Genomic DNA, 115,343 nt, shown 5'->3' on the forward strand with positions numbered 1-115,343 from the left:
TTTAGCTCTAAAACATCGATAAGCTATTTTATTTAAAAAGCCGAGTCAAACCTATTTTTCAGTTATAGAAACTCAGTATTTTCTTGTCGTTTGGGTATATAATTTGGCCACAAATTTTTACGCTAAGACAGATAATGAAAAATACTTTAATTTTATTTTTTACCTTTTTGCGTTTGGGCTGTACCGCTTTTGGTGGACCTGTTGCTCATATTGCGTATTTTAGAGCCGAGTTCGTTGAAAGGCTCAAATGGTTTTCAGATTCCCAATACTCTCAGCTAGTCGCGATTTGCCAGTTTTTACCTGGCCCTGCAAGTAGCCAAGTAGGCATTGCTATTGGCATGAGCAGAGGCGGGCAGCTTGGCGCTTTTGCTGCTTGGCTCGGTTTTACTATGCCGTCTGCTATTATCTTAATTATCTTTGCTTCTAGTCTCAGCTTAATACCAAGTGTCGAACTCAATTCTATTATTCACGGTTTAAAGCTAATTACTGTCGCTGTGGTATTTCAAGCCGTTTACATGATGGCTAAACAATTTGATAAAGGCCTTATCACTCGAGTATTGGCGATAGTGTCTGCCATAATTATCGGCTTCAGCCAAATTCTTTGGCTTCAGTTCGCCATTATCATAGTTGCAGGTTTAGTCACCTGTTGGTTTATGAAATCTAATGCGCTGCCTCAAGATCCTCTCAATATCACAGTGAGCGATAAAGCCGCCTCAAACAGCTTTAATTTACTTGTATTAGGCTTAGTGGGTTTGCCTTTGTTGGTTTGGTTTTCGCCAGTTAATTGGCTTATGTTAGTTGATAGCTTTTTCCGTGTCGGCGCGATCGTTTTTGGTGGCGGGCATGTTGTGTTACCTATGCTACAGCAAGAGTTAGTGACTCCTGGTTGGGTAAACGCCAACAACTTTGTTGCAGGTTATGGTGCGACTCAATCTGTACCAGGGCCAATTTTTACTTTTGCTGCTTTTTTGGGGGCGGTTAATCAACTTGGTGTACCGCCTATTGCCGGCGCTTTTATTTGTTTATTTGCAATTTTTATCCCGTCATTTTTAATGGTAAATACTAGCTTGTACTATTGGCAAAAGTGGCAGCATATGACATGGATGGCTAACGCTTTAATCGGCATTAATGCAGCTGTTGTTGGTTTGTTGGCCGCTTGCTTAATTAATCCGGTGGTCACCCAGAGCATTTTTTCTTGGCTGGATGGGCTTGTTTGTTTAGCTCTAATTGCAATTTTATTTAGTAAAAAATGTCCAGTCTGGTTACTCGTCATTCTAGTGACTAGTAGCTATTGGTTGGTTGCTCTATTTGATATATCAGCCTTGATTTAGCGCTATAACAAGGCTGAAGCAGTTGTTTTATTTTTGACAGTTTTTGCAATATACGGTTGCGCGTTGGCCAATTACTATACCTTGTAATTCAGCTGAGCAGTTTTTACAAGCTTCACCTGCTCTACCATATACCTTTAGTTCTTGAACAAAATACCCAGGCTTACCATCTGCTTGGGTAAAATCTTTTAAGGTGGTACCGCCTTGTTTAATTGCTTGGGCTAAAACTATTTTTATGTTCTTTACTAATTCAAAGTAACGATTAAGACTAATTTTACCTGCTGCCCGTTTGGGATGGATGCCAGTCATAAATAGAGACTCATTAGCATATATGTTACCAACCCCGACTACATTTTTATTATCCATAATAAATTGCTTAATCGAACAGGTTTTATTACGAGACTTTTCAAATAGGTATTCACCTGTAAAGTCCTCAGTGAGGGGCTCTGGCCCTAAATGCGCTAAATGACCATCAGCATCCGCTAGATTCTCAAACCATAAAACCGCACCAAAACGTCTTGGATCATTTAACCTTAAACATAAGTCGTTTTTTAGCACGAGTTCAAAGTGATCGTGCTTTTGGACTTGAGTCGAGCTGGGCACGACGCAAAGCTTGCCCGACATGCCAAGGTGTAATAATGCAAAACCTTTTTCTGTTTCTAATAATAGATATTTAGCACGGCGAGTGATATTTAAGATTTTCAAGCCTTCAAGCGTCTTGATTGAATCCGGTATTGGCCAACGCATTTTCGGGTTACGTACAATAACCTGTTGGATTTCATGGTCAATTAAATGGGGCGAAATACCGAGTCGGGTAACTTCTACTTCTGGTAATTCAGGCATCAGGGGTCGCTCTTAAATAAAAAAGATTATACCTATTATCCGAGACGACTAAAAATCTAAAAATGCCTTATTAGCGGATGCACTAAATTATGACAGAGGTTAATTTGACGATTTAATTTCGCTAATAAGAGTACTTGAAGCTACCTATCAGACAGCTTAAATAATCTTTATAAGCAAGCTAAATAACAAGAAAAATGTATATATTTTATATTGTTAGTGAAACTCATTATAAGCGAGAACTATGTTCATAATAAACTCGATAAGTATGCTTTGCTCTGCACTAAAACAAACCAAATTTGCTAGATAACTAAAATCGCATCACAAAATGTTGCACATTTATGATGCGATTGTTGGATTTGTAAGCACCAAATTTGTACGTCAAATCCTGAAATAAAATAAAAGGTTATCTAAATTGTTGTTTTTTATTGCTTTTTTAACTTTGGCATAATGCTTGTAATATGACCTGTAGCCATTTCTTTAAACATTACTTAGGAGCATAGCTATGAAATTGGTTAGTGCGATCATCAAACCGTTCAAATTAGATGACGTTCGTGAAGCCATTTCTGAAATTGGCATCGAAGGTTTAACCGTAACAGAGGTTAAAGGCTTTGGTCGTCAGAAAGGTCATACCGAACTATACCGCGGTGCAGAATATCAAGTTGATTTCTTGCCAAAAGTTAAATTGGAAGTTGCCACTCAGGACGAAAACGTTGAGCGCTTAATTGAAGCGATTAGCAGTGCAGCGAAAACGGGTAAAATCGGAGACGGTAAAATTTTCGTCTACGAAGTAGAACAATGTATCCGTATTCGTACTGGCGAAACTGGCGACTCAGCCATTTAATTTTTTTGAAAATATTTTAGGAGACGACAATGGAAAATAATGTATTTCACTTGCAGTATGCAATGGATACTTTCTATTTCCTAGTTTGTGGCGCCCTTGTTATGTGGATGGCTGCAGGCTTTGCAATGTTAGAAGCGGGTCTAGTACGTGCTAAAAATACAACCGAAATTTTAACTAAAAACGTAGCTTTGTTTGCAATTTCTTGCATCATGTACTTAGTTTCTGGTTATGCAATCATGTACGGCGGCGAGTACTTCTTAGTTGGTATTCAAGACGTAGATGTAGACGCTACTTTAGCTAGCTTTAAAGAACAAGGTGATTTCACTGGTGGTTCAATTTACTCAGGTGCTTCAGACTTCTTCTTCCAAGTAGTTTTCGTTGCAACTGCAATGTCTATTGTTTCAGGTGCTGTTGCTGAGCGTATGAAATTATGGTCATTCTTAATCTTTACTGTTGTTATGACAGGTTTCATCTATCCAATGGAAGGTGCTTGGACTTGGGGTGGTAGTGCTGTATTCGGTATGTACACTTTAGGCGACTTAGGTTTCTCTGACTTCGCTGGTTCTGGTATCGTTCACATGGCTGGTGCAGCTGCAGCTTTAGCTGGTGTACTATTACTAGGTGCTCGTAAAGGTAAATACACAGCTGACGGTCGTGCAAACGCAATCCCAGGTTGTAACATGCCACTTGCTACTTTAGGTACATTCATCTTATGGATGGGTTGGTTCGGCTTCAACGGCGGTTCTGTACTTAAATTAGGTGATATCGCAAATGCAAACGCAGTTGCTATGGTATTCTTAAACACTAACGCAGCAGCAGCTGGTGGTGTTGTAGCTGCCTTAATCACAGCTCGTATCTTATTCAAGAAAGCTGATTTAACAATGGCATTAAACGGTGCATTAGCAGGTTTAGTTGCTATCACTGCTGAGCCTTCTACTCCTACTGCACTTCAAGCAACTATCTTTGGTGCTGTTGGTGGTATCTTAGTAGTATTCTCTATCTTAGCTTTAGATAAATTAAAAATTGATGATCCAGTGGGTGCTATCTCTGTTCACGGTGTTGTTGGTTTATTAGGTTTATTATTAGTACCATTAACAAATGACGGTTCTTCTTTCAGCGGTCAGTTAATCGGTGCATTAACTATCTTCGTATGGGTATTCGTAACTAGCTTCATCGTTTGGTTAATCATCAAAACGGTTGTTGGTATCAGAGTATCTGATGAAGAAGAATATGAAGGTGTTGACATCTCTGAGTGTGGTATCGAAGCTTACCCAGAGTTCACTAAATCTTCTAAATAATTAGTTTATAATTATTTGATTAAAAGCCGCGTTTATCGCGGCTTTTTTGTATCTGTATGTTCCGTCCTTAATTGAATACTTGCTTTGCTACCGAGGGATTACCGCTGGTTTTTAAAGTCGGGTTGATTTTTAAGCAGGGTGAGCTTTCAAACTTGGGTTGGTTTTTTAGCGAGCTTTCTTTGTAGTGTTCGTCTGTGCATGTTTAGCTGACGTGCTGTTTCAGATATATTCCCTTTGTTATCATCTAATACTTTTTGTATGTATTCCCATTCCAGCCTGTCTGGAGATAACCTTTGTGATTCATCTGTAACTTGATTACTTGTTCTATCTGTTCGGCTATCGTCGATTAAATTTAATAGACTAGATAAGTTAATTGGTTTGGGTAAATAGTCATCAGCACCTGACTTTATCGCGGTTACTGTTGTTGCTATGCTGGCATAGCCTGTCACTACGATTATTTTAGCCTTTGGTTGCTGTTGTCTTAGCTCCGCAATATAGGGCAGGCTATTGGTATCGCCCAAGTTCATATCTAGCAGGATAATTTCTGGCGCAAACTCAGCGCATCTTGTTAATAAATGCGCGACATCATCTAAATGTTCACAGTGAAAACCTTTGCTGTTTAATTGCCGGCATAGGGTTCGGGCAAATACTGGGTCATCTTCAAGTAAGAGTAATTTTCGATTGTAGTTTGAGCTGGAAAGCGACTGGCTTGAAGTATTCATGCTATTCAATATCCAAGATTCGGTATGGTAATTCAATTAAGCTATTCGTACCTAGTCCGGTATTAAAATCTCGATTGGTTAAAGTTAATCGGCCGCCTAAATTTTCAATACTGGTATTGGCTAATACCAAACCAATCCCCATACCTTGGTTACTCTTAGGTATCACTTTTTGTCCTAGCTGTTGTAATAAATCTGGCGCAACGCCTTTACCATTATCTAGGATCTGAATTTGGATGTATTGCTCGGTTAACTCTAACTTAATCTCAATTTGATCACTGTTATTTTGTAAGCTAGCACTCGCCGCATTTTGTAATATATTGCTTAGAGCCATTTGTAAATTAAAGTCTGTAAGGACTAACAAACTTTTGTCTTTAGGCAACTTACTAATATCCAACTGATACTGAACGTTATTAAAGCTGACCCACCAAAACTCTGTTGTTTGTTTAATAAAGTCGATGACAGACTGCCAAGTTTGATTTTCGGGCTGAGCATTTCTAGCAGTTGTCGTTATTTTATGAACCGCTTTACTACAAATTTCTATTTGCTCTGCTAACTCTCTGATTGCCTCTTGATTTGGACTTTGTTGAATCTCTTCAATCAATAAGTTTGCAGTTGATAAAGGAGTGCCTAATGAATGTGCGGCATTGGCTGCTGTGGTTGCGACCGCTAAGATTTGTTCATCTTTAAATTGTCGTTCTTTTAATTTAGTAATTGTCTTTGCTTGGTTTTTTATCGCAACTTTCTGCTGGGTGATAAACCAAGTCATTAATAGGCTACTCATGATAAAAGTTAGCCACATACCGACTAAGTGTTCGATAAAGCTATTGCCTAAGTGATGGAAGTGCTCAGCTACGCCTTGCCACATCAAAAAGCTGTAAATTGCGATTGAGCTTAGGGTAATAAACCAAGCCGTTCTTCTTGCTAGTTGCAGTGCCGCACTAATCACTGGAATAAATAAGACAAATGTTGCGCCACTACTGGCACCACCATGCAATGAAAGTAAATAAGCATAAAAGCCCAAGTCGATAAAAAATGGAATGGCATTTTTGAGTTGATTATAAATAGAATGCTTGTTAATTAATGGCGGCGCTTGCTTCGCTTTTTGTAGAGAAAATAAGATAAGGTGAATCGAATACGCACTAATAACCAACCATAAGTTAGTTTGAGCTATATCACCCCAAATACTAATGGCGATAACTGCTGCAATGAGCAAAAGCCAAGGTTGAGCTAAAGATAAGGTTTTAATCGTGTTTAAGCGATTGGATTGAATTAGTTTCACATATACAGTTTATGGTACTCAGATATTTAAAGAGGCTAAATTGCTTCAGCCTCTTTTGCAAGTTATTGCAAGCTTGTTTGCGCTAACAACTAAAATGCTTTTTGCCAGCCAAGCATTAAACTTGAATCTGTCTTCATTTGAATACCATCAAAGTCTTGGGATATAGGTTTAGATAATTCAAAGGCGACTCTATGGCCGTTCAGCAATTTACCATTGAATACATAATTTACCCCTATGGCGGCATCTAATTGCTTAACGCCGCGCATATTTGCATCTGCACTAGGCATCATCATAGGGTTTAACTTTTTATCTTGTCCTTTAAAGTTATCTTTATCTGTATAGCTTAAGCGAGCAGAAATACTGATATCCGAATTAATACCGATTGCCGCCCAATTGTGCCATACGATTTTATCGCCGGGTTGATATCCAGCATCATTTTTTTCTAATGCGGTTTCGTAATTAAACTGACTACCGAATTGAATTTGGTCTGCTTGATAAGTCAGGGTATAAGCTGCAAACGCATTATAGGTATCTGTGCCTAACTGCATCGGATAACCTAAGGTTATTTTATTACCCTCGTTATCGGTTCTTGTTTGCGCTACATCACCTGTCGGTAAATTTAAACCGATTGTAAAATGAGAGCGATATGCATCACCATTAAAGGCATTAATTAAAGCTGCAATACGGCTGTCGCCTAAACCTGAACTGCTGGTTTGCATCTGCATATGCTGCATCGCCATACTATTATCCATGCTCATGCCATTACCCATGTTTGACATGTCGTCGCTCATTGGAGCATCCATTGACATATCATTGTTCATAGCGCCATTCATGCTATTCATCATACGCATTGCCATTTGCATATCATTTGATAAGTAATTGGTCATAAACATTAGCGTGATATTGTCACTAGGCGCGTACATCATGCCTAGCATATGCATTTTCATTTGCATATCCTTAGGTGCCATCATGTAATTTTTTCCCTCAGCGCTCAGAGTATGATCTAGGCCGATATCCTCTTTACCCATTTGTAAGCCAGACATTTGCATATCCATATAGCGGTACGAAACCATCCATTCGCCTTGTTTATGTAAATGATCTGCCATAATAGAAATTGGTGCATGGCCTAGTGCATTATGTTTTTTATCTTGATGATGATTGCCAGCAGCTAACACAGAGCAACTTGCTGTTAGTAATGAAACGACTAAGAATGATTGTTTAAACATGGATTTAGATAATTATTTGAATATGATTTCATTATAAAAAATAAATTCCACTTTGGGGTGTGACAAATTGTCGCACTTGGGCCAATTTGTATTCCAATTTTTGCTAGATTTTTAGCTTAATTAACTTGTGAATTTATCCATATACTGTAAGCTCCGCGCCTTGATCTATCTTGTTTTGAGAATATTTAAATGTCAGAAATCACTCCAGAAAATATAGCCAATTTTGACCAACTTGGTTTAGCTAAAACCATAGTTGATGCCGTGAAATTAGCTGGTTATACCAAACCATCTCCAATTCAGGCAAAAGCAATTCCGGCTATTTTAACGGGTAGAGATTTAATGGCAGCAGCGCAAACTGGAACAGGTAAAACGGCTGGTTTTACCTTACCTATGTTAGAGCTACTTTCTAAAGGTAAACCGGCAAGAGCGAATCAGGTTCGCGCGCTTATTCTTACCCCAACCCGTGAACTTGCGGCTCAAGTGGGTGAAAGTGTTGAAAAGTACGGTAGTCAATTATCGTTAAAATCGGCAATTGTTTTTGGTGGCGTTAAAATTAACCCACAAATGCTAAAGCTAACCCGTGGTGTTGATATCCTAGTGGCAACGCCAGGACGCTTAATGGATTTACATCAGCAAAATGCCGTTAAGTTTGATGATTTAGAAATTTTCGTATTGGACGAAGCTGATCGCATGTTAGACATGGGCTTTATTCGAGATATTAGAAAAATTATTAACTTACTACCAAAGCAGCGTCAAAACTTACTGTTTTCTGCAACGTTCTCAAATGAAATTAGAGAACTTGCGAAGGGCTTAATCAATGACCCTATCGAAGTTTCAGTAAGCCCAGCCAACACGACAACTAAACTTATCGAGCAATGGTTGCACGAAGTCGATAAAAGCGCTAAATCTAAAATGCTAATTAAGCTGATACAGCAAAATGACTGGCAACAAGCTTTAGTTTTTACCCGAACTAAACATGGCGCAAATAGGTTAGCCCGTAAGTTAGATCAAGAATTTATCAGTGCGGCGGCCATTCATGGTGATAAAAGCCAAGGCGCACGAACAAAAGCGCTCGCTAATTTTAAATCTGGTGAAATTAAAATACTGGTCGCAACTGACATTGCCGCGCGTGGAATCGATATAAGCGAATTACCACAAGTTGTAAACTTTGACTTACCGCATGTCGCGGAAGACTATGTGCATAGAATTGGTCGAACGGGTCGAGCTGGCTCTACAGGTAAAGCAATCTCTTTAGTCAGTGAAGATGAATTCAAGCAGCTACAAGCGGTTGAATCATTTATTGGTCAAATTATTGAGCGTAGAGAAGTGTCGGGTTACAAAGCAAGTAACCCTGTACCTGAATCTAGATTAAAATCTTACAAAGCACCTAAACCTAAAAAGCCAAAGAAACCTAAGACGAATACAAGTGGCGAGCAAGCAGAAGCAAGCCAAGCCAACAATAAGCCAAAAGCTGACAGTCGAGGTCAGGCTAGACGAAAACCAAACTCTGGTTCAGCGAATAAAACAAGAAAGCCAAGAAATCCAGACGCCAGTGGCAATAAACCAAGTAATCAAAACTCGGATAGACCTCAAAAAAAACGAGAATCTAATAAGCCCAACAAGGGTAACAGCTTTAAATTTAAAGCAACTCGTTAATTTTATCCTCGCGATTAGCTGATTTAGCTCTATATGGCCATCAGCTTTCAAATTGATGATTTGAAAGCTGGCGGTAAAGCGATTTCTAATTTCTAGTACATTTGAACTTACCTTCTAACTCCTCCTGCTTTAGCTCAAATTTTAACTCTATTTTTAACTTCAACTCCAAGTTCATCTCGAATTCGCTCTGTTTGATGAAGTATAAAAAACACCAGAAATAACTTGAACCTGAAATGTAATAATGTAACATGTCGGAATTGTTACGTTATAACGTTTATTTTTTTGGTGTTTGTTACATGAAGTCTTCTAAAATTTTACCTTTAACGCTTGGCAGCGCTTTATCTTTTACCTGTTTAAATACAATGGCAGCTGAAATTCCATTAACAGGTGTGATTGTTGATTCTCAAAGTCGCCCAATTCATCAGGCTGTTATCCAAGTAAAAGGTAGCAAGCAGAAGGTTAAAACAGACAGTAATGGTCAATTTAAGATTAGCTTAGATACGTCTAAAGTGGATGAAATCCATATAACAGCTGACGGCTTCGCTCATGTTAATTTTCATTTAGATGAACAACCAGACTTAACCGCGCCACTTACCATTAAGCTTGCATCTTCAGTAATGGAAGTAATTGATGTTAAAGCCAGTATTTTCCACTTATCGCAAATTGAGTCAGCTGCACCAGTGAGCGTTTTATCAAATGAAAAATTACTTAATCGTCAAGCGGCAACATTAGGCGAAACTTTAAAAAATGAATTAGGTATTCATAGTAATTTTTATGGTGGCGTGACAGCTTCCCCTATTATTCGAGGTTTAGATGGACCAAGAGTAATGACAGCACAAAATGGTTTAGACACTGGCGACGTGTCTCGTGTTGGCCCAGATCATTCAATCACAGCCGAAGCGGGTACCGCTGAGCAAATTGAAATTTTACGCGGCCCAGCTTCTTTATTATTTGGTAGTGGCGCAATTGGTGGTGTGGTTAATGTAGTCGACAACCGAGTACCTAGTTTTAAAAACAACAAAACAGAATTATTTTATAGCCACTCAAGTGTTAATCAACAAGACAGTGCGAGCTTAACGCTAGAGCGAGATATCGCAGATTTTGCTTTCCATTTAGATGGTTTTTGGCGTCAGTCAGATGATTATAAAATTCCTGAAGGCGAACACCATGCCGAAGAAGAGCATGAAGAAGACGGACATGAAGAAGGCCATGAAGAGGAACACGAAGCGCATGCAGATAGAGTTGAAAACTCGTATTCTGAAGCATCAGGGATAACTTTAGGCGCAAGCTATATATTAGATAACGGCTATATTGGCTTATCTTACGGCAGGTTAGATCAAGAATATGGTATTCCTGGCCACGAGCATGCATCTCATGAGGAAGAAGAGCATGACGAAGCACACGAAGATGAGCATATGGAAGAAGCTCATGTATTCGCTAAAGTTAAACAAAACAGATATCAACTGATTTCAGAATTGAATCTAGCGGATAACTTCATCAATCAAATTAATACCCGAATCGGCTACACAGACTACCAGCACGATGAAATTGAAGGGGATGAAATCGGCACTCGTTTTAACTCTAGATCAACAGAAGCCAAAGTTGAAATGAGGCATAACACCCTTGCACAATGGCGTGGTGGTTTTACGTTACATTATAAAGATAAAGACTATAAAGCTGCTGGTGAAGAAGCATTTTCCCCCAATAGCAACGAACAAACACTCGCTTTAGCTTGGTTAGAAGAAAGGCATTTTGATGACTTACTAATCCAATTAGGCGCCCGAGTTGAGCAGGTAAAGATTAGCGCGGGTAACTTTAGTTATAATGAAATTCACTTCATTGAAGAAGGTGAAGAAGATGATCACCTAGATGCGCATGACGATGAACACCTAGATGAAGAAGCACACACAGAAGAGTTGTTTAGCAATTGGCAACAAAGCTTTAATTTAACTAACGTGTCACTTGGCTTTATTTGGGACTTTGCCCAAGGTTACAACCTAGGTGTAAATTTAACTCGTGCTCAAAGAGCACCTTCTGCTGCTGAACTACTGTCTTTTGGTCCGCATTTAGCGAGCAACAGCTATGATATCGGTGCAGCTTATCAAGTCGATTTTGAATCTGGTCATGTTGACGATGTTAAGCTTAAAGCCGACATAGAAACGTCAAATAACTTAGATTTCTCAATCCGCAAATTTGAGGGTGATACAGGCTTTATTTTCAACTTATTTTATAATCGAATTAATAACTTTTACTATCAAGCTAATGTGAACCATGAAGCTGAAATTAGCCATGAACCGCATGAGGAAGAAGGCCACGACGCAGCAGATGAGGCTGAAGAACATGAGTTTCTCCACTTACCTGTTTATCAATATCAAACCGATGATGCGACGCTGAAAGGTATAGAGTTACAATATATTTGGCAAATTAACTCGGAATTAAAATACACATTTTTAACTGATTATATCCAAGTTAAATTAGACAATAATGGCTACGCACCTAGAATTCCGCCACTAAGAATTGGCTCAAACCTAAATTATCAAACGGATAGTTATAGTGTAGAAGCTTCTTGGTCTTATTATGCTAAGCAAGACAAATTGGCAGAGTACGAAACGGCAACAGATGGCTACCATATGTTAGATTTAAGCTTTAATTATTACTTAAGCCAAAATACCACAGACTTAACTGTATTTGCTAAGGTGCAAAACTTAACTAATGAATATGCTCAAGTACATAGCTCATTAATAAAACAAGATTCACCTCTAGCAGCCCGTAATTTTACTCTAGGCATTCGAGCTGAGTTTTAATTATAGCTAGGTCAAACGAACACAGATCTGATTGATATAGCTCGATCAGATCTGAGTTCATACAGCTAAGCGCACCTGTCGTAAAACTAACGATTAAACTCACTAATAAAGCTATTGGTAGACTTTACCATTATGCTTTAACCATCCGCCAACATGACGGCCTTTTGGGTCATGATGAGTCCAGTGAACCACACCCCCTTTTTTATTCCATTCATATTCACCGTAAAATTGGACGAGATCACCTTTGGCTATGGAATTTATTCTAGGCGCAAGGTCAATATTGTGTGCAATTAGAATGGTTTGTCCTGTTGAGAGTTTTAAAATAAATTTTTGATGGCGAGAGCCTTTATTATCACCTTTAAGTATTCTAATGACAGTGCCGCTCCCTTTTACTTGTACATCGCTTTGATGGTTTTCATAGAGCTAAATCAATATAAATTGCGAGTATCAGAGTCATCACAGACAGTTCAATTCAAGGCGTGTCATTGCAGGAATGTAGGCACCTTTCAAAATGATACAACACAGAAGTGAGCTGTCTGTGAGGCTCCTGAAAGGCTGGGCTAAAAGCCATTTATTCTGCGTTAATTTGGCTTGGCATAGAACCACTATGCCTGCGCCAACTTGCCTTGCCTAAATGGCTTTTATCTCCAGCTGATTATCGCTATTTATATTGATTTAGCTCTAAGCTAATTTTACAGACTCTGCTTGAACTGGAACAATTGATTGCAATAAAACCAATACAACAAATATCGATTTTAATATCTGATTCAATATCAAATCACCTCACCTCTATTTTTATCATGATGGCTACACAGACGCTATTTGTTGGTTTTATTCTGATTTAAACCATTTAGTTAGCAAGCTTTCTAATTGAGAAATATCTATTGGTTTCATTAAGTAGTCATCAAAATCAAACTCATCAGAACTGGAAATTTCATCGCTAGAGCTAAATTTGATTAAAATAGGTGGCTGTTTGCCTTGCTCAACGTAGTGTTGGGTGATTTTGAATGCGGCTTCTATACCGCCCATTTCAGGCATATGAATATCTAAAAAAATCATGTGGTAATGCTTTTTATCAATTAACTCTAGTGCTACTTGCCCATTTTTAGCGGTATCCACAGTCAGCTGAAATCGGCCAAATACAGCTGTCGCGACCTCTCTATTGATATCTATATCATCACAAACCAAAATATTAGCATTAGATAAAAGCGTTTGTTGGATTCGAGTGTCTAGATCTGGGTTCGCCGCACTTTCTGCAGCTATCGTTTTGACTTGTAAGGTGTAGTTAAATTTAGTTCCAACATTTAGCTCGCTTTCTACCCAAACTTCTCCGGCCATTAACCCAATCAATTGTTTATTGATTGCTAGGCCTAAACCCGTACCCATTAGTTTCTTATTTTTATCTGTGTTTTCTTGGGCGTATGGCTGGAATAGCTTATCCATAAACTCTTGATTCATCCCTAGGCCTGTATCTTGTACGCAAATCGCTAATGTGGCTGTTTCGCTCGATACATAGAGCTGTTGTACCGTTATAAGCACTTGCCCTTGCTCAGTAAATTTGACTGAGTTTCCTACAAAGTTATATAAAATTTGGCTAAATCTTGTTCCGTCGATTAAGTATTCTTCATCCACATTCGAATCAATATTAACCGCTATTTTTACCTGTTTATCTCTGACTAATTCAGTAAAAACATTGGCAACACTATTAACTAACTGACGAATATTTGTTTTTGAAGGCCTTAATTCCATACAGCCTTGCTTACTTTTAGAGTAATCTAAAATGTCATTCACTATGGTTAATAAATTTTGGCTATTAAGTTGAATGCTCTGTATCCATTTTTGTTGTTCCGGATTCAACCCAGAAGAATAGAGCATGTTTGAAATGCCTATTATACCTGTCATAGGTGAGCGAATTTCATGACTCATATTGGCTAAAAATTCACTCTTTTTCTTGTTTTCTTCATCCGCTTTGTCGGTAAGTGCTTTGAGTGTTTTGGTTTTTTCAGCGACTTTTTGTTCTAAGGTTTGGTTATAGCTAATTAACGAGCTAGATAAAGCATTGACTGAATCGGCTAAATCATTCAACTCAGCATAACTGTCCGTGTTTAACTTTAAAGCGTAATCACCGTCAGAGATCATTTTTGTTTTTGCGGTAAATTGTTTGATTGGTTCACTTATGTGTTTAACCGCTAAATAAGCAAACACGAGTGCGAATAATAAAATAACAATAATGCACAGGATAAAATAAAATTTAATTGCTTTTAATTCGGCTAAGGCTTCTTCTTTGTGTTGGGAAATGAGTAAAAACCAAGGCGTTGATTCAATACTTTGAGTGACAAAAAACAGTGCCTGACGCTTATCATTTATGCTCATTTGTAGCTCAGAGTTCGACTGATTCGAGATATCTTCGGGTACAATAGGGATGTTATCTTTTTGCTTAAATGAGAAATCGTTTTGGTTTAAAGCATGAAATAAAGTTTTTTCAGAGTGCTTATGTTTTATTGACTCAACTAAGTAAATCTTACCCGTTTCTCCCAAAAAATCAGAGTGATTCAAGGTTTGATACAAGGCTGAAAATTGAGTGTGAACCGTTAAGTAGCCGAGTTTTTCTCCATTTAAAAACAAAGGCGCGGTAAATAAATGCATGAACTCATTGTCTGCTATTAGATAGTTATCGACAGCGACATCTTTCACCTTTGTTAGTAAGGCGTAACTTTGTTTAAATTGGCTTAAAGGCTTGGCATCTGCTTTGGTTGAAATAATGATATTGCCGTCGCTATCATGAATATCAATTTGGTTGAAATCGGGAATAGATGCTTTTGCATCTGATAGGATTCGCAGCATCCCTTGTTTTATTTCTTGTTGCTTCTCTTCTGCTTGCTCTGGATTGCTCACCTGCTGACGGAGAAGCTTCCTCAGTTGAGTTCGGCTCGATGTTAACAAGATGCGTTCTTTGTTTTGTTTTATCAACAATTCTACCTGCTGTTTCAAGCCAATGCTTAAGCTGATAAGCCTTTCTTCGGTATGTTTATTTATATTTTTATAAGTAAAATAATACACAGTGCTAGAGAAAGTAACTAAGCAGAAAGTGCAAAATATTGCTAACGATATAAATAAGGTCTTTGGAAGAGTCATTGCAAACCAAGGGTTAATCCATCAGCCTTAAGTATAGCGGATGACAACATATATGCTAGCTTGATTTTTGTTTTTAAGTATCTGTTTTTAAATGATTATTTAAAATTTAATTAGATAGGTAACTCGATTTATCAGCGTTGAAATAATCTAAAAATATATCTGAATGGTCACTTATTTTATTTTTAACTTTAGTGTTAATGGTTTCGGCAACTCAAAAGCTGCCGATAAAATTACTAGTCGCTATTGGCCTGTGTGTGGCTAGTAGCGCTAAGTTATTCTAATTCATAAACTACGAATATTTGCGCTGTAGCAACCATAGTCCCTGGTTCAAACGATGAGCCAGCACCTCTTACTGATATTCCAGAAACACGACTTAAAGCGTTAGCAATACTATAGTCACTTGTAGTACCTATATCCTCGGCCAGTATGCTTGCATGGCTACCGGAAATGCTTCTAGAAACATTTAGATATTGCTTTTCAAGGCGCCTTAAATTGAACTCTGAAATAGAATAGACATCACCTAATGTCTTACCTTGGCTTTTCGCCAGCATAGTCGCTCTTTTTCTGGCATCTTCCATGGCAGCATTAAGCGCTTTATCGGTCAGCGCATCTGAATCGCTCACATCTAAAGACGAGGATATATCTTCCGAGATTTTGAGCGCAATCAGTGATGATAAAACCTCACTGTATAGATCAATATTCGTCAATTTAATCTTAATATTTCTTGAAACAGACGTGCCAATATAAATGCTTTTACCTTGCTCCCATCTGGTTTTTCTCTGCACTCTCAAGCTATCAGATGTAATATTTTTCAAATCTATGCCGAGCTCAATGCTTTTTGATAACAGCGCTTTAGAGTTTTTGTCTATTGCTTCTTTTGCTAAATCCACATCTTTATCTATTTCTTCAAGGTGAATCGAAAACAAAACAATATCTGGTGAAACATCAATACTTGCACTTCCCTCAACATAAACATGGGGTTCGTCTGGTAATGAAGACGCCATTGTTGCCAAAGGTAAGAAAGAGAGGATTAAGATTAGAACGGATTTCATCAAATGTACTCCATGTAATAGCTAACGCCTCTATATAGAGGCAGATGTGTAAGTTAGTTAAAATAGGCGACTCAGGAGTAAAAGCCAACCGTTATTTGTCTGCGGTGTGATTTATTGTATTTAACAAACCAAAGTAGGCATTATTAAACACCGCCTTATGTTGCGCTATAACCTATGGCTGCGTTTAATAATGCCATATAGGATTTTGCTCTGTACCTACCGTGTAAACACATAAATCACAGGCTGAACGCAAGATAAACTCGGTGTAGTAGGGCAGCTTAGCTGCCAACTATAAATGCCCGACTTTAACCCAAATTAGGGTGTCTACTTCAACATACGGGTTGTGCTGACTTCCATGCGGGTTTCTAATCCAAGTGCCGGCTGGGTAGCGGCCAAATTCATCAATAAACTCGCCTGATATCACGTAAATTTCTTCACCGCCCCAATGTTGGTGTGGTTTAAATTTTGCGCCAGCAGGCCAAAACACTAAAGCGGTCGATTCTGTTTTATGGCTATGTAGTGGCATTACTTGAAGTAAATCATATCCCGCTTGCCAAGGTTCTTGTTGCGTATCTAGCAGTAAATGCTGGTTATCGTCGGCTTGAAACTGGTGTAATTTTACTAATATGGTACATCCATTTTTGCTAAAGGGAGCGTGTTTAAATCCTTCTGGATTTCGGAAATATTGGCCTTGGTGATAATCCCCAGTGTGATCAGAAAATGTACCTTCTAACACCAGTATTTCCTCACCTAGCGGGTGGTCGTGTTCGGAAAAGCTCGCACCTGCGTCGTATTTTACTATGCTGGTTGCATGTCCTCTTTCTTTGTCTTCTCTCGCTAGCGGTTTGCGCCATACGCCAGCCTTGGGACTCGGTTGCCAATTTTGTTGCTTGGTATCTATGACGACTCTTTCGTTAAAATTCATATTTAGCATTTTTGGGTCACTTTCATTTTTTTGTCGTTTTCACCTTTAAACTTGCAGCATAGTTAAATCCTGCAATAAAATTGGTATGCAACGAAGCTGGATTAATTTGTACGTTTGAGCTGTCGCTTAAGTTTACTGCGAGTTCTGCTTTTGATGCTGAATCTTCATTGTTACTTGAAATACCAGTTGTTTCCATTCTAAAAGGTAAAGCTTGTTTTAACCAATAAGCATTTGTCATTTTAAAACGCCACAGCCTGTGGGCGTCACTAAATTCGTCTAAATTTTTAGCTTGCCAATCAATGCGTGCTTCACCTGTCATGGTTAAAATGTCCCCAGTTGAAAAGTCAAAAAAGAGTAAACCTGCTTTGCCGGTTTCTTCTATATTACCTAGGGTATTAAAGAAATTGTTACCTGCGTAATCCGGTATGATTAACTCCTTGTTTTGATCAAGCTTAACAAAACCGGGTTTACCGCCTCTGTGCGAAACATCAGCACCATGAGATGCAGGTGTTAGTGATTGATTTGAGCTTGAATCGTTTTGTGCGCTTTGTTGATAATAACTTGCAACAAAGAAGGTATCTGATTTTTGAATCAAGCGAACTGCTTTTTCATCTAAGCGGGTTAGCTTTTTTTGATTCGTTTCCGCTTTAGCATCTAATGGACTAGGCTGAATAAGCTTGCGGGTATTTATATATTTGGGGCAATTTCCAAAGCTCTGTAATACTTTAAGTTCAACTTGGGTATTCGTTGTATTGTTAACTTGGACAGAGAGTCTATTACGGCGCTTATTCGATAAATCTAAGCCGAGTAAGCCTAGCTTATCATTGGCCGAAATTTTATGCTGAGTGGCATTAATCGAGCTAAAGTCTGGCTCATTTAGCCTTAATTTTTTGTCTGTGATGATTGAAATAAGTGGCTGTTTTTTATAAATAATACCCGCCCAAGGGTTTTGGTTATCATCAAGATAACCGACAAAAAGATAAGGTAAATTGCTAAAAAACTCACTATGCTGTTGGGGCATATAGTCACGTATATACTTTTGTCCTATTTCTGCCATTTGTGACTGTTTGCCAACAGACTGTTGCAGCTTTTGTTCTCCAATATGAAAAGTCGAGTGCATCGAATTTTGATTCTCTGCTTGCTGGGTTTTTAGAAGCGCCATTTGTAATACACTCGCTATTCTGGCTAATCTTTGAGGCTATTTATTGGATGAATCAACTTGGGTTTTCTGCATAGGTTTAAAACCTTTTAGGGCTTCTATTCTCGTTAACCAAGTCGTCACATTAGGATATTGCTCAAGCGAAACATCACCCTCAGGTGCGTGCGCTATATAGGTATAATGCGCTATGTCCGCTAGGCTAGGTTTGTCGCCAACTAGCCAGTTTTTATTGGCTAAATCTTGATTAAATAAAGTTAAAAACGAATGTGAAATAGTTAACGCAAATGATTTATCTAAAGCAGCGCCAAAAACATTAATCAGTCTTGCATTACAAGGACCAAAGGTTAATTTACCAGCAGCTAAAGAGAAGTATTTTTGTATCTCTACTTGTTGCAGCAGATCTTCAGGATACCAATTTCTTTTAGCATCATATTTATTGGCTAAATAAAGCAAAATTGCGTTTGAGTCGGCCAGTGTGATGTCGCCATCTTCTAAAACGGGTATTTGTCCCGCTGGGTTTTTAGCAAGAAACTCAGGCGTTTTGTGCTCTCCGTTTGCTAGGTCTAAGTTAATAAGCTCTGCTTCTAAGCCCAGTAGAGATAAAAATAGTTCCACTCTATGTGAATGGCCTGACAGAGGAAAAGTATATAGTTTGATTGCTGACATTATGATTACCTAAAGTGTTGATGTTTGATGAGGCTATTATGTTTGTTTATATTTTTTTGATAAACATTGCTATTATTGAATAATTGTCAACAAAACGTGTTTAATTGAATGGATACTATTGATGGATTAAAAACGGTTATCGCAGTCGTCGAAACCGGTTCTTTTACTGCTGCGAGTGAGCGTTTAGCTATCTCTAAAGCCTTAGTAAGTAAATATATAGGCGAAATAGAAGATAAGCTGGATATTCGATTGTTTAACCGTACAACACGGAAGATATCTTTAACTGAAGCTGGCTCAAACTATTATCAGCATGCTGTACAGCTAGTTGAAAAATATGATGCCATGGTTGATGACGTTGTCGGCGAACAAGCTAGTCCAAAAGGCTTGCTCAGAGTGAGTGCGCCAGTGACATTTGGTGAACGTTGGCTGGCTAGTCATATTCCTGAATTCAGCCAAATGTATCCTGATTTAAATCTTGAGTTAGTGTTGAATAATAGGCCTGTCGATATGCTGGAAGAAGGCATAGATGTCAGAATTAAAATTGGCACAGTAGAAGACTCTAACATGATAGCTAGGCACATAAATGATGTTGCTGTGCTAATGTGTGCTTCGCCCAAGTATTTAAAGCAACATGGTGTACCAGTTAAACCGGAAGACTTGCACCAACACCAATGCATTATAGATACTAACTTTCGAGTTGGACGGTTTTGGCCGCTAACGTCAGAGCAGGGTCATCAAGTCACAATTGAAGTTGTTTCTAAGCTCGCTTGTAATAGTCCGCAAGCCATTGCAAATATTGCCAAAGCGGGTGGTGGGATTGCATTTATTACTCATCACGCGATCGCAGATGAACTTAACTCGGGTGAATTGATTCAAGTTTTACCTGAGTATAAATCTCTCACTTTTGGCATTTATGCTATGTACCCGCATAGAAAGCATGTCTCTAGAAAAGTGAAATGTTTTGTAGAGTTTATGCAGCAAAAGTTTGGTTAAGCGTTTAAAGCCGCAGTATTAAAGTACGACAAAATCGCTTGGTGTTAACTGCTTTAGCGTAGTCGCTTATATCCGAAGGTTTAAGCTTCACCTGACAGGCAGCTTTGGGCGAAAAACGGATCTGAAATATGTTTCATCTAGGCGTCTGCTTACGAGTTTAAGCCGTCTAAACGTCTCTATTTTCAATGACTGTAGGTTGGGCCGAGCGAAGCGAATCCCAACAATTGAACTTAATATTGCACGAGCCAATATTTATTTTATAACGACTTTAGCTGATTAGTTAAAAGGGAGTTTGGAGGTGCATTATCGAAGGTATTTTGTCAAAGGCGGCTGTTACTTTGTCACTGTCAATTAGGCTGGATCAAAGAAGATTGGGGATGCAGATCAATTTTAATCTGGTTAGGCGGTTTTGTTGGGGTTCGCTTCGCTCGACCCAACCTACGCGGGCTGTAACACACAGGCTAACCACACGATAAAAATAGAAGTAGGATAAAGCATAACCCATTGATTTAATTGCTTTCTAAAAGTGCCTGTCCAGATAGTTTTTTTAAAAGTTTCAGCCCGTTAATGCTGGCTCTATTAACTTTCGCCTTGGCAATAAAATACTGTAACACACAGGCTAACCACACGATAAAAATAGAAGCAGGATAAAGCATAACCTATTGATTTTATTTCTTTCTAAAAGTGCCTGTCCAGATGGTTTTTAACTACTATTTGATGAAATTCTTAGTGAATTTGGCTGTAGAAAACTCAGGAAATTGAGTTTTAAAATCTTTAATCACCTTATCATAGTCATCAAAAACAAAAACTTGTGTAAAAGGAGCTTGCACTTCTCCGGGTTTCCTTGTTTCAGAGCCGCCTATAAAAATCGGTTCCCATACGCCATACGTTCTTTTTGAAATTGGCTTTCTTCCCAACACATCGAACCCTGCACCTATGTGAAAAGATTTAACTAAGGTGCCAATATATTGAAAGGGCTCATCGCTTACAGTAAATGCAAAAGAAGTGTCTTTGGAGCCAGTACCACCTTGTCGTGAACCTATGGAATGAACGGTGTAGTTACCTGGTGGTAAACGAAGGAAAAATGATTTTGCTCCCGTATATCCAATAAATTCGCCTGTATCCTCATTTTTTAAATCAAACCCAGTCCCTGAGCCCACCCCTCTTGACCAGACACTTATGCCTCCGACGACAACTGGAAGATTTGAATCGGCTTTTTTGACGTCATACTTTGGAGATGGTCCTGAGGCACATCCGACAAAAAGAAAAACTAAAATGAATAGAGAATATTTGATTTTCACAGGAATTCCTTGTGGTAGTTAACGGCCCATTCAGGGGCTTTTAATAAGTTGGCTAAAATAAGGAACGCAGTGAGGGAAGCCAACGGTTAAAAGTCCCTGCGGCAATGGCTTGTTATGTACCTTTTTTACGGAGCTTCGATTGGATGTATTTAAATACAACCAAAATACTAAAACACCAAAAGGCAAACTTAAAACTGCTAACGAATATAAACCAAAATGGTTCTTCTTCAAAAGAAATCATATTGGTTACTCGAATATTCAGAATCTCTAAATGTAAAAGTGCTCCTATTAATTGATCCCCTAGCCAAAAGACAAAGAAAGAACAAATAAAGAACCATAAGAAACTATCTGAAACGCCGAGTTCTTTAAATTTCACGAAACCTCTTTAGGTACATAACACCCCAGTAATAAGTGACGTTAGTTTGGCAATTTTGTTGCGTCGTTTGCAACTAAAAATGCAAAACTTAAGGAATCTTTTTAACTGGCTTGTTATGCGCTTAAGCCCGTAAACATAAGAGCAAATTTAATAGCAACGGTAGCGAAGACGAAAATCATAAGCCATTTACGAACAAGCCTTAGCTTAATTACAGTCTTATCATTTTGCTCAGATATAAAACCTGTTTTCATAGAGTCATTGAGATATACAGAACTAGTTGCCGCCGAATTAACTCCCATTTTACTCTCAATTGATTTTTCCCACTCTTCAGGATAATTGGCCTTGATGTGATCATTAAGCTCTTTATTTACGATGAGCAGTACAAGTAGGCTTACGATAATAATAAAAGTAACGATTTTTGCTACCCTCCCAAAGCGCATAACAGCTTAATCATTAGAAGTGCGTATAGAACTTTTCAATATTGAGTCTAACAACGCCATTCCAATAAATTTTAAATTAATAATTTCATAAACTTAAGCTTAAATTAACTAAAGTGCAACAACAATTTTAGGCTAGAAACCAAGCCAACCGTCAAATATAGGGTCGTTATGTAAACTTACTATTATAAAAAACAAATAAAATTATATTGTTAATTACTATTATCTTCAGGAAACCAATACTTTGTTAAAAACAAAGCGAGAAATAATTTGATTTTTGAGTTAGCCTCAATGTCTGCTTCTGGCACTTATGCGACTATCAGATTTGATTAAGCCTTAATAATCAAATCTGATAGATTCTTATTCATTTATATTATTGCGCTTTGGGCGCTTCTACTAGCTTTACTTCATCAATAACAAAGTGCTTACCTTGTGGTTTATTTGTAAAATAAACGGTGACTGATTTTGTTTCTGCTGTCGTTGTAAATTGAACGCTTTTTAAATGGTAGTAAGGAAAGAAATATCTATTATCTGTATATTTTTTGCCATCCATTACCACGCCCATGTAGCCAGTGAACCATTTATTTTTCATATTGGTTTCGGTTGATTTTGTCCAAGCGGATAACATATAAGTGGTGTTGGGTTTTACTTTAACTTCTTGCTCTATGCGGCCTGCCGAAGTTAACTGAGCGGCCAGTTTTCCTGCTTTAGCATCTTCACTTATTGTGCTGGCAGTTCCTTGCCAATGCTCTAAATTTGCTTCAAAACTTGGGTTGTTAATTAAATTTTCTCTGTCGATACAACCTGGTCCATTGCCTTCTCTTTGCCAAATTCTGCTGTAATCAACCACAAATTTTTGGCCATCACCAAAGTCTTCTTTTGTCATTTGATCTGGTTTCAGTTCCCAATCAAAGGTTTCTGAATCTATCCATACTTTTTGCTCGTTAACCGCCACCCAATTATCGCCAATTTCTTCACGTGTTTGGCAGCTAATTAAACGGCCATCAACGTAGATAGCTATGTAATTTTCATCCCATTCAAGCCCATAAACATGAAAATCATCCGCGACTCTAAAATCTAAAATATGATCATTGGTCCAAATACGCTTACCGAAGGTTTTAGAGCCTTTGCGCCAATCGTGAAACGAAGTGTGGTATTTTTTAGCAGAATGCGACTTTTTCTTATTTTCTCCATAATGTTCAAAAACGTCGATTTCGCCACCTTTACCTGTAGTCCAGTATGCACTAGAAACTGGGCCGTCAGCCGCTTTGGCTCTTGTTTCCATATAACCATATTTGAATTTTTTCTTGGTAATAATGGCAGCTGTGGTTATTGGTGCTGGTTTGCCATAGTAATAACCATTATTAAATTTCTCATCGGCGAATTTAAAGTCTGGATCCCATCTATTTGTAATGGTTAAAAAACCGTTGGCGATAGTTACATTGTCAGGGTTGAATTGCGATGGTGCTCTCCCTTTCCATTGGCCGTAATAGTTACTATCTTGGCCTAGGTTTAACCATTTGTCTAAATCGAGACTGTCGCCATTAAACTCGTCACTGATTTCTTTATTCAGTTTCCAACCAGCTTTATTTTCAGGATCCGATAGCGGTACAGGCGCTGCGTATAATGAACCTGAAAAACAGGTTAAAAGCATCAGTAAATTACAATATCTAGCTAGTTTCATGGATACACACCTTAATGATGAAATGACTTAGCTAACAAAGCATGCGTTCAGTAAGTCTAGTCGGTAAAAATTTTCATATGTCACCAAATGCTTTTTGGGAGAGATATGTGAACTTGTCAATTTTATCGGATCAACATTATAAAATCCAATTAACATAATATAAATCTAAACATATTATCTTTTTTGGTGAAACTATTTTCTCTAGCTGGATGAATCAATTTTCTTTGTTTGTCTCCTTCTACTGACACAAGGCTGTCAGTAGGCTTGATTTAAACTCTTTAATATCAATTTATAAAGAGACAAAAGAGAGTATAGATAAATGAATAATAACAGTGTAAATATTGCGGTTTGGTTTGAAATTCCGGCAATTAACTTTGAGCGTGCGGTTTGTTTTTATCAAGACATTCTTGATGTCGAGATAGTGTCAATTGAGCTTGCAGGGTTCAAGCAAGGCTTGTTTCCTCATGATGATACATCTTTAGTATCAGGCGCTATTGTTTGTGGTATGGGAGCTCAACCTTCTCGTAACGGCAGCGTGATTTACTTAAATGGTGGCGATGATCTTGAGCAAGTTTTATCAAAAGTAGAGGGAGCTGGAGGTGAAGTTATCACAGCTAAAACTCACTTAGGCGACGAAATTGGTTACATCGCCCATTTTATTGATATTGAAGGTAATCGCATTGGTCTTCATTCTATGAATTAATGCTAAAACTTAGTTGTAATAGCAGTTAGCTCTAGCTGCTATTAATCGGAAATTAAGCTTTTTTGACCACGCTAGATTTTAACAGCATATCTCCTGAACCATCTACTTTACAGTCAATGTCATGATCGCCTGGTAAAAAGCGTTTAATAGTGGCTTTTGTACCTACCTTAATCACAGTTGATGTACCTTTTACTTTTAAGTCTTTTACAACCGTTACTTTGTCGCCTTCCGCGAGTAAGTTACCTACCGCATCTTTTAACACAATTGCATCTTCATCGATATCGGCTTGGTTTGGATCCCACTCGTGTGCACATTCTGGACAAATTAATAAATTTTGATCTTGGTAAACATATTCTGAAGCGCATTTTGGACAAGCTGGAAGTTGATCGCTCATAACTTTCTCTTATTGTTGATGAAGGCATAAAATTTGTGGGGCTATTATAGCTAACCTTAACTCTGGATAACAACTTGCTTTGTTGAGAGTCTTTTTGCTGATACTAGACTCTAGTAATAGCTAGCCATTAGCCAGCTATTAGCCAGTGTGATCATTGAATATAACACCTCTAAATTTATCAGGTGCAATTTTGACTAATTTAAAAACATAAATAACTAATTGTTTTTAATATGATTGTTAGTTTCATTAGTTCATTTTGAATAAAAAGTGTGCAAAAAATACTTGCCGTAATTGATATGGTGTTATATTGTTGTATAACACCATATCAATATAGGATGTATTTACATGAATCGTCTAATTAAGGCCGTTTGTTCAGTTGCCTTGCTTGCCGCTTTTAACTTGCAAGCAACGGAAGCCATTTATCAAGTAATGCCGTTAAAAGATATTTCGTCATTGGTTGCCGAAGGGAATATTGTCGTTGAAGTAAAACAAGCAAATGATGAGAAAGCTGAAATATATTTGCGAAAGAATGGCAAAAACTCAGTTGTGATAACCCAAGAGGTGATGAGCAATAATGACAATCAAGAACAATTTCGTTTAAGGGTTAGGGAGCAACCAAATGAAGCAGGCAATCAGAATGAAGCAGCGGCTTTGGCTGTTGTTAAGCTTTATTTAAAACAAGTTGATTTAATTATTGCTGATGAGCTACATAAACTCACTATCTCAGGTCAGTTTGATTTAAAAGACGCTTTGGCTGTTCGCTTAGTTGGCGATAGCAAGGCTGAAATTGATTTAACCGCTGAAGCATTTCAACTAAATTTGAGTAATAGCTCAAGTGCAAATATTACTGCCCTCAATGCGAATCGATTTGATTTGTCTCTACGCAATCAATCCAGCGCTGTATTAGGTAACGGCCGTTTTCAACAGCAATACATAAAAATCGCCCATCAGGCTAATTTTACAATGCAGAATACGCAGTCCAACCAGATTAATATCGATGTGAGAAATCAAGCTAAAACTGTAATAGATAAAAGTAACAAGCACAGCCTAGCTGACATAAAGGTAAAGAACCAAGCCAATGTAAAGTTCGATGTGTTCGGCTTAGAGCAAGTAAATGCGACCACGCGTAATCATGCCCTACTTAGTTTAGGCGGGCAGGCTAAGTTAAATGCCAAAGCGCATAATTCATCTTTAATTACTTACGTTGAAGTTGATCGCACACCGCTAAAAGTTAAGTTGGCTAACGCCGGTAAAGTAGAAAAAGTGGAGATCGCCAATGAATAACCAATGGAGCGATGACATCCCCATATACAAGCAACTTGTAGAAAAACTAAAGAAAGCCATTTTGAATAATATGTATCCTGAAGAGACAGCTTTGCCCTCGGTTAGAGCGATTTCTGCAGAGTTAAATATCAATCATATTACGGTTTCAAAAGCTTACCATGAATTATTAGATGATGGACTCATCGAAAAGAGAAGAGGGTTAGGTATGTTTGTTAAATTAGGTGCAATAGAAGTGTTAAGTCATTCAGAAAAAACAAAATTTTTGACAGAAGATTTACCAAAATTGATTCAGAAAATGCACCAGCTCAACATAGACAGTGAACTCGTAATTAAGCAAATAAAGCAATTAGCTAAGGAGTCTGAACAATGAAACCCGTGATTCAGGCAACAAATTTAAATAAATTTTATGCCAAGCAGCAAGTATTATCTGGGGTTAACTTTACAGCCCAATCAGGTGAAATTATTGGTGTTGTGGGTACCAATGGCGCAGGAAAAAGTACTTTGCTTAAGAGTTTGCTTGGTTTAACTCGAGTTGAAGGCGACATTGAAGTTTGCGGTTTAAACCCACGAGAAGCTCATGATAAATTGATGGAAAAAGTCAGCTTTATTGCCGACACCGCGACTTTACCTAAGTGGATTACTGCGGCTCAGTTGTTCGAATATACAGCAGCAACTCATCCTAATTTTAATTTAGAATTAGCGGAAGCTTTTTTAGCTAAAACCAAAATTAAAGCCAATCAAAAAGTTAAAACTATGTCTAAAGGCATGGTTACCCAGTTACATTTAGCTTTAGTGATAGCGATTGATTCAGAGCTGTTAGTGTTAGATGAGCCAACAATTGGTTTGGATGTGATTCGCAGAAAGTCTTTTTATAATAGCCTGTTAGAAGATTATTTTGATGATAACAACACAATTATTATTACCACGCATCAAATTGAAGAAGTCGAAAATATACTGACCCGAGCGGTATTTATTGATGACGGCAAAATCGTATTAGATATGAATATAGAAGACATACCTCAGCGTTTTGCGCAGATTAAAGTTCAACCAGCCTGTCAGCCGCAACTAGAAGCGCTTAAGCCGATTTATCAAACTAAAGCTATTGATGGTTTAGTTTACTTTTTCGATGGTTTTAATCCTGAGCAATTGACAGAATTTGGTGAATATAAAACCCCAAGTTTATCGGATATTTTTGTTGCCTTATTAGAAAAACAAGCAGTGGAGGTGAACCATGTTTAATCTATATTTAGCTCAGTTTAAACGGGAGTTTTGGGAACATAAAACGGTTATGTTTAAGGTACCTTTAATTGCGGCGTCTGTTGCTATTATCTCTATGTTAATCATGCTGCTTTATTTTCCTAGTATAGATAGCAAAACAATATATGTGCAGGCTGATGGCGATTTACATATATCATTTGGCAATTCAAACAGTGGATATTCGACTCACTCTTCTGAGGTGTTATTAGATTCATCTCAGATAGATACGTTAGAAAATTGGCAAGCGGTTGAGCAAGATTTTCCTCAGCGGGAAATCCAGAAAAAACCAGAGATGCAGCACTTAAAAGCAGAAGACTTAGCAGCTTTTCAAACTTGGAGTTTAGGTTTTAGTGCTTTGGTTATTTCTGTCTTTTTGATTAGTCTACTGGTCTCTAGCTTTTCTGCTGATAGAAAAGATAGCAGTATTTTATTTTGGCGGTCATTACCTATACCCGAAAGCCGAAATGTTGTGGTGAAGTATTTAAATGCATATTTAGGCCTAACTTTTATTTATCTTGCGATTACCTTATTAGCGTCTTTGATCATATTGAGTATGTTTGCTGTATTTGAAAGCTATATCTCTCCGGCAACAGATTTCATTATCACGCCATTGTTATGGTCGTTATTTTGGGCTTTTGCGAGTGGCTGCCTTTATTTGTTCTTTATTGTTTTTTGGCTGTCACCTATTTTTGCTTGGATCGGATTAGCAGCTAGTTACCCTAATCGTAATTTTGCATTAGTCGCGATAGTACCTTTGTTATTAATCTCTTTGGTGGAATGGATTATCTTTAGTACAAAGACTTTTTCAACTAGCATCATAGATTACATAGATAAAGGAATGGACTCGGTTAGCTATTTAGCTAAAGGTGAATTTGGCCAAGTAGACTTTGGATTATTTGCGATAGGTCTGGTTGTTAGTGTGTTGTTTACTATCGCAACTATCTATATGCGTAAATGGCGCATCGATTAGCGGCTTCATTCGTTATAAGCCGGCATTATTTAATCGGCCGGCTTGATATCTTTGCTCAGACAATGAATTTAGTTTTATAAGGATTTATCTAGATGAAAACATCCGTTATTTTTCGACGGGCGATTTATTTCTTATTGCTCAATATTTTTAGCCTACAGTCTGCTTTAGCGAGTGTGAATATATTTGCCCAAGAGGATGATTGGCAGACGATAGAAACCGAACATTTCAATGTTCATTTTCCACCTGAGTTAAAAACTTGGGCCGTTTCTGCTGCGCATCAGGCTGAGATTGTAAGAGAGGTACTTAAAAAACAACAAAACAGAGTGTTAACAGAGAAAGTCGATACTTTTGTTGTTGATCCTTACAATCTTCCTAATGGCATGGCTATGGGGCTGAGTCATAAACCAATTATGATATTGTTCGCCACCCCAGTGCAGTCAAACATACTGCCTAATTTTTCTAGCTGGCAGCAAACGCTAATTTTACATGAATATGTTCATTTGCTGCATTTAGCACAGAAACCTAGACATAAGTGGCGCAACCGAGCAGCGCAATGGTTTGACTTATATGATGCTTTAAAGCTTGATTCAGAGCGCTGGGTAGCCGAAGGCTATGCCACTCTACTTGAATCTAAATTAACCGGTCGAGGTCGTTTGTACGATGAAAGTGCAGAAAGCTTTTTGCTGCAAATTGCTAAACAGGGCGCTTTACCTAGCTATGAAGAGTTAAATAGGACTAAGGGCAGCTTTTCCGCTGGGGCTATGGCTTATCTGGTTGGTGCCAGATATTTAAAGTGGTTAGAAGATAAATACTCAGTTGAAGATTTAGATTCAGTATGGACACGTTGGTTTGCGGTTGAAAAGCGTGATTTTAATCAGGCTTTTGTCGGGGTTTTTCAACAATCACCAAAACGTTTATATCAGGCATTTGTGGCTGAATATACAGAAAAAGCGATGCGTCACTTTCGCCAATTTGAATCCTCAAAAGCGACGCTCTGGATGGATTTTAAAGGTTGGGTTGTTTCTCCTAAAGTAAGCCCAAATGGTCAAAAAATTGCGTTTTTATCAAAAAATAAAAAACAGAAAAGCACTCGGTTAAATGTGCATTCAACCGCCGAAAATACTAAAGCATTAGAAAAGTTTAAGCAGAAAAACGCTAAAATTTTAAAGCGTGATCCTGTCGATATTCTAGATAAGATGCCAAAAGTTTTCGAGCGAAAGCATCAAGCGAGTCTTTCATTGTTGAGCTATCCCGGCATTAATAATCTGGTATGGTCAGATGACGAGACGATTCTATTTACCGCATTAACTTATAGCGAGCAGCACAAATCATTCCGTAATTTACACAGTTGGAATATTAAGACGAATCAAGTACGCCGCTTGACTGATGAAATCAATATACGACGTTTTGATCTGGCTAGGTTTTCCAATCAAACTGGTCACTTTATTATTGCGGAAAAGAGTGAGTTGGGACAATCTCAGCTAATAAAGCTGGATCTGAGCAGTGATAAACTTGTCAATTTGACTGAGGCGAGTTTAGAGCATATTTACGATTTCCCTAAAATAAGTCCGAATAAGCAAAAACTAGCTTATTTGCGCACAGGGCTAAATCAAAAGTGGCGATTAGCCGTCAGAGATTTAGAGAATAAGACCGATTTTTGGCTACCTTTACCTAAAGATTACCAGTATGTTTCTTTCCCGCTTTGGCACCCAAGCAACGGGAATTTACTTTTTGTCGCCAGCCAAGATAATGCTTTTCGCTTATACCAATATGATTTTGCGACCAAGACGCTTTCGGCTTTAACTTCGGGAGAACAAAGTGTTTATTGGCCGGAGTTTTTAACCGAAAACAAGCTAGTTTATTTGACCGCTAATGCGGATGGTATGGATCTGTATCAGATCAAACTAGACGAGTTAACTCCAAATAACTTAACTTTGAATTATTTAGCCCAAGACGATTTAGATGGCACAGTAAGTAAACCTGAAAAAAGGTATCTGAATCAAACCAGCAAGTGGATGTTACCACCAGCCGAAGTTAAAACTAGCCAAGATATAGGGCAACTAAAACCTTATGGTAGAGGCAAGCAATTTGGTACTTTGGTATTCGGCTTACATCAAAATACGGCGTCAACTGAATTGCTTGAGCTTGGTTTTAGAAGTTCGGATTGGCTACAAAAATTCAGCTGGCAAGTAAATTATAGTCAAGATACCCAAGCTGAGGTATTGGCTGGTGTTAATGCCAAAGCGAGTTATACGGCATTACCTGTCGATTTTATGGCTGAGCTTTATCAGTATGAAATGCGACCTGATCGCCAATCTAGTCAGGCTCAGCTCAGTCAAGCTTTTGATTTACCGCCGCAGCAATCCTTATCGGCTGAAATTAAACAAACGGGTGCTATGTTTAAAGCGAGTTTGCCTTATCAGCAAGCTTGGTTGAAGTTTGATACCTATGCTCAATACCAATGGATTGATTACCAATCTGAGTTAATGGCTGTTAACAAACAGCAAAATTTGATCCTAGGTTTTGAGCAATCTTGGCGTTATTTAATGCCTAATTATTACTTATATCAATCTAGCTCCGCTGATTTTATTCGAGGCAACACTGATAGTTTAAATTGGCAGGGCAATAACTTAGCTTTAGGGCTAGGTGTTCAATTTGAAAAATACGCCATTGAACTAGAAACCAAGCGGGTCAATCGAGCCAGTCAATCAGGAAATATTTTAAGCTTAGGTGGGTTTGAGTCTAACTTAGTTTCTAGCCAACAAAATATAAATCAGATTTTTAGTCCAGAATTGGCTTTTTATTCTCAGTTTGGTAATGACTATAGCAAACACCAAGCCAAGCTTAAGTATCATGGGTTTAATTTCTTTATGCGCCAGCAGCAGCTAGATGATAATGAGAAGATAAAATCTGTTGGCGTAGATGCCTCACTTTATATTCCTATGGGATTTACGGGTGTGAGCCAATTAAATGCCAAAATTGGCTACGCTAAGGTAAAATCTGAATTACGCAAAGATGATAATCAATTTTGGTTGAGTATTTTTCATAAGTGGTAAGTGCAAAGCTTAGTTTTAGTGTGATAGAAATTATAGTGGCTGAAGCTGCTATAAATTTGTTTGGAGAGATAAATGGCAGAACTTGAGATAACGGACCTAGTGGTAGGTGAAGGAAAAGAAGCGGTTAAAGGTGCGTTAATTACGACTAATTACCGCGGGTTTTTGAGCGATGGAACCCAGTTTGATTCATCTTATGATAAAGGCAGACCTTTTCAATGTGTGATTGGCACTGGACGCGTGATTAAAGGTTGGGATCAAGGCATTATGGGGATGAAAGTTGGCGGTAAGCGCAAATTATTTGTACCTTCTCATTTAGCTTATGGCGAACGTAGTATGGGCAGCGTGATACCTGCTCATTCAGATCTGAGTTTTGAGATTGAATTACTCGAAGTATTGACTCGTGATGATTAAGGGGTCCTGATCTTGGTTTGAGCTGGGCGTACGTTATTTTACAACGCAAATTTAAGGGGATTTATCCCGCTCAGCTTATTTTTTACTGGTACTGTTAATTGGCTAGCTTCTTTAAGTGAAACATAATTTGCTTATTTTTTGTTCGTGATATTATAATATTATTTCTGGTGTGAGGTCTTTAACCAGACATAACTATAATTCTAATGCAGGCTAAGGGTGATACTTGTTGTTAAATTTAAATCAGATGGGGTTGATTTAAATTTAAAGTGCCACCGGTGGCTAAGTTGGGTTTGTGGCTTTAAATTGGAAACTAACAAGATAAAAAAGGTAAAAAAATGAGAAAATTCTTATGCAGTTTGATTTTAATTCTGTTTAGTGCGAGCAGTATCGCAGCCTTATCTAGTGGGCGATATATTATTGTTTCAAAGTTAAATGGTAATGCTTTAGATGTTGCTAACTTTGATACCGCTAATGGCGCTAATGTGATGACATGGTATACCTTAGGTAATAATAACCAGCAATTTGATGTGCAAGATTTAGGGGATGGGTCGTACTCAATCCGAGCGGTCCATAGTGGTAAATCTTTGGATGTTTATGAATGGAATACTGGCGATGGTGCCGAAGTTAGGCAGTGGGACTATACAGGTGCAGATAATCAGCGTTGGTGGTTAGATTATTACGGCGCAGGAAATTATGCGATAACCTCTAAATTTAGTGGTAAGTCAATTGACGTATGGGGAATGAGTATGTTCCCAGGTGCAGACGCTAGGCTTTATTCTTACTGGGGCGGTGCGGGTCAATTATGGAGCTTTATTCGAGTTGGTAGCGCAAGCGAGTGCTATGCGGGCGCAACTTTAACCAATACTTTTGTTGATTGTGGGGGGAAAACAATCGGGCTAAGTTGTAGTGGCGATGATGAATCTCAAGGCGCTGTGTTATCGCTTGATAATTCAACGGTTAAAAATGTAAAACTCTCTTCAAGTGGCGGGGCTGATGGCATTCACTGTACTGCAGGTAACTGTACTATTGCTGATGTAACATGGAACGATATATGTGAAGACGCCGCGACAAATAAGTCTGAGGGAGGAACTATGACAATTGTTGGTGGTTCAGCATATAACTCAAATTCGGGTTATGGCGGAAAACCAGATAAAATTTTCCAACATAACTCTAAAAATAGCACCACAATTATTGGTGGAGGTTTCACCGCAACTGGGACTCATGGAAAGTTATGGCGGTCTTGTGGTAACTGTAGTAATAATGGCGGCCCAAGAAATGTGATCATTAACGATGTAAACATTAATGCGACTATAGGTTCGATTGCTGGTGTAAATAGTAATTATGGTGATATCGCGATTATTCGTAACTTAAGAATTAAAAATTATTCTTCTGGTAAGCCACCTGTATGTGAAGAGTATCAAGGTGTACAAAAGGGTAGCTCGTCGACTAAGTATGGGGAAGCGTGGAACTCTGCTAGTTGTAATGTATCGACTTCTGATGTGAGTTCTCTTTAGTTATTGGTTTAATTGCCAAATAGGCAGTATGCACTTAGTATTGTGCATGCGTTTTGGGAATTTAGACTTGCTTTAAAGTTGGAGGTTAAACCAACTTTAAAGCAATTTAAGTATTATTCGCTAAGTTTAATTTTTTGCTTAAATAATGGCAAATGTTCATCTTCTCTGTGGCTGACTAGGACGATTGTGCTGTGTCGCTGAGATTCAATGTGTTGCAAAAAGTTGAGTATTTTATGTCGGTTAACTTCATCAAGGCCTTGGGTTGGTTCATCTAGCATTAACAGCAAAGGGGCTTTGACTAAGGCTCTGGCAATTAATACTAACCTTTGCTCGCCGTAACTTAATTGAGAAAATAGTGAGTTAGCGGCTTTTCTCATACCTATTTTATCAAGCCAATGTTTGGCTATGTTTAACTGGGTGGCGTCTGGCTGTTTATATAAGCCGATTGAGTCATAAAACCCTGAAAGAACCACAGTTAGTACATTGCAATTGACTCTATAGCTTCTGTGTAATTCTGAACTGACCAAACCTATGTTTTTCTTTATATCCCAAATAGTTTCGCCCGAACCTCGGCGATAGCCAAATACAGTGACTGGATTGCTAAAGCATTGTGGGCAATCGCCAGTGATTAGGTGCATTAGGGTTGATTTACCCGAGCCATTTTTGCCGGTAATTAAGGTGTGCTCTAAGGGTTTTATATTTAAGCTAACCTCAGAAAAAATTTGACGCTGGTTGTAACTGACGCTGCAATTTTCCAGTTGGGCTAAATAAGTATGCTGGTAGTCGCTAATTTGGAAAGGGCGATCTGGCCAGTCATTATTATCGAGCGTCTCTATACTGAGGAGTTGGTCTAATGCTTGTCCTGTTTTACTTGAATTGAGCTGGCCTAAATTGAGTAATTCTCCCCGTTCAATAAAAGCCACTTGCTGACACCAAAGAGGAATGTCTTGGCGATTACTTAACAGTAATAATACACAAATGCCTTGCTGACTGGCTTGCTTTAGCGTTTCTGAAAGCGCTTGGCAAGACTCCGTATCTAAACTGTCGAATGGGTTGTCACAGATAAGTAAATCTATACCGGAAAAAATAGCTTTTAATATGAGTAATTTACGGCTTTCCCCTGTACTCAATTGGCGGTAGCCGGTTTCTAATTTTTCAGTTAAACCAAGCTGAGCGATTAAAGGGTGATTTAATTTATCTGCGGGTAAAAAGTCTTTGGCTTTAGTGCCGTAATCTACTTCATTGGTGATATCGGATTCATCAATTTTTAGCTCATGTTCGTAAACGGCTTGCTGCGCCTCAAAAGAAATTAAGCTTACTTTTTTCTGATTCGGTCTGAGTAACTCGTCGGCAGTATAATTAGCCAGTTTATCAGTAAGTAGCTGATCTAAATATTGTTTCCCTGAGCCATTTTTACCTACTACAACCCAACTTTCAGTTAAGAAAATTTGCCAATGCTTAATGATTAAATTTTTGTGTTTTAAATTATCAATACTCAGAATGGGCTGCATAAATTAACTCTAGTTTGCTGGTTGCTCTAGGTGCATAATAACAGTTCATCAGATTATTTGAGAGAAAGCTTGAGCATCCCCAAGACTAAAAAAAATCGTTTAAACCGAGCTTATTATCGTTCTGGCTTAGACCATAGATCTAGTTCTGATGTCTCTTTTGTTGATATCAGGCGAGCATTTGGTTTTAGAAGTATTCAAGTTGGTAAATGGGTAACACAAAAAGAGCAACAAATTGCGGCTAACTTAATTTTTGATGCCTTGTCCGATTTAGCCATGATTTTACAAATACCCAAAGAGGCAATTTCATTAAGGGGTAGTTTGTCGCTGGCTTTTGGCACTGGCGGACAAAAATTTGCTCAAGCTCATTATCATATTGGTAAAAAAGAATTAGCGTTGGCTAAAAATGCGGGTGGCGGTGCGTTAGCGCACGAATGGTTTCACGCCTTCGACCATTATATTTGTTCAAAAATGTTGAGCTTGCCTAAATCAAAATTCGCCTCTCATGCTTGGCTGTTATCTGAAGAGACTATGCAGCATGAATTAAATCAATTGTTATCCCAAGTTTATCAATGCATTTTTTTACAAAAAGATAACTCTCAGCTCCCAAGTGAGTACTTTAAAACAGCCGCTTTAATAGATAAAAAACTTGAGCAGGTGTATTACGCTTTACCTGAAGAGTTAGCCGCTAGAGCTTTTGAAGCTTATATTCAAGATTCAGTGAGTAATGAATTTCTTGTTAAAGGCACAAAGCAAAGCGATGAAGCAAAAGCCGGTTTGTATCCTTTAAACCAACACAGATTAGATATTGCGACTGCATTTGCTCAGTATTTTGAATTACTTGGTCGGTATTTATTTGCCGAAACTGCTAGATAGAAAACAAAACAGGCAGAAAGTATATTCTTTCTACCTGTTTACCGAGTTATGGTCAGGTGCTTATGGTAAAAGGTTCTCGCCTTTCCATAAATCTTCTAACTGTTCACGCTCTCTAACAAGGTGAACTGCGTCGCCATCAACCATTAACTCTGCCGCTCTTACTCGGCTGTTATAGTTTGAGCTCATAGTAAAGCCGTAAGCGCCAGATGAACGAATCGCTAATAAATCATCAGCAGCAATTGCTAAATCTCTATCTTTACCTAAGAAATCGCCCGTTTCACAGATAGGTCCAACAATGTCATATACCTTGCTTTCACGTTCTAGATTTGCATCTACAGGTATAATATTTTGCCAAGCGCTATATAAAGATGGGCGAATCAAATCATTCATTGCCGCATCAACAATCGCAAAGTTCTTTTCTTCGCCTTGTTTTAAAAACTCAACTTTAGTGACTAAGATACCCGCATTCGCCATAATTGCTCGGCCTGGTTCAAAGACTAGTTTTAAGTTAGGTCTATCAGCTACACGTTCTAACAAAGCAGATACATATTCGTCTGGTTGTGGTGGTGTTTCATCGCTATAAGTGACACCTAAGCCGCCACCTACGTCTAAATGAGATAATTGAATACCAGCTGCTGAAATTTCGTCAATTAAGTTTAATACTTTATCTAAAGCATCAATAAAAGGCTGAATTTCGGTTAACTGAGAACCTATATGGCAGTCGATACCTTTTACATTCAAGTTATCTAGTGAAGCCGCATATTTATACACTTCAACCGCTCGCTCTCTTTCGATACCGAATTTATTTGCTTTTAAGCCAGTTGAAATATATGGATGTGTTTTGGCATCTACATCTGGATTAACACGAATTGAAATCGGTGCAATTAATTCAAGCTCTTTAGCGACTTTATTGATTCTGTCTAATTCGGCTTCTGATTCAACATTGAAACAGTAAATGCCTGCTTCAAGTGCGTACTCAATTTCTGCTTCTGTTTTACCAACACCAGAGAACACGACTTTACTTGGATCGCCGCCAGCTTGGATTACTCTTGCAAGTTCGCCACCAGAGACAATATCAAAACCAGAACCCATTTTAGCCATTACATTGAGTACGCCTAAATTAGAGTTGGCTTTAACGGCATAACAAACTAAATGCGGGTGGCTTTTTGCTGCATTATCAAATGCCAACCAATGACGCTCTATGGTTGCGCGCGAATATATATAACAAGGTGTGTTATGAGTAGCGGCAATCTCAGCAACGCTTACGTCTTCAGCAAATAATTGCTGATCTTTATAGTTAAAAAAGTCCAAGCTTATCTCCGCTTATTTATCTGTTTGCTTACTTTCTGAATTTTGTTGTTGGCTATTCTGCTCTGTCTTTGCTGCTTTTTCTGGAATAAATAGCGGCCCTTTTTGTCCGCAGGCGCTTAGCAAGACTAATGCAATAATGGCTAACACTAATTTTGGTTGTTTCATATTTAACATGGTAACCGATTTAAATGATGAAGTTGGTTTATGCTCAAGAGTTTGGTGCATTTTACACAAAACTATGGGTATAATCTTGGGCATTATTCTATTGCAAAACCAAGAAAAAAACATGAGCCAAATAACAGAAACTCAATATCATCAACTTGTAGACGATATATTACTAGAAATTGAACAATTTTTAGAGAAAATTGAAGACGATTTTGACCTTGATTACGAAAACTTTGGCGGCAAATTAGATATTGAATTTGCTGATGGCAGCAAAATCATCATTAATAAGCAAGAGCCTTTGTTACAGTTGTGGGTAGCGACCAAGTTTAATGGTCATCATTTTAATTACCAAGACGGCGTTTGGATTGATGAAAGATTCGGCGACGAGTTTTGGCACTTTATGAATCAAGCGGCAAGTAAACAAGCAAACGCAACAATTAACTTCCGTAAATAGTGGAGATATAAATGGCTGAGTTAATACCTCACATTGATGTGAATCCGAAAGGTGATGTTAAAGCTTTAGTGGTATGGATGCATGGTTTAGGTGACTCTGGGCATGGTTTTGCGCCTATTGTTCCTGAGTTTAATTTACCGGACGAGCTTGGTATTAGATTTGTTTTTCCGCACGCGCCAGTTAGACCTATCACAGTGAATAATGGCGTGCCTATGCGTGGCTGGTACGATATCGTTTCATTCGATTTTGATAATCGTGCTGACGATTCGGGTGTTATAGAATCTGCAGTTGAGTTGCAAGCCCTGATTGATAATGAGCTGACAACTTATAATTTAACACCTGACAAGTTAGTGATTGCCGGTTTTTCTCAAGGCGGTGTCATGGCTTACCATTTAGGTTGTCGTCAAGCTCAGCCAATTGCAGGTATATTGTCTTTATCTGCTTATTTAGCTATGCCAAATCAACTTGCAGAGCAAGCATCAGATGCTGCTAAGCCAACACCTATTATGGCAATGCATGGTAATCATGATGAAATCGTACCAATTGAACTTGGCCGTTTATCTGCTGAAACCGTTAAGCAAGCTGGCTTCTCACTGGATTGGCTTGAGTATAATATGCAGCACAATATTTGCCCTGAGCAAGTTGAACAAATTGGCACTTGGTTAGCGCAAAAACTTGGTTAGGTTTAAGCTTACATTATGACCTTTGCCAGCTTAATTGGCAGCAAATATAAATTTGTTGCCTTAGTTTCCTTACTGATTTTTGCCGGTTTCACTGCAACTAGCTTAACTAGCTATTTTGTTGCACATAATAGCATTGCAAAACAAATTACAGAGTCCGCATTACCATTAACCAGTGACAATATCTACTCTGAAATTCAACGTGACTTGATGCAGCCTATCTTTATTTCTTCTTTGATGGCTCAAGACACTTTTTTACGTGAGTGGGTGATATCAGGTGAAATGGAAACAGATAAAATCACTCGATATCTTGCGGGCATACAAGAACAATATCAAACGGTCACCGCTTTTTTTGTCTCTAATGAGAGCGCGAATTATTATCACTCTTCTGGTCGATTAAAAGCCATTAACCCTGATGATAAACAAGATGCTTGGTATTTCAGAGTGGCTCAAATGTCATCTGAATACGAGATTAATTTAGATTATGACACTGCAAAGCCAGACAGATTAGTCGTTTTTATAAATTACAAAGTATTTGATTTTGATGAGAATTTTATCGGTGCAACCGGTGTCGGTTTAGCATTAACTAAAGTTAAAGCTTTAATTGAAAGTTATCAAAACCGCTTTCAACGCAAAGTTTATTTTATTGATCGTGCTGGAAAGGTGACATTGAGAGGCGAAGCTTACCAAGATTCAACCCGTTTATTTACAACTCCAGAATACCAAGCTCTGCTTTCCTCGGATTCCATTACAGAGCAAGCTGCATTCAGTTATAGTGATGATGGCAATCATGTACATGTGAATGCGAGATATATTCCTGAATTTGATTGGTACGTTGTTATAGAACAGCAAGATAATCAGCTCACTTCTTCATTAGTCACCTCATTAATTTTTAATTTGGCGGTTAGTTTAATTATTACCCTAGTTGTTTTAGTTGTAAGTTATTTTTTAATCACCACATTTCAAACTAAGTTAGAGTATATGGCGACGGTAGACAAATTGTCGGGCGCTTATAACCGACACGGCTCAGATATTCTTTTTAAGCAGTGCATCAATTTCGCCAAGCGTAAAAATACGGCTTTATCTGCGATCTTATTGGATATAGATTACTTCAAAAAAATTAACGATAAACACGGGCACTTGGTTGGTGATAAAGCGATTAAGCAGGTGGCTGATGTGGTTAAATCTCAACTTAGAAATTCAGATGCCTTGTGTCGCTGGGGCGGCGAAGAATTTTTAATTATCCTACCCGAGTGTGATTTAGATTCTGCTCGACAGCTTGCAGAAAAAATTAGAGCTGAGCTAACCAAAACTGCTTTTTTAAAGGATGATTTTTTATCTGCGAGTTTTGGCGTAGGTTCTCATATAGATGGTGAAACAGAAGCTGAGTGGGTTAATCGACTCGATTTAGCTTTGTATCAAGCTAAACACAAGGGTCGTAACCGAGTCGAGTTAGCAAATAGCTAGCTTGGCGTTTATGCTTACACTTCTAACCTTATTGTCATTGGTCCGTCGTTCATTAAGCTAACTTTCATATCGGCTTGAAATTGACCCGTTTGAACTGGAATGTTTTCGGCTTCAATTTGCGCGGCTAGATGTAAATATAGCTCGTTTGCGATTTCTGGCAGGGCTGCATTTGAAAAGCTCGGTCTCATGCCTTTTTTAGTGTCTGCAGCTAGCGTAAATTGTGATACAACTAATATCTCCCCGGCTACATCTTTAACACTTAAGTTAGTTTTACCTTCTTCATCTTCGAAGATTCGATAGCCAGAGATACGTTTTGCTAGCCTGTCGGCTTTGGTTTTATCATCGCCTTTTTCGACTCCAACAAAGACTAGAATACCTTTGCCGATTGATGCTATTTCTTTCCCCTCTACCACGACATTAGCATGGCCTACTTTTTGTAATAATGCGATCACGCTTTAATCCTGTTTGTTTTTTTCTTGAAAATATACTGCGAGTGCTCTACTGGCTTGACAAAAACTATGGGCAATAGCTGTCTCGCCTAAAGAGTGACCCGCTTTAGGCACGATTAGCAGTTTGCTGTTCTCCCAAGCTTGGTTAAGCTGCCAAGCTTGGCTGAGATCGCAGACAGCATCATATCGACCATGAATTAATGTTGCGGGTATATGCTGTATTTTATTGATGTTGTCTAAAATTTGATTTTCGCTAATAAAGCAATTGTTAGCAAAATAGTGCGCTTCAAGTAAAGCCATTGCTAATGAGTGATGAGCCTCGGTCGCTTCTGGTTTCAGGTTTGGAGTAAAGTGTAAGCGTGATATTTGGCTTTCCCATAAACACCAGCACTTAGCTGCATTTAATTGCTGGATTTGGTTATCGCTGGTGAGCAATTCAAAGTAAGCTTTGATGATTTGCGATGCCGTTTTATGTTCAGAAGAAATAGGCTTTATAAATTCTTGGTAGTAATCAGGGAATAATTTAGCTGCGCCTTGGGCTTCGTATAACCAAGCTAAATCTTGTTTGCGACCTAAGAAAATGCCTCTTAGTAATAAAGCAGAAACTCGCTCTGGATAAGCTTGTGCATAGAGTAAAGCTAGGGTTGTGCCCCAGCTTCCGCCAGCAACAACCCATTGTTCAATCTTTAAATAGCATCTTATTTTTTCAAGATCTGAAATTAAATCGGCAGTGGTGTTATTTTCTATTGATAAAAAGGGCTTGGAGAGTCCACAAGCTCGTTGATCGTAACTAATGATTCTATATAGTTCAGGATCAAATAGTTGCCTTATTAAGCTGTTACTTGCGCCACCTGGACCGCCATGGCAATAGACAACTGGAATCCCATCTGGATTGCCTGATTCTTCCACATATACTTGGTGGTTATCGCCGACGTCGAGCCAAAATTTATTGTTTTCATTTATCTCTGGATACAGCATATTGAGCTACTCTTTTTTATCATCTAGTTCGATTATAGACGTATTTATGTCATTCTTTTTCTGATATAGGTCCATAATACAAGTTAATTCGGCGCCGAATAATACGACTAACCAGCTAACATAGACCCATAAAAAGAAAATAGGGATAGCAGCGAGTGAACCATAAATGACTTGATAGGTAGGAAAAGCATTTATGTACCAACCAAATAAGTATTTTATGAGTTCGAAAAATATACTTGTCATGAGTGCCCCCAAAATGGCGGCTGTGTTGCTTGGTGGTGCTGTAGGTACGATTCTGTATAAGAGTAAAAAATACAAAAAAGAAAATAGCAAAGGCAAGGTCACAGTAAAATATTCTGTTGGTAGCCAAGATGCAGCTTGATTGATCCATTCGAGCGCTAAAAACGCACTAGTCGCTGCCAAGCTAATACCTATCAATAAAGGCCCGACTATAATAACCAGTAAGTAGGTTAATAAATCTTGCCAGAATGGTTTAAGTTTTTTGCCTTTGAAAATTTTATTTAGTTCTTTATCGACATTTTTCAGTAGCATCATAGCGACGAAGAGTAGGGCAGCTAAACTTAAGCCTTTCATCTCTGATACGTTATCAATAAAGCGGTTGAGGTGTTGGGTGATTTCTTGCCCTGCATTTGGCACAAAGTGATCGAATAGAAATCCTTCCATTGTTTTTTGCGCCGAATCAAAGAAATCGAAGCTACCAAAAATCCCCAAAATAACCGTTACAAAAGGAATAAAGCTCAGTAGAGTCACATAAGTCAGATGACCAGATATAATGGTCAACTCATCTTCTTGGCATTTAGCGAACAGTTGTTTGATAAAATTTAAGCTTGGCTTAATTTTTTCAATTGTTTTTTTTAACACAAACAAGTTTAACCATTTGATAAAAATTATTAATGGGACTAGTTTACGAGAATTTACTTAGATTTATAGAGCTTGTTGAGTTTTAATTTATATCTGTTTTGAGAAAACAGTATAATTTCAGCTAGCCACTACAGCAATTTATCATTTTGAGGAAAAGCATGGATTTTTATTGCGAACGTTTGGATTTAAGTTTTTGGTCAGAGCCGGTGAATGCTTTAACCAATTTAGGTTTTATACTGGCTGGCTTGTTCGCACTGACTTTATTGAATCGTCACAAGTTAAAACTTACCCATCTGAATTTGTTAGCTTACTTTATGATAATTATTGGTATTGGGAGCTTTTTATTCCATACTTTTGCGAGCCGTTGGGCTTTGTTTGCAGATGTGCTGCCAATTTATTTCTTCCAGCTTATTTTCTTGTTTAGTTATCAAAAATACGCGTTAAACTTTAATACTAAGCAAATTATTTTTGGCTTTGTATTGTTCATTTTGGCCGTAGTTGCGAGTAAATCCATACCCGTTGCAATGAATGGTTCAGAAATGTATTTACCAACTATAGTCGCCTTAGTTGTTTTCAGCTGCCTATATAAATTAAGACAAGGTCGATTTGATTTTGCGTTACTCATTGCTAGCGGCGTATTCAGTCTTTCGCTTTTGTTACGGACAATTGATAACGCTATTTGCCAAGACTTTCCGCTAGGTACGCATTTTGGTTGGCATTTGTTGAATGCTATCGTGCTATTTTTTACTTGGTATAGTTTATACCTAGATGCTAAAGCCAAGGCTTAAACAAGCTGAGTTATAAAAATATATCTTTGTTATAGACGCCGTTGTATTTGCGGCTGCCATCTTTTTTCCAAAAGTCTATGGCTGGAATTTGTACTTCCCACAGCTCAGTTGCGTTCCAAGTAAATTCATTGTGGAATCGGCTATTAAAATAGCTAACATCATAATGGCAAGTATGACGAGTTTCTTTAAAGAACAAATTGCTATTACTCGAAACTATGACTTCAGCTTGGGTTAAAAATTGCAGCTGGCGCCGAGTGATTTGTTTACAGATAGGCTCATTAATATCGGCAGGGTAGAGTGAGGAGACAATCGCTCTTTCGATTTCCCCTGTTTCTTGTTGGATAAAATAAATTCCAGAGCCTAGTGGGAAACGACCAACCATGTTCAAAAATAAGCTGACGTACTCATTGTTGTACTGATTATTGGTTTTTCCTTGCTCTATTATGTCGTAGGCTTGGTAAACTTGCTGGTAATCAAACTCTTCTTTGGTGGAAAGCAAGATAGAGCTATATACCATAGGTATTCTGATTAAGTCGCCAAGTTCATGTTTAGGTGAGTTAAGACTTCTTAACGTTTCTAACATAAACAGCACTTTCTCTTTTTCTTCTTTGATAAATTTTGCTCTGGCTTCTTTGGTATCAAACCGCATATTTGGAATACCAATACCTAGCTTGATGTAATCTAATGTTTTGCTGTTAATGGTATTGATGAGCTGAGTTCTTTCTTCGTTATCTAATTGACGGTATCTATCCCCATCAAAAATTGCATTCACCTCTGGGCTGTGGCTGCCAATAGATTGAAGTAATGCTGCTTTCGCTATCGGTTTTAGAACTTCTTCTCGGTACGCCATTTTTAACTCAGCAGGCATAGGCTTTTTCAAGCTTTTGCTATGCTCAGCTTGCATGCCTTTTTCAGCCATTAAGCTAAATGCTTCTTTAGATTGAAATAATTTTCCAATTCTATTTTTTATGTAGGGCGTTTGAAATTGGCTATGGTGCCTTGCTTCTTCAAATAGTGCTATGGTTAATGCGGTAATATAGATAGGTTTATATTTTTCGTTTCTGACGTGTCTAACTTTGTCTTCAGGTGAAGGCGAGGACAGCGCAATTGTGCCCAATAATTGGCTGAAAATTCTTTGACCATCGAGTAAATCTAGAATTTGATCTGTGAGGTGATCTAACATCTCATATCTTTGATTTCGGCTATGCTGCATCGCCGTTTCTAGTGTGTGTAGGTCATCTTCTAATTTAGCTTGTAGGCTAGACAAACGTCGTAAATATCTATCGGTTGACGGTTGGTCTTTAATCTTGGGTAATTTACCTTTTTCTTTTCGGTAATTTTCGATTATGTCGATCTGATCTTGATAGGCTTTTATATTGGCTTTTAATTTCTTTAAGCTTTTGTATTGATCCTGATAGCTTTCAAAAAATATGGCTGCTTCATCAACTAGCTTACGGTAGTTTTCTCTAAAGGATGTGATTTTTTTTGAGATGGCACTCGCCATAGTCGGAATTTTTGAAAACCGATCATCTTGATTGTTTTTGTTATTTTTGGGTTTGCTATCTAGCAACATCAGACTAATTGACTTCTTTTTTTAATTAACAACGCCTAACAGCCAATATCTGATAGGTAATAAGCTTAGCTAGCATTTTTCATCCTTGCTTTGTTAACAGATAGTAACAGCAGAACACTCAATTTTGAAGCCGTTTCCACATTTCCTTCTGCTTGTGATAATTACTTCTCGTTATTCGAGTAATATCGAATTACCAAATATAGACAGCTTTAATCGATAACTTGTTGAGATCGCCATCATAATTGTAGTAATCAGTTTGGCCATCTTTACCTGAAGTCAGTTCTAGATTACCCAGTTCCGCTTCTGTCACTAAACTTAAGTTTCTTGATAACCTATAATTTAATCCTGCAGACAATCGACTATAAGTATTATCGGCAATTGCTGTGTCAGCTTTAATATGCAGCACAAGTGATTTATATAACGGCATGTCTAATCTTAAGCCGGTATATAGTTGGAATTGGTCCGCTTTTAACTGTGCTTGTTCAACTAGGTTTATTTTAGTGTCAAATTTATGGGTAAGGTATCTTACGCCAGCTAAACCATAGAGCCTTAAGCCATTTCTGAACTTAATAATTGCCAAGCCCGCATCCATTTCTGCGCTTAAGCCCTTTAACTCTATTGCATAGGTCGAGTTATTCGCGGTTGCTGTATCCGTAACTTTAAACTGTTCTAGTGCGTAGCTAAAGGCCCAATCACTTGAAATTGAGTAACCTTCAAAACCAACTAAAGTATGCATGAGTTGAGCACTTGTCTCAGCAGTTAATTCGGCACTAAGTGATTGGTTACTCGCTTGTGTTTGGTCATAAAATTGAATATCTGAAGAGGCTTGGTATTTGGATAAACCAATTGCAAAGCCATGATGCCAACCGACCGCTGAAGCAGAACAACAAACGAAAGTGGATAAGAATAATAATGAATTTACAAAACCTTTGTACATAACCTACCTTTTTATAACTGTGTCGATCAATGTTAATAAACTAAGTTACGGCTTATAGTTCATCTGAAAACAGAATATTTATATTATTTGAGAGTATTTTACATGAGTTTCGCATGTGAATATTCAATGCATTCAATTTCTATACCCTTTAACTTATATAATGTTACGCTGAAATTCGCAATTTTAATATTATTTAGTATAGTGTTTAGTAGATTTAATTTGAGGGTAGGTCATTTATGTCGCGTTATCAGCGTGGAATTTTAGCTGAAGCAAACTTGCACAGTTTATATTTATTATTTAATGCCGTTGATGGTGTTGAAGAAGATATCCGCCATCATTTGGCTGGATTCCACAAAATGATTACTCGCTATGACAATGAATATTCAGAGTCTGAATTAAGCGCTTTTGTTGCGGTTGGTGCCAATTATTGGGATCAGCTTTATCCAGATGCAAGACCTAAGTTGCTCGTCGACTTCCCTGAAATTCCTGATGCAATCCATCATGCACCCAATACCCCTTATGATTTATTTGTCCACATTCGTTCAGACCGTGCAGATGTTAATCATTTGGTCGGTAGCCAGATTTGTGATTTGTTCGGCGATAGTGTCCGCTTAGCTGAGCAAGTGAAAGGTTTTCGTTTTCTCGATGGTCGAGATTTAACTGGATTTGTCGATGGTACAGAAAATCCACATGGTGGTCGACGCCGTGATGTTGCTATCGTCAAAGATGACGACGAAAAGTTTATCGGCGGCAGTTATATCCATATACAGCGCTATCGGCATAAACTAGATTTATGGAAAGAACTACCTGTGGTAGAGCAGGAAGATATTATCGGCCGAACTAAGGCTGATGATGTTGAGTACCCAAGTAAAGATAAAGCTGATTTTGCCCATACCAAAAGAACCAGCTTAAAAGATGAAGCAGGTAATTCAATTGAAATACTACGTCAAAGCATGCCTTATGGCACGATGAAAATACAAGGCTTATTTTTTGTGTCTTGTTGTCATACGCCAACGGCTTTTAATTTGATGTTAGAAAGTATGTTGGTTGGCGAGAATGGCCACTATGACCATTTATTAAATTATACCGAAGCTGAAACTGGAGCTGCATTTTTTGCCCCATCCATTGATTTTTTAACGTCTTATTCCAGTTAAAGATAAACCACTAAATGATATTAATTAGTGTTGTTTAGTGGTTACATCGCATAAATCTAGCTAGATGCTTGCTTGTCCTTGTGTAAGTAAATCTTATCCCTTAGCTATGGTTTGGCTAGGTAGCCTTGGATTTGCCATTTTTGCAAAATCCCAAAGCTAGTTTCCGCACTTAAGAAGTTATCATCCAAACTAAAAGCAAAATCTAATACACTCGCAGTTGAGCTATCTGCTTCAAATGGCCACTCGGCTAATAGTTCGCCTGATTTGACTGACCATAGCTTAACTTTTTGATTTGGTGCGCCAGTCGCAAGCCATTCACCATTATTTGAAAATACAACAGAGCTAAAAATTTGCTGTCGAACGGGGTAGTTTAATTCGGTTATTTTTTTGCCAGTGGTGAGGTCCCAGAGCCAAGATTGATTCATGCTATTTGCCGTAAATGCATACCTAGCTTGATTATCTAATGCAACTTGGCTGATCCGGCCTGTGTGAGTGAACTTGTTTCTTACTTGCCCCGTTTTACTATTCCATAAATAAGCCATGCCCTCATAACCACCACTTAAAACATAAGCACCATTGGCAGACATAGCTATTTGAGTGATACGATCAGTGTGGCCTAAAAATTCTATTCTTCGCCCTGTTTCTACATTGATGTGAATCACTTTACCGTTCAGTAAACCTAATGCGACAAATCTGCCTTGATTGCTGATTTTGGCAGAAGTGATGCTAGATTCATCGATACTATAAAAGCCTTTATTCGCACCCGTATTGATATTCCATATTGCGAAATTTTGCCTGTCTGCAGTTAAGACAGCCTGACTATCATGGCTAATTTCTACTAGATGAATTTGGCTATTTTGTTTGAATTTATGGTTCCAGACATATTTAGTTAAGTTTTTTTCTGTGTCCCAAAAGAGCACGCCATTTTGAGTGCTCACAGCTGCATATAAGCCAGCTTGTGATAACGCTGATGCATAGGCACCATTGTCTGTATGGATTTGATGCAGTACCTCGGTTGGCGGAGCTTTGCTGCAACTAACAATACAAGCAAGACTCAATATACTTAGATGAGTTACTACATCTTTTTTTGCTTGGGCGATTAACTGAATAATGCGCGGTGAAATAATTGCCATTGTTTAGCCAAATGTTGAGACGGTAAATGCTTAAAGTCTGATCGAACAAATTGTCTTATTTGTCCTTCAATCCAGCTTGTTAGCAAGTTTGCGATAACATTGTCGTCAGAAACCAAATCTTTTCCTTCACGCATAGGTCTTTCGCGCAAAACTTGTTTGAATTGCGTTTCTATTTTTTCAAATAAGCTGGTGACTCGAGTTCTTAAACGTAATTGTTCGCCCATAAGTGCTTCGCCACTAATCATTCTTGAAATGCCTGGGTTTTTTTCGGCAAATAGCAAGACTAATTGAGCTATTTTAAGACTTCTGCTTGCCGACATTTTATCTTCTTCAAGAATTTTATTGATTCGAGAGAATAAGGTTTCTTCGACAAAATCTAATAAACCTTCAAACATTCTTGCCTTGCTGGGGAAGTGGCGGTATAGCGCGGCTTCAGTTACGCCTACGGCTTCTGCTAGTTTAGCCGTCGTAATTCTTTCGCCCGGGTTATTTTCTAACATAGTGGCCAAGGCTTGGAGGATTTCTTGCTTTCGGTTTGAACGTTTTCTAGTTGTCATAATACTTATAGTCTAGTTTAGATTTTAAAAGAGTTGGCTTTATTTTTCTTCGTATTGAGCCGCGATTAGTTGCAATAAATGTATGGCTAAATTTTGTTTGTCGGTTTGCTCTATTTCAACTGACCCCTTTGGCCAAAATACAGTCACAGCATTGTCATTACTATTGAAGCCAATGGCTTGGTTTGAAACATCATTTGCGATTATCATGTCTAAATTTTTGCGCTGCATCTTGTCTTTCGCATAATGTGCTAAGTTCTGAGTTTCTGCAGCGAAGCCCACGCAAAAAGGTTTTTGAGCCAAGCTAGCGATACTTGCTAAAATATCGGGATTCCGTTCTAGCTCTAACGTTAATTCATCAGATGTTTTTTTCATTTTCTGCGGTGCGACCTGCTTCATTTTGTAATCCGCTACAGCGGCGCAGCTAATAAAAATATCGCAGTTTTGAGTGTACTCTTGCGCAGCCTGTAACATTTGTTCTGCATCAGAAATACTTATTTTGGTAATGCCGCCCGGTGTTTCAAGTGAGGTCGGTCCACTAATTAAGTTAACTTTAGCACCTAGCCACTGAGCGGCTTGCGCGAGTGCGTAGCCCATTTTCCCTGAGCTGTGATTTGAGATATAACGAACTGGATCGATTGCTTCTCGGGTTGGACCTGCGGTTATCGTTATATTTTTATTCGCTAGTACTTGAGGTAAAAAGAAGCTCGGCAATAAATTAATGATTTGCATTGGTTCTAGCATTCTGCCAGCACCAACATCGCCACAAGCTTGTTCGCCATGCGCTGGACCTAAAGTGAATCGACCATCTTTATGTAAGGTTTCTATATTTCTTTGGGTTGCTGGAGAAGCCCACATTTGCTGGTTCATTGCCGGGCATAAAATGATTGGCGCTGCGCTAGCTAAACAAAGTGTGGCAAGTAAATCATTCGCCATACCATTGGCGATGCGAGCGATAATATCTGCCGATGCCGGCGCAATTAAAATCAGGTCAGCCCATTTTGCTAATTCTATATGACCCATAGCTGCTTCTGCTGCTGGATCTAATAAACTATCTGAGACCGGATTACCCGACACAGCTTGCATGGTTAATTGTGTGATAAAGGCTTTTGCACCTTCGGTCATTACGACTCTAACTTGAGCGCCTCGCTCAGTTAATCTTCTGGTTAATTCAGCGCATTTATAGGCTGCAATACCGCCAGAGATTCCAAGTAAAATTTTCTTATTTGTGAGCAAAACAGTTCTCCATGTTTAGAGTTTTAAATAAGTACTTACTTCCATTAAACCTAGCTAAATATAGCGAATGAAGTGGGGCTTAGTTTGGCTGAGTATAAATTGGTTTGATATTGACTGCAATGTAGAGAATCGAACTTTTACCTGTGCCTTTTTCACAAGTTGAATTTGAATTACTTTAAATTGAGGGCAACTGGACTAAACTGAACTCAAATACTCTGCTATTTAGTTTGAACTGTGAATTATTCAAGGATGAAAAATGAATATTAAAGACCTCCCTTTATTTGAACGGCCTAGAGAAAAGTTATTACGCCAAGGCGCTAAATCTTTGTCTGACTCAGAGCTGTTAGCTATCTTTCTTAGAACCGGCGTATCAGGGCAATCGGCGATAGAGCTAGCAAGACAACTCCTAATTGATTTTGGCAGCTTACGGGGCATTCTAGGCGCTGATTTAACCCATTTTTGTCACGCTAGAGGGTTAGGGGAAGCTAAATTTTGCCAACTTCAAGCTTGCGTCGAAATGACTAAGCGGTTTTTAAGCGAAACTCTAGTCAAAGAAAATGTTTTTGACTCTGTGGATGCGTGTCGACAGTATTTAACAGCAGAGCTGAGAGACCAAACTAATGAAGCCTTTGCTTGTTTGTATTTAGATAACCAAAACCGGCTTATTCAATTTGAAACTTTATTTTATGGGACGATAGATGGCGCTGCTGTTTACCCTAGAGTTGTGGTTGAAAAATGCTTGCATAAGAAAGCTGCGGCGGTAATTTTTGCACATAACCACCCTTCTGGTATTGCTGAGCCTAGCCAAGCTGATAGGGCCATTACGATTCGGCTAAAACAAGCTTTATCTTTAATTGATGTTAATGTGTTAGATCATTTTATTATTGGTGATGGTCAAGTGGTCTCGTTCGCTGAAAGAGGGTTATTGTAAGCTTTTTTCAATATTCAGTTAGAATTAAGCATATTTTTGATAAAAATATTGACTAGGTAAGTGCTTTACTGTATAAATTGCGCCCTCTTGAATCAGGGTACGCAAACGAATTTATTCTTGAGTCAGCAAGCTTAAGAATGGAAGTATTTGGAGACACAGCAATGTCTAAAGTATGCCAAGTAACTGGTAAAAAGCCTGTAGTCGGTAACCACCGTTCACACGCTAAAAATGCGACTAAACGTCGTTTTTTACCAAATTTACAATCGCACCGTTTTTGGGTTGCGAGTGAGAACCGTTTTGTAAAACTTCGTATATCAACCAAAGGTATGCGTATCGTTGATAAAAACGGTATTGATGCAGTTTTAGCTGATATCCGCTCACGCGGTATCAAAATTTAAGGAAGCCTAAGATGCGCGATAAAATCCGATTGGTTTCTACTGCCGGTACTGGTTATTTCTACACTACCGACAAGAACAAAAAAAACATGCCTGGTAAATTTGAGATCAAAAAATTTGATCCAAAAGTACGTAAGCACGTTGTTTTTAAAGAAGCTAAAATCAAGTAATCGATTTTAATTTTAAAAAACCCGGTCTATCCGGGTTTTTTTATACCTAAAATTTTTGAATTGAAAGGTTAGAGCTCTAAAATGATAAGACTGAGTCGCAAAGGTTGGAATAACGTACTCATTTTTGCCAGCCTCTTTATGATTTTAATTTTTAATGGTGTGCACAATAAATTAATCAATAAAGTCTCACCGGAACAAAGTAAAAACCTCCTGCCTGTCGCAGAAGTCGTTCTAAGTGCCGACTTTCCTAATATTTCAGTGGAGCGTGTTGGCCGTGGTTGGAGAAGCTTGCCGCAAAGCGAGTATACTGATCAGCAAATCTCTGACGTTATTAATCTGTGGCAGCAATTAGCAGGCGATTTAGTCACGAATGAAGTTTTGCTTGAGCAACTAAAACAGAGTTACCCAAACAAGGTGGTTAGCTTTTGGTTTGCAAACTATGAATCTGCTTATGTACTACAGATATTTCAACATACAGATGGGCTAACGTATATTAAGTCTCCAGATGCTTGGTATTTAACAGATGCAATTAGCAGTGAGTTCTTTCTTTAATCTGAACTGATTGAATCTGGTGTTAAGCTAGCGCTACCGCAGTTCCAAGTATTCTGCCTGCTATTTATATCAACTGTTTGGCCGCAAATTTCTATATTAGCTAGCATGTTCTTTCTGTTTGCGAGCGACTTGACTTGAATAGTCGAGTCTTGAATTGTAATGTTTGCAACACCTGCAGGTGCTTGCTGGCCCTCATTCCATAAATTCATTAACGATGCTGTTGGGTTTAAAATACTGACATTGTTAAAGTACAGGTTTTTGGTATATCTGCCTTTCCTTGCATCTATAATGGCATTGCCTGTATTCGTCCTACCCTGATTACCTATGATTAAGACATTTTTAAAAGTTGCGGTTGCATTGTTGCCATAGCTTCCCCAGCCAAATTGGATAGGCAGGGTATTACCAATCATTTTTATCACAGTGTTTTCGACGCTAATGTCGGCATAAACCTTAATGATATCATCGGCGGTTTCAAAGTAGCTATTGCGGACGATAGTGCCGTCAGCGGCTGAAACGCCGTCACTATTATTTTGGTGCCCACCTCTGGCATCTATTGCTCTAACCGAATCAATTATCAGTTTGGCTTTGTCTCGCCCTGTGAAATGGAATGCATAAGGATCTAGAGAAGTTAAATTGGTGATTTTTACTGTGATATTACCCTTTGCAAGTACGGCTGATTTACATAACCCACAGCCGTTATTTTTCTTGTTGTAACGGGTAATTGGAGTGCCGTAAATGACAGAGGTGTATTTGTCTTCGCCTTTAATTTCCATACTATGAAAAACGTTAAAACGACCTTGAACTCTGACGTCTTTAGCTATTATGAGGTTTTTTATTTGGGTTGGAACCGTCCAGCCAGTATGCCCGCCAGTTAGTGAACCATTGGTTGTAAGCTTTAACGTTTGCTGTTGTCCATCCCAAATGTATTCACCAGAATATGATATTTTAGGTGGTGTTGTCGTGGCACAGGCAGTTAAAAATAAAAGAATGAAAGAGGATAGGGCAAGGCGCATAAGCTAATTCCAAAATATTGTTTTATGTCTATTTTGGTGTTTAAGTGCGCAAACGCAAGATAACTATGGCTAAGTTAAGTAAAGCTAGCCATAGTTACTCTTCAGTTGTTATTTTTGCGGAATAACCTGTTTTAAATACTGGAAAATTTGACGTGAGTATTTAGGTGGCTTGTCTTGTTTTTTTTCTTTTTGTGCTTGGCGCATCAACTGACGTAGTTGGCTGCGATCAAAATCTGACTCTGGGTGTGCTTCAATAATTTTGTTAATCGCACTATCACCATTTTCAATTATTTGATCACGATATTGCTCCAATTTATGAAAGTGTTGATTGCTCGCAAGGTGTTGATTTTCAATTTTAGCTAAAGCGATTTTAAACTCTTCTAAATCACGGTAACGCATCAGCTTACCAATATATTGAGTCTGTCTTTTATAGGCTATGTGCTTGCCTTTAACTTTAATCGCATGATCAATGGCTTTTTGAAGCTCGTCATCCATTGGGATTTTTTTGATATTAACGGGTGAAAGTTTGAGTATTGCTTCACCAATTTCTTGAGCTTCTTCAGCATCTCGTTTTAACTCTGATTTACTGACGTAAATAATTTCTTCGTTCGGATCAACTGGATCTTGCCATTGCTTTGTCATAATTATTGCTGCTGTTACTTGTGATTTAGTTAATTATAGCGAAATCTATACTGCTATGTGATTTTAGCTGATTTTAATGTCAGCGAAAAATCAGACTATGTTACACTAACTAAAGGAAATTGTATTTAGTGTACTAGGTTATGATTGAAGAAATAAATCAAGTTGAGCAAGCCGTCAGCGAAGCTGTTGCGTTAGCTAAAAAATTAGGTGCGACAGCATCAGAAGTGTCTATGTCTAAGCAACAGGGCATTAGTGTCGGTTGTCGCATGCAAGAAGTTGAAACTGTTGAGTATGATTACGGCGGTGCTTTAGGCATTGCGGTTTGGTTTGGTCAAAGGAAAGGCACAGCCTCTACTTCTGATTTATCTCCAGAAGCGTTAAAAAAGACAGTTGAAGCGGCTTGTAATATAGCTAAATACACATCTGAAGATCCGTTTAGCGGGATTGCTGATCCTGACTTGATGATTAAGACTGTGCCCGATCTTGATTTATACCACCCGTCAAATATCAACACAGACCAAGCGATAAAAATGACGTTGGATTGTGAAAAAGCGGGATTAGAAGCTGATGAGCGAATTCAAAATAGTGATGGGGCTTCTTTTTCTTCGCATACTGGTTTTAAAGTATATGGTAACTCAACTGGCTTGATTGCTGCTTACCCTAGCTCTAGACACAGCTTAAGCTGCGCCTTAATCGCTGGTCTGGGAGAAGATATGCAGCGTGATTATGCTTATACGGTATCGCGAGTGGCTAATAACCTAGAATCCGCAGATGTAGTTGGTAAGCGTGCTGCGGCTGAGTCGGTTGCACGTTTAAATGCTCGTCAGTTATCGACGATGAAAGTACCTGTGTTATTTAACAGTGAAATAGCAAGTAGTTTATTTGGTCACTTTATTGCTGGTATTAGTGGTGGCAACTTATACCGTAAAGCGACTTTTTTGCTTGATTCATTAAACACCCAAGTTTTTCCTGATTGGCTAAATATTGTTGAAGATCCTTTGATTCCGCAAGGATTATCGAGCCGAGCATTTGATTCGGAAGGGGTCGCGACACAGAAACGCAATATAGTTGAAAACGGTGTGTTGAATACTTGGTTATTGACTAGTTACTCTGCAAATAAAATGGGTCTACAAACGACAGGCCATGCTGGTGGTATCCATAATTGGTTGGTGGGTGCTGGTGGTGGCAGTTTTCAACAAATGCTACAAAAACTCGATACAGGTTTGTTAGTCACAGAAATGATGGGCCAAGGCGTAAATGTTGTCACTGGCGATTATTCAAGAGGTGCTGCAGGTTTTTGGGTAGAGAAAGGCATTATTCAATACCCAGTACATGAAATTACTATTGCCGGAAAACTATCTGATATGTTTAGTAGCATAGTAGCGATTGGTGATGACATAGATCCTAAAGGCAGCATTCAATCAGGTTCGGTATTAATTAGCGAAATGCAGGTGGCGGGTAATTAATTAATCCGGCTTTAGATTAAAGGCCAGACAAAATTTAGCTAGAACATGGGCTTGTTTAAATTAAGCCCATTTAATCACTGATTTATTGCAAATAAATACTTAACCTGAGCTCAGGTTACTTACATCAATAACCAAGATGCCGTGCCTAAGAAGGCAAATATACCAACAATATCCGTCACTGTAGTTAAGATAACACTACCTGCAAGTGCAGGATCTATCTTGAATTTTTTCAATATCAGCGGCACTGCTACTCCAGATATACCTGCTGCTATCATATTCATCAACATAGCGAAGGCGATAACAATCGCTAAGTATAAATCTTGTTTCCATAAACCGACGACACTGGCAATAAGCACAGACCAAATTATACCGTTTAAAATACCGACAGTTAATTCTTTAATCATTAAACTGCGGGTATTACTAGGAGAGACATGACCAAGCGCCATAGCTCGAATAACAAGTGTTAAGGTTTGATTACCAGCGACACCACCCATACTAGGAACTATGGTGTTTAAAATTGCTAATACGGCAAGTTGGCCTAAAACATCTTCAAATAAATTTGAGACCATAGCCGCGAGTAGTGCGGTTAATAAATTTACGCCTAACCAAATGGAACGTTTTTGAGTACTCTTTACAACAGGGGCAAAAGTATCCTCTTCATCATCTAAACCCGCCATACTCATCATAGAGTGCTCGGCATCTTCTCTGATGATATCAACCATGTCATCAATCGTAATTCGCCCGAGTAAGTGATTCTCTTCGTTAACGACAGGAGCTGATATCCAGTTATGGCGTTCAAATAAAATCGCAGCTTCGCTTTCGGGCATAGTCGCTGGAATTGGGACTATGTCTGTATTCATTAACTCTGAAATAATGACTTCAGGTTGAGAGGTTACGAGTGCAGTCAAACTAACTTCGCCAATTAACACATCTTGCTCATCGACTATGTATAGGGTATCTGTCGTTTTCGGTATTTCTGAGCGCATTCTTAAATAACGCAGTACAACTTCAACACTGACGTTGGGTCTAATTGTGACCGTATCTGTGTTCATTACTGAGCCAGCGGAATACTCTTCGTATGCAAGTGCGGCTTCAGCTCTGTGTCTATCTTGGCTATCTAATGCTTGTAAAACTTCTTGATAAAGCTGGTCGGGTAAGTTTCTTAATACGTCCGCTAAATCATCTGTATCCATGCCTTCTGTTGCTTCAGCAACAGCTTCAGGCATCATTTGATGGATTATACTATTTCGTACGTCGTCGCTTAGTTCTTCTAAAATTTCGCCGTGAAATTCAGTATCTATCAGATCCCAAAATAGTATACGGGTTTTACCCGGTGAAGATTCTAATAAATGTGCGACGTCACAAGCCGGCATATTGTGTAAAACATTTCGAACTTGCACAAACATACCTCGGCTGAGCGCCAATGTAAGTTCGTTTAATGTGCCACGATTAAGTGTTTGTTCGTATGCTTCAGGCATGCTAACTCGTATTTATTGAAATAAAACAGATAAAAATGTTTATTGTGTGTCTTCTGGTGTTTATTTTAACGCAGATTTTAGATAAGGCTATGAATTTATTGTGTCTTTGAAGTAAGAATACTAAATGCTTTCTTCGTTAAACTTGGCATTAAACAATTCTTCTACAGCGATTAAGGCTTGTTCTGCATCTTCGCCTTCACAGCTGACTTCGACTTGGTTACCCGTCGCACCCGCCAACATTAGCAATGCCATTACGCTATTTGCGTTTGCTGACTTTTCTCCGTAAGTGATGACGACTTTGCTTGAAAAATTTTGCGACAGCTGTACAAGTTGGGTAGCCGCTCGAGCATGTAAACCTAACTTATTCTTGATTAGTAATGTTTTTTTTATAATGGGCATTTTAGTGTTTAGCTTGCTCGCGGTGAATAATGGCAACATCTGAATGGAGCTTAGCGAAGTGGAAGCCCAGCATTTCGGTAATGTAAACTGATCTATGCTTACCACCGGTACAGCCTATGGCGACAGTCACATAACTTCTATTATTTTGTTCTAAATACGGCAACCAAGATTCAATATTATCACTAATTTGATTGATAACCTGGCCGACTTCTTTGTGACCTTTTAAAAACTCTTGTACTGGTTTATCTAGACCAGTTAAAGGTCTGAGGCTTTCATCCCAATGAGGATTTGGTAAAAACCTGACATCAAAAACATAATCTGCGTCGGATGGTATACCGTATTTGAATCCAAAAGATTGGAAAACAAGTTTTAGTTGGCCTGCTTTTTTGTTGAGTACTTTATTGGTAATGAGCTTATTTAAATCGTGAATGCTGGATTCGCTCGTATCTATATACAGATCGCTAATTTCACGAATAGGTCTAAGTAAATGATCTTCTTCAAGAATGGCTTCTTCTAAACTTAATCCAGCCGTCATCAAAGACAAAGGGTGTACACGCCTGGTTTCGGAATAGCGTTTTAATAAAGTTTGGTTGCTAGAATCCATGTAGACAACGACTACATCAGCAACGGCTTTTAACTGCTCAATTATTTGTGCTAAATCATTTTGCCAGTCACTAAAGTTTCTAATATCTAGATTTAATGCGATGCGAGTATATTTGCCTTTCAAGGCGTCAGGCAAGAATGGTAATAATTGAATTGGTATATTATCAACACAGTAAAATCCTGCGTCTTCTAACTGATCTAGTGCTGTTGATTTACCCGAACCAGATCGGCCTGATAATATAACAAGTTGTAGCATGATTTTATTCCGTTATCGCTTGATATAATTCTGTACTATTTTGTGCTGATTTTATCTTTTTAAGAACTGCTTTATCAGATAGTTTTTCTGCGACAGCGGCCAGTGATTTTAAATGATTATTACATTCGTTATCTGGTACCAATAACGCAAAGAAAATGCTCACAGGTTTATTGTCTATAGCATCAAAATTTATAGGTTCATCTGTGGTTAAGAAAATCGCTATGGTTTTATCTGTATTTAGCAATCTACCATGAGGTAGTGCAATACCATTACCTATACCTGTACTACCTAAACGCTCTCTATGTAATAAGGCGTCTAAAATATCCTGTTCTGGGATATCTTGTAGTATTTCAGCAGCAGTATGGCTAATAATTTCTATAAGTCGTTTTTTGCTTGAAATAGAGACTGCACATAAAGTGCAGTCTTGAGTTAATAATTGATTGATATTCATTAATGGCTTTTGAGCTTTTCTTTATGTTTAATGACTTGTCTATCAAGCTTATCAATTAAGCTATCTATTGCCGCATACATGTCTGTATGCTCGGCATTTGCAAATACTTCACCGCCTTTTAAATGCAATGTCGCCTCTGCTATTTGATTCAGTTTTTCAACGTTAAGGATGACATATACATTGTTGATGTGGTCAAAGTGTCTCTCTAGTTTAGAAAATTTAGTGTCTACGTATTCTTTTAAAGAATCAGTAACATCGATATGACGACCAGTTAGATTAATTTGCATATAGGCTATTCCTTCATTTAGTTATGCCCTATAACAGGCTTTTACGTTGGTTAGAAGGCGGAATTGAAAGCGATTCACGATATTTCGCAATGGTTCGACGAGCCACTTGAATACCTTGGTCTGCTAACAAATCTGCTATCTTACTATCGCTCAACGGTTTTGCTGGATTTTCTGCTGAAACCAGCTTTTTAATCAGTGCACGAATTGCTGTTGAGGAGCATTCGCCACCGTTCTCTGTGCTGACATGGCTAGAGAAAAAGTATTTAAGCTCAAAAATACCACGAGGCGTATGCATGTATTTTTGTGTTGTTACACGAGATATAGTTGACTCATGCATTTCTACTTCTTCAGCCACATCATTTAAAACCATAGGCTTCATTGCTTCATCACCATATTCAAAAAATCCCTGTTGCTGTTTAACTATGCAGTTAGCAACTTTGAGTAAGGTGTCATTTCTACTTTCTAAACTTTTTATAAACCATTTCGCTTCTTGCATGTTAGAGCGAATAAACTGAGTATCAGCCGTGTTTTTCGATGTTTTACTAAGCGCGGCATATTGTGCATTTATACTAAGTTTAGGCACACTTTCTGGATTTAGCTCGACTACCCACTGATCTTTTATTTTTTTTACCGAAACATCAGGCACTATATACTGAGCTTCTGATGCAACAACCGCATTCCCTGGCCTTGGATTTAGGCTTTGGATAAGGGTCATTACTTCTTTTAATGCATCTTCTTTTAGTCGAGTTTTTCTCGCTAAAGTTCGGTAATCACGATTACCCAGTAAATCTATATGGTTCTTGATGACTAATTTAGTTTCTTTTAACCAAGGTGTATCATCTGAAAATTGGTTTAGCTGTATTAACAGGCACTCTTGTGTGTTACGACAAGCAACACCAACTGGGTCAAATACTTGGATGCGTTTTAGCACTGCTTCAACTTCATCTAGCTCGAGCTCATCAACCCCTACACTTTCTAAAATTTCTTCTGCCGACACAGTTAAGTAACCTGAATCATCAACTGCTTCTATTATGCTTGTGGCAATTGCGCGATCTAATGGCGTGAATGGGGTTAATTCCATTTGCCAGATTAGGTGATCGCGAATGCTTTCAATGGTTTCACCTTGATAAACAAAGTCGTCATCGGAAGAAACAGAAGAAGATGAAGAAGAGGGGGTTGCTACGTTTGAAACATGATCGTCCCAGCTTGAGTCTGTTGGTAATTGCTCTGAAATTTCGTTTTTGACCAACTCATCATGGCTATCTGGGACTTGGTAATCTTCATTATCATCAGCATTTGAACTGGCATTTAAAGATTCAAATTCTTGCTCTTTTTTTGCCATTGCATCTAGTGAGTCGTGATCTTCTTTAATTTCTTCTGCTTCTAGTAAAGGGTTGCTGTCTAAAGCTTCTTGTATTTCAACTTGAAGATCTAAAGATGATAATTGCAGCAAGCGAATCGCTTGTTGCAATTGTGGGGTCATTGTTAAATGCTGACCAAATTTTAGCTGTATGGATTGCTTCATTAATTAAACAAATCGTTATAATTTAAATTGTTCGCCCAAGTACACGTCGCGTACTTGCTGGTTGTTTAAAACTTCATCTGGTGTGCCGGAGGCAATAAGTTGCCCTTGACTTACTATATACGCTTTTTCGCAGACATCCAAAGTTTCTCTTACATTATGATCGGTAATTAATACACCTAGCCCTCTATTTTTAAGATGAGTGATGATTCTTTTGATATCAATAACAGATATCGGGTCAACACCAGCAAAGGGTTCATCTAGTAAGATAAATTTAGGGTCTGCAGCCAGCGCCCTAGCAATTTCAACCCGACGTCTTTCACCACCCGAGAGCGCCATACCTAAGCTATCTTTGATATGCTGGATATGAAACTCGTCTAATAGCTCGTTTAGCTTGTCATGTCTTTGTTGATTATTTAAATCAGTCCTCATTTCAAGAATCGAGAAAATATTTTGAGTGACTGTTAATTTTCTAAAAATAGAAGACTCTTGAGGTAAATATCCAACACCAGCGCGAGCTCTCTCGTGCATAGGGTAATAGCTTATATCAGTGTCATCCAGTTGGATTTGACCTGCATCATTTTCAACTAAACCAACTATCATATAAAAGGTTGTCGTTTTACCTGCACCGTTTGGGCCGAGTAAACCGACAATACTGCCAGATTCAACTTCTAATGAGACACTTTTAACAACTTGGCGTTTTTTATACGATTTAGCTAAATTTTTGGCTATTAACTTAGGCATTTATTGTTCGCTTTTAGGGGTTAATACGGTTCTAACTTTATTCCCAGACTGCTTGTTCGATGAAGCAACTAGTTTTTGCTTAGTTAAGTCATACTCTATTTTATCACCATTCACTAAGCTATCTTTTTGCGTGATTTTAGCTTCGCCTTTTAGCGTAAGGAGCTTTTCTGCAACTAAATATCGAATTTCTAAAGCTTGTGCTGTTAGAACTTCACCAGATTCGAGCGTCTGTGTGTATAACGCCGGCTGTCCTGTCGCGATTAGCAATTCTTGCTGATTATTTTCGGACTCATTTTTAATTACCTCAAGTTTATCCGCAGTCATTTTTAAGCTGCCTTGAGATATTTCAACTTTGCCGAGGAAAGTTAGAGTATTATTTTTTAAATCTAATTTTTGCTGATTAGCATCTATTATGATGTTTTTGCCAAAGTCGGTTTCTAGGCTGTAAGCAAATTGGCTAAAGCAAAAGCATAAAACTAGGGTTAAATTAATTGACCAAATATTTCGTCTGTACATTATCCGTGAACTCAAATTCTTGTGTGTTTAAATTGGCTTTAAGACCCTTTCCGGTAAATTCAATTGCTTTACCTGAGCCTGTTATTTGGGTGTCGGTAGATAAAACACGGGTGTTTAGATTCATGTTTATCTGATCCATTTCGATTTGGTTTAGCCAGTTATTTTTTGTGACAGACTCGACCTTAACATCACCCACTAATTCTAAATATAAGTTGTCGTGGACACTACTTTCTTTTGCACTAATCATCCAGTTTGAATCTTTGTTTGAACCAAATAAAGTATAACTGGGCTGCTTAATAAATGTGAATTCAAGCTCTTCATAGTGTTCAAAATTTTCGGCTGTTAGTTTAGTTTTTATTTGTCCATCTGTGGTAAATATCGTTTGGCTTAGACCTTCAATTTGATAATCCGGCGCGTAAGCACTTTGGCTTTCTGTTTTGCTGATTTTTTCACTATCCCAATTTTGCCATAGTTTATAACTAATAAAGCAAATAACGAATATTGAAAATATCAGCCGACTCATACACTCATACCTTGAGCTGAGCTTAAGATACCGCGGGTTTCTAGCATGATATCGCAGACTTCTCTAACGGCACCAAAACCACCTTTGCACCTAGTTTGATAATCAGATGTTTGCAATATTATAGGGTGCGAATCAGCAACGCCAATCGCTAAACCAACACGTTGCATTACTGTATAGTCTGGCATATCGTCACCAATATAAGCGACTTGGCTATCTGTTAGTTGAAGCTCAGACAACAGTTTCTCGTAGGCAAGTATTTTATCTTCTTGGCCTTGATAAATGTGCTGAATCCCTAAGCTCTGCATACGTGTTTCGACAATTTTAGATTTTCTGCCAGTGATAACTGCAACCTGAATATCGGCATTGATTATGGCTTTGATACCAAACCCATCTCTAGTATGAAATGCTTTTAGTTCTTCACCTTGGTTACCTAGGTAAATTCGACCATCACTAAACACGCCATCGATATCGCAAATGAGCAACTTAGTTTGTTTAAATTTGTCAGCTACAGGATGAGCGACAGGTCCGTAAATTGAATTAAATATCATAGTATTTTTGCATTTAAGAGGTCATGCATATTGATTGCACCGACCGGTTGTTGGTTTTTGTCCAAGACCACTAAAGCATTTATTTTTTTGCTTTCCATTAACTGTAATGCTTCAGCTGCCAATAGGTTGGGCTCAATAGTGGTTGCACCTTTCGTCATAACGGCTTTGATTTCGGTGTCATGAATATCAACTTTTTTTGTCAGTACTCGGCGTAAGTCACCATCAGTGAAAATGCCCACTAAAGTATTATTGTCATCAACGACACTAACGAAACCCATACCTTTATTTGATATTTCAATTAAGGTATCAGCAATGTTTGCTGTTTGTTGGATAATTGGTACCTTGTCTCCCGCATGCATTAAGTCGGATACTTTTAGGAGTAATTTTCTACCTAAATTACCCAAAGGGTGTGACACTGCAAAATCTTGAGCGCTAAATTTTCTTGCTTCTAATAATGACACCGCAATTGCATCCCCCATAACTAAGGCTGCGGTTGTGCTCGCTGTCGGAGCTAAGCCAAGTGGGCAAGCTTCTTTATCAACAGCGACTTTAATATGGATATCACTATATTGAGCTATATTGGATTCTGGGTTGCTGGTGATAGAAATGAGCTTGGCACCGATGCGTTTTATAACTGGTACTATAGTTAGTATTTCTGTACTTTCCCCAGAATTGGATAAGGTTAGAATGATATCCTGCTCGCTAATCATGCCTAAGTCGCCATGGCAAGCTTCAGCTGGATGCACAAAAAATGCCGGAGAACCAGTGCTGGCTAAAGTCGCAGCTATTTTTCTACCTATATGACCTGATTTTCCGATCCCGATAACAACTATTTTTCCAGTGCAGTTTAATAATAACTGACAAGCTTGATTAAACGAGGCATCTAAACTCTCGTTTAATTTTTCTACGGCTTGAATCTCGGTCGCAAATACTTTTTTTGCGGACAGAGTAAAATCTACACTTTGTGTCATGCCGATGTAGCCATTCCAAATAATAAATACTGGTACGCGATAAAGCTAAATAATAAAACGCCGCCTTCTACCCGATTAATGCTTCTTGGGCCTTTAATACCAATTGCCATTAAAATGAGTAAAACCGTCACACCTAGCATAATCCAGCTATCTCTTGTGACTGCTGATGGGTCGATAGCGCCAGGTGCAATTAATGCTGGGATACATAAAACCGCTAAGGCATTGAATATATTTGAGCCAACTATGCTACCAAGTGCTAAATCATCTTCATTTTTCAGAATACCCGCGATTGATGCTGCTAATTCGGGTAAAGATGTACCAATCGCAATTATGGTTAAACCGATAATGAGATCACTTAAACCGAAAAATTTAGCAATTTCTACCGCTGAACCAACTAAAAATTCAGAGCTAATGAGTAATAATGCTAAACCGACTACCAACCACATAATTGCCTTAGAAGTCGCTACACCTTCGGGTACATCGTCTGAGACTTCTTCATCGAATAAATCTTTCTCACCCGATTTAGCTTTAGCGACTGAAGAAACCGTTAAATAGCCGATGGTTAACACAAATAAAACCAACAAAGCTATGCCTTCCCAGCGTTCAAAATTAAGGTCATATAAGAAAAATACTGCAACGGAGGAGGTTGCTAAAATGATAGGTAACTCTCTACGAATGGTCATTGAACCAACGAGCATAGGTTTTAATAATGCGGTAAAGCCTAAAACTAGGGTGATGTTTGTAATGTTTGAACCAATAACATTGCCAATCGCTGTGTCTATTTTGCCATCAATTGATGCAGTCGCTGCAACCATCATTTCAGGGGCTGAAGAACCCATAGCGACAATAGTTAAGCCGATTATTAAAGGGGACAATCCCAGATTTCTAGCGAAAGCCGCTGCACCAAATACAAATTTGTCTGCGCTCCATACAAGGGTAGCTAAGCTGACAAGGAGAATCAGGAGTTGTTCTAACATGTTATCCCTATTACTGAAAATTATTATTGGGTTTGTCTGGTCATTATACTCAATCGACTTGAATATGCGAGTAAAGCGATAGTCTGTTTAAGCAATAATTAGTTGTTTGCGTAGTGAATCAAAATTTTATTAATTTAAAGCTGCAAATTAGTGCACAAATTGAACTTTTCTTGTTTTCAATTGTAAATAGAGAAGTAAATTTGTCTTTTTCCGAGGATGGATTCTGATAGAATATATTATTACTCGCTTTAGGGTAGCTTTTTAGGGAATTGTAATGTCATCTGAAGCATTTATAAAAATAGAAAATGTGACTTTTTCGCGTTCAGGCCGAACTATTTATGAAAATCTCTCTCTAGATATTCCAAAAGGAAAAGTGGTCGCTATTATGGGGCCTAGTGGAATTGGGAAAACAACCTTATTAAGGTTGATTGCTGGTCAGTTAATGCCTGATGCCGGTGATGTTGTGTTTAATGGGCTTTCTATTCCTAAGCTAAAGAGAAGTCAGCTATACGAAGCAAGAAAAAAAATGAGCATGCTGTTTCAGAGCGGCGCGCTATTTACCGAAATGTCAGTGTTTGATAACGTCGCTTTTCCGATTCGAGAACACTGTAAATTACCTGACGATATAATCGAAAGCATGGTATTAATGAAGCTTAATTCAGTCGGTCTAAGGGGCGCTGCTCATTTAATGCCGAGTGAATTGTCTGGCGGTATGGCGAGAAGAGCTGCGCTAGCTAGATCAATCGCTTTAGATCCAGAACTCATCATGTACGATGAACCTTTTGTTGGACAAGACCCTATTTCAATGGGGGTTTTACTTAGGTTGATTCGTAATTTAAATGATGCTCTTGGACTAACTTCAGTCATAGTTTCGCATGATTTAGCTGAAGTTATGAGTATTGCTGATTATGCCTATATTATTGCAAATAAAACGGTAATTGGTGCGGGAACGCCTGCTCAATTAGCTAAGGATGATTCACCCCTGGTACATCAATTTATGTCAGGAGAAGCGGATGGGCCAGTTCCTTTTCATTTTCCTGCCGAAACCATTTCAGACTGTATGACTAAGGTATTTAAATCATGTTAGACGCGCTTGCCCGTCTAGGGAAAAATGGAATTTCATTTATATCAACCGTTGGACGCGCCGGACTTATGTTGTTTAATGCGTTGTGGAGCATGCCCAATGTAAATAAAAATGCACCACTATTAGTTAAGCAGTTATATGTTGTTGGTGTTTTGTCTGGAGCTATTATCCTTGTGAGCGGCTTGTTTATTGGGATGGTTTTAGCGCTCCAAGGTTATACTATTTTAGTTGGTTATGGCGCTGAAAATAGTTTAGGCCCTATGGTTGCGCTTTCTCTACTCAGAGAGTTAGGCCCTGTGGTAACTGCTTTGTTATTTGCTGGTAGAGCTGGTTCAGCTCTAACGGCTGAAATTGGTTTAATGAAAGCAACAGAACAATTAACTAGCATGGAAATGATGGCTGTTGATCCGCTTAGAAGGGTTATTGCACCAAGGTTTTGGGCGGGTTTTATTAGTATGCCTATTCTTGCTTTTATTTTTAGTGCAGTCGGGATTTTTGGTGGATATTTAGTCGGCGTTGAATGGCTAGGTGTCGATAGTGGAAATTTCTGGAGCGTAATGCAGGCTTCAGTTGATTTTAATAAGGATATTATGAACGGATTTGTTAAAAGCGTTGTTTTTGCAATTGTGGTGACTTGGATTGCTATTTTTAGAGGTTACGATTGTGTCCCAACGTCAGAAGGTATTAGCCAAGCGACAACTCAAACTGTGGTTCACTCGTCGTTAGCTGTACTAGGTTTAGATTTTATTTTAACCGCATTAATGTTTGGAGAATAATGCACAATGAATAACCGAAAAATAGAAATTTTAGTCGGAGCTTTTATTGCAGTGGGAATTGCTGCAATTCTATTTTTAGCCTTAAAAGTTGCTAATAGTGGCTCAATGACAAGTGGTGAAACATACCAGCTATTGGCTAAGTTTGATAACATTGGTGGCTTAAAAGTTCGTTCTCCAGTTAAAGTGGGTGGTGTTGTTGTTGGCCGAGTCTCTGCAATTCAATTGCACCCTCAAGAGTATATTCCAGTCGTAACTATGGATATTTCAGTGGATTATCCTAATTTCCCAGATACCAGCACACTAAGTATTTTGACTGCGGGTTTATTGGGGGAGCAATTTTTAGGATTAGAGCCTGGATTTATGATGGAAGGAATCGAAACCTTGGGTGATGGTGACTATATCCAAGATACAAAATCAGCATTGGTGCTTGAAGAGTTAATAGGCCAATTTTTATTTAGTCAAAGCGACGAAGATTAAGACAGGTTTCCCCTAATGAAAAAAATACTAACCTCATTATTTGCATGTTTTGCATTACTTAGTTTCACATTTGGTGCGCAAGCTGACACAAATGCTCAGTTTAAGAATGATGACCCTTATGAGCTATTTAGGCTGGTTACCGAAAAAGCATTTCAACGTTTCAAGCAAGATTGGCCTAAAGTGGAGCAAGACCCTGAATTACTAAAAGTCATTATCAGAGAAGAGTTGTTACCCTATATAGATTACGAATATGCGTCATTTAAAGTATTAGGCAAGCACACGCGAGGCCCATCTAGAGATGAGTTAATGAAGTTTGTTGATGCATTTCGTGATTATATCGTAACTGTTTATGCTCAATTATTTATTAATTACCGAAGTGAACAAACGATTATTGTTGAGCCATCAAATAGTAAAGAATTAGATAAAATAGTGGTCGTGAAAAGCAAAATAGTTGAACCTGGTCGACCAGATATTGCAGTTACTTTTAAGCTGATCAATCGTGGTAAAGGTTGGCAGGCATTTGATATGGAAGCTGAAGGCATTTCTGTATTAAGCACTAAACGTAAAGAAATTGGCGATGCTATTTCTAGAATTGGCTTTAAAGCCGTTATTAACGACTTGATAGAGAAAGCCGATAAAAAATTAAACTTTAAATCAGATGATAAGAATGTGTCATAAATGATTAAGTTAGAGGAAAAACAAAACAATCATCATTTTTGGCAGCTTAATGGTGAGTTAACTCGTTTTGATGATTTATCTAAATTTCCAGAGCTGCCTTGCCCTGACCAAGCGCAAGTAGATGTTTCTCTAGCCGATGTAACCAAAATTGATACGGCTGGATTAGCTTATTTATTAAAGTTGAAAATCACCTTAGCGGACAAAGGAATTTTAATTCGTTATTTTAATGGCTCGGATAGCTTTATAAACCTTGCTAAATTATGTGGCGTGGATGAATTATTAGGTATTAATTAAATTATGAATTTAGATGAAATAAAGTCTCTATTAGCGGAAGCTATTGAGCACGAAGAGTTAACAGTTGAGCATGAAGACAACTATTACCTAGCAATCACAATCGTTTCGCCTTTGTTTGAAGGTTTACGCTCAGTTAAACGTCAACAAATGGTATACCAACCTCTAAATGCTATGATTGCTGATGGTACAATCCATGCTGTAAAAATTAAGGCTTTTACCGCTGAAGAGTGGCGCATGCATAAAAAACTTAACTTTTAATCGATTAGGAATCTAGCTGGATGGATAAATTTGTAGTATCAGGTGGTGTTCCTTTATCAGGTGATGTCATTATTTCAGGTGCAAAAAATGCGGCTTTGCCTATTTTATTTGCATCTATACTCACCGCGGAAAAGTTTGAGTTAACAAATGTACCAAATTTGCATGACATTAAAACCACATTAGGTTTGTTAGCCGAGTTAGGAATTACATCTGAAAAAACTTCAGAAGGCTATATATTGTCTGCAAGTGCTATCACTTCAACCACTGCGCCTTACGAGCAAGTCAGAAAAATGCGGGCTTCTATTCTCGCTTTGGGTCCGTTAGTTGCGCGTTGTGGTGAAGCTAAAGTTTCCCTGCCAGGCGGCTGCGCTATAGGTGCTAGACCAGTTAATTTACATATTAATGGTTTACAGCAAATGGGTGCTGATGTCACAGTTGAGCATGGTTATATTGTTGCGACAACACATGGCAAAAAGCTCCAAGGTGCGCACATCATTTTCGATACAGTTACCGTAACTGGCACTGAAAATTTATTGATGGCAGCTGTATTGGCAGAAGGTCAAACCATACTTGAAAATGCAGCCAGAGAGCCAGAAGTAATCGACTTAGCCAATTGTTTAATTGCAATGGGCGCTAAAATTTCAGGCGTTGGTTCAGATACTTTAGTCATAGATGGCGTTGAATTTCTACACGCCTGCAAGCATTCCATTTTGCCTGATAGAATTGAAACCGGCACATTTTTAGTTGCTGCTGCCGTTACAGGTGGGCAAGTTCGTTGTTTAAACACCTCAGCTAAATTACTAGAAGCAGTGATTAAAAAGCTGCAAGATGCGGGTGCAGCAATAGAAATTACCGAAGATTCAATTAGTTTAGATATGAGAGGTCGCAAACTGAAAGCAGTTAATGTTAAAACTGCACCTCATCCGGCTTTCCCAACCGATATGCAAGCTCAGTTTACGGTATTGAACTGCGTAGCAGAAGGTACGGGTACTATCCATGAAACTATTTTTGAAAATCGTTTTATGCATGTACCAGAACTTCATCGTATGGGCGCTGATATCGAACTGGAAGGGCATTCAGCAATTGTCCGTGGCGTTAAAACTTTAACCGGTGCGGAAGTTATGGCTACTGATTTAAGAGCTTCTGCTTGTCTTGTTATTGCGGGCTTGTTTGCTGATGATGAAACAAGTGTTAATCGTATTTACCATCTCGACCGAGGGTATGAACAGCTTGAAGTTAAGTTGTCTAAACTTGGCGCGAATGTGAAACGAGTTTCAGCTTAACGCATAAGCTTGAAGTAAACAAAGTTGCAGAATTAGATAAAAAGGCCGTTTAGGCCTTTTTTAATACCTGAAAATTAATTTGTGTGTAATAAAAATTGATTCGGTAATTCGAGAACTGTTACCGTCAGTGTCTTTCTTGCACCATTTCTAATAATAGTCACTGGCATTTTTACCCCAGGCTTGGTTTCAGCAATTAAATCGAGCGTTTTAGTCCGTCCACTGACCATTTCGCCATCAATCTCTATAATGATGTCATTTATTTTAAATCCAGCTTGATCCGCAGGTCCGCCTGGTTCAACCATAGTGACGACGATAACAGGGGCAAGAGCACCATTTTTTGATTGAATATGTATTTCCTTACCTGAAATACCTAAATAACCTCGAACGACTCTACCGTCGGTCACTATTTTATTTAAAATGGTTAACGCGAGCTTAGCTGGAACCGCGAAGAAAATGCCTTGGGCTTGGTTATTCCTTCTTGCTGATGCATAGTTGAAAGAATTAATTCCAACTAAAAAACCATCGCTGTCGACTAGTGCTCCACCTGAATTGCCGTCATTAATTGCAGCGTCCATTTGGATAAAGTCAGCATAGTTTGAGCTTAAACCAGAACGTCCGGTCGCACTCACAATGCCTTGGGTTATAGTTTGACCTAGGTTGTATGGATTCCCAATCGCCAGTACTAAATCTCCAGCTTGTGAAGTTAAATTTGGATCGATTGGGGCGACAGGTAGATTTTCATTTTGTACATATAAAACGGCTAAATCTGTATAGGGGTCACTTCCGATTAGCTGAGCTTCGAATTGCCGTCCATCTTGTAATGCGACTAGGATTTGCTCTGCATTTTTGACAACATGCTCAGCAGTTAAAATATAGCCATGAGAAGAGACAATTACACCCGAACCTAAAGTTCGAATTGCTCTTTTCCGATTATAAAACCTTTGGTCAATTTCAAAGCCTTGGGTATAGATGTTTACAACAGCAGGTGCAGCACGAGCGACTGCCTGAGCAAATGAAATCGGTTTTCTGTGTTTGATTTCATTGGCAAACATACTTTGCCACAGCTTGTTATTTTCCCTTATATCAGGAAACAAGCTGAACAAAATAACCACAATAATGAGCGTCATGGCTAAAGTATTAATAATAAATTGCAAGTAACTAGCTGGTTTGCTCATAGTTATGTTTATTTTAGGTTAGATAATACAAAACCAGCATAGCGCTGGTTTTGTATTAAGGGGTTAATATTGAGTGAGCTAAACTTAACGTATAACTAAGTAAAGCTGGCTTCTGCCTCTAACAATATTCAAAGCAATGATATTGTCTTGGTTATCGTCAAATTTATCTCTCAGCTCAGCTAGGTTTGTCACTCTTTGGCGATTAACACCTATAATAACATCTCCCTCCTCTAAACCAATCGAAGTCGCAGGTGTTCTTGCATCTATTGATTTAACAATGACACCTTTTTGGTTATCTTGGGTTTCACCATTGGCTAATTTAGCACCTTGAAGTGCAGGGTGAATGTTTTCCGCAATCACATTCGCACCTTCAGATTCTCTAAGTTTGACTTTTATCGTCATCGACTCGCCATCACGGATAATACCTAACTTAACCGTATTACCTGCGCCTATAGTGCCAATTTTTGCTCTTAGCTCGTGGAAAGACGTTACTTTCTTATCGTTAATGCTAATGATAGCGTCACCTGGTTTTATCCCAGCTTCTTCTGCAGCTGTATCTTCGAATACCTGTCTAACAATCGCGCCTTGCGAAGTTGATAAGCCAAATGCCTTTGCTAATCCTGCATCTATATTGTCGCCAGAAATACCAAGTACACCACGCTTAATTTCACCAAATTCAACGATTTGGTCGACCAAGTTTTTCATCATATTGGAAGGAATAGCAAAACCAATACCGACGTTACCGCCTGCAGGGCCTAAAATAGCAGTGTTAATACCGATTAACTCACCATTAAAATTAACTAAAGCACCACCTGAGTTACCACTGTTAATTGCCGCGTCTGTTTGAATAAAGTTTTCGTAATTTTCTATGCCTAATCCGCTGCGGCCTAATGCACTGATAATGCCTGAAGTTACTGTTTGGCCTATTGCAAATGGGTTACCAATCGCAATGGCAAAGTCTCCAACTCTCAATTTATCCGAGTCAGCTAAAGGTAAAGCGGTTAGGTTATCTGCTTCTATTTGCAATAAAGCGATATCACTATCTGCATCTGAACCTAACTTTTTCGCTTCAAATTGACGACCATCTTTTAGCGTGATCATGATTTTATCTGTATCAGCTATTACATGGTGGTTGGTGACTATGTAGCCCTTATCTGCGTCAATGATGACACCTGAACCAGCCGTTCTAAAAGGTTTTTCTTGGACATGCCCTTGACCACGTTGGCCAAAAAAGTGTCTGAATAGTTCAGGTACATTCTGTTGTTCTTTTTTCACTCCAGCAGCAGCTATATTAATAACGGCCGGTGTTGCCTTTTCTAGCATTGGCGCAAGTGTTGGCGTTGACTCTTTGTCACTATTACCAAACCAAGGTAAAGCTGCAAATGAATTAGCAGAGGCTAAAGTTAAGCATGCTGTTACAACAGATATTTTCGCAAGACGAGTTAGCTTCACATGAATCTCCTAAAATATAAGGCTAATAATTAGATATTTTAAATTGCTATCTAAATACCAAGTTAAAGACTTTGTATTTTAAAAAAAGTTCGTAATTTATTTATTACTGGATTCAAATAACCCCATTTTATCGGCTGAGTAATCTAATGGTTTTTCATCATTAATCGTTTTATGGGATTTAATTCTATCTTTATCTGATTCATTATTTTGTTGTAGTAAATCAGAAACTTCAGCACTGAAATAAGGAATGTACTCTTTATGTTCTTTTTGAACTTCAGTCAATTTATTGAATTGTTGTTGAGACTCAGTCGCAGCTGCTTGAGCTTGCTGAGCAATGGATTGCATTGCGTTATTAACCGACTGCAAATATTGGTCAACATCTTGTTTAAAGTTTTGTTGGGCAGCTATGTGCTGTTCTAGTTGCTCCGTTAGCTGTTTGTTCTCACTATTTGAATTACCTAATACCTTGGTTAATCCAAAGCCAACGAGTGCGCCAACAACAAATATGCCTAAACCAATAACCCATTCCATAAAACTACCTCTTATATTTATATTTTATCCACCAGTTTAAATTCATGGGGATAGTGTTTTTTACTAACCTTTGGTATCTTTTGTACATTAATTCTATAAATGTACCCTAGATGACTACGCCTTTTATTCTATATCAACAAGACTTATCTGCGAATAAATTAGTCCCAGATCCAGCACAAGAAAATGCAATCAGAAAGCTAGATAATTTACATCAAAACTTGGTTAATAGTTCAACCGTTCAGCAAAACTGGTTAGTTAAGTTTAAATATTTGTTTTCTCAAGCCAAAAATCAAGCTCCAACAGGACTTTATTTTTGGGGCGGAGTTGGTCGAGGCAAAACATATATGATGGACTTGTTTTATCATAGCCTACCATTTGACAATAAAATGCGAATTCATTTTCATCGTTTTATGCATAGAGTGCATGATGAGCTCAAACATTATACTGGCGAAATTAACCCGTTAGAAAAAGTTGCTGATAAATTAGCTCAAGAAACGAAAGTGATTTGTTTCGATGAGTTTTTTGTTTCAGATATTACAGATGCCATGCTACTGGGTGGATTAATTCATGCACTATTTGAGCGAGGCATCGTATTGGTCGCCACGTCAAACATTGAGCCAAGTGGTTTATATAAAAATGGTTTGCAACGCGCTAGATTCATTCCTGCAATTACCGCGATTGAAAATAATTGCGAAGTCGTCAATGTGGATAGCGGCATCGATTACAGGCTCCGTACTTTGACTCAGGCTGAAATTTTTCATTTTCCAGCGGATAAAGAAGCTGATGAAAATTTAATTAGCTACTTTAATCAACTCGCTAGTTCAGAAGATATTGAACAAAATATCTCGATTGAAATTGAAAATCGTATGATACCGGTAAGGTATATGACCGAAGGTGTGATCTTAATTGAGTTTGATGCTTTGTGTAATGGACCTCGAAGCCAAAGTGATTATATTGAGATCAGCCGTTGTTATCATTCGGTTTTAGTCAGTAATGTATATCAAATGGGAGCAGGCAAAGATGACGTTGCAAGACGCTTTATAGCTATGGTTGATGAGTTTTATGAGCGCAAGGTCAAGTTAATCATCTCATCCGAGATCGCGATGGAAAAACTCTATACAGATGGTTTGCTTAACTTTGAATTTAAGCGTTGTTTAAGCCGCTTACAAGAGATGCAATCTCATGATTACCTAGCAGAGCCACACCTAGCTTAAATTTATTTGATTTTACAGGTGATCTTTTGCTCAACGTCCTATATAATGCGCGTCCCCACCCGATGTAGGCTTTATTTATAAGGCCATTGTTAGATTCTCGAAGGGGTTTTTAGCATAAACAAGGGGAGGCTAAAAAGCCTCTAAAACGTGGAATTTTTGTAATTTAGGTTATTTTAAAATGAAAACTTTCTCTGCTAAGCCTGAGTCTGTTAAGCGCGATTGGTATGTTGTTGACGCTGACGGTAAAACTTTAGGCCGTATCGCAACTGAAATCGCTAGCCGTTTACGTGGTAAGCACAAGCCAGAATATACTCCTCATGTAGATACTGGTGACTACATCATCGTTATCAATGCTGAAAAAGTAGCGGTAACTGGTGCTAAACGTACTGATAAAATGTATTACGCTCACACTGGTTTCCCAGGTGGTTTAAAATCAATTACTTTTGATAAGTTACTTGATAAAAAACCAGAGATGATCATCGAAAAAGCTGTTAAAGGTATGCTTCCAAAAGGTCCTTTAGGCCGTGAAATGTACCGTAAACTTAAAGTTTACGCAGGTACTGAACATAATCATCAAGCGCAACAGCCGCAAGTTCTGGACATCTAGGGGAAATCACAATGGCAGATTCACAATACTATGGTACTGGTCGTCGTAAAAGCTCTACAGCTCGTGTTTTCTTGAAAGCAGGTAGCGGCAACATTACTATCAACAAGCGTTCTTTAGAAGAATTCTTTGGTCGTCCAACAGCTCGTATGGTTGTTAAACAACCTTTAGAGTTAGTTGAAATGACAGAAAAGTTTGACTTAAACATCACTGTTTCTGGTGGTGGTATTACTGGTCAAGCTGGCGCAATCCGTCACGGCATCACTCGTGCATTGATGGAATTTGACGAAACTTTACGTCCAGCACTACGTGCAGCGGGTTATGTTACTCGTGATGCTCGTCAAGTTGAACGTAAGAAAGTTGGTCTTAAGAAAGCTCGTAAGAAACCACAATTCTCAAAACGTTAATTCGTTTTTTCAGAATTGCAAAAACCCGGTTTTACCGGGTTTTTTTTTACTTACATTTTATTTTGGATAACAAAATAGCAAATGCAGTAGTCAGGCTCTTTTATTGCAAATATCCCCATTTTGATTGAATTTATAGCAAAAATAGAGAGGAAACTTTGAGTTCTGATCTAAATCAAAATTTTATCGACGAAAATTCAATGTTTTTCGGGGTTTTACGTGGCAGTCATTGGGTTTTTTTATTATCATTCGCTATATTTTTACCTTGTGCCAAATTTTGCTTACTTTAAAGTAAGAAATGTTAGCTAAAGCGTTAACTTTTTTACTTTAGAACTGAGTTATTTTGGTTACCCAATTTTAAAGTCTAGTCTCGGAGAAGATTGAATGAGTAATGCGCCTGTTGATAACGGTCGCCGTCGCTTCTTAACCGTCGCAACTTCGGTTGTCGGTGGTGTGGGTGCTGTCGGAGCAGCTGTACCTTTCATCGCGTCCTGGAATCCTAGTGCAAAAGCTAAAGCAGCTGGTGCACCTGTAGAAGTGAACATTAGTAAACTTGAACCAGGCCAAATGTTACGTGTTGAGTGGCGAGGAAAACCTGTGTGGGTTGTCCAGCGTACACCTGAAATGTTAGAAGAACTAACAACACATGACGACAAATTAAGAGATGCAAATTCAGAAGTTGAACAACAACCTGAATATGCGCAAAATAAATATCGTTCGATTAAACCTGAAGTGTTTCTTGCGGTTGGTATTTGTACTCACTTAGGTTGTTCGCCTCAGTATTTACCAGACTCTTTTTCTGCGCAAGTTGAAGGGGTTCCTTCTGGATTTTTCTGCCCTTGTCATGGCTCTAAATTTGATATGGCAGGTCGAGTTTTCCAAAGTGTACCAGCGCCAACAAACTTAGTTATCCCTCCACATAAATACTTAGACGAGAACACAATTCTTGTCGGTGATGATTCGGGAGCTGCTTAATCATGTTTAAGAATTTATTAGATTGGATCGAATATCGAATCCCTATGATGCGTGTTGCAAATATGCACGCACTACAATACCCAGCACCAAAAAACATGAACTTCTGGTATGTTTTTGGTTTCCTTGCAACTATCGTATTAGTTAACCAAATCCTAACGGGTATCTGGTTAACCATGAACTATGTACCAAGTGCAGACGGCGCTTTTGCTTCTGTTGAGTACATAATGCGTGATGTTGATTACGGTTGGTTGCTAAGATATATGCATTCAACAGGTGCTTCTGCATTCTTCGTTGTTGTTTATCTGCATATGTTCCGTGGCATGATGTATGGTTCATATCAAAAACCTCGTGAATTGCTTTGGTTATTTGGTATGTTCATCTACTTAGCGCTAATGGCAGAGGCTTTCATGGGTTACTTATTACCTTGGGGACAAATGTCTTACTGGGGTGCACAAGTAATTATCTCACTTTTCGGTGCAATTCCGGTTATTGGTGATGATTTAACTTTATGGATTCGTGGTGACTATGTTATCTCGGGTGCAACCCTAAACAGATTCTTTGCATTGCATGTAATCGCATTGCCATTGGTTATTGTTATTTTGGTTTTCTTACACATAGTTGCTTTACATGAAGTCGGCTCTAACAACCCACAAGGTATTGATGTTAAACACCCTAAAGGTTCGTTAAAAGAAGAAGAAAAGACTAAGTTTAAGATCCATGAATACTATACATCTAAGAAAGATATCATAGATGACGTTGTGCCTTTCTTCCCGCACATAGTGTTAAAAGACCTTGTTGCTTTCAGCTTGTTCTGCATGGGTTGTTCGTATGTTATTTTCTTCAACCCTGAAGTAGGTGGTTTATTCTTAGAAGGTCCAAACTTTGAGCCGGCTAACCCACTTAAAACACCTGAGCATATTGCGCCAGTTTGGTACTTCACACCTTTCTACGCAATTTTACGTGCAGTTCCAGATAAGTTGTTAGGTGTACTGACAATGTTTGGTGCAATTGTAATGCTTGCGTTATTACCATGGTTAGACCGTTGTAAAGTTCGTTCTGTTAAATACCGTAGCGGCCTACATAAAATTAACTTAGCTGTATTTGCTGTTGTATTCGTATTGTTAGGTTGGTTAGGCTTAAAGCCAGCTACACCTACATTTACGCTAATGTCACAAATCTCGACAGTTTTATACTTTGGCTTCTTTGGTTTCTTATGGCTTTATAGTAAGAACGAACAAACTAAACCATTACCAGCGAGAATTACAAAATGAAGAAATTACTGATCGCATTAGTTGCTTTATTACCTAGTTTAGCTACGGCTGCAGGTGGTGGTTTTCAGTATCCGTTAGAAGAAGTAAAGATTGATCTTAAGGATCAACCTTCACTTCAACGTGGTGCTGCGTTATTCATGAACTACTGCTTAGGTTGTCACCAAATGCAGTACCAAAGATATCAGCGTACAGCTGAAGATTTAGGCATTCCATTAGATCTTGCAAAAGATAACTTAATTTTCTCTGACCAAAAAATTGGTGAGAAAATTACAAATGCTATGCCAGTTGCTGATGCAGCATCTTTCTTTGGTAAACAGCCACCAGATTTAACTATGGTTGCTCGAGTTCGTAACCCAGACTGGATCTACACATATTTAAAAACTTTCTATGTTGACGAAAAGAAAACATTTAAAGTAAATAATGCTGTATTTAAAGATGTTGGTATGCCACATGTTCTTGAAGGCCTACAAGGTACTCAAGAAGCTGAGATGGTGTACGATACAGTAGATGGTGAGAAAACTTTAGTCGGTATTAAACTAACTCAAAAAGAGCCTGGTACTTTAACACCAGCTGAATATGACCAAGCAATCACAGATTTGGTTAACTTTTTAGAATATGTTGGTGAGCCTTCTAAATTAGAATCTCACAAAATAGGTACTTGGGTATTGGTGTTCTTAGCCGTATTCTTCGTATTTATTTTCTTACTGAAGAAAGAATACTGGCGCGACGTACATTAATTTGTACTGAACGCTGAGTGTTTTTACTAATGGGGGCTATGCCCCCATTTGCTGTATTTAGCGAATAATAAATAACTGACGTAATTGAGTTGATTTGTTATTCTAGTTGCCTAACTTGGGCTTAAAACAATCTGAATAAGGTGTTTTAGTTGAAGAATAGGTTACTTATTGTTTTGGTTTAATACCAAATTTTTGTTAGTTGGAGGAATTCATGGCTGTAGCTGCCAATAAGCGTTCGATAATGATGTTATATGCAGATGAAACATCGTTACAGAGTCATCAAGTACGTATTGTTTTAGCGGAAAAAGGAATTAGCGTAGAAATCAAATACGTGGATCCAAACAACAAACCTGAAGAATTGTGGGAATTAAACCCATATGGTTCAATCCCAACTTTATTAGATCGTGAGCTAGTACTTTATCAAGCTGACATCATTATGGAATACTTAGATGAGCGTTTTCCTCATCCACCACTAATGCCTGTTTACCCAGTTGCACGTGGTTCAAGCCGTTTAATGATGCATAGAATTAAAACTGACTGGTACAAATTAGTTACTCAAATCGAATCTGGCACAGCAGAAGAATGTACAGCTGCACGTGCAGAGCTACGTGAAGGTATTTTAGCTATCGCGCCTATTTTTGCAGAAACACCATTCTTTATGAGTGAAGAGTTCAGCTTAGTAGACTGTGTACTTGCACCTTTATTATGGCGTTTACCTAAATTAGGTATTGAGTTAATTGGCCAGGGCAGTAAAGAAGTAAAAGAATACATGAATCGTGTATTTGAACGTGAATCTTTCCAAGCTTCTTTAACTGACGAAGAAAGAGAAATGCGAATTCGCTAAGCGATTTTAATATGACTATGACTTCTTCAAAGCCTTACTTAATCCGTGCCATGTTTGATTGGATAATGGATAACGCCTGTACGCCTTACATCTTGGTTGATGCCACTTTTCCAGGTGTACAAGTACCATTTGAATATGTAAAAGATGGGCAAATAGTATTAAATATTGCGACGGGTGCGACGGGTAATTTATCGCTAGGCGACACTGAAATCGAGTTTAATGCACGCTTTGGTGGCACACCAAGACACTTAATTGTTCCGCTTGCCGCAGTATTATTTATCTATGCTAAGGAAAACGGCGAAGGCATGCCATTTGCGCCAGAGCCAAAACCTGAAATAACCCAACCAGAACCTATTGTTTCTGAAGTTGTTGATGGTAACAAGGACAAAGAAGACAAGCCTAAAAAATCGGCTAAAGTAAGTCACTTAAAGGTGATTAAATAAAGCTTCAATATTTTTAATCACTTAATAAAAAAGCCGCTATTGCGGCTTTTTTTCTTCTGTATTTTAGCTCTATAATGCCAATCCATCCTAATTATTGCTCAATTTTACGGGTTAAAAAGCACGTAAACTGCGTTATGAATTTTGCTATTAGTTTACTAGTTGCGGCAACTCATGCCTTGTTAGCGCACTTTTTTCTACGTAAAATATAGATCAACAATTTAGGTGAACTGGTATAACGATTCTATTGACTAACTATTGGCCCTAAAGGTTTACCAGCTAACATGTGTAAGTGGATATGGAATACAACCTGACCTGCATGTTTATTACAGTTCATTAAAACCCGATAGCCATCTTCAGCAAATCCATGCTCGGCTGCTAATTTAGCGGCAACCGTATATAAATGACCGACGACTTCTCTGTCTTCTGCTTGAATATCATTAATTGTCGCTATGCGTTTTTTTGGGATAATTAAGCAATGAAAAGGAGCTTGAGGCGCTATATCTTTAAACGCGAGCGATATTTCATCTTCATATAAAATATCAGCCGGAATTTCTTTATTAATAATTTTATCGAAAATTGTTTCGTTACTCATGCTACACCTGTCCATTCGTATTCAATCGATTAAGTTAATCGGAATAATTAATTTGGTTTAAATGAAATATTTATCTAAGATTTAGGTACTTAATATTCAGCAACTTAGCATTCAAAGCTAGAATATAAGTTCTGAGTATAATCAGTTAACAACAAAACGGGAACATACATGACTCAACATTTTGATTTTCTTGCTATCGGTGGTGGTAGCGGCGGCATCGCGAGTGCCAACAGAGCAGCTAAATTAGGTAAAAAAGCCGCAGTAATCGAAGCAAAATATGTGGGCGGTACCTGTGTCAACGTTGGCTGCGTACCTAAAAAAGCCATGTGGTATGCCGGACAAATTGCAGATGCAATTAAATACGGTGAAGACTACGGCTTTGACACTCAAGTTCAGCAGCTTGACTGGCAAAGATTAGTTGATAACCGTAATGCTTACATTTCTAGAATTCATGCATCCTACCAAAGAGGCTTCGACAACAATGGGGTGACTATCATTAATGGTTTTGCCAAATTTGTTGATGCTAAAACCGTAGAAGTAAATGGCGAAAAAATCACAGCCGACCACATAGTGATAGCAACAGGCGGTAGACCAGCTGTACCATCTTTGCCTGGTGCAGAGTATGGTATTACCTCTGACGGCTTCTTTGAATTAACCGAACAACCTAAAAAAGTAGCTGTGGTTGGTGCGGGTTATATTGCTGTTGAGTTAGCTGGTGTATTCCATGCGTTAGGAACTGATACTCATTTAGTGATTCGTAAAGATAAACCGTTAAGAGAGTTTGATACCTTATTAACTGACACTCTTGTTGAATGTATTGAAGCTGATGGGCCTAAGTTACATACACATTCGACACCGAGCGAAATTACTAAAGATTCCGCGGGTAAATTAACTCTAAAATTTGAATCGGGTGAACAAATTTCAGATTTAGATGAAGTGGTATGGGCAATTGGTCGAGCGCCAGCAACCGATACTATCAATATCGAAAAAACAGGGATTAAACTAGATGAGCGTGGTTTTATCCCAACAGATGAATTCCAAAACACAGCTGTAGCTGGCATTTACGCCGTTGGAGATAACACAGGTCGTGCAGCGCTAACGCCAGTTGCAGTCGCAGCAGGCAGAAGACTTTGTGAACGTTTATTTAACGGTAAAACTAATCTTAAATTAGACTACGACAATATAGCGACTGTTGTGTTTAGTCACCCGCCAATTGGTACGGTTGGCTTAACAGAGGCACAAGCAAGAGCGCAATATGGTGATGAAGTTAAAATATACCAATCACAATTTACGGCCTTATACCAAGCTATGACCAAACATAGACAACCAACCAGAATGAAATTGGTGTGTGTTGGCAAAGAAGAAAAAATTGTTGGAATACACTCAATTGGCTTTGGCTCGGATGAACTACTACAAGGCTTTGCTGTCGCCTTAAAAATGGGCGCCACCAAAGCAGATTTTGATGATACGGTGGCTATTCACCCAACCAGCGCCGAAGAATTTGTTACCATGTAGATCAAACTCTGAGAAAGTTAAACTTTAATCAAAAGTTTTAGTTTGTTGGGGGCTCGCCTTGGCCTCCAACAATTAGAGCCTATCGATATCACACCCCATAATGGTTTGGTGTAAAGCCAGGCAACCATGTCCATCACATAATATTGAGTTGGTCCAAGCTCCACGTTTCAATCCAAACACTCCTCATTCCAAGAAAAATGTCTCCCTAGAATAAAGTTTTAAGTCTTTGTTAATAATTACAATGCTTTAGCTTAATTATTATCTTGAGTTCAGGTTAATTTAAAATCAAAGCTTGTTATGTTGATTGGCGTTTTATGTAGAAATATTATTGTTTTTTCTTAAATAGGGTAGCAATTTCACTAGGTCGGAACCTTATCTTTAATGAGTTTATTGTATTTTTGATGTGTAGCAGGTTAAAGCTTGTGGCATATGAAACAAGATATTACTTACGAACAAATAAAAAGAGCCCAATATAAAATTGAGAAACCATTAATATGAAAATGAAATTAATATATATGATGCTATGCGTTTCGTCCGTGCTTGGTTTATCCGCTTGCTCTGTTGATACTATTGACTTAAAAGCACCACAAGAAACGGTAGACGAACCCGGTACAGGCAACGAGACCGACACGGGGAATGATATTCCACCATCGGATATTAGAGTTGAACTTGACCTAACAGATAGCCAAAACACGCTTGGTGAAATGCGTGATATGTGGCTTGTTGCAAATCGAATTTCGCCAACGACAGGCGGTAATGTCCGTCCTGGTTTAAAAATAAATACAGTTCGTATGATAGGTGGAATTAAGAAAAATGAAAATGGTGTCAATGTACCCGACTTAGAATTTGATACCGCTTTTTATGATGAAACACTGGGCGATTATGTTTATGATTTTTCTCCCTTAATTGATCGAATTAACAAAATTCGTAACCGTGGAACTGATATTCACCAAATCGTGTTAGACCAGCCACCATGGGCTTTCCAGCGAGGCTATACCTTTATACCTGAAGGGCAAAAAGATAATGTTAACTTTAGAGAAAATGAGCGAATCTCAATCTATGGCAACTCATTACCACCATATGATAAAGCGGAATATGCAGAGTATATTGAAGCCTTAATGACCAAGTTGATAGACGAATATGGTAAAGACGAGGTGAAAACCTGGCGCTTTAGAGTTGGCTCTGAAATAGAAACACCAGATCACTGGTTTGGCACAGAGGCTGATTTTGTCGAACATTTTGCCAATACAGAAGGTGCTGTTCGTAAGGTATTACCAGAAGCTATTTTTGGGGTGCATACTCGACCACCTTCATTTATTTATAAAAGCGGAACAGTGACTAATTATAAAAGCGAAGTCATCAAGTCGTTTGCTAATGCCATCATTGAATATGCTGATCAGAACAATATCCGCATCGACTTTTGGGGTATATCAGATTATCCAATTATTACCTCGGAAAAAACCAGACATCCAAAAGATAAATATGAAGAATTATTTGCACAATTAGTAGAGCATCCTAAATGGAAAGACTATACCGTATTAGATCTTGAAGAATTCTCAATCATTTCTAAAATCGGAAGCGGCTACTTAATAACTTCAGATACAGCGCAAGCTGACACATTATTGATAGCTATGACGGATGAGCTGCATAAAAAGGGGATTGACCAAATTTTCCAATGGGGACAAAGAAAAGCAGAGCATGAAGATTTTCGCACTAAAGCTTTAGCTGATATGGCTGGTAAAGTTCGCTATCCAGCTAGTCTAATCAGCACAGGCAATGCCAATCCTGATGACATTGGCGTTATCGTCGCGACTAACTCACCTCAAACAGACTTGGATATTTTATTATATAACTACAACCCAGCAGACCTAGAAGCAGAAAGCACGCCAGAAATTTTGACCTCAATAAAAATGGATGTGCCAGTGGGCAGCGTATTTTCATACCGTAAAAGATTGTTGAGCAAAGAAAATAAAAAATTCCAAGTCTTTATGGAAGAACCAGGCGCAGATGATTACCTAATTAAAAACAAAGGCAGTGGGTTTAATAAATACGGTAATGGCTCTGGTGGTGTTACTTCAAATGTTTTAACCGCTGAAGGTCAACTTGCTTTTGAACAATATGTATTTACTAACACAAGTGAATGGACAGACTGGCAACAAATTGTGACTGTTTCTGCTGGTAATGGCGAAGCCGGATCTGTAATGCATATCGAATCTAAATTGCCTTTATTTTCATATGAAAAAATCGAAGTCAAAAAACTTAACTAATACCGAGTTAGGTATTATTTCGATGAAAGCCTACACGAATTAAGCTTAAGTTTGATTAAAATACCGATCTGGAATTCAGATCGGTCTTATTCGATTTCACCCCCTGCTTAGGATTTAACCTCAAATATAAGCGGCCTATATGTCTAGCTAAAACTCACCTTTACAATTCTATCTTGCTAGAACAGCCATTATTTCGATAGTTTTTCCATTTTAGGGTATCAATTTTAGGGTTTAGAGCCTCTTCTTATATATGTCTGAAACCTGATTCAGCATAGCTATGCTTTAACATAAGCGAGATACAAGAGAACCTTTATGAAACTGGTTATTGATAACTATAAAAAAATACAACAAATGACTTTGTCCTTGATCGCAGCAAGTTTTTTAGTTTGGTTTAGTGGTAATAGCACTGCAGCTATTAAACTTGAACACGAAATTAAAGTGACAGATCAAGCCTTGTTTTTTGATGGCGTGAAAAAAAGCGTACCTCAAGCTAGAACCCAAGCTTATATCGAAGGGCAAAAATATAACTATGCCTACGGAAATGCGATAGCGCCTCATGGCGATGCGATTAAAGTTTATAAAAACTATGTATTTATGACATGGTATCGAGGGGGAATTTTAGATCGGCATGTCATGCTCACTCGCTATAATACTTTAACAGGGAAAAGCGTAACGATTGAATTTCCGCATCAACATACAGGATTTGAAGGGCGTTGGTGGGTTGGTGAAACTCATAACACGATTGCGGTGGCGATAAGCCCAAAAGATGAAACTATCCATCTACTTTATGATATGCACGCCTACCGAGAAAACACAGACACAGGTGGTAATGGCGACATCCGAAAAGACTATTTTCGTTATTCATACAGCCTTGCTGGGGCCGCTAGTGTCACGGATAACAATTTTACCTTAACGCAATTCGTAAAAGATACTAGTGTGAATAGTGAAGGCGCTACTGATTACAAACACCTGACCATGACAGGCATTGAAGACCATGGCCAATTTTCACGTTTAACTTATCCAACCTTTTTTACTAGCCATGATGGCGACTTATTTTTACACATGCGACAAGGTAGTTCGCACGATGGTCGTGTTGTATTTAACAAGTATCTAGCTGAACAGGGTAAATGGAGTCATTTTAAAAGCTTTAATGTATTGGGCGCTGGCAAAAAAGGCGAGATTAAGAATTGGAGCATCTACGGCAAAATGAAATATGCCGATGGCAAGATCCGAATTGGCTTTCAAAGACGTTTTAACTTACCCGATCGTTTTAGAGCGCAAGATGGGATGTTTTATGCGTACTCTGACGATCCGAGTGGTGAAACTCAGTGGAAAAACTATAAAGGTGAAGCAATCACAATGCCGCTAGTGAAAGCGGATGAAGCTTTAGTGATGAGACCCGGCGACTTATTACCGGATGCGACCGCTAAAGATCAAGTCAGTATTACTGGTGGTTTCGACTGGACGGTAACTGAGAATGGCGATTTGCACTTGATTGGTCAAACTAATGAGTGGGTAAATAAAAAGGTTATTAAAAAAGTTTATTCCCATACTTACCAAAAAGCTGGAGTTGGTGAATTAATAACGACGACTGATTTCCCACCCGCATCACAGCTGTATACCGCAGGCGAGAATATTTACATTATTGGTTTAGAGCAAGGCCGACCATTTGTTGAGCAAGCAAAAGGTGGCACCAATGATTTCACCCGTGTTTACTATGCACCAGTTGGTAGTCAATCTTTCCAGAAGGGGATAGTCCACATACATGACGGAAAATTATATTACTACCTGTTAGAAAAAGGCGGTGCAGGAGATAAGCGAACGACCTACTTACAAATCATTAATTTAGATATTGATTCTAAGTCATATTTCAAGAAAATCAAGCAATGAATAAGCATTTTAGGTTGGCGTAAATGGCGATTACTTGACTCAAAAATAATTCGAAACTGTCAGTTTGGCCGAGAAATATCTATAAGTGTTTACCAGTGTGTCGAAGAAAACCCCAGCTGGGGATTCATTACAAGCGCGTCAAGAATTAAGTAAATAGAGGTTAGCTGAGTCGTATTTGTTCTCTAAATCATGGCAAGTAAATCTATCTCTATTCGAAATATAACAACTGCGATTTAAAAACATATGAAGCGAGTTTAAAGGTAAATGAAAAAAAATATCCTCTTTATTGTCTTGTGTAGTGCCTTATCTGCGTGTGCAGAGCAGGCTGCTATGTCTTCGAAAAGTTTATCAGAACCATTAGCTACAAAGGTGTCAGCAACACAACAGCAAGCTGCATCTAATTTATTGGTCGAAGGACACCCCAAACCGTTAAATGTACATCGCCTGACGCCACGATTATCTTGGCATGCCAACGTGCAACAGCAAGCTGCTTATCAAATTCAAGCTGCTTCCAGTACAGAGCAATTGCTTAGCGGCCAAGCTGATTTATGGGATAGCGGTAAAGTATTACAACGACGTTCGCTTAACATTTCTTACCAAGGCAAGCCATTAACAACCAACCAAAATATTTATTGGCGCGTTCGTGTGTGGGCAAAAGGTAGCCAAGTAGCACAGCAATGGAGTGATATACAGCATTGGCAAATGGGGTTATTAACTAACAGCGACTGGCAGGCAAAGTGGCTGCAAGTACAAAATCCTGTAACCACAGCTTTAACTCCAGAAGTAAAACAATGGATCAAGTTCGCTGGTACAACCGAATCTGTAGAGGGTGGTCACTTAACTCGTGCTGTACAGCAGCTAGAAAAACAAGCGACAGCGAGCTTGTTTCGACACCAGTTTAGAATTGATAAAGTGATAGCGTCAGCTAAATTACATAGCACGGCTGGCGGTTATTATGAAATCTTCGTCAATGGTCGACAAGTTAAAGATAGGCTACTCGATCCCGGTCAAACCGATTTTGATAAACGTATTTTGTACAACAGTGATGATGTCAGCGCTTTGCTTGAAAATGGCAATAACAGTATTGCGGTGCATTTAGGCAGTGGTTGGTATAATGAAGAAATCGCATTTTCGGGCCCTAAAAGAAAACTAAGCTATGGCCAGCCGACCTTTATCGCACAGCTGGATGTGACTTTTACCGATGGCAGTACACAACAAATTATCACTAATGAAGAGTGGCGCAGCCATCCATCCGCAATCGTTAAAGAAGGGATTTTTAGTGGTGAATTTTACGATGCCAATCAAGCCGTACCAGACTGGAATGCTATCAACAAGCCAGCTAATTATGCTGATTGGCAACCAGTTAAAGTATTACAACAATGGCCGACTGAAGTATTAGAACCTCAATTATTACCACCCGTTCGCGCCCAACAAAGCATTAAACCAGTCAAAATACTCAACCCAAAACCAGATGTTTGGGTATTCGATTTTGGCCAGAACTTTACTGGTATCCCAACTTTAGATCTCGCGGTGCTAAATTTAACCGCTAAACAGGCTGTTTATTTACGTTACGCTGAATGGGCCGATAGTGCGGGAAATATTAGCCAATTGAGCTCAGGTGGTTGGGCGACTAAATTAAATGCGGTGGATGCTTATCTTGCCAGTGCCACACCTCAAAATTTTAGTTCAGAGCCTTCAGCAACCAAAAACAATTGGACGGCTAAATTTACTTGGCGTGGTTTTCGCTACGTTGAAATAACCGGGCTAAAAAATCCACCAAATTTAGACGTGATTTCTGCAAGGTTAGTGCGCAGCGATGTTAAGCGAGTTGGTCATTTTGAAAGTTCAGATCCGCTACTCAATCGTATTCACCAAACCGCATTGTGGAGTTATGAAAGTAATTTGATTAGCTTACCGCTGGATTGTCCTAACCGAGAAAAAGCAGGCTGGACAGGTGATGCCCATGCCACCTTAATTACCGGCAATTACAATTTCAACATGGATACCTTTTGGCAAAAGTATTTAGGCGATTTTAAAACCGCTCGTCACATTGCTCCTGCCGTTGTACCAGGTAAACGCACTACAGGGAAAAAATTAGACTGGGCAGTAGCTGAGGTTTTTATTGCTTGGGAGCATTACCGCCATCATGGTGATCAGCAATTATTAGCAGAGCAATATCAAAGTTTGCTTGAATATATGGATTTTGGCGAAAGTCAGCTATCTAATTATTTGCTAAAAAAAGGTTATGGAGATTGGTGTGATCCTGTTGTTGCACCCGGCACTCCAAGGGTTAAAGGTAGAGGCGTCCCACAACACACAAGTACTACAGTGACCAGCAGTGCTTTATTTGCTCGCGCGGCCGATTTGATGTCACGTATTGCTAAAACATTGGCTAAACCTGCAGATGAACAGCGCTTTGCTCGCTTGTTTGAAAATATTCGCAGCCACTTTCATCAAATCTTATTTAATGAAAAAACAGGGCATTACGGTAGCCAAACCGCAGATGCAATGGCGCTAAGGTTTAACCTAACGCCTGAGCATTTAAAACAAGGCGTCGCAGATGCCTTAAACCATGATGTCAGCGAAACTTGGCGTGGTCACTCCTCTGTTGGAGCATTAGGGCAAACATGGCTTTACCGTGCGTTAAGTGACTATGGTCATGCAGATACTGCATTTCATATATTTAAAGCAAAAGGTTACCCAGGTTTTTCTTATCTATTTGATGAGATTAACGGCACTACTTTATGGGAACGAAAAGGTTCTTTTGACCCTGCATTAGGGAAAGCACCAGACCGCTCACTTAATCACCCATTTCATGGTGGCTACGACGGCTGGTTTTACGAAGGTTTAGGTGGCATACGACCTTTAGACAATAGTGTTGGCTATCAAGACTTTGCATTAGCACCTGTGTTTCCTAAAGCGCTTTCAGCTGTATCTGTTAGCCATGTTACTGGTTATGGCGAAATCAAAAGTGAATGGCAGCGCTACGGGGATCTGATCCATTGGCAGGTTTCAATCCCACAAAATAGCACTGCAGAAATAACCTTGCCTGGGGGTAAGCGCCAACTTTACCTCGGGGGGCAGTATAGTTTTGAAATTAAGCTTGCAGATGAATCGCCAGATTCAAAAGGCATATAAAAATATATAGAGGCCGATATTCAGCATAGGTATTGGCGCTCTTAAAGTATAAATGATGGAGTTATTCATGTTTGTTAGTTTTAGTGAGTTTAGATTTACTCTCAATCAGTTTAGCCGCATAGGCTTGTTTACTTGTCTATTATTGTTAATATCGGCCTGTACTCATATATCGGCTCAACAGGTAAAATTGTCAGCGCCAATAAAATTGACGGTCGGTGAAGGTTTTGTAAACCCGATCGGTTATTACGAGCAAGTCCCGCGTTTTTCTTGGCAGATCGCGGCTGATGCAAATTCGCAGTTACAACAAGCCTATCAAATTCAAGTTGCATCTTCTTTAGCCCGACTTGCAAATGCGGATGCCGATTTATGGGATAGCCAAAAACAGCTATCGTCAGCAACCTCTTGGATAAAATATCAGGGCAAGGCGTTATCATCTCGTCAGCAAATTTTTTGGCGGGTACGTATTTGGGATGAACAAGCGCAAATATCAAAATGGAGTGAAGCTGCGTCAATTGAATTAGGCTTATTAGCTAATGAAGATTGGCAAGGGCAGTGGATACGTCATCCAGAAACAGGTGAAATGCAGGCGTTTGATCATAAAAATAAACAGTTTAAAAATAAGTTATATCGCCCGCAATATTTAACAACCCAATTTATTGCGACTAACAAAACTAGCGATAAAAAAAGTACAGCTGAAATTAAACAAGCGCGCTTATATATTACCGCCAAAGGCGTTTTTAATGCCTATATTAATGGTCAAAAGGTCTCCGAAGATGTGATGCCCCCAGGCTGGACGCCATATTTACAACGAATTGAAACCTTAACCTATGATGTTACCGCGTTATTGAATGAGGGCGAAAACGTATTAGCGGCGACAGTTGCTGAAGGCTGGTACACAGGACGAATTTTGTGGCCTGTACCGCGTGAAGTAAAACCTTCTGCATTATTAGCTCAATTGGAAATTCAATATACAGATGGCAGTCGCCAAACTGTGGTTACAGATCGCAACTGGCAAGTCACAGTTAATGGCCCTATTCGCGCTGCGGGTAACTATGATGGTGAAACTTACGATGCGAATTATGAAATGCCGGGCTGGAATAAGCTTGGCTTTAATCATGATGAAAGTTGGAAGCCAGTGATTAGCGAAGCACTTGAGCCACAAGTGGTACTAGCACCCAAACGTCATCATGCTTCTGCGGTGAAATTAACCTTACCTGCAATTAGCATTGTGGATGTAGCTAACCCAGAGCCTGGTGTGGTGGTTTTTGATATGGGGCAAAATATGTTGGGCGTGCCAGAGCTTAATATTCCGGTGCTGGCTAACCAAAAAGTGAAAATACGCTTTGCTGAAGCATTACAAAAAAACACCTTCTATACCAAAAATATGCGCAGCGCGATTGCGACAGATTATTACACCCCCGCGCAATCTGGCGTGATTAATTATGTACCTACTTTCACCTTTCACGGTTACCGATTTGTTGAAATATCAGGTTTTGACCAATCAAAAACACCGGATTTAAGCTGGCTGAAAGGGCGAGTTTTACATTCTAATTTTGACGTAAATGCTAACTTTAAAAGCTCACACGCTAAATTGAATAAATTGGCTGAAAACGTAGTCTGGGGATTACGAGGTAACTTTTTAGATATCCCAACTGATTGCCCGCAGCGTGATGAGCGTTTGGGGTGGACAGGTGACGCTCAAGTGTTTGCTGCGCCATCTATGTATATGGCGGATGTTTATGGTTTTTGGGCTGCTTGGTTACAAACAGTACGCGAAGAGCAAGCGGATGATGGTCGCATCCCTAATTTTATTCCCACCAAAGAAAGTAAACATGGTCGTGGTTCTTCATCTGGTTGGGGCGATGCTGCTGTCATTATTCCGTGGGAGCTTTATTTATTAACTGGCGATGCGCAGATTCTCAAAGAAAACTACGACATGATGCAAAAGTGGTTAGCTTTTCATCAAGAAAAAGTGAAAGATGATCTGTCAACTATGGGCGGTTTTGCAGATTGGTTACAACCACATCCTAAAGCCAAAGAAGGTAGCCAAGCGCGTCGCGGAGATACTTCGATTGAGTTAATTTCTACCGCGTATTATGCACATTCGTTAGATTATATTGCTAAAGCCGCTCAAGTATTAGGTCGTGACGCAGACGCTGCTAGTTACACGGCTAGTTTCAATAGGGCTAAAGTTGCATTTCGTAAAGCCTATTATGATGAGCAAACTAAGGTGATTGGTGCCGCCAGCCAAACCAGTTATTTATTACCACTGGCTTTTGGTTTGTTTGATGGCGTTGATGTCACTAATGCCCAGCAACATTTACTTGCGACAATAGCTTCGGCAGATCATCATTTACGTACAGGCTTTTTAGGCACACCGCTATTGGCTCCTGTATTACAGGATATGGGCCGTAGTGATGTAATGTACGACTTATTGTTTAAAGAAACTTACCCTTCATGGTTTTATTCTATAAACAATGGTGCAACCACAACCTGGGAGCGTTGGAATTCTTATTCGTTAAAAGACGGCTTTAGTAAAGCATCAATGAACTCGCTTAACCATTACGCTTATGGTGCAGTGGCCAAATGGTTTTATGAAGGCATTTTAGGCATTAAGTCTGCGGGTGTTGGTTTTAACGAGATTAATATTGAACCACAATTTAATCAGCGTTTAACCCAAGCTAGCGGCAGCTATAAAACACCGCAAGGTGAAGTAGCAGTTGAGTGGTCAATTGCACAAGGTCAACTTGATATGCAGGTGACTATCCCTAAAAACACTTTAGCTAACTTTATTTTGCCGCAAGTGCAAGCTGGCACCTTAATCATTAACGGTGAATCTGTCAGTAATCAAAAGGATGCTATTGATAAGGGTTTAACAAAGAATATGTTGATTAAGCAAGCACCAGGTGCTTATCGTATTACAGGTCGTATTTCACTTTAGTACTAATTAAGCTTCAATGAAACACAGGTGTTGCTACTGATAAAATAGTTAACACCTGTTTCATTTTTTCTCAGCTGTTCTAAGCGAGGTAAGTGCATATGTACAGACCGAGCCAACTAGGTTAGCGCCTGCTACATTCTTCCTTTTTGTTCCTTCGCTAACATAAAATCATAAATTTCAGAGCCAGCTAATAGGTAAGCTCCCACACCATAGATTTGCGAATCATCTTTACTGACTTGCCCAGGCGCTGCGCCAATGGCTTGCACCCAACCTAACTTGCCATCAGGGTGTACAGCAGAATTGAGTAATTGCCAGCCTTTGGCTGTAGTTTCCAAGTATTCACTTTCAGCAAGTAATCCGTTATTTAAGCCCCAGGCAAACCCGAAAGTAAATAAAGCGGTACCACTGGTTTCTGGTAACGGGCTTTTTTCATGGGCTAATAACGACATTGCCCATGAACCATCGTGTTTTTGCAGTGATTTTAGCTTCCTTGCCATGTCCACAAACACTTTTTCATAGACAGCTCGACGCGGATCATTTTTATCTATATATTCCATAGCGCGCGCTAAACCAGCAAATACCCAACCTGTGCCACGAGCCCAAAAAATCTGCTCACCAAAGTCTCCTTTTTTATCTTTAAAACGACTATCTCGGTAAAACAGCTTGTAGTTTTCATCGTAAAGGTAATCGATAGTCGCCTGCATTTCTTTGTGTGCATAATCGGCATACTTTGGATCACCAGTGGCTTTTGTTAATGCAAACCAGCTAGGTGGTGCCATAAACAGCGCATCAGCCCAGCACCAACGCGTCTGACAGGCATGAATTTTATGGCCGTCATCAACAATTAATTCACGCGTGAGTTCTAAATCAACAGTGTAGTTGGCTGCAATAACGTCATCAAAGGCCTTTTGGGTTGCCGCCAGAATTTTCGGATCTTGCTGTTGATGGTTGTAATACCAAATATAGGTATCGGCAATTAACTGGTCATCGCCATAGTAAGGGATAGGCCCTAATTGCCAATCCCACTCATTACCCTTGTAACCGATCCAACGTTTGTAGGTTGGATTAGCTGAGCGCTCTGCTAAGTTTTTTAAACCGGTATAAAACACAGCTTGTACCCAACGTTTGGCCTCCAATGACTCATCACGTTTAAACTGAATATAAGCCAATGAATCTAAGCGTGGCAGCTGCCAATTCGCGACTTTTTCGATATCAGATAACACTTGCTCGCTTGACGGAAAAGCTGGTTGCGCTTGCACATTTTCAGCTACTGCAGCTCCTCCCTGAGTTTTTTGGCTAATAGACGCGTTTTCTGCCCCACAAGCTGACAGCAATAAGGCTGCAGAAAAACAAGTAAGTTTTGAATAAAACTGATATTTAGAGGTGAATTTTTTTAGACCAAAGGTGATCACAGGTATGCTCCATTCGTATTACTGTAATTAACGATAAGTTAACTCTTATAAGCCGTGCGCAACTGACCTAAACGCACAACACAAGTAAAAAAAATAAATTTCTAGTTTTATGCAGAATAGGCTCAAAATTTGGATATTTGATACCAATCTTAGGAGATATTTTTAGCTTTTATACAAAATCACACTTTATTACCTGAAAAACTCACAAGAAATAATATTAGTAAGAGTTTGCAAAAAGTGGTTTCATCAGTCGCTCGTGTAGCACGACTGATGCAAAGTTAAGGTATTGATTATTAAGCGTAGGGGTTAATAATTTTTGGAATCAGCATTTACAAAGTTGGTTTTTTTATTGCCATCAAAAGCACGTTGTTTAACCGTATTATTACGCTCAGCTTCATATTGATCTATGTAAGCATCTGTTTTTTGTCTTAGCTGGTTTAAAATATTTTCATGTTGGGCAGAAGTCGCTAAGTTGGTTGCTTCATTGGGATCATTTTTTAAATCATAAAGTTGTTCATGTTTATCTCGGTAGTAACGAACATATTTCCAATCCTCGGTTCTTACCCCAACCGTTGGGGGTATTTTGAAGACTTTAGGCGAGAATAAATGCTCAAAAAAGAATTCGCTGCGCCATTCTGGTGTTTCACCTGCCATAATAGGTTTGAGAGATTTACCCTGATAACGCTTAGATAATTCGATACCTGCTAAATCTAAAATAGTCGGTGCAATGTCGATATTTAACGCAATTTCTTCCCGCACTTGTGCTTTGCGATTACGCGGATCAAAAATGATGAGTGGTACACGTAAATCTTCATCCCAACCAAACCATTTCCCAGCCAATTGACGGTTGTTTAATGAGTAACCATTATCACCGGTATAAATAATAATGGTGTTTTCAGCCATACCGGCTTCAACTAACTTGTCGTAAAGCATACCAACACCGCGGTCTACCGCACTGACAGCACGATAATGACGCTTAACCATTTTTTGATACAAGGCTTGGGTTTTATAACGATACTGCCAGCGCTCTCGGCCAAGCGATGTTTTTAAAAAGTCAGGCAATACTTCAAAATCTGCTGCCGACGATAATGGCGCAGGTGGTATAGTTATGTCGTTGTAATACTCGTCAAATTCAGCAGGGTAGTGGTATTGATCTACTTTATCTGGGTCAAGGGCATGGGGATTCCAAAAACTAACTGATAACGACCAAGGCTGTCCACTACCTTTATTTTGCTCGATAAAGTCTTTGGCAAGCTCAACAAAGTGGTAGGTTTGTGGACGCTCAACACCCTTGTGGATGTCGGTTTTTTTCATTTTTGAACGTTTAAAATAGTCAAAACGCTGCTCGATATTGCCCGAGGTTTCAACACCAAATTTACCAACAAAGCCGGTTGTATAACCGTGTTGCTTTAATACCACAGGGTAGGTAATCGTCATATCTTCTTCAGATACAGGAGGACGGTGAAACGAATAATCGCTAGTGCGTTCGGTTAATCCAGTTAAAATACTAGCGCGACTAGCACCACAAATAGGTGTAGTAACAAACGCCTTTTTGAAGAGCACGCCTTGATCGGCCAATTTATCTAGTGTTGGCGTTTTTACTATTGGGTGGTATTTACCAATTAAGTCCCACCTATGATCATCAGCTAAAATAAATAAAATGTTTGGCCGTTGTTGTTCTTGCTGGTTCGATACTAGATTTTTAGTGTCTTTATCCGTTAACTGGCAGGCTGATGTTAGTACGCTGGCGGACAATAATAAACCTAGTTTTATCCTGTAGGATTTATGACTTTCTTTAAACTGAGTCGTTATTTTTGTAAAAATATTATCCATTTTAACCCTTATTTAAATAACCAATATGAAAAAACGCCCGCAATTAACATAAAAATAATGCCTAAGCTAAAAGGGGCAAAATACAGTGGTGTATCTGGCGTTTTTGTCAGCTGTTTTTTACCCGTTAATAGGGTTTTTATTAAGTTGTCTTTTTTCACCAATACATAAAAAAATACCGCGACTAAGTGCAGCCAAATAATCGCTAATAAAATGTCAAAGTTAATGCCATGTAATTGGGTAAGCGTGTCTGACATATCTTTTGAAACATAATCTGAAAGGGCGCCACTAAAGCCTAAATCGTTATTGCTAAACAGTCCTGAAATCACTTGAAAACCAATCACCAAGATCATGATGATAATCATCCAGCCACCAGCGGGGTTATGACCAACTTCGTGATGTACTTGTAAGCGTAATGACTGTTTTAAATAACGAAATGCAACAATCGGATGGACGATAAAGTGCTTAAAACGAGCTGTACTTGAACCGAACAAGCCCCAACACACCCTAAATACCAATAGGGCAATTAAGCAATGACCAAAAATTTCGTGTAAATCTATTAGTCTGTTTTCAATGGTGTACCAAGCAGCGAAAATGTTTAAAACAAGTGCCCAGTGAAAAAATCGTGTTGCTCCGTCCCAAATTTTTACTTTTTTCATATCACTTAACCTTGTTTTACTTTTATAAGTTCGATTGCTTGCTGAGAAAATAGCATTGCAAGATTTTCATCGACTAATGCTTCATCAAGCACAAGCGTTTTCAGTGCTGGAAGCTTTGCAAGTTGACTGATTTTTGATTGGCTAATATGAGTACCTTGTATTTGCAGCTTGGTTAAATTTTTCATAGCTAAAACCTGTTCGATAGCAGCATCAGATATTTGGCTATTGGCTAAATTGGCTTCGATTAATACCGGCGCTAGGGCTTGGCTAAAGTGGGTGAGCATTTGATCATCAAAATGGTTTTTCATTGCGAAAGCATCGAGCACTAATAAATGTGAGGTACGCGCTTGATAGTGCAATACATGAGGATATTGTGTTTGTAATTCTGCTACCTGTTTTTTATAGGCTAAGCGTTTTTCTTCGATTTTTTGCCAGTCAATATCATAAAATTTAATCACTTTTGCTTTTGCTGGCGCTTCAGGAAAATCATCTTCGGTTAAGTTTCCTGAGCCACCTTTTGATAACCATAACTCAATTAAGGCTAATTCATCTTCGGTATGACGCTCTCGACCAAATGGCGGCATCGCCATGCGATCTGTTGCCGGTAACTTCATGCGTTCAAGTAATAAATTATTTTCAGCGAGTGTTAAATCAGCACCACTTTTACCGGAAAAGGTTAACTGGCGAAAACTGTCTAAACGCAATTGTCCTTTTGCTTTATTGTCATCGTGACAAGCGGCACAATATTTTTCCATAATAGGATCAATGCGGCTATTGTAAAAAGAGTCTTGCTTAGCCACTAATACAGGGCTTAAGCCTAATTGCTCTTTGATGCTTTGTACCCAAGCCGGTTTACTTTGAATATATAAGTAAAGCCAAATTAAGCTTAATAAAGCTACCAGCCAAAAATAGCTTTTAGCGCTGAGCTTTTGTTCAGGCGTTTTGAAATTCATCTTTGTTTTAAACCTCTTTACGCCAAAATCTGGGAAATAATTTGAGGATGTTCAACCCCAGTTAATCGCTGATTTAATCCTTGGAAGCGATAATTTAAATCGTAATGATTAAAGCCCAGTAAATATAAAATGGTGGCGTGTAAGTCGGCTATTTCAACTTTGTCGTTAACCACTTCATAACCAAGTTCGTCAGTTTCTCCATGAGTGTATCCACCTTTTACGCCGCCTCCTGCCATCCACATGGTAAAGGCATCTGTGTGATGATCTCGGCCGGCAAAAAGCATGTCTTGTCCGGCTCTGTTTTCGCGCATTGGTGTGCGACCAAATTCGCCGCCCCAAATAACTAAAGTATCTTCGAGCATGCCGCGCTGTTTTAAATCTTCTAATAAGGCAGCCATTGGGCGATCAATATCTTTACACTTATTACGTATGCCAAGGTCAACTGAACCGGCTTCTCCTACGCCATGATGATCCCAAGCATAATCAAATAATTGAATGTAACGCACGCCCCGTTCAGCCAGTCTTCTGGCGATAACACAGTTGTTGGCAAAACTTGCTTTACCAACTTCAGCACCGTAATTTTCTAATGTGGTTTCTGATTCTTTGCTAATGTCGAAGGCATCAGATGCTTCTAGTTGCATGCGGTACGCCATTTCATATTGCGAAGTCCGCGTCAGGGTTTCTGGATCACCAACTGTGTTATAACTTTGCTGATTAAGATCGGCAATGGCATCAAGAATGCGGCGACGAAGCGGTCGGCTTACTTCTTTTGGATTACTTAAATAAAGCACGGGATCGCCTTGTTTTCGGCATTCCACCCCTTGGTAAACACTTGGTAAAAAGCCAGAACCCCAAAGCTGTTTACCGCCATCTGGGGCATTTTTACCTGAGGTTAGCGCGATAAATCCGGGTAAGTTTTGGTTCATTGTACCTAATGCATAGGTGGCCCAAGCGCCAATAGATGGTTTGCCGGATAAAGCTGAACCTGTATGCATTAACACTTGCGCGGGAGCATGGTTAAACTGATCGGTTTTCATCGATTTTATGAAACAAATATCATCAGCATGTTTGGCTAAATGCGGTAATCTGTCTGATATCCAAGCACCTGATTGACCATGTTGTTTAAATGGAAATTGCGGGCCTAATAACTTAGGTGTGCCGGAAATAAACGCAAATTGTTTACCTTCTAAAAACGATTGTGGTGTGTCTCTACCATCATATTTTTCTAATTCCGGTTTATAGTCAAACATCTCTAATTGACTCGGGCCGCCCACCATATGCATATAGATAACCCGTTTTGCTTTCGCGGCATATTGGGGTGGCAGGGGAGATAAAGGAGCATCCATAGGACGGGTGAAGTCTAAGGTTTGCCCAGCCGCCGTTGCTTGATTGGCAAACATAGAGCCTAAAGCGGCACCGCCAAGCATATAACCTGATTTCTTCAGAAAATCTCGACGTTTTAATTGCGCCATTTCCTGTTGCAATATTTTATCAATTTGAGCGCTTCGAGTGCTTGCAGATTGAACATTAGAATTAAATAAATTTTTCATGATCTTACCTTGTTAATGCATCGTCGAGATTGAGTAAAATTGAGCCCATTGCCGTCCAGGTTGATGCTTGTGCATCATCACCCGATAGCCCATCAAGTTGAATTTGTTCTGATACTTTTTGCAGGGCAAATGTTAGGCTCTGTACTTCTTTTTCTTTTGGTAAGCGAGAGACAACACGTTTAAAGCCAAAGCGAATTGCTTGTTTATCATCACTTGTTTTGGCTTGGGTCATCATCAGTTTACCGAGTGCTTGTGCAGCCTCGTGATAAACCGGATCATTTAAGGTCACTAAAGCTTGTAACGGCGTGTTGGTGGGTAAACGGCGCTGGTGGCTAATTTCACGTGTTTCCATATCAAAGGTTAAAAAGCTTGGATACATAAAGGCACGTTTAACAAAGGTATAAATTGCGCGGCGATAGCGATTTTCATCGGTGGCATCTTCCCACCAATGTAGCCAACGACCTTTATGCCCCCAAATACCTTCTGGTTGTGGTGGCATAACCGGCACACCGCCAATTTTATTAACGATTAAGTCACTGGCAACTAAAGCTTGGTCGCGAACCATTTCTGCTGACAAACGTTGTCTTGGCCCACGTGAAAACCATTTATTTAATGGGTCGAGTTCGTAGCGTTCAGCCTGAACGGTAGCGTCTTGTTGATAGGCATGGCTCATTACCATGAGTTTTAAAATGGCTTTTGTATCCCATTTAAAATCGTTTTGAAATTTAAGGGCTAGCCAATCTAAAAGCTCAGGATGATTCGGTAAACTGCCCGCGCCACCAAAATCTTCTAAGGTTTCAACAAGGCCAATACCAAATAATCTGTGCCATAAACGATTGATCGCAACGCGAGCGGTTAAAGGTTGCTCTGGTTTAAAAAACCATTGTGCTAAGCCCAAGCGATTTTGTTGTTGGTTAAATTCAGGAAATATCGCTGGCGTATTTGGCGTTAATAAATCGCCGACTTTATTGGTCATATTGCCGCGGTCAAATTTAGCAATAGCACGCTTATCCCAGTCGTCTTGCTCTAACATTACTGGCATGAGGTAACCGTCGATAGCCTTAAGTTGTTTTTTTAACTTGCCATATTCCTCAATATTGGCGGTGCGGTTATCGCTGTTTGCATATTGTGACCAGCCATCAAAATTGGTTGTTTCTATACGTACGCGGTGCAAGCGAGTTTGTAAGCTATCAACGCGAATGCCTTTTTGCATTTGTTCAACTTCTACTTCGATTTTTTCACCTGGTTTAAGCGTCAGTGGCTCAGCTAATACAGCAACACTCCAACGAGGTAAATAGAGTCGATGAGCAAACCAACCGACACCTTTACCTGTTTCTAAGCCGCTATCTTCTTTGTTATTGAGTTCACTTAGCTTACTTCGCGCGGATAATTGATTATCCATCACTTCGGTGCTGTTCGACATGTGAGTTTTAATGGTAAGTTGTTGTTTGCTGCCGTCAGGTGTGACTAGATAAAATTTTACGTCGTCGGCCTGAAAATGAGGCTCAGGTGTATGACGAGCTTTTTCTGGGTTTTGTGGTATCGCATTTAAACGGATCGCGGAAATAGATTTTTCTTGCTGAGCTGCCGCACTTATAAAGTGATAATAAAGGCGTAATTCATATTTTCCGGCATCGAAATATTCGCCATTTACAGTTTTAAATGTTCTGATTTTTTGATTGTTATCTGCCAGTTCTTTTAATCGCGCATTACCTACTTTAATTAAGGTTAAATGATATTTGCTTGGCGGTTTGCCTTCTTCAACTAACTTGGCATTAGAGTCTTCCATTTTTTTAACAAAAGCGGCTAAACCTCGGTATTCATCACCTAGAGCACTTTCAATAGTAAGTTGTTGCCAAGGAGATGACTGCTCAGTTTGTTTCGATAACTCAACCGCTTGCTTGGCTTCATGTTCGCGTATTTTGGTAAGCTGTTCTTGTAGTTCAAATGCGAGTTGCTTCTCATCGTCTTTTTTTGCGTATTTATATAAGGGATCATATTCGCGGTAATCAGCGTCTTTACTGGTATTAAAGAAGTCAAGTGATGCATAATATTCATGGTGTTCAATTGGGTCGTAAGGATGGGAATGACACTGCACGCAATTCATGGTCATGGCATTGAGTACTGACCAAGTGGTGGCATTTCGGTCCATGACAGCGACCATACGAAATTCTTCATCATCAGTTCCTCCTTCACTATTAGTTGGGGTTTGACGATGAAATCCGGTGGCGAGAATATTTTTTAAACTGCGATTTGGCATTAAATCACCACCGAGTTGTTCGATCATAAATTGATCATAAGGCTGGTTCGCATTCAGGGCTTCAATCACCCATTGTTTATAAGGCCAGCTGTCACGCTCTTCATCGCGGGTATAACCATGGCTATCGGCGTATCGAGATAAGTCCATCCACATGGCTGCCCAGCGCTCGCCATAACGGGGGGACGCGAGTAAACGGTCAACTTGTTTTTCATAAGCATTCGCACTGTTATCCGCTAAAAAGTCATCAATTTCTTGCGGTGTTGGTGGTAAGCCAGTTAAATCAAATGATAAGCGACGTAATAAGGTCTGTTTGTTTGCTATTGGCATTAATGACAAACCATTAGCGGCTAAGTTAGCCTCCAAAAAAGCGTCAATGTCATTATTGATGACTTGTTTATTTTCAACCTCTGGCACCGTTTGTGGGCTCGGGGGAATAAACGCCCAATGTTCTTGCCAGTTTGCGCCTTGTGCTATCCAATCTCGTAAAAGTTGAATTTCATGATCCGGTAATTTAGCGCCTTTATAAGGCATACGAATGTTCGGGTCGTCAGATTCAACACGGGCGATTAATTCTGAAGCATCAGGATCACCCGGTACTATGGTTAACCTGCCAGAGTGACCACGGCCAAGGGCTTCTTCTCGATATATAAAAGAAACATTGGCTTGTTTACTGACCCCGCCATGGCAACCTGTACAGCTTTTATTAAGAATAGGGCGAATGTCGTGGTTGAATGAGATCAACTTACTGGTTTGTTTCTCTTGCTGTTGTTCGCAAGCCGATAATAAGCTGGTGATTGCAATCAAACAAAAAGCTAACTTAAATGACGATGCCTTTGTATTTTTTATAATCATTAGGTGTACCAGAAACTAACAGGTTATTTTGTTAATAGATTAATATTAAGCACTTATCTCTATGTATTTTCTATTTGTGCCTTGAGATAAGTGCTTGTATTCAAACTGTCGTTTATTTATGACCTTGACGAGATAAATCGAAACGGACAATTCGACCCCATTTATTCCATTCGGTAATAAATAGATCGCCATTGTGATCAAAGGTAATACCGTGCGGTGCTGTTAAACGGCCTCTTTGCCATTGCTCTGGTTTTGTTCTGTTGGTGTTAATTTCGGCTTTGGTATCGTTAGTACCTAAGGTTTTAACGGTTTTTCCAGCTTTATTGATTAAGCTAACTCGACCACTAATTTCAGCAACGGCAGCTATATCACCAAAAAAATCAACTGCACTTGGGCGGCGCAAATTTGTTGCGTAATCACCGATAAGCTCACCATTAAGGTCCATATGAACTAAACGACCATTGACGCGATCGGTACAGATTAAGCGATTAGGCGCAAATCTAGGGTCAATATGAATTTTATGGCAGTTACGAAATTTATAAGGCGCGTCTTTTCCACCAAAGGTTTTTAGATAATTACCGCTTGCATCAAATTTGTGAATGTAATCTAAGCTATAACCGTCGACAACATACATATTATCCTTTGCATCTACCGCTATCGCGGTGAGTTTCATAGGGGGCTTGAGTCTGTTTCTTCTATCTAGACCACTAGCGTGATATTGCTTAGGTACAGCTTTGACTGCATCAATATTCATTACTATTTTGCCGTCTAAACTCATTTTAATTAAGCGCATGCCATTTAAACGAGCGCCATAAATGTACTCTTGATCAGTATTGTCAGCATGGATAACAAAACCATGAAAATCAGCCGGTGCGTTCGGGACTTGGCCAAGGAAATTGCCCGCACGAGAGAATTTTTTAATACCACCTTGTTTGTTCCCATCTTCCATAATGCTGACATAAAATGTGCCATCAGCGGCAACATCAATCTCACCATGTGATGTGCCAATTAGCATGCTGCCATCCGCTAAATGGACCCAGTGATTTGAACTTTTGTAATCAAAATTAGAGTGTCTATTATCATGATTTGAGTGGGCTGATACGATATTAGTACAGAATGCGCAACTAAAGATTAGCGTTTTAATTGAGTGTTTAAGTTTAACTATCGGGCTGTTCATAAGCATAATATTTCTTTATTTTTGTTAATGTATAAGCATTTTCTAAGCACTATTTCTGCTAAAAGAATTTGCTACTTGTGTATACATAGAAGAGGCGGGGAAAGTGTAAATTGCTACCCTTTAGGTACAAAAATTACAGAATATTTTTTGATACAGAAAAATTAATTTAAGTTAACAAGACTAAAACAATAGAAGGGGGGGTTATTGCAAGTTTAAAATGCAGCTAGTAATAGAGTCTGTTGAATCGTAAAAAAGCTATCGCAGGGGGTAAATTTTCTTCATCTAAATCAGATGGAATATAAGCTGGTTAAATATAAACCAGCTTAAGTGGAGTAATTTAGCAGTGTTAGTTAACCTTAATCACATTTCATTTTAAAAGCTCTATGGCCTTGCTTGTTTATTTTACCTATTTGCTTTGCTAAGTCTTTGCGAGTTTTATCATCTTTTGCACTCGCTAATTCTTTCGCTACAGAGGCTAGTTTTTTCATACCTTCTTGGTATTTTGTAAATTGTGCTTTTTGTTTTGGGTTTAACTGCTTAGTTTCAGATATTTTTAGCGGGATATAATCAATCGACTTTTCTGCTAGGCTTTCTAACTTACCGGCTAATTGAGCTATTTCATCAGCTTGCCCTTTTGCCAGAGCAGGCTTTAATGACTTCATAGTTTTTTTCATATCACCCATAATCTCAGCTAAAGGTGTTTCTCCACATTTTGCGCTTGCTGCATAGCTAGTTGGCACCATGGCTAGGGTTAATAAACTTGCTAATAAAACTCTTTTCATTTTGATCCCCAATTTTTATTTAAATCGTTTTTATCATTGTATTGTCATTTTATAACTAACTCGGTGTCAATCGTAAGTAAATTTATTGTAAGTTTTAGCGACAATTACTCTAGTTGAAGATTTTTAGGCGTAAAAACTTGTCATTTGATTATAAATGTTTTTATTAAAGTAACTTAGCCGACTTTAAATATTAATTTTTACTTTATTGTAAGTTATTGAATTATAATTGCAATTTTTCATCTGTTAGCTTTTTTATTTATTTGTTTAGTGAAGTAAAAGGTACTGCTTAATTCAATCATAAACAATCATTCCATATGTGAAGGTTAGCCAATTGTAAATATAAGGTTAAGCTTGTTTTTGTCTGATTTTTTTATGATAAGATTTTGCCAATAGATATCGATATAAAGTTTTTATTGAGGCTTTTTATGATTAAGAAAAAATTAATTCAACACAGCGCTCGCTTGTCTAAGATATTTGCCTTGTGCTGTCTTGTGCAACTTGGCCAATTACATGCTCAAGTTCACGCAACATCCGCTCAAAATGAAGCACGTCAGATTGATGCATTAATTGAGAAGGCTCTGGTTAAAAATAATTTAATCCGTAACCCTCTTACGGACGATTATACTTTTGTGCGTCGGATATATTTAGATATTGCGGGTCGAATTCCAACCTATAACGAGTTGCAAACTTTTATCACTCGTTCTGATGTTAATAAGCGAAGCGAATTAATCAGTGAGTTATTAAATTCAGAAGCTTATGTAAGCCATTTTTATAATTATTGGGAAGATATCTTAAGAATCCAATCAAGAGGGCGGCGTACTTTTATGGTCTCTTACCAAGATTGGATTAAGCAGTCGCTTAAAGATAATAAACCTTATGACCAAATGGTGCGAGAGCTGATATTGGCTGATGGCTATACTTGGGATAACCCTGCGGCTGGATTTTATTTAAGAGATGAAGGCATGCCATTGGATCATATGTCTAATACGATTCAAGTGTTTTTGGGGACACGAATGCAATGCGCCCAATGTCATGATCATCCTTTTGATAAATGGACGCAAAAAGAATACTTTCATTTAGCGGCTTATACTTCAGATGTTGACTCTGGAGGTCGTCGCTATAACAATTCTGAGGCTTTTAAGTCGCTGAGAAACGCTTTCGCGGCTGAGAAAAAGCAGTTAATTAAGCAAGATAAAAACAACAAAAAAGTAAAGCTATCTGCTTCGCCTGCTGAACGTAGAGTATTACGTGATTTATTTCAGCCCCTCGCAACCAGCGTACGGATCAAACCAAGCGAGCAAAAATTACCATATGATTATGCTTATAAAGACGCAAACCCTAATCAAGTTGTTGAACCCCATGCTCCATTTGGAGATTCAGCCAGTGTTTCGTTATGGCAGGATAAACGAGAGGTTTACGCAAATTGGCTGACTTCGGCTGATAATCCAAGATTTACCAAGGTAATTGCTAACCGATTATGGAAAAAAGTCATGGGGCTTGGGTTAATCGAGCCTTCAGATAATTTAACCGACCATACTGTGCCTTCTAATCCTGAGTTGATGAGTTATTTAGAAAACCTAGTCGTTGATTCTGGCTTTGATCTTAAGTATGTATTAAGCGTTTTATTTAATAGTCGCACTTATCAAAGCGAAGTTTATGCAGGCGATGTGCTACCCGGATATAAATATTATTACCCTGGTCCATTATTAACTCGTATGTCTGCAGAGCAGCTTTGGGATTCTATTTTGACCTTAGCTGTTGAAGATTTAGATAGCCTTAAAGATGATTACAGAACAGAGTTTTTCCGTAACAAAGAAAAAGAGTTAGAGGCACATGTGCATAATGTGAATCAGCTTTCTGGCCGAGAGTTACTGGCGATAGTTAAACAAGCAGGGCAAAGAGAAAAGCAGTTAATTGCTCAGGAAAAACAGTTGCAACAAGCTTTAAAGCAGGCAACGGATAAAAAAGAGAAATCTAAACTTAGAAAAGCATACAACAAGTTAAGGAACGAGAAACGAAATGCTTTAACTGCCGCTTTAAGTGAAGCTGCAGGTGCAAAAGCGGCTGATGTTTACACCACAGATATGGCTATGGCAGATAATCTAGTCGATGAAGCTGCTAAGCGAAATAAAGGAAAACGAAAAGGTAAAAAGGCGTTTTGGGAAAACTTGGTGAGGGCATCAGAAATTGTCTCCCCAGCGCCCGCTGGACATTTTTTACATGAGTTTGGTCAATCAAGAAGAGAGTTAATTGAAAATTCTCATCAACAGGCGTCCATACCGCAAGCTTTGTCTTTGTTGAATGGTTACTTGGTTACTGTGATTCAAGATAAAAATGCGCCTTTAACGAAGACGTTAAAGGCAAATTCAGAGTTAAAAACACAAATCGATAGCTTATTCTTGAGCATGTATGCACGCTTGCCTACTCAAGCTGAGCAAGCGCTATTTAGCGAACAGTTGAACGTTAATAATAGATACAAAGCTTACCGCCAAGTCATATTAGCTATGCTGAACTCAAATGAATTTAGGTTTATTCAATAAGGTGTCATTATGAAAAATTTACTTAAACAAGCATCTGAACTAGATAGACGTCAGTTTATATTGAATACGGCTAAATCATTGCTGGGCGTGAGTTGTGCAAGTTCTTTGTTGGCTAAGCCTAGTTTTGCTCAGTCGACTTCGTCCATTTATTCTGGGCCTCAAGCTAAAAATGTTATCTATCTTTATATGTCGGGTGGTATGAGCCATTTGGACACTTTTGATTTAAAGCAAGGGCGCCCTGAGCAAGGACCAGTCAAAGGCATTAAAACCAATGTTGTTGGCACTCGGCTGAGTGAAAACTTACCTCAACTCGCTAAGCATATGAATAAAATGGCAGTGATCAATTCTATGTTCTCAAATCAAGGAGCGCATGAAGAGGGACGCTATTTTATGCACTCTAGTTATACCAAAAGAGGCACAATTCAGCATCCCGGATTAGGCTCTTGGTTAATGAAATATGATGGCAACCATAATCCTAATTTACCTGGTGTGGTTCATATTGGGAGTGTAAACCCCGGGAGCACACAAGGCTTTTTAGAGCAAAAATATGCTCCTTTGTTAATTGGCGATCCTGAAGCTGGTTTGCAGCATTCAAAAATACATAAATTGTTTACTGAAAAAGAGTTTGCCAATACTCAGAGCTTACGTCAAAAATTAGATCAGGCTTTTTCTGCTAAGTATCAGCAGCGTAAAGTGTCCTCGTATTCGGAAGCATATGATGACGCACTTAGGCTAATGAAAAGTGATGACTTGGATGCTTTTAAAGTCGAAAGTGAAGCACAAAGCACTCGTGATGCCTATGGCAAAAACTCATTTGGTCAAGGCTGTTTGCTAGCGAGACGCTTAATTGAAAGAGATGTCAGGTTTGTTGAAGTGACTTTAGGGGGGTGGGATACGCATACTAATAATTTTGAGCGAGTAGCAGAAAATTCTCGTATTTTAGATCAAGCTATGGCTGCGCTATTGGGCGATTTAGAACAAAGAGGTATGTTAGAAGAAACCCTAGTTGTGTTAACTACTGAGTTTGGTCGAACCCCTAAGATTAATCAAAATGAAGGTCGAGATCATAATCCAACTGCGTTTTCTAGTGTGCTTGTTGGTGGCGGAATTCAAGGTGGTCGTTTTTATGGTAAAAGTGACGAAATTGGAAAAAGTGTCGCAGATAAGCGAGTTACAGTGCCAGATTTTAATGCGACAATTGCTTACGCATTAGGTTTGCCAATTTATGACACTATTTATAGCCCTACTGGAAGGCCGTTTCATATTGCCGATAAAGGGCAACCTATTCTTGAGTTATTTAGTTAAAGAGGTACAAAATGAAATTTAAGTCTTATTTATTTACAGTGCCAAGTTTATTACTGAGCCTTGCTGGTTATTCAGGCGCGGTATTTTCAGCGCAAAAACTTACATTTTCGCAAGATATCTTGCCTATTTTTGAAGCTAAATGCCTTAAATGCCATAGTGATGAAAAGCAAAAAGGTGAGCTTAGGTTAGACACTAAAGAATGGATTTTAAAAGGTGGAGAATCAGGGGATGTATTAATCCCATTTAAGCCAGAATACAGCGATGTGTATGTCTTAGCTGCGTTACCGGATTACGATCCTGATTATATGCCTTCTAAAGGTAAGGGGTTAACACCAGCAGAATTAGAAACGTTAAGAAGTTGGATCCAACAAGGCGCTCAATTTGAAGTGGAAAGCGCCGAAACGGCAGCTGAAGCGTCTATGGATATGACTATACAACAAGCTCACCCAACCCAAACTGAAGTGAAATCTCAGGTGAAGATTAAGCAAGTTAGTTATCAACTTAAGCCCAATGAAAAAGCTGCAATTGAGCAACTAAAACAATTGGGAGTAAAAGTCGATCATGTGCATTATGACCAGTCAAAATATGAATTAATATTGTCGTACGCTAAATTGAATGATGATAACTTTCCGCAGCAAAGTTTAATAAAATTAGCCGATAGATTAACTAAAATTGATTTTGCAAGGTTGCCAATTGGCGATGCGAGTTTAGCTAGTCTGACTAAACTTAGTAAACTTAGCTATTTAGATCTGCGCCAAACAAAAATTACTGACAAAGGATTAGCTCATTTAAATGACTTACCCCAGTTGGAATACTTAAACCTTTACGGCACAAGTATTTCCGATCACGGCTTGGCTAAATTGAATAACTTAACCCAACTAAAATCGATTTATTTAACAAATACTAGAGTGACTCAACAAGGTATAAAGAAGCTAGTACAACGTTACCCAAATTTAAAAGTGAGTTATATCGCGAGTTAAACTCGTATTTTATCTGGGTCGCATAAATGAAATCGGCTCAGATTTTGAGTTTATTCGGGTGGATCTATTTTATTGTGGCTTGAGTTATTTACTCTAAACCAACCTGCAATACTCTGCCTAGGTCGCGTTGCAGGTAGCACTTGATGTGGAAACTCTTCACTTAAAAATATCACTAAAGTACCCAGTTTAGGTTGAACTCTAATGATTTCTTCCTGATGATTTTCTGGATTGTAGATAACAAGTTCACCGCCTGCATTTTCAGGCCATTCTGGATTTAAGTAATAAACGGTTGAAAGCATGCGATTTGCTTGGCCGTGAAATGCATCTAAATGGGTTTTATAAAATGCGCCAATCGGATAATGAGCAAAGTGGCTTTCATAGCTAAATAAGCCAAGAAACAGCTGCTTGTTTAACTCCAGCCTTAAGTTTTCCATTTGCTCTACCCATAAAGTTTCTGCGGGCGATTCTTTATTTATCCATTTAATTGCGTCACTTCTGATGCTTTGGTTAAGTTGATGATCTTGCGCACGGCCAATATTTGCTTGTCGGTAATCTATGTTAGAACTTGTTACTTCAGCAAGTAAACTTTGCGCTATTTCATCTGGCAATGCATTTTCTAATACACAATAGCCGTCTTGGCGTAAGTCCTTCATGATTTTTTCAAACTGCACGGGTAACTACCTAGGTTGCAAATATTTAGGCTTAATATTTTAGCTGGAAAGTGACGTAAACTAAGCTTTTTTTCATTAAAAATTTAAAATGATTAAAAATAAATCGATTTATCTTGTTAAATGACTTTAGCTTCTGAGCTGCCAATGATAAACTACGCCGCCCGAAATTTATGGGGCTAAAGGAGTTATTTTGGTCGCAAAAATAGCTCATCATTTATTTTATTGGAGTAATAGTATGTCTACTATCGAGATTCAAGCAAGTTCGCGTAGCGATTTAGGGAAAGGTGCGAGCCGCCGCCTACGTCACGCGGAAAAAATTCCAGCTGTATTATACGGCGGTGGTGAAGATGCAGTTTCATTAGAAATTGAACACAGAATCGTTTTTAAAGCTCAAGAGCAAGAAAGCTTCTACTCTCAAGTTTTAAACCTAGTTGTTGACGGTAAAGCAACTGACGTTATCGTTAAAGATATGCAACGTCACCCGTTCAAGCCAAAAGTTATGCACGTTGATTTCCAACGCGTTGTAGCTGGTCAATCTTTACACACTACTGTTGGTATTCACTTCGTAAACGAAGAAGCGGCAGCTAAGAAAGGTGGCGTTGTAGCACACCACATTTCTGAAATTGAAATCGCTTGTGAGCCAAAAGATTTACCTGAGTTCATCGAAGTTGATGTTGCTGGTTTAGAAGTTGGTCAAACTCTTCACCTTTCTGACATTAAATTCCCTGCTGGCGTAACTTCTGTTGAGTTAGCTAAAGGTGAATCTCATGACGGTGCTGTAGTAACACTTGATAAGCCTAAAGTTGATTCGTCTGACGACGCTGAAGAATCTGAAGAAGCTTAATATTGGGTTAATACTTGACACATGTCTGAGTTAACTCAATTAATCGTGGGCCTGGGTAATCCAGGTCCCGAATATGCCAAAACAAGGCATAATGCGGGCGAATGGTATGTACGCGAACTCGCAGATAGATACAACGCACCGTTAAAATTAGATAGCAAATATTCTGGCTTTACTGCCAACATTCAAATCAATGGTCACGATGTTCGGTTACTTATTCCGGTAACTTTTATGAATAAGAGTGGGCAATCAATTTCTGCATTAAGTAATTTCTTTAAAATTCCCCCAGAGCAAATTTTAGTCGCACATGACGAGATGGATATATCTCCTGGTATTGCCAAGTTTAAGCGCGGCGGTGGCCACGGCGGACATAATGGTTTGCGTGATACGATAAGCCGTCTGGGAAATAATAAAGAATTTTTACGTTTACGTATCGGCATAGGTCATCCTGGACACAGAGATAAAGTGACAGGGCATGTATTAGGCAAAGCGCCTTCGGCAGAACAAGAATTAATTGATGCTGCAATTGATGAAGCAGTAAGATGCACAGAAGTTTGGTTTAAGGACGGTTATACTAAAGCCGTTAGTCGATTACATAGTTTTAAGGCATAGGACAACTATTATGGGTTTTAAATGTGGCATAGTTGGTTTACCAAATGTAGGTAAATCTACTTTATTCAACGCGTTAACCAAAGCAGGTATTGAAGCTGCAAACTTTCCATTTTGTACAATAGAGCCTAATACTGGTGTTGTACCTGTGCCAGATCCTCGTTTAGATGCGTTAGCTAAAATTGTTAACCCGCAACGCATTCTACCAACGACAATGGAATTTGTTGATATTGCCGGCTTAGTAGCAGGTGCATCTAAAGGTGAAGGTTTAGGTAATAAATTTTTAACTAATATACGTGAAACCGATGCGATTGGTCATGTGGTTCGTTGTTTTGAAAATGACAACATAGTCCACGTTTCAGGTAAAGTTAACCCTGCTGACGATATAGATACGATTAATACTGAATTAGTTTTATCTGATATGGATACAGCAGAAAAAGCAATTTTCCGTAATGCGAAGAAAGCTAAAGGCGGCGACAAAACTGCTAAGCAAGAATTAGAAGTCCTTGAAAAAATTAAGCCATTCTTAGATGAAGGCCAAATGCTTCGCTCTATTGAATTAGACGCAGAAGAGCTAGCGATTATTGCACCACTTAACTTCTTAACGATTAAACCAACTATGTACATTGCCAATGTAAATGATGATGGTTTTGAAAATAACCCATATTTAGATCAGGTTCGTGAAATAGCCAAAGGTCAAAATGCCGTGGTTGTACCTGTATGTGCTGAGATTGAATCTGAGTTATCAGAATTAGACGATGAAGACAGAGATGAATTCATGGCTGATCTAGGCTTAGAAGAGCCGGGTTTAAATCGAGTGATTCGAGCGGGTTATGAATTATTGAACCTACAAACATATTTCACTGCGGGTGTTAAGGAAGTTAGAGCTTGGACAATTAAAGTTAATTCAACTGCACCGCAAGCTGCAGGTAAGATTCATACTGATTTTGAAAAAGGCTTTATCCGAGCAGAAACTATCGCATATGATGATTATATTGAACATCAAGGCGAGCAGGGCGCTAAAAACGCAGGTAAGAGCCGAAAAGAAGGTAAAGACTATATAGTTAAAGACGGCGACGTCATGCATTTCTTATTTAACGTATAGTTATTTTACCTACTCTAAAAAAACCGCCTGCTGGCGGTTTTTTTGTTTTTGGCATTTATTACTTAGCAGGCGGTGAAATACAGTTCTCCGGCTTAACGCTATTTTTTCAAAATATTAGGCTAGAACCAATAATATCCAGCTCCAGCAGCATCCTAGTCAGGATAACGATTAATAATAAAGCCTTTTTATAAGCATAGCTGTTGCGCCTGCTATTTAATTATGGCCAAAGTTAGAGCTAAACTAAGAGGTTAATCTGCAGAAATGTAGGTGTAAGCTTTAAGGTTACTTATTTTATACCTGATACTGAGAGATTGATTTCGTAGCTGTTTGGATAATTTAGTGGCGGCAGACGAAAGTAGAATAATCGAATTCACTTGAATCAGATAAATTTATAAATCAATTAAATAAAAATCGAGCACATTTAGTTAAACCTTAAATTTAAATTCAATTTATGAAAAACAATTGTGGCTTTCGTTTTCGCTTGTGAGTATATTAATAAAAGCTTAATACGCTTGTTTTGATTGCTTTTTATACAGAAATAGTTTGTTTTTTCGCTGAATAAATAAAAACGAAAAAAAGCTTAAATTTCTTTGAAAAAAAGGTTGACGGCACAGGGTCATATCAGCATAATACGCGCCACTCGCTGAGGCGAGATTGTTGGCTACGTAGCTCAGCTGGTTAGAGCACATCACTCATAATGATGGGGTCCCCTGTTCAAATCAGGGCGTAGCCACCAATAAAATGCGGACGTGGCGGAATTGGTAGACGCGCTGGATTTAGGTTCCAGTATCGCAAGATGTGAGAGTTCAAGTCTCTCCGTCCGCACCATTGTTTAAAAAATGTTGGGATATCGCCAAGCGGTAAGGCACCGGGTTTTGATCTCGGCATTCCCAGGTTCAAATCCTGGTATCCCAGCCATTTTTTAACAATTCAAATATGCTTTCCTTGTTGGGATATCGCCAAGCGGTAAGGCACCGGGTTTTGATCTCGGCATTCCCAGGTTCAAATCCTGGTATCCCAGCCATCATATTTCTCATCTTGTTTTATCACCTTACAATTTAATATTTCACTTTTTTTATTTACTTACTCTTATAACTTATAATTCGCTTTAGCTATTTATTTTTCGTTTCCCATACTTCTATTTTATCTTCTTTAATCGTTAACACTCACAGATAATATTTTGCAGTCATATCGTCAGCTATCTAAAGTTTCTATAGAGCTAAATCAATATAAATTGCGAGTATCAGAGCCATCACAGACAGTTCAATTCAAGGCGTATCATTGCAGGAATGTAGGCACCTTTCAAAATGATACAACACAGAAGTGAGCTGTCTGTGAGGCTCCTGAAAGGCTGGGCTAAAAGCCATTTATTCTGCGTTAAGTTGGCTTGGCATAGAACCACTATGCCTGTGCCAACTTGCCTTGCCTTAATGGCTTTTATCTCCAGCTGATTATCGCTATTTATATTGATTTAGCTCTACATACCGAGCAAATAGCCTCAGGAAGCCTTAATAAAGGTTTGTGTGTAACTTGGATATCTCGGCTTGAAATTGGATTTAAGCTTGAAGTAGGCGAGCCTAGGCTGTTTTCAGCTGCTTTAAGATTTAATTTGGATTAATTTTTAACAGACTAATTCTAATAGGCAAAAAAAATGGGTGAATCATTTCACCCATTTTTATCAGCTTAGTTTGGTGTATAGCTTCAATTCGATGTATACAGAATTATAGAATAAATCTAGATAGATCTTCATCTTCAACTAAGTCGTTCAGGAACTTGCTAACATAATCAGCATCAACCGTAATGCTTTGTCCAGACATTTCAGAGGCATCGTAAGATACTTCTTCCATCAGTTTTTCCATTACAGTATGTAAACGACGTGCCCCTATGTTTTCGGTCTTTTCGTTGACTCTAAAGGCTGCGTTAGCAATTTTCTCTATACCATCTTGACTGAAATCAACGCTGACGCCTTCTGTTGCCATCAGAGCTTTGTATTGCTCTGTTAAAGAGGCATTAGGCTCAGTTAAAATTCGTACGAAGTCATGAGCGGTTAGAGCTTCTAATTCAACTCGAATTGGTAAACGACCTTGAAGTTCAGGGATTAGATCGGATGGCTTGGCCATTTGGAAAGCACCAGATGCGATAAATAGAATGTGATCGGTTTTAACCATACCATGTTTAGTCGTTACAGTAGATCCTTCCACTAATGGAAGTAAATCGCGCTGAACACCTTCGCGTGATACATCTGGACCGCTAGATTCGCCGCGTTTACAGATTTTATCTATCTCATCGATAAATACGATACCATTTTGTTCTAAGGTTTCTATTGCTTGTTCTTTTAATTCTTCTTGATTTACAAGTCGACCAGCTTCTTCTTCAACCAATAATTTGTAAGCTTCTTTCACTTTCATTTTACGCGTTTTTTTAGCGCTGTTGCCTGATAAGTTTTGGAACATGCCTTGTAATTGGTTGGTCATTTCTTCCATCCCAGGTGGTGCCATAATTTCGACTCCAACCTGAGGCGCTGCTACGTCTATTTCTATCTCTTTATCGTCGAGTGTACCTTCACGTAATTTCTTACGGAAAATTTGACGCGTGTTAGAGCCCGTATCTTGTGGCTCTTCTTCACCGAACATAGCTTGAGGTTTAGGTAGTAGGGCATCTAAAATGCGCTCTTCTGCTGCTTCTTCTGCTCTATGTTTAACTTTAACTGTCGCTTGTTCACGTGTCATTTTGATAGAGATATCAGCTAGATCACGTATGATAGTTTCAACTTCTTTGCCAACATAGCCCACTTCGGTAAATTTAGTTGCTTCTACCTTGATAAATGGCGCATTCGCTAGCTTAGCTAATCTACGTGCAATTTCCGTTTTACCTACCCCTGTTGGACCTATCATTAAGATATTTTTTGGGGTCACTTCTTGACGAAGATCTGGATCTAACTGCATTCGACGCCAGCGATTACGTAAAGCAATCGCCACAGCTCGCTTTGCTTTATCTTGACCTATTATGTGGCTATTTAATTCGTGTACAATCTCTTTTGGGGTCATTTCCGACATAATAGTTAACCTTTAGTGCTAAGTTCTTCAATAGTTTGATTGCCATTGGTGAAAACGCAAATATCACCAGCAATTTTTAAGCTTTTTTCGACGATTGATCTGGCATCAAGCTCGGTATTTTCTAGCAAACCTGTCGCAGCTGCTTGCGCAAATGGGCCGCCTGAGCCAATTGCGATTAAATCGTATTCTGGCTGAATCACATCACCGTTGCCGGTTATGATTAATGAGGCTGTGTGATCGGCTACCGCGAGTAAAGCTTCAAGTTTTCTAAGTGCTCTGTCACTACGCCAGTCTTTTGCTAGTTCAACAGCGGCTTTAGTTAAATTGCCTTGGTGCATTTCAAGTTTGGTTTCAAAGCGCTCAAATAAAGTGAAAGCATCGGCTGTGCCGCCTGCAAAACCCGCGATTACTTTGTTGTGGTATAGGCGGCGTACTTTTTTTGCATTGCCTTTCATTACAGTGTTGCCAAGTGATACCTGACCATCGCCACCAATAACAACAGTATCGCCACGACGTACGGAAACTATCGTAGTCATTAAAAATTCCTCTTAATTGAAACTTTAAGAAATATCAGAGCAAATAACAATTTGATGATATTTGCCGTAGTACAACTACGGCAAAAAAGTTTGGAAACAAAAGATTTAAAGTAGATATTTAGAATAATGGGTCTAGTTGATTAAAAATCAAGTCCAACCCCAAATTTGGCAGGTGTAGATTTTAGAGCGTTTTAATTTGTGCTTATCGGCTTCCGCTTGACGCTTAGTGTCGTATGGGCCTAATACGACTCGATACCAATCGCCATTAGAGCCAGTTGTTTTTCGCACATTCGCAACTAAGCCTGCAAATGCAATTTGTGCTTTCATGGATTCAGCTTGCTCAAGCTTACGGAAAGAAGCACATTGCATTTGATATTTTTTGTTAGATTTTACTTTTTCAGGGACTTCTACTTCGATTGTTTTATTTTCAAGCGCTTTAACATAGTCCCATTTTTCTTCTGGTAAAGGCGGAAGGGGTTTTTCTTTCGCTTTATCTTTAACTACTTTTACTTCAACTTCAGGCGCACTGCCTTGAATAGAAATTAAAAAGTAGGCGAAGCCACCAATTAAACACAGTGTAAATAAACCTAGAAACAATAACTTGTTAGAGCGTTTAGGCGCAGGTTCTACCACCTCTGCTTTTTTGCCCCTAGTGGGAGGTTTACCTTTTTTGACGTAGTCTCTTGCCATTTTTTAGCCTGTATTTTTTGTGGTGTGTATAGATAACCCGTAATTAGCTAATTTTTATCTAGAGTTCAGGTTAAATATTTAAAAGCTAGCGATATTCTATTCATCTTCACGATAGGTGCAAACGATAGTTTTAAAATTATGAGTTTATTCTTTGGTTTAATTAAATTCCTGTGGGTCGATATCGACCGTCCAGCGAACTTGTTGGCTAAATTGGTTTTGTTCAAGGCTGATAACAAGCTGAGAAATAGCGGCATTTAACATACTTCTTTTATCAGACTGGAATACCAGTAAATACCTGAATCTTCCTGCTCTTTTTTCTTTCGGTGCTGGCATAGCCGCAAATAATTCCACATTAGTATAATGCTTGACGATATGCTGATTGAACAGGTGCTCTATTTGCTGTGAAGCTTGCTGTACCTTCTCCAGCATTTGGGCTTCTAATCTAATAATGGTCCAATATTGGTAAGGTGGCAGCATCATTTGTTTTCTTTCTTCCAGCAATTTTGTTTGCAGTTTTTGGTAGCCTTGAGTGATAAGGGTTTGAATATAGCTGTGATCGGGAAAATGCGTTTGTAAAATAACCTGGCCTGCTTTTTCAGAACGTCCAGCTCTGCCTGCCACCTGTACTAAAAGTTGAGCCATGCGCTCTGCTGCTCGGTAATCTGCACTGTATAAAGCACTATCGAGATTGACCACAACAGTTAAGGTTAAATTGGGGAAATGGTGGCCTTTAGCCAGCATTTGGGTACCAACCAATAATTGATGCTTACCTTCTGCAACCGCAGCTAA

106 protein-coding genes, 4 tRNA genes and 1 pseudogene (1 of these 111 running past the window's edge) are annotated in these 115,343 nt (G+C 38.8%); 55 read left to right on the plus strand and 56 right to left on the minus strand.

The features are described 5' to 3' along the window. The first annotated feature begins 134 nt into the window (after positions 1–134). On the plus strand, positions 135–1,331 hold the full coding sequence (gene chrA / locus XM47_RS10805) for a chromate efflux transporter (protein WP_048692414.1): 1,197 nt from the start codon (positions 135–137) through the stop codon (positions 1,329–1,331). A 27-nt stretch (positions 1,332–1,358) separates the two neighbouring features. Here chrA and mutM read toward each other — a convergent pair whose 3' ends face one another. Beyond that, positions 1,359–2,171, minus strand: a complete 813-nt coding sequence (gene mutM / locus XM47_RS10810) for a bifunctional DNA-formamidopyrimidine glycosylase/DNA-(apurinic or apyrimidinic site) lyase (RefSeq protein ID WP_048692416.1) — start codon at positions 2,169–2,171, stop codon at positions 1,359–1,361. Between the two features lie 502 nt (positions 2,172–2,673). Between mutM and glnK the strand changes: the two genes are divergently transcribed. Continuing rightward, positions 2,674–3,012: a P-II family nitrogen regulator gene (gene glnK, locus XM47_RS10815; protein WP_048692417.1), complete on the plus strand. Its 339-nt coding sequence runs from the start codon at positions 2,674–2,676 to the stop codon at positions 3,010–3,012. Positions 3,013–3,041: 29 nt separating this feature from the next. Continuing rightward, entirely contained in the window at positions 3,042–4,310 is a 1,269-nt protein-coding gene (locus XM47_RS10820; RefSeq protein WP_048692419.1) for an ammonium transporter, read from the plus strand. A 146-nt stretch (positions 4,311–4,456) separates the two neighbouring features. On the opposite strand, the gene XM47_RS10825 is transcribed toward XM47_RS10820, so the two are convergent. The 3 genes from XM47_RS10825 to XM47_RS10835 all read right to left on the minus strand — a co-directional run bounded on the left by XM47_RS10825 (position 4,457) and on the right by XM47_RS10835 (position 7,537). Further along, positions 4,457–5,032 (minus strand): response regulator transcription factor, encoded by a 576-nt coding sequence (locus XM47_RS10825; protein ID WP_048692421.1) that lies wholly within the window; start codon positions 5,030–5,032, stop codon positions 4,457–4,459. 1 nt (position 5,033) lies between these two features. Further along, a complete protein-coding gene (locus XM47_RS10830; RefSeq protein ID WP_048692423.1) occupies positions 5,034–6,311 on the minus strand; it encodes a sensor histidine kinase in 1,278 nt (425 codons plus the stop codon). Positions 6,312–6,400: 89 nt separating this feature from the next. Next, positions 6,401–7,537, minus strand: coding sequence for a transporter (locus tag XM47_RS10835; RefSeq protein WP_149865498.1), 1,137 nt, complete (start codon positions 7,535–7,537; stop codon positions 6,401–6,403). Positions 7,538–7,726: 189 nt separating this feature from the next. Between XM47_RS10835 and XM47_RS10840 the strand changes: the two genes are divergently transcribed. Both XM47_RS10840 and XM47_RS10845 read left to right on the plus strand, forming a co-directional pair. Next, positions 7,727–9,193 carry a DEAD/DEAH box helicase gene (locus XM47_RS10840; protein WP_048692426.1) on the plus strand — a complete coding sequence of 489 codons (1,467 nt, stop codon included), beginning with the start codon at positions 7,727–7,729 and terminating at the stop codon, positions 9,191–9,193. A 296-nt stretch (positions 9,194–9,489) separates the two neighbouring features. Then, positions 9,490–11,997: a TonB-dependent receptor gene (locus XM47_RS10845; protein ID WP_048692427.1), complete on the plus strand. Its 2,508-nt coding sequence runs from the start codon at positions 9,490–9,492 to the stop codon at positions 11,995–11,997. 111 nt (positions 11,998–12,108) lie between these two features. Here XM47_RS10845 and XM47_RS18860 read toward each other — a convergent pair. The 6 genes and pseudogenes from XM47_RS18860 to XM47_RS10870 all read right to left on the minus strand — a co-directional run. Further along, a pseudogene (locus XM47_RS18860) lies at positions 12,109–12,417 on the minus strand (DUF3465 domain-containing protein); the annotation flags it as partial. Between the two features lie 411 nt (positions 12,418–12,828). Further along, entirely contained in the window at positions 12,829–14,967 is a 2,139-nt protein-coding gene (locus XM47_RS10850) for an ATP-binding protein (RefSeq protein ID WP_172656526.1), read from the minus strand. A gap of 437 nt (positions 14,968–15,404) precedes the next feature. Further along, positions 15,405–16,184, minus strand: a complete 780-nt coding sequence (locus XM47_RS10855; protein WP_078061889.1) for an SIMPL domain-containing protein — start codon at positions 16,182–16,184, stop codon at positions 15,405–15,407. A 289-nt stretch (positions 16,185–16,473) separates the two neighbouring features. After that, the gene (locus XM47_RS10860; RefSeq protein WP_048692433.1) at positions 16,474–17,118 is read right to left on the minus strand and encodes a cupin domain-containing protein; all 645 of its coding nucleotides are present in this window, start codon (positions 17,116–17,118) and stop codon (positions 16,474–16,476) included. Positions 17,119–17,131: 13 nt separating this feature from the next. After that, positions 17,132–18,271: a pyridoxamine 5'-phosphate oxidase family protein gene (locus XM47_RS10865; protein ID WP_048692435.1), complete on the minus strand. Its 1,140-nt coding sequence runs from the start codon at positions 18,269–18,271 to the stop codon at positions 17,132–17,134. Between the two features lie 36 nt (positions 18,272–18,307). Then, positions 18,308–18,934, minus strand: coding sequence for a glutathione S-transferase family protein (locus tag XM47_RS10870; protein WP_048692437.1), 627 nt, complete (start codon positions 18,932–18,934; stop codon positions 18,308–18,310). 108 nt (positions 18,935–19,042) lie between these two features. On the opposite strand from XM47_RS10870, the gene XM47_RS10875 reads away from it, so the two are divergent. Beyond that, positions 19,043–19,927, plus strand: coding sequence for a LysR family transcriptional regulator (locus XM47_RS10875; protein ID WP_048692438.1), 885 nt, complete (start codon positions 19,043–19,045; stop codon positions 19,925–19,927). 710 nt (positions 19,928–20,637) lie between these two features. Here the strand turns inward: XM47_RS10875 and XM47_RS10880 are convergent. The 3 genes from XM47_RS10880 to XM47_RS10895 form a co-directional block, all read right to left on the minus strand. Further along, positions 20,638–21,228: a hypothetical protein gene (locus XM47_RS10880; RefSeq protein WP_048692440.1), complete on the minus strand. Its 591-nt coding sequence runs from the start codon at positions 21,226–21,228 to the stop codon at positions 20,638–20,640. Positions 21,229–21,717: 489 nt separating this feature from the next. Then, entirely contained in the window at positions 21,718–22,044 is a 327-nt protein-coding gene (locus XM47_RS10890) for a hypothetical protein (protein WP_048692443.1), read from the minus strand. Between the two features lie 370 nt (positions 22,045–22,414). After that, positions 22,415–23,725 (minus strand): family 16 glycosylhydrolase, encoded by a 1,311-nt coding sequence (locus tag XM47_RS10895; protein ID WP_048692444.1) that lies wholly within the window; start codon positions 23,723–23,725, stop codon positions 22,415–22,417. Positions 23,726–24,044: 319 nt separating this feature from the next. Between XM47_RS10895 and XM47_RS10900 the strand changes: the two genes are divergently transcribed. Continuing rightward, positions 24,045–24,428, plus strand: a complete 384-nt coding sequence (locus XM47_RS10900; protein ID WP_048692446.1) for a VOC family protein — start codon at positions 24,045–24,047, stop codon at positions 24,426–24,428. Positions 24,429–24,480: 52 nt separating this feature from the next. Here XM47_RS10900 and XM47_RS10905 read toward each other — a convergent pair whose 3' ends face one another. Beyond that, positions 24,481–24,822, minus strand: coding sequence for a zinc ribbon domain-containing protein YjdM (locus XM47_RS10905; RefSeq protein WP_048692448.1), 342 nt, complete (start codon positions 24,820–24,822; stop codon positions 24,481–24,483). Between the two features lie 345 nt (positions 24,823–25,167). Here XM47_RS10905 and XM47_RS10910 point away from each other — a divergent pair, with 345 nt between their 5' ends. From XM47_RS10910 to XM47_RS10940, 7 genes are all read left to right on the plus strand, one after another. Further along, positions 25,168–26,106: a hypothetical protein gene (locus tag XM47_RS10910; RefSeq protein ID WP_048692450.1), complete on the plus strand. Its 939-nt coding sequence runs from the start codon at positions 25,168–25,170 to the stop codon at positions 26,104–26,106. Beyond that, positions 26,099–26,476: a GntR family transcriptional regulator gene (locus XM47_RS10915; RefSeq protein WP_048692451.1), complete on the plus strand. Its 378-nt coding sequence runs from the start codon at positions 26,099–26,101 to the stop codon at positions 26,474–26,476. Before XM47_RS10910 ends, XM47_RS10915 begins: the two co-directional genes overlap by 8 nt. Further along, complete coding sequence (locus tag XM47_RS10920; protein WP_048692453.1) at positions 26,473–27,345, plus strand: ABC transporter ATP-binding protein; 873 nt, start codon at positions 26,473–26,475, stop codon at positions 27,343–27,345. Before XM47_RS10915 ends, XM47_RS10920 begins: the two co-directional genes overlap by 4 nt. Next, a complete protein-coding gene (locus XM47_RS10925) occupies positions 27,338–28,333 on the plus strand; it encodes a hypothetical protein (RefSeq protein ID WP_048692454.1) in 996 nt (331 codons plus the stop codon). Before XM47_RS10920 ends, XM47_RS10925 begins: the two co-directional genes overlap by 8 nt. 92 nt (positions 28,334–28,425) lie before the next feature. Then, entirely contained in the window at positions 28,426–31,389 is a 2,964-nt protein-coding gene (locus XM47_RS10930) for a TolB family protein (protein ID WP_048692456.1), read from the plus strand. A gap of 72 nt (positions 31,390–31,461) precedes the next feature. Next, a complete protein-coding gene (locus tag XM47_RS10935; protein WP_048692458.1) occupies positions 31,462–31,800 on the plus strand; it encodes an FKBP-type peptidyl-prolyl cis-trans isomerase in 339 nt (112 codons plus the stop codon). Positions 31,801–32,135: 335 nt separating this feature from the next. Continuing rightward, positions 32,136–33,314 carry a pectate lyase gene (locus XM47_RS10940; protein WP_048692460.1) on the plus strand — a complete coding sequence of 393 codons (1,179 nt, stop codon included), beginning with the start codon at positions 32,136–32,138 and terminating at the stop codon, positions 33,312–33,314. Positions 33,315–33,427: 113 nt separating this feature from the next. Here the strand turns inward: XM47_RS10940 and XM47_RS10945 are convergent, their stop codons facing one another. Next, on the minus strand, positions 33,428–34,825 hold the full coding sequence (locus XM47_RS10945; protein ID WP_245623454.1) for an ATP-binding cassette domain-containing protein: 1,398 nt from the start codon (positions 34,823–34,825) through the stop codon (positions 33,428–33,430). 69 nt (positions 34,826–34,894) lie between these two features. On the opposite strand from XM47_RS10945, the gene XM47_RS10950 reads away from it, so the two are divergent. Then, complete coding sequence (locus XM47_RS10950; protein WP_245623455.1) at positions 34,895–35,698, plus strand: CLCA_X family protein; 804 nt, start codon at positions 34,895–34,897, stop codon at positions 35,696–35,698. A 60-nt stretch (positions 35,699–35,758) separates the two neighbouring features. Here XM47_RS10950 and lysA read toward each other — a convergent pair whose 3' ends face one another. Beyond that, entirely contained in the window at positions 35,759–37,009 is a 1,251-nt protein-coding gene (gene lysA / locus XM47_RS10955; protein WP_048692462.1) for a diaminopimelate decarboxylase, read from the minus strand. Positions 37,010–37,021: 12 nt separating this feature from the next. Further along, positions 37,022–37,174, minus strand: coding sequence for an LPS translocon maturation chaperone LptM (gene lptM, locus XM47_RS19050; RefSeq protein WP_149865499.1), 153 nt, complete (start codon positions 37,172–37,174; stop codon positions 37,022–37,024). Positions 37,175–37,304: 130 nt separating this feature from the next. On the opposite strand from lptM, the gene cyaY reads away from it, so the two are divergent. The 3 genes from cyaY to XM47_RS10970 are packed head-to-tail and all read left to right on the plus strand — an operon-like array spanning position 37,305 to position 39,775. Beyond that, the gene (gene cyaY, locus XM47_RS10960) at positions 37,305–37,628 is read left to right on the plus strand and encodes an iron donor protein CyaY (protein ID WP_048692622.1); all 324 of its coding nucleotides are present in this window, start codon (positions 37,305–37,307) and stop codon (positions 37,626–37,628) included. 11 nt (positions 37,629–37,639) lie between these two features. Then, complete coding sequence (locus tag XM47_RS10965) at positions 37,640–38,311, plus strand: alpha/beta hydrolase (protein ID WP_048692464.1); 672 nt, start codon at positions 37,640–37,642, stop codon at positions 38,309–38,311. 15 nt (positions 38,312–38,326) lie between these two features. After that, entirely contained in the window at positions 38,327–39,775 is a 1,449-nt protein-coding gene (locus XM47_RS10970; protein ID WP_048692466.1) for a sensor domain-containing diguanylate cyclase, read from the plus strand. A gap of 14 nt (positions 39,776–39,789) precedes the next feature. Here XM47_RS10970 and dtd read toward each other — a convergent pair whose 3' ends face one another. The 3 genes from dtd to XM47_RS10985 are packed head-to-tail and all read right to left on the minus strand — an operon-like array spanning position 39,790 to position 42,084. Next, positions 39,790–40,227: a D-aminoacyl-tRNA deacylase gene (gene dtd, locus XM47_RS10975; RefSeq protein ID WP_048692467.1), complete on the minus strand. Its 438-nt coding sequence runs from the start codon at positions 40,225–40,227 to the stop codon at positions 39,790–39,792. Between the two features lie 3 nt (positions 40,228–40,230). Continuing rightward, on the minus strand, positions 40,231–41,202 hold the full coding sequence (pip, locus tag XM47_RS10980) for a prolyl aminopeptidase (protein WP_048692469.1): 972 nt from the start codon (positions 41,200–41,202) through the stop codon (positions 40,231–40,233). Between the two features lie 6 nt (positions 41,203–41,208). Further along, entirely contained in the window at positions 41,209–42,084 is an 876-nt protein-coding gene (locus tag XM47_RS10985) for a YihY family inner membrane protein (protein ID WP_245623456.1), read from the minus strand. A gap of 158 nt (positions 42,085–42,242) precedes the next feature. On the opposite strand from XM47_RS10985, the gene XM47_RS10990 reads away from it, so the two are divergent. Continuing rightward, positions 42,243–42,872, plus strand: a complete 630-nt coding sequence (locus XM47_RS10990; protein ID WP_048692471.1) for a ceramidase domain-containing protein — start codon at positions 42,243–42,245, stop codon at positions 42,870–42,872. Positions 42,873–42,882: 10 nt separating this feature from the next. On the opposite strand, the gene XM47_RS10995 is transcribed toward XM47_RS10990, so the two are convergent. Both XM47_RS10995 and XM47_RS11000 read right to left on the minus strand, forming a co-directional pair. Continuing rightward, positions 42,883–44,445, minus strand: coding sequence for a hypothetical protein (locus tag XM47_RS10995; RefSeq protein WP_048692473.1), 1,563 nt, complete (start codon positions 44,443–44,445; stop codon positions 42,883–42,885). Between the two features lie 190 nt (positions 44,446–44,635). Next, complete coding sequence (locus XM47_RS11000; protein WP_048692475.1) at positions 44,636–45,382, minus strand: outer membrane beta-barrel protein; 747 nt, start codon at positions 45,380–45,382, stop codon at positions 44,636–44,638. A gap of 236 nt (positions 45,383–45,618) precedes the next feature. On the opposite strand from XM47_RS11000, the gene XM47_RS11005 reads away from it, so the two are divergent. Next, positions 45,619–46,536: a Dyp-type peroxidase gene (locus tag XM47_RS11005; RefSeq protein ID WP_048692476.1), complete on the plus strand. Its 918-nt coding sequence runs from the start codon at positions 45,619–45,621 to the stop codon at positions 46,534–46,536. Between the two features lie 104 nt (positions 46,537–46,640). Here XM47_RS11005 and XM47_RS11010 read toward each other — a convergent pair whose 3' ends face one another. From XM47_RS11010 to coaBC, 3 genes are read right to left on the minus strand one after another with little or no spacing between them, the layout of a single operon-like run. After that, a complete protein-coding gene (locus XM47_RS11010; RefSeq protein ID WP_048692477.1) occupies positions 46,641–47,669 on the minus strand; it encodes a WD40 repeat domain-containing protein in 1,029 nt (342 codons plus the stop codon). Then, on the minus strand, positions 47,636–48,226 hold the full coding sequence (gene slmA, locus XM47_RS11015; RefSeq protein ID WP_048692478.1) for a nucleoid occlusion factor SlmA: 591 nt from the start codon (positions 48,224–48,226) through the stop codon (positions 47,636–47,638). The genes XM47_RS11010 and slmA overlap by 34 nt, the downstream gene beginning before the upstream one ends. Before the next feature lie 39 nt (positions 48,227–48,265). After that, positions 48,266–49,459, minus strand: coding sequence for a bifunctional phosphopantothenoylcysteine decarboxylase/phosphopantothenate--cysteine ligase CoaBC (gene coaBC / locus XM47_RS11020; RefSeq protein WP_048692480.1), 1,194 nt, complete (start codon positions 49,457–49,459; stop codon positions 48,266–48,268). A gap of 256 nt (positions 49,460–49,715) precedes the next feature. Between coaBC and radC the strand changes: the two genes are divergently transcribed. From radC to XM47_RS11040, 4 genes are all read left to right on the plus strand, one after another. Beyond that, positions 49,716–50,390 (plus strand): RadC family protein, encoded by a 675-nt coding sequence (gene radC, locus XM47_RS11025; RefSeq protein ID WP_048692482.1) that lies wholly within the window; start codon positions 49,716–49,718, stop codon positions 50,388–50,390. 161 nt (positions 50,391–50,551) lie between these two features. Further along, positions 50,552–50,788, plus strand: coding sequence for a 50S ribosomal protein L28 (gene rpmB / locus XM47_RS11030; protein WP_048692625.1), 237 nt, complete (start codon positions 50,552–50,554; stop codon positions 50,786–50,788). An 11-nt stretch (positions 50,789–50,799) separates the two neighbouring features. Next, entirely contained in the window at positions 50,800–50,955 is a 156-nt protein-coding gene (gene rpmG / locus XM47_RS11035) for a 50S ribosomal protein L33 (protein ID WP_048692483.1), read from the plus strand. Between the two features lie 81 nt (positions 50,956–51,036). After that, entirely contained in the window at positions 51,037–51,507 is a 471-nt protein-coding gene (locus XM47_RS11040) for a hypothetical protein (RefSeq protein ID WP_048692485.1), read from the plus strand. Here the strand turns inward: XM47_RS11040 and XM47_RS11045 are convergent. Next, on the minus strand, positions 51,504–52,520 hold the full coding sequence (locus tag XM47_RS11045) for a hypothetical protein (RefSeq protein WP_048692487.1): 1,017 nt from the start codon (positions 52,518–52,520) through the stop codon (positions 51,504–51,506). The genes XM47_RS11040 and XM47_RS11045 overlap by 4 nt on opposite strands. Positions 52,521–52,628: 108 nt before the next feature. Beyond that, positions 52,629–53,162, minus strand: coding sequence for a ribosome biogenesis factor YjgA (gene yjgA, locus XM47_RS11050; RefSeq protein WP_048692488.1), 534 nt, complete (start codon positions 53,160–53,162; stop codon positions 52,629–52,631). A 140-nt stretch (positions 53,163–53,302) separates the two neighbouring features. Between yjgA and pmbA the strand changes: the two genes are divergently transcribed. Continuing rightward, positions 53,303–54,628, plus strand: coding sequence for a metalloprotease PmbA (gene pmbA, locus XM47_RS11055; RefSeq protein ID WP_048692490.1), 1,326 nt, complete (start codon positions 53,303–53,305; stop codon positions 54,626–54,628). 119 nt (positions 54,629–54,747) lie between these two features. Here the strand turns inward: pmbA and mgtE are convergent, their stop codons facing one another. The 12 genes from mgtE to XM47_RS11115 all read right to left on the minus strand — a co-directional run bounded on the left by mgtE (position 54,748) and on the right by XM47_RS11115 (position 63,903). After that, complete coding sequence (gene mgtE, locus XM47_RS11060) at positions 54,748–56,106, minus strand: magnesium transporter (RefSeq protein ID WP_048692491.1); 1,359 nt, start codon at positions 56,104–56,106, stop codon at positions 54,748–54,750. Positions 56,107–56,226: 120 nt separating this feature from the next. After that, the gene (locus XM47_RS11065; RefSeq protein WP_048692493.1) at positions 56,227–56,505 is read right to left on the minus strand and encodes an HPr family phosphocarrier protein; all 279 of its coding nucleotides are present in this window, start codon (positions 56,503–56,505) and stop codon (positions 56,227–56,229) included. Between the two features lies 1 nt (position 56,506). Then, positions 56,507–57,364, minus strand: a complete 858-nt coding sequence (rapZ, locus tag XM47_RS11070) for an RNase adapter RapZ (RefSeq protein WP_048692495.1) — start codon at positions 57,362–57,364, stop codon at positions 56,507–56,509. A gap of 4 nt (positions 57,365–57,368) precedes the next feature. Continuing rightward, positions 57,369–57,815, minus strand: a complete 447-nt coding sequence (gene ptsN / locus XM47_RS11075; protein WP_048692497.1) for a PTS IIA-like nitrogen regulatory protein PtsN — start codon at positions 57,813–57,815, stop codon at positions 57,369–57,371. After that, positions 57,815–58,102 (minus strand): ribosome hibernation promoting factor, encoded by a 288-nt coding sequence (hpf, locus tag XM47_RS11080; protein ID WP_048692498.1) that lies wholly within the window; start codon positions 58,100–58,102, stop codon positions 57,815–57,817. The genes ptsN and hpf overlap by 1 nt, the downstream gene beginning before the upstream one ends. Before the next feature lie 28 nt (positions 58,103–58,130). Beyond that, positions 58,131–59,627, minus strand: coding sequence for an RNA polymerase factor sigma-54 (locus XM47_RS11085; RefSeq protein WP_048692499.1), 1,497 nt, complete (start codon positions 59,625–59,627; stop codon positions 58,131–58,133). Between the two features lie 15 nt (positions 59,628–59,642). Beyond that, entirely contained in the window at positions 59,643–60,368 is a 726-nt protein-coding gene (gene lptB, locus XM47_RS11090) for an LPS export ABC transporter ATP-binding protein (RefSeq protein ID WP_048692501.1), read from the minus strand. Next, on the minus strand, positions 60,369–60,884 hold the full coding sequence (gene lptA, locus XM47_RS11095; protein WP_048692503.1) for a lipopolysaccharide transport periplasmic protein LptA: 516 nt from the start codon (positions 60,882–60,884) through the stop codon (positions 60,369–60,371). After that, positions 60,856–61,407, minus strand: coding sequence for an LPS export ABC transporter periplasmic protein LptC (gene lptC, locus XM47_RS11100; RefSeq protein ID WP_048692505.1), 552 nt, complete (start codon positions 61,405–61,407; stop codon positions 60,856–60,858). Before lptC ends, lptA begins: the two co-directional genes overlap by 29 nt. After that, positions 61,404–61,955, minus strand: a complete 552-nt coding sequence (kdsC, locus tag XM47_RS11105; protein WP_048692506.1) for a 3-deoxy-manno-octulosonate-8-phosphatase KdsC — start codon at positions 61,953–61,955, stop codon at positions 61,404–61,406. Before kdsC ends, lptC begins: the two co-directional genes overlap by 4 nt. Then, complete coding sequence (locus tag XM47_RS11110) at positions 61,952–62,926, minus strand: KpsF/GutQ family sugar-phosphate isomerase (RefSeq protein WP_048692508.1); 975 nt, start codon at positions 62,924–62,926, stop codon at positions 61,952–61,954. Before XM47_RS11110 ends, kdsC begins: the two co-directional genes overlap by 4 nt. Then, positions 62,923–63,903, minus strand: coding sequence for a calcium/sodium antiporter (locus XM47_RS11115; RefSeq protein WP_048692509.1), 981 nt, complete (start codon positions 63,901–63,903; stop codon positions 62,923–62,925). The genes XM47_RS11110 and XM47_RS11115 overlap by 4 nt, the downstream gene beginning before the upstream one ends. Positions 63,904–64,177: 274 nt before the next feature. Here XM47_RS11115 and XM47_RS11120 point away from each other — a divergent pair, with 274 nt between their 5' ends. The 7 genes from XM47_RS11120 to murA are packed head-to-tail and all read left to right on the plus strand — an operon-like array spanning position 64,178 to position 68,753. Next, complete coding sequence (locus XM47_RS11120) at positions 64,178–64,990, plus strand: ATP-binding cassette domain-containing protein (RefSeq protein WP_048692510.1); 813 nt, start codon at positions 64,178–64,180, stop codon at positions 64,988–64,990. Beyond that, entirely contained in the window at positions 64,984–65,763 is a 780-nt protein-coding gene (gene mlaE / locus XM47_RS11125; RefSeq protein ID WP_048692511.1) for a lipid asymmetry maintenance ABC transporter permease subunit MlaE, read from the plus strand. The genes XM47_RS11120 and mlaE overlap by 7 nt, the downstream gene beginning before the upstream one ends. 6 nt (positions 65,764–65,769) lie before the next feature. Beyond that, on the plus strand, positions 65,770–66,240 hold the full coding sequence (mlaD, locus tag XM47_RS11130; RefSeq protein WP_048692512.1) for an outer membrane lipid asymmetry maintenance protein MlaD: 471 nt from the start codon (positions 65,770–65,772) through the stop codon (positions 66,238–66,240). Positions 66,241–66,255: 15 nt separating this feature from the next. Beyond that, positions 66,256–66,918, plus strand: coding sequence for an MlaC/ttg2D family ABC transporter substrate-binding protein (locus tag XM47_RS11135; RefSeq protein ID WP_048692513.1), 663 nt, complete (start codon positions 66,256–66,258; stop codon positions 66,916–66,918). Further along, positions 66,919–67,212: an STAS domain-containing protein gene (locus tag XM47_RS11140; protein ID WP_048692514.1), complete on the plus strand. Its 294-nt coding sequence runs from the start codon at positions 66,919–66,921 to the stop codon at positions 67,210–67,212. It abuts the gene before it with no gap. A 3-nt stretch (positions 67,213–67,215) separates the two neighbouring features. Continuing rightward, complete coding sequence (locus XM47_RS11145) at positions 67,216–67,470, plus strand: BolA family protein (protein ID WP_048692515.1); 255 nt, start codon at positions 67,216–67,218, stop codon at positions 67,468–67,470. 20 nt (positions 67,471–67,490) lie between these two features. Then, positions 67,491–68,753, plus strand: a complete 1,263-nt coding sequence (murA, locus tag XM47_RS11150; RefSeq protein WP_048692516.1) for a UDP-N-acetylglucosamine 1-carboxyvinyltransferase — start codon at positions 67,491–67,493, stop codon at positions 68,751–68,753. Between the two features lie 74 nt (positions 68,754–68,827). On the opposite strand, the gene XM47_RS11155 is transcribed toward murA, so the two are convergent. The 3 genes from XM47_RS11155 to XM47_RS11165 form a co-directional block, all read right to left on the minus strand. After that, positions 68,828–69,928 carry a trypsin-like peptidase domain-containing protein gene (locus XM47_RS11155; protein ID WP_048692518.1) on the minus strand — a complete coding sequence of 367 codons (1,101 nt, stop codon included), beginning with the start codon at positions 69,926–69,928 and terminating at the stop codon, positions 68,828–68,830. An 84-nt stretch (positions 69,929–70,012) separates the two neighbouring features. After that, positions 70,013–71,386 carry a DegQ family serine endoprotease gene (locus tag XM47_RS11160; protein WP_149865500.1) on the minus strand — a complete coding sequence of 458 codons (1,374 nt, stop codon included), beginning with the start codon at positions 71,384–71,386 and terminating at the stop codon, positions 70,013–70,015. A 90-nt stretch (positions 71,387–71,476) separates the two neighbouring features. After that, positions 71,477–71,911 (minus strand): ZapG family protein, encoded by a 435-nt coding sequence (locus XM47_RS11165; protein WP_048692522.1) that lies wholly within the window; start codon positions 71,909–71,911, stop codon positions 71,477–71,479. Between the two features lie 110 nt (positions 71,912–72,021). Here XM47_RS11165 and zapE point away from each other — a divergent pair, with 110 nt between their 5' ends. The 8 genes from zapE (at position 72,022) to XM47_RS11205 (ending at position 78,403) form a co-directional block, all read left to right on the plus strand. Continuing rightward, a complete protein-coding gene (zapE, locus tag XM47_RS11170) occupies positions 72,022–73,125 on the plus strand; it encodes a cell division protein ZapE (RefSeq protein ID WP_048692524.1) in 1,104 nt (367 codons plus the stop codon). Between the two features lie 178 nt (positions 73,126–73,303). Further along, entirely contained in the window at positions 73,304–73,732 is a 429-nt protein-coding gene (rplM, locus tag XM47_RS11175) for a 50S ribosomal protein L13 (RefSeq protein WP_048692525.1), read from the plus strand. An 11-nt stretch (positions 73,733–73,743) separates the two neighbouring features. Then, entirely contained in the window at positions 73,744–74,136 is a 393-nt protein-coding gene (rpsI, locus tag XM47_RS11180; protein WP_048692527.1) for a 30S ribosomal protein S9, read from the plus strand. Positions 74,137–74,517: 381 nt separating this feature from the next. Then, positions 74,518–75,108, plus strand: coding sequence for a ubiquinol-cytochrome c reductase iron-sulfur subunit (petA, locus tag XM47_RS11185; protein WP_048692529.1), 591 nt, complete (start codon positions 74,518–74,520; stop codon positions 75,106–75,108). Positions 75,109–75,110: 2 nt separating this feature from the next. After that, positions 75,111–76,379: a cytochrome b gene (locus XM47_RS11190; protein WP_048692531.1), complete on the plus strand. Its 1,269-nt coding sequence runs from the start codon at positions 75,111–75,113 to the stop codon at positions 76,377–76,379. Continuing rightward, the gene (locus XM47_RS11195) at positions 76,376–77,116 is read left to right on the plus strand and encodes a cytochrome c1 (RefSeq protein ID WP_048692532.1); all 741 of its coding nucleotides are present in this window, start codon (positions 76,376–76,378) and stop codon (positions 77,114–77,116) included. Before XM47_RS11190 ends, XM47_RS11195 begins: the two co-directional genes overlap by 4 nt. A 211-nt stretch (positions 77,117–77,327) precedes the next feature. After that, positions 77,328–77,960: a stringent starvation protein SspA gene (gene sspA / locus XM47_RS11200; protein ID WP_048692533.1), complete on the plus strand. Its 633-nt coding sequence runs from the start codon at positions 77,328–77,330 to the stop codon at positions 77,958–77,960. 17 nt (positions 77,961–77,977) lie between these two features. Next, positions 77,978–78,403, plus strand: a complete 426-nt coding sequence (locus XM47_RS11205; protein WP_216595986.1) for a ClpXP protease specificity-enhancing factor — start codon at positions 77,978–77,980, stop codon at positions 78,401–78,403. 241 nt (positions 78,404–78,644) lie between these two features. Here XM47_RS11205 and XM47_RS11210 read toward each other — a convergent pair whose 3' ends face one another. Continuing rightward, a complete protein-coding gene (locus XM47_RS11210; RefSeq protein ID WP_048692537.1) occupies positions 78,645–78,995 on the minus strand; it encodes an HIT domain-containing protein in 351 nt (116 codons plus the stop codon). Between the two features lie 168 nt (positions 78,996–79,163). Between XM47_RS11210 and gorA the strand changes: the two genes are divergently transcribed. The 5 genes from gorA (at position 79,164) to XM47_RS11235 (ending at position 90,746) form a co-directional block, all read left to right on the plus strand. Continuing rightward, on the plus strand, positions 79,164–80,510 hold the full coding sequence (gene gorA / locus XM47_RS11215) for a glutathione-disulfide reductase (protein WP_048692538.1): 1,347 nt from the start codon (positions 79,164–79,166) through the stop codon (positions 80,508–80,510). Positions 80,511–81,004: 494 nt separating this feature from the next. Further along, a complete protein-coding gene (locus XM47_RS11220) occupies positions 81,005–82,777 on the plus strand; it encodes a GH39 family glycosyl hydrolase (RefSeq protein WP_149865501.1) in 1,773 nt (590 codons plus the stop codon). A 312-nt stretch (positions 82,778–83,089) separates the two neighbouring features. Further along, entirely contained in the window at positions 83,090–84,667 is a 1,578-nt protein-coding gene (locus XM47_RS11225) for a BNR-4 repeat-containing protein (RefSeq protein WP_053084548.1), read from the plus strand. Between the two features lie 264 nt (positions 84,668–84,931). Beyond that, on the plus strand, positions 84,932–87,805 hold the full coding sequence (locus XM47_RS11230) for a family 78 glycoside hydrolase catalytic domain (RefSeq protein WP_053084549.1): 2,874 nt from the start codon (positions 84,932–84,934) through the stop codon (positions 87,803–87,805). A 67-nt stretch (positions 87,806–87,872) separates the two neighbouring features. After that, positions 87,873–90,746 carry an alpha-L-rhamnosidase gene (locus XM47_RS11235; protein ID WP_077066542.1) on the plus strand — a complete coding sequence of 958 codons (2,874 nt, stop codon included), beginning with the start codon at positions 87,873–87,875 and terminating at the stop codon, positions 90,744–90,746. A gap of 131 nt (positions 90,747–90,877) precedes the next feature. On the opposite strand, the gene XM47_RS11240 is transcribed toward XM47_RS11235, so the two are convergent. From XM47_RS11240 to XM47_RS11275, 8 genes are all read right to left on the minus strand, one after another. Then, positions 90,878–92,158 (minus strand): glycoside hydrolase family 88/105 protein, encoded by a 1,281-nt coding sequence (locus XM47_RS11240; protein WP_053084550.1) that lies wholly within the window; start codon positions 92,156–92,158, stop codon positions 90,878–90,880. 306 nt (positions 92,159–92,464) lie between these two features. Then, on the minus strand, positions 92,465–93,991 hold the full coding sequence (locus XM47_RS11245; protein WP_048692542.1) for a sulfatase family protein: 1,527 nt from the start codon (positions 93,989–93,991) through the stop codon (positions 92,465–92,467). 8 nt (positions 93,992–93,999) lie between these two features. Then, positions 94,000–94,647, minus strand: a complete 648-nt coding sequence (locus tag XM47_RS11250) for a cytochrome b/b6 domain-containing protein (RefSeq protein WP_048692548.1) — start codon at positions 94,645–94,647, stop codon at positions 94,000–94,002. 5 nt (positions 94,648–94,652) lie between these two features. After that, positions 94,653–95,600, minus strand: a complete 948-nt coding sequence (locus XM47_RS11255; RefSeq protein WP_048692549.1) for a c-type cytochrome domain-containing protein — start codon at positions 95,598–95,600, stop codon at positions 94,653–94,655. A gap of 17 nt (positions 95,601–95,617) precedes the next feature. Then, positions 95,618–97,150, minus strand: a complete 1,533-nt coding sequence (locus tag XM47_RS11260) for a DUF1501 domain-containing protein (RefSeq protein WP_048692551.1) — start codon at positions 97,148–97,150, stop codon at positions 95,618–95,620. A 4-nt stretch (positions 97,151–97,154) separates the two neighbouring features. Further along, entirely contained in the window at positions 97,155–100,262 is a 3,108-nt protein-coding gene (locus tag XM47_RS18725) for a PSD1 and planctomycete cytochrome C domain-containing protein (RefSeq protein WP_053084551.1), read from the minus strand. A gap of 112 nt (positions 100,263–100,374) precedes the next feature. Continuing rightward, positions 100,375–101,445 (minus strand): NHL repeat-containing protein, encoded by a 1,071-nt coding sequence (locus XM47_RS11270; protein ID WP_048692552.1) that lies wholly within the window; start codon positions 101,443–101,445, stop codon positions 100,375–100,377. Between the two features lie 350 nt (positions 101,446–101,795). After that, positions 101,796–102,221: a cytochrome b562 gene (locus XM47_RS11275; RefSeq protein WP_048692554.1), complete on the minus strand. Its 426-nt coding sequence runs from the start codon at positions 102,219–102,221 to the stop codon at positions 101,796–101,798. Positions 102,222–102,646: 425 nt separating this feature from the next. Between XM47_RS11275 and XM47_RS11280 the strand changes: the two genes are divergently transcribed. Genes XM47_RS11280 through XM47_RS11290 form a run of 3 tightly spaced genes read left to right on the plus strand, consistent with a single transcriptional unit; the run spans position 102,647 to position 107,046 of the window. Beyond that, positions 102,647–104,761, plus strand: a complete 2,115-nt coding sequence (locus XM47_RS11280) for a DUF1549 domain-containing protein (protein WP_048692556.1) — start codon at positions 102,647–102,649, stop codon at positions 104,759–104,761. A gap of 9 nt (positions 104,762–104,770) precedes the next feature. Beyond that, on the plus strand, positions 104,771–106,066 hold the full coding sequence (locus tag XM47_RS11285; protein WP_048692558.1) for a DUF1501 domain-containing protein: 1,296 nt from the start codon (positions 104,771–104,773) through the stop codon (positions 106,064–106,066). A gap of 11 nt (positions 106,067–106,077) precedes the next feature. After that, a complete protein-coding gene (locus XM47_RS11290) occupies positions 106,078–107,046 on the plus strand; it encodes a c-type cytochrome domain-containing protein (protein ID WP_048692559.1) in 969 nt (322 codons plus the stop codon). A 50-nt stretch (positions 107,047–107,096) separates the two neighbouring features. Here XM47_RS11290 and XM47_RS11295 read toward each other — a convergent pair whose 3' ends face one another. Then, positions 107,097–107,717 carry a 2OG-Fe(II) oxygenase gene (locus XM47_RS11295; protein WP_245623457.1) on the minus strand — a complete coding sequence of 207 codons (621 nt, stop codon included), beginning with the start codon at positions 107,715–107,717 and terminating at the stop codon, positions 107,097–107,099. Between the two features lie 235 nt (positions 107,718–107,952). On the opposite strand from XM47_RS11295, the gene XM47_RS11300 reads away from it, so the two are divergent. The 7 genes from XM47_RS11300 (at position 107,953) to XM47_RS11330 (ending at position 111,296) form a co-directional block, all read left to right on the plus strand. Continuing rightward, entirely contained in the window at positions 107,953–108,561 is a 609-nt protein-coding gene (locus XM47_RS11300) for a 50S ribosomal protein L25/general stress protein Ctc (RefSeq protein WP_048692637.1), read from the plus strand. A 21-nt stretch (positions 108,562–108,582) separates the two neighbouring features. Continuing rightward, entirely contained in the window at positions 108,583–109,170 is a 588-nt protein-coding gene (gene pth / locus XM47_RS11305) for an aminoacyl-tRNA hydrolase (RefSeq protein WP_048692561.1), read from the plus strand. A 10-nt stretch (positions 109,171–109,180) separates the two neighbouring features. Then, positions 109,181–110,272 (plus strand): redox-regulated ATPase YchF, encoded by a 1,092-nt coding sequence (gene ychF / locus XM47_RS11310; protein ID WP_048692563.1) that lies wholly within the window; start codon positions 109,181–109,183, stop codon positions 110,270–110,272. 659 nt (positions 110,273–110,931) lie between these two features. Further along, positions 110,932–111,008, plus strand: a tRNA-Met gene (locus tag XM47_RS11315). A gap of 7 nt (positions 111,009–111,015) precedes the next feature. Further along, positions 111,016–111,100, plus strand: a tRNA-Leu gene (locus tag XM47_RS11320). 15 nt (positions 111,101–111,115) lie between these two features. Continuing rightward, a tRNA-Gln gene (locus XM47_RS11325) sits at positions 111,116–111,190 on the plus strand. Positions 111,191–111,221: 31 nt separating this feature from the next. After that, a tRNA-Gln gene (locus tag XM47_RS11330) sits at positions 111,222–111,296 on the plus strand. 697 nt (positions 111,297–111,993) lie between these two features. Here the strand turns inward: XM47_RS11330 and hslU are convergent. The 4 genes from hslU to priA form a co-directional block, all read right to left on the minus strand. After that, the gene (hslU, locus tag XM47_RS11335; RefSeq protein ID WP_048692564.1) at positions 111,994–113,328 is read right to left on the minus strand and encodes an HslU--HslV peptidase ATPase subunit; all 1,335 of its coding nucleotides are present in this window, start codon (positions 113,326–113,328) and stop codon (positions 111,994–111,996) included. 5 nt (positions 113,329–113,333) lie between these two features. Further along, positions 113,334–113,864 carry an ATP-dependent protease subunit HslV gene (gene hslV / locus XM47_RS11340; protein WP_048692565.1) on the minus strand — a complete coding sequence of 177 codons (531 nt, stop codon included), beginning with the start codon at positions 113,862–113,864 and terminating at the stop codon, positions 113,334–113,336. A 147-nt stretch (positions 113,865–114,011) separates the two neighbouring features. After that, the gene (locus tag XM47_RS11345; RefSeq protein WP_048692567.1) at positions 114,012–114,554 is read right to left on the minus strand and encodes an SPOR domain-containing protein; all 543 of its coding nucleotides are present in this window, start codon (positions 114,552–114,554) and stop codon (positions 114,012–114,014) included. Between the two features lie 156 nt (positions 114,555–114,710). After that, positions 114,711–115,343, minus strand: partial view of a primosomal protein N' gene (gene priA, locus XM47_RS11350; protein WP_048692569.1) — the 3' end only. 1,548 nt of this gene lie beyond the right edge of the window; 633 of the gene's 2,181 nt are visible here — the last part of the coding sequence; its start codon lies off the right edge, out of view; the stop codon is at positions 114,711–114,713.

This window comes from Catenovulum maritimum, assembly GCF_001050375.1.
In the GTDB taxonomy this organism is placed as follows: Bacteria; Pseudomonadota; Gammaproteobacteria; order Enterobacterales; family Alteromonadaceae; genus Catenovulum; species Catenovulum maritimum.

Bases quoted from the DNA above. Each gene is read 5' to 3' on its own strand.
- XM47_RS10935 (WP_048692458.1), top strand. From the start codon at position 31,462: ATGGCAGAACTTGAGATAACGGACCTAGTGGTAGGTGAAGGAAAAGAA.
- XM47_RS10915 (WP_048692451.1), top strand. From the start codon at position 26,099: ATGAATAACCAATGGAGCGATGACATCCCCATATACAAGCAACTTGTA.
- XM47_RS18725 (WP_053084551.1), bottom strand. From the start codon at position 100,262: ATGATTATAAAAAATACAAAGGCATCGTCATTTAAGTTAGCTTTTTGT.
- XM47_RS10925 (WP_048692454.1), top strand. From the start codon at position 27,338: ATGTTTAATCTATATTTAGCTCAGTTTAAACGGGAGTTTTGGGAACAT.
- XM47_RS10860 (WP_048692433.1), bottom strand. From the start codon at position 17,118: ATGCTAAATATGAATTTTAACGAAAGAGTCGTCATAGATACCAAGCAA.
- pip (WP_048692469.1), bottom strand. From the start codon at position 41,202: ATGCTGTATCCAGAGATAAATGAAAACAATAAATTTTGGCTCGACGTC.
- XM47_RS11085 (WP_048692499.1), bottom strand. From the start codon at position 59,627: ATGAAGCAATCCATACAGCTAAAATTTGGTCAGCATTTAACAATGACC.
- mutM (WP_048692416.1), bottom strand. From the start codon at position 2,171: ATGCCTGAATTACCAGAAGTAGAAGTTACCCGACTCGGTATTTCGCCC.
- XM47_RS11260 (WP_048692551.1), bottom strand. From the start codon at position 97,150: ATGAAAAATTTATTTAATTCTAATGTTCAATCTGCAAGCACTCGAAGC.
- hslV (WP_048692565.1), bottom strand. From the start codon at position 113,864: ATGACTACGATAGTTTCCGTACGTCGTGGCGATACTGTTGTTATTGGT.
- XM47_RS11190 (WP_048692531.1), top strand. From the start codon at position 75,111: ATGTTTAAGAATTTATTAGATTGGATCGAATATCGAATCCCTATGATG.
- XM47_RS10855 (WP_078061889.1), bottom strand. From the start codon at position 16,184: ATGAAATCCGTTCTAATCTTAATCCTCTCTTTCTTACCTTTGGCAACA.
- XM47_RS10910 (WP_048692450.1), top strand. From the start codon at position 25,168: ATGAATCGTCTAATTAAGGCCGTTTGTTCAGTTGCCTTGCTTGCCGCT.
- glnK (WP_048692417.1), top strand. From the start codon at position 2,674: ATGAAATTGGTTAGTGCGATCATCAAACCGTTCAAATTAGATGACGTT.
- XM47_RS11005 (WP_048692476.1), top strand. From the start codon at position 45,619: ATGTCGCGTTATCAGCGTGGAATTTTAGCTGAAGCAAACTTGCACAGT.
- XM47_RS11300 (WP_048692637.1), top strand. From the start codon at position 107,953: ATGTCTACTATCGAGATTCAAGCAAGTTCGCGTAGCGATTTAGGGAAA.
- chrA (WP_048692414.1), top strand. From the start codon at position 135: ATGAAAAATACTTTAATTTTATTTTTTACCTTTTTGCGTTTGGGCTGT.
- XM47_RS10845 (WP_048692427.1), top strand. From the start codon at position 9,490: ATGAAGTCTTCTAAAATTTTACCTTTAACGCTTGGCAGCGCTTTATCT.
- XM47_RS11275 (WP_048692554.1), bottom strand. From the start codon at position 102,221: ATGAAAAGAGTTTTATTAGCAAGTTTATTAACCCTAGCCATGGTGCCA.
- XM47_RS10890 (WP_048692443.1), bottom strand. From the start codon at position 22,044: ATGCGCTTTGGGAGGGTAGCAAAAATCGTTACTTTTATTATTATCGTA.
- mgtE (WP_048692491.1), bottom strand. From the start codon at position 56,106: ATGCCTGAAGCATACGAACAAACACTTAATCGTGGCACATTAAACGAA.
- XM47_RS11040 (WP_048692485.1), top strand. From the start codon at position 51,037: ATGATAAGACTGAGTCGCAAAGGTTGGAATAACGTACTCATTTTTGCC.
- XM47_RS10870 (WP_048692437.1), bottom strand. From the start codon at position 18,934: ATGTCAGCAATCAAACTATATACTTTTCCTCTGTCAGGCCATTCACAT.
- XM47_RS11255 (WP_048692549.1), bottom strand. From the start codon at position 95,600: ATGAATTTCAAAACGCCTGAACAAAAGCTCAGCGCTAAAAGCTATTTT.
- rpsI (WP_048692527.1), top strand. From the start codon at position 73,744: ATGGCAGATTCACAATACTATGGTACTGGTCGTCGTAAAAGCTCTACA.
- XM47_RS11270 (WP_048692552.1), bottom strand. From the start codon at position 101,445: ATGCTTATGAACAGCCCGATAGTTAAACTTAAACACTCAATTAAAACG.
- XM47_RS10945 (WP_245623454.1), bottom strand. From the start codon at position 34,825: ATGCAGCCCATTCTGAGTATTGATAATTTAAAACACAAAAATTTAATC.
- XM47_RS10865 (WP_048692435.1), bottom strand. From the start codon at position 18,271: ATGGCGCTTCTAAAAACCCAGCAAGCAGAGAATCAAAATTCGATGCAC.
- XM47_RS10895 (WP_048692444.1), bottom strand. From the start codon at position 23,725: ATGAAACTAGCTAGATATTGTAATTTACTGATGCTTTTAACCTGTTTT.
- XM47_RS11195 (WP_048692532.1), top strand. From the start codon at position 76,376: ATGAAGAAATTACTGATCGCATTAGTTGCTTTATTACCTAGTTTAGCT.
- XM47_RS11205 (WP_216595986.1), top strand. From the start codon at position 77,978: ATGACTTCTTCAAAGCCTTACTTAATCCGTGCCATGTTTGATTGGATA.
- XM47_RS10875 (WP_048692438.1), top strand. From the start codon at position 19,043: ATGGATACTATTGATGGATTAAAAACGGTTATCGCAGTCGTCGAAACC.
- XM47_RS11225 (WP_053084548.1), top strand. From the start codon at position 83,090: ATGAAACTGGTTATTGATAACTATAAAAAAATACAACAAATGACTTTG.
- gorA (WP_048692538.1), top strand. From the start codon at position 79,164: ATGACTCAACATTTTGATTTTCTTGCTATCGGTGGTGGTAGCGGCGGC.
- hslU (WP_048692564.1), bottom strand. From the start codon at position 113,328: ATGTCGGAAATGACCCCAAAAGAGATTGTACACGAATTAAATAGCCAC.
- rpmB (WP_048692625.1), top strand. From the start codon at position 50,552: ATGTCTAAAGTATGCCAAGTAACTGGTAAAAAGCCTGTAGTCGGTAAC.
- XM47_RS11345 (WP_048692567.1), bottom strand. From the start codon at position 114,554: ATGGCAAGAGACTACGTCAAAAAAGGTAAACCTCCCACTAGGGGCAAA.
- XM47_RS11115 (WP_048692509.1), bottom strand. From the start codon at position 63,903: ATGTTAGAACAACTCCTGATTCTCCTTGTCAGCTTAGCTACCCTTGTA.
- XM47_RS10820 (WP_048692419.1), top strand. From the start codon at position 3,042: ATGGAAAATAATGTATTTCACTTGCAGTATGCAATGGATACTTTCTAT.
- lptB (WP_048692501.1), bottom strand. From the start codon at position 60,368: ATGCCTAAGTTAATAGCCAAAAATTTAGCTAAATCGTATAAAAAACGC.
- XM47_RS10905 (WP_048692448.1), bottom strand. From the start codon at position 24,822: ATGAGCGATCAACTTCCAGCTTGTCCAAAATGCGCTTCAGAATATGTT.
- XM47_RS10990 (WP_048692471.1), top strand. From the start codon at position 42,243: ATGGATTTTTATTGCGAACGTTTGGATTTAAGTTTTTGGTCAGAGCCG.
- XM47_RS11145 (WP_048692515.1), top strand. From the start codon at position 67,216: ATGAATTTAGATGAAATAAAGTCTCTATTAGCGGAAGCTATTGAGCAC.
- lptC (WP_048692505.1), bottom strand. From the start codon at position 61,407: ATGAGTCGGCTGATATTTTCAATATTCGTTATTTGCTTTATTAGTTAT.
- XM47_RS10835 (WP_149865498.1), bottom strand. From the start codon at position 7,537: ATGTTTAAACAATCATTCTTAGTCGTTTCATTACTAACAGCAAGTTGC.
- ptsN (WP_048692497.1), bottom strand. From the start codon at position 57,815: ATGAATATCAATCAATTATTAACTCAAGACTGCACTTTATGTGCAGTC.
- XM47_RS11245 (WP_048692542.1), bottom strand. From the start codon at position 93,991: ATGGATAATATTTTTACAAAAATAACGACTCAGTTTAAAGAAAGTCAT.
- hpf (WP_048692498.1), bottom strand. From the start codon at position 58,102: ATGCAAATTAATCTAACTGGTCGTCATATCGATGTTACTGATTCTTTA.
- XM47_RS11235 (WP_077066542.1), top strand. From the start codon at position 87,873: ATGTTTGTTAGTTTTAGTGAGTTTAGATTTACTCTCAATCAGTTTAGC.
- XM47_RS11285 (WP_048692558.1), top strand. From the start codon at position 104,771: ATGAAAAATTTACTTAAACAAGCATCTGAACTAGATAGACGTCAGTTT.
- rplM (WP_048692525.1), top strand. From the start codon at position 73,304: ATGAAAACTTTCTCTGCTAAGCCTGAGTCTGTTAAGCGCGATTGGTAT.
- XM47_RS11120 (WP_048692510.1), top strand. From the start codon at position 64,178: ATGTCATCTGAAGCATTTATAAAAATAGAAAATGTGACTTTTTCGCGT.
- slmA (WP_048692478.1), bottom strand. From the start codon at position 48,226: ATGACAACTAGAAAACGTTCAAACCGAAAGCAAGAAATCCTCCAAGCC.
- XM47_RS11290 (WP_048692559.1), top strand. From the start codon at position 106,078: ATGAAATTTAAGTCTTATTTATTTACAGTGCCAAGTTTATTACTGAGC.
- kdsC (WP_048692506.1), bottom strand. From the start codon at position 61,955: ATGATATTTAATTCAATTTACGGACCTGTCGCTCATCCTGTAGCTGAC.
- XM47_RS11000 (WP_048692475.1), bottom strand. From the start codon at position 45,382: ATGTACAAAGGTTTTGTAAATTCATTATTATTCTTATCCACTTTCGTT.
- yjgA (WP_048692488.1), bottom strand. From the start codon at position 53,162: ATGACAAAGCAATGGCAAGATCCAGTTGATCCGAACGAAGAAATTATT.
- XM47_RS11065 (WP_048692493.1), bottom strand. From the start codon at position 56,505: ATGCCCATTATAAAAAAAACATTACTAATCAAGAATAAGTTAGGTTTA.
- XM47_RS10970 (WP_048692466.1), top strand. From the start codon at position 38,327: ATGACCTTTGCCAGCTTAATTGGCAGCAAATATAAATTTGTTGCCTTA.
- XM47_RS10900 (WP_048692446.1), top strand. From the start codon at position 24,045: ATGAATAATAACAGTGTAAATATTGCGGTTTGGTTTGAAATTCCGGCA.
- rapZ (WP_048692495.1), bottom strand. From the start codon at position 57,364: ATGCTACAACTTGTTATATTATCAGGCCGATCTGGTTCGGGTAAATCA.
- XM47_RS10930 (WP_048692456.1), top strand. From the start codon at position 28,426: ATGAAAACATCCGTTATTTTTCGACGGGCGATTTATTTCTTATTGCTC.
- pmbA (WP_048692490.1), top strand. From the start codon at position 53,303: ATGATTGAAGAAATAAATCAAGTTGAGCAAGCCGTCAGCGAAGCTGTT.
- XM47_RS11210 (WP_048692537.1), bottom strand. From the start codon at position 78,995: ATGAGTAACGAAACAATTTTCGATAAAATTATTAATAAAGAAATTCCG.
- XM47_RS10940 (WP_048692460.1), top strand. From the start codon at position 32,136: ATGAGAAAATTCTTATGCAGTTTGATTTTAATTCTGTTTAGTGCGAGC.
- XM47_RS11250 (WP_048692548.1), bottom strand. From the start codon at position 94,647: ATGAAAAAAGTAAAAATTTGGGACGGAGCAACACGATTTTTTCACTGG.
- XM47_RS11140 (WP_048692514.1), top strand. From the start codon at position 66,919: ATGATTAAGTTAGAGGAAAAACAAAACAATCATCATTTTTGGCAGCTT.
- XM47_RS11110 (WP_048692508.1), bottom strand. From the start codon at position 62,926: ATGACACAAAGTGTAGATTTTACTCTGTCCGCAAAAAAAGTATTTGCG.
- sspA (WP_048692533.1), top strand. From the start codon at position 77,328: ATGGCTGTAGCTGCCAATAAGCGTTCGATAATGATGTTATATGCAGAT.
- pth (WP_048692561.1), top strand. From the start codon at position 108,583: ATGTCTGAGTTAACTCAATTAATCGTGGGCCTGGGTAATCCAGGTCCC.
- XM47_RS11220 (WP_149865501.1), top strand. From the start codon at position 81,005: ATGAAAATGAAATTAATATATATGATGCTATGCGTTTCGTCCGTGCTT.
- XM47_RS11165 (WP_048692522.1), bottom strand. From the start codon at position 71,911: ATGGAATGGGTTATTGGTTTAGGCATATTTGTTGTTGGCGCACTCGTT.
- petA (WP_048692529.1), top strand. From the start codon at position 74,518: ATGAGTAATGCGCCTGTTGATAACGGTCGCCGTCGCTTCTTAACCGTC.
- XM47_RS10825 (WP_048692421.1), bottom strand. From the start codon at position 5,032: ATGAATACTTCAAGCCAGTCGCTTTCCAGCTCAAACTACAATCGAAAA.
- lptM (WP_149865499.1), bottom strand. From the start codon at position 37,174: ATGAAACAACCAAAATTAGTGTTAGCCATTATTGCATTAGTCTTGCTA.
- ychF (WP_048692563.1), top strand. From the start codon at position 109,181: ATGGGTTTTAAATGTGGCATAGTTGGTTTACCAAATGTAGGTAAATCT.
- lptA (WP_048692503.1), bottom strand. From the start codon at position 60,884: ATGTACAGACGAAATATTTGGTCAATTAATTTAACCCTAGTTTTATGC.
- XM47_RS11135 (WP_048692513.1), top strand. From the start codon at position 66,256: ATGAAAAAAATACTAACCTCATTATTTGCATGTTTTGCATTACTTAGT.
- XM47_RS10965 (WP_048692464.1), top strand. From the start codon at position 37,640: ATGGCTGAGTTAATACCTCACATTGATGTGAATCCGAAAGGTGATGTT.
- mlaD (WP_048692512.1), top strand. From the start codon at position 65,770: ATGAATAACCGAAAAATAGAAATTTTAGTCGGAGCTTTTATTGCAGTG.
- zapE (WP_048692524.1), top strand. From the start codon at position 72,022: ATGACTACGCCTTTTATTCTATATCAACAAGACTTATCTGCGAATAAA.
- murA (WP_048692516.1), top strand. From the start codon at position 67,491: ATGGATAAATTTGTAGTATCAGGTGGTGTTCCTTTATCAGGTGATGTC.
- XM47_RS10840 (WP_048692426.1), top strand. From the start codon at position 7,727: ATGTCAGAAATCACTCCAGAAAATATAGCCAATTTTGACCAACTTGGT.
- rpmG (WP_048692483.1), top strand. From the start codon at position 50,800: ATGCGCGATAAAATCCGATTGGTTTCTACTGCCGGTACTGGTTATTTC.
- XM47_RS10920 (WP_048692453.1), top strand. From the start codon at position 26,473: ATGAAACCCGTGATTCAGGCAACAAATTTAAATAAATTTTATGCCAAG.
- radC (WP_048692482.1), top strand. From the start codon at position 49,716: ATGAATATTAAAGACCTCCCTTTATTTGAACGGCCTAGAGAAAAGTTA.
- XM47_RS11010 (WP_048692477.1), bottom strand. From the start codon at position 47,669: ATGGCAATTATTTCACCGCGCATTATTCAGTTAATCGCCCAAGCAAAA.
- XM47_RS11045 (WP_048692487.1), bottom strand. From the start codon at position 52,520: ATGCGCCTTGCCCTATCCTCTTTCATTCTTTTATTTTTAACTGCCTGT.
- XM47_RS11230 (WP_053084549.1), top strand. From the start codon at position 84,932: ATGAAAAAAAATATCCTCTTTATTGTCTTGTGTAGTGCCTTATCTGCG.
- XM47_RS11280 (WP_048692556.1), top strand. From the start codon at position 102,647: ATGATTAAGAAAAAATTAATTCAACACAGCGCTCGCTTGTCTAAGATA.
- mlaE (WP_048692511.1), top strand. From the start codon at position 64,984: ATGTTAGACGCGCTTGCCCGTCTAGGGAAAAATGGAATTTCATTTATA.
- XM47_RS11155 (WP_048692518.1), bottom strand. From the start codon at position 69,928: ATGAGCAAACCAGCTAGTTACTTGCAATTTATTATTAATACTTTAGCC.
- XM47_RS10995 (WP_048692473.1), bottom strand. From the start codon at position 44,445: ATGTTGCTAGATAGCAAACCCAAAAATAACAAAAACAATCAAGATGAT.